The organism is Ralstonia sp. AU12-08 (assembly GCF_000442475.1).
Lineage (GTDB): Bacteria > Pseudomonadota > Gammaproteobacteria > Burkholderiales > Burkholderiaceae > Ralstonia > Ralstonia insidiosa.
The window spans coordinates 1-113,444 of sequence record NZ_ASZV01000046.1; the positions used below are offsets into that span (position 1 = coordinate 1).

Sequence of the window (113,444 nt, forward strand, 5' to 3'; positions counted from 1 at the left end):
GCCTTGGCAATGCGTACAAATTTGGGCAAGGCGTCGACCAAGATTCTGCACTCGCAGAAGAGTGGTACCAACGGTCTGCAAAGCACTACCTGAAGGACGCTGAAGAAGGGGATGTCTCCGCTCAACTTGCGGTCGGTACCTCCTCGACGAACGCTGGCACATTGCTGTCATCACGAAAGAGCAACACCGAGAGCTCCGGACGCAGCGGAAAATGCCTGAGGGCTGCGGTGCGGACATGTTTGCACGCTACCGTGACGACAACAACGATATGCTGTTCCCTCTCCACCGCTCCATCGAAGACAAGGAGCATTGCGTAAAACTATTGCTCGCTGGAACTCGTTCTGCGACCAATTTCTAGTAGCGGGAGCGCCGCTGAAGTATCGATGCGCAACCCGGGTAGCCAGACGAACCCCAATTCAACTCATTCAGAGGAGATGGCATGACTGCACTGCAAGGCTACGTAGAGGTGGAGGTTGTCCGTAAGGACGGCGACCGAGAAGCAGTCACTATTCCGGGGTCGGACTTTGGCCTCGAGGAGGGCGGCGACTGGCGCCGCGAGGACGACGCCTGGTCGACCGGGTACATCTTCATCGCGTTTCTCGACGAGTATCAGGTACGGCTGGACCTAAACGTCGTTGATGACAGCGTCACCCTTCGACGAATGAGCACCGAAATCAAAGACTTTGATGAAGTCAAATCCGTAAAGGTCATAGAGGACGAGTTGGACGTAAGCTATTGCCTCCATTCGGAAGCAACAGAAGACGACTAAGCTTTGGCAAGTTCGGCAACCGTAGCACTACCCGCATGAACGCACCCGAGCCTCGTGAAGAGGAACACCAAGCCTACGTGTTAGACATCGCCGACCGGCTCGGTTTGCCGCCGCACGTAGTTGAGCCAGTCTTCCGCGACACGCTGCGAACGCTAACCACTGGTGCAACCATCGAGACGTTTGTTGTACTTCTCGCAGCCAAGAAGACCCTGGTGAAACTCAGGAGTATGGCTGGTGCCGAGCGCCCTTTGCATGACGAACACGAGTAGCTCCCGATGAGCGTATCCCCCACGCGCCTACCTCGAACATCGCTGCGACACCCAAGGGCGAAGCCACAAGAGCCTGTGAAGCCGGCGGGCCCCTGGGTTGCGGTTGTCACAGTATTCCTCAGCACCCTCGCTTTACTGGGGACAATCTTCTATTGGACCCAGAAGACAACACCGCAGACCAAGCACTCAACGTGACTTTGTTCAACTCGCGATGACTCTCGCTTGTATTCCGCACTCCTAGGCGCCCATTGCAGTGAGGACGTCGAGCTATTCGGACCAGACCGTGTCGACCTCAAGAAGTAGGTGGCCACCCAAGATGTAGTCCCCAAGCTTTTCAGCTTTCGCTTCCAACCGCGCCAGTTCATCTGAGGGCAGCAGGCCTAGGTCAAATCTACAGTAGAGGTTTCGCTGTCGGAATGTTGTCTTGGCGCGCGCCAAGCCGGCAACTAGGGCTGCCCCTGAGCTGACCGCCACGCTTTCGTGTCCGCGAAATTCGACACGGATGCCAACTCTCTGACCGAGTCGGCCAAGCTCGACGGCGTCTTGCCAACCCGACTCGTAGTCCAGTTCGACAACTGCGACGCCGGCCTCCTGCAGCCGCCGCAGCGCTTCTTCTTTGGTGCCAGCGCGTGCTGTTGCCATCTGGTTCCTCCCAATTTCTATTGGCGAGCGCATGCGCATCACCGTTCTGCCTGCAACAACCTGATGGAGCGTGCCCACGAGACATTTCCTTTCAATGAACGTAGTTGGCCGGGCTTCGGCTGACCGGGCCACCTAATGGGGTGTGAGCAAACGCTTGCCACGCTTTGGCTAGCGGCGCAGTCGTCACACCATTGTTGCTCTCATTGACAAGGTGCCGTCGACCGCAGATACTGGATAAATATACAGTGTTTTGACCATAACAGCACGTGACTTCCCCTCCGCACCGACGCAGCGCAATACGCTCACCCGTGAGGTCTTGCGAGCAATCTGGCAGCTTCGCTTACTCGAATAGCTTTACGTCGACCTTCGGCACCTCGCGCACAAGCTCCAACACGCGCTTGGTCTGCGCACAGATGAAGGTCGAAATCTGCTGCACGAGCGTCCGCTCGTCACCCACGTACACGTCGGAGGCTGCGAGCTCTGGGGCGATGTCCAGGATGAGGTGGCCCATTGCGCGAACTTCACGCTCGAGCTGCCTTGGGGGTGTGCCGGTGCGGTGAGCGAAATCCGCCAGCGCATAGGGCGTCAGCTCTTCCGACAAGAAGACATCCCCGAAGGCCATGGCCATTTCGCCGTCGATGTTCTCACCATATGCCTTGACCGACACGAGGTCGTACATTGGGGCCGGCTCCAGCCCCGCCGGCGTCACGTGGAACGAGATGTTCTTGCCATGCGCATCACTGTTGCCCAGCAAGAGCTGCAGAATGGCCCAGCGGAGGAAAAAGATACGCGTGTGCGCCGGCGTCACCATCTTGTCCAGCAACGAAAAGAGCCTTTTGTAGCTGACCCCTTCTCGAATGTCCCGAACATCTTTGCCAGACCCAAGGTTCCGCTCGTACTTGAAGCTGGACGGCAAGTCGAGCGCCTGGCATGCGTCAATGATATGTGTGCGCCGGACGGCCCGAGCCAGGTTGGGAGTGGCTTCATCCCACTGCACAATGCGGTCAAACCGCTCGATAAGAAGAACCGGCTCCGGAATGCGCCGAATCGAAACAGGGGCGACCGGCAAATGCATGCGCGCTACCTGGTTTAACCGTGCAGCCAGCGTCATGCAGAAATGCTCGTTGGCCACCATATGCGGCAGCTGCGCATTGCGGCTTTCCGGCTTGAGCAGGTGCGTCGAGCTTAGGGAGCCTTCCGCCAGCGAGAGCTGGTCCCCTTCGACGAGTACCTGCAGCTTGTCTTGATAGCCGGCCAACGAGAGACGGACCTTGCCGTCCCACACGGGAAATGGCACCTCTTCGCGCCGCCGAATGCGGTCGCTCATTTCCTCATCGGTGATTGGTCGGCGACCGGGGGCGCCCACTTGCTCGTGCGCGGCGCGAGCCGCCTCCTCCGGTGTCGCATCCATCGCGAGAAAACTAAATGCCCCGACAGGTTCTTTGCCCAAGACGTGGACCAAGGCAAAGATGTTGTTCTTGGACACATGATTGAGGGCAGAGACAATATCGAGGGCTCGTCCCTCTGGCAACAGGTTCTCCAAAAAGCGTTGAACCGACCCTGGGCTGTCCGGGGGGCCGTCAAGCGGGATGGGAGGCGACAAGGAATAGGCCCCGCGAAGACTCTGCCATGAGCGGGCATACTCGAACCCGTACCGGTCCTCGCGCGCATCGAAACTGAGCGTGCCGACGGCCTCGCCCCCAGTGGAGACGTGTAGAACGTGGCTCATGATTCGTGCCCACCGGTTGAGTGGGAGTCACCCGGCCGCAGATTCGAGGGAAGCAGCAACGATGGAGCGACGTTGAGCGCCTCGTTCTTGGTGGTGACCAGCATGATGAGGCCCAAGCCCGTCAGCACGCGCAGCAGGCGGTCGGAGCCGACGGCGCCACCGTTTTCCAACCGGGAAAACACGTTGGCCGCGACGCCGCACGCATGTGCAGCATCATCAATACGCAAGGCGAGTTCGAGCCGCCGGTGGCGCACCATCGCCCCTAAACCAGGTAGGTCTCTAATGTATGGAGCAGGTCGGAGCCCCGGCTCTGGGAGAGTTCGAGCCATAAGTTTCTCGATTGGGAAATTATCATCAAATACCCTCCGATTGGAAGGTAATTTCTCTATAGAGAAACAATAGACCAACCAGGGCTCGAAAGTCAATAAATTCTCTATTGAGAAACTATCGAGCCGACTCTTGCGAGCTGGCTCCAGACGCCCGCAGCCTGATTGAGGTCGGGGACAGCACCTCGAAAAGCATCCGTGTCCCCCTCAGGCAGCGCCCGAAAGCGCTGCTGCAGTTCCTTGCCGCTGTAGATGCGGAGCGTCTTGTTGGTAGTGGCCGTCTGGTTGATGTTGCCCCAGATGCGCTGTATTTGGTCGCCGAGAAAATCTCCAGGCGGTCGGAGCCGACGGCGCCAAGCAGCTCGTTGGCGGCCACGCCTCCATTAAAAAGCTCTTATCTCGGTAACTGCGCTGCAGAGCAATCCCATGCCGGACGTGCGCGAGTTGCTGTGGGAAATCCGCCGTCTGCAAGACGTTGCTAGGCAAGCACAGAGCGCGGTGACGCTGGCTCGCATATAGGGTATCGACAAGCCGTTCCTGGCGCGACTGGACACGCTCGATGCGGCGTTGTTTGCTGAACCATGCTTGTGGGAGCGGCCGCTGGGATGGTCGACTGACGAGGAACTGGCGCTGAAGCGCTTGTCGCGCAGCCGGCGATATCCCTTCGCTTGTGGGGGCTGCAAGAGGGCATATGCCATGAGTGGCCGAACAACAGTCACTCTGTGACGGCCTCGAGGTCATCCAGGAGTGCCGTGAGGGTCCATTCGCGGTACGGCCGCGTTGGCCCTGGACGGCGACGCTGCACCGTGGGGCGAGTCCACGCGAAGCTCAGTTGCTCATCGCCCACCAGCATTGCCGGTTGACTGCCACTTCGACTGGGATAGTTGATATCGTACTGCCACCCGTCGTCTGTTTCTGTTTGGCGATGCGCATGCCCCAGCATGGGCTTCAAATAGGCCGAGGGTGTGAAGGATTCTGCTGCCGGGAGGGACGCCGTGGCGGGCATCATCAGGTCCCCTAAGCAGTTCTTTGTAGAGTCCTTTGCATCAACCACGGCAGAGCGGCCCGACCGCCGCAATGCATAGACCAGCTCCGCCTGAGAGGCATAGGCCTCGCCGACGCGCATCAGGTAAACGAGCGACTGTTGTTTGCTAAAGGCCTTGTCCCAGCTTGTTAGACCAGCCACCCATATACCCTTCATCCACTGCTCAGGCGTCAGCGAGGCGCGCATGCTGTGCTTGCACGTACAAAGGGTAATGAGACCACCGTCGAAATTTGGCGCGCTGCCAGTTTGAAGATACTGACCTTCCCTTGGTCGAACGGAGCGGACCACATACGCATAGACGCGTTCTTCGTCGGGCGCGCCGATTTGTGCAATGCGAAGTCGGAGCGCTTCTATGCTTAGATTGAGAGAGTCTGCCGTATATACGGGGCTTTCGCCGCGTTGGCAGTCTGACCTGCATCCCTTACGTGGTGCGGGCGCCTCTGAAGAGGTGTAGCACGAACGAGTTGTCATAGGCTGTGAAGGGTCTCAGAGGACTCGAAATACCCGCGCGCTATTCTGCGCAGGCGTGCTCGTCCAGCGCCAAGCTCAATTCACCGCGTATTTGCAATGCCCAGCTTTGGCTCGTTCAGCAGCTTGGCCTTGTACGCGAGTATTTCGTCTGGCTCTACATCCAAGCGGCGAAGCCAGGCATCCGCCGCTGCGCCCATAATTCGCGGCTCACCATCGTGAGATGTCCCATGGAAAGTTTCAAACTCTTGGATGCGCGCGGCTTTGAGCGCGTTGTTCGTCAATACATAGGCGGGCGGTAGCCCGAGTTCAACGGGGCCGATATCCGGTTTCGCCCCAGACTGGATGATGAGGCCGGCGCCGTAATCGTAGAAAGCATACCAACTTGGGGGGAGCTCCTGACGCAGGTCGTCTACAGAACCAACTCGGCTCAAGAGCTCTGTACCCAGGGCGGTCAGCCAGCTCACTGTCTTGAAGCCGCCGCGCAACCGACCCGACATGAACACGGAGTCACCCACGTCCAAGCCCACCATCTTTCCGGCCATAAAGGCTTGAGTTGGTTCATTCTCATCGATGCGAGAAGGCGTCATGACCAGGCTGTGTCCCGCGAATCCGTGCAACGGCTTTAGCCGTTTTGCGAACGAGTAGAACAGGTGGAGCAACACGAGAGGATTCTGTTCCACCGGCAAAATCGGTAGCGAGAACACCAGGGCGGACAATGACTTTCTCGACTTCTTGCGCGCTTTCCAGCCGCGCTCACCCGACACGTTGAACATGTAAGGGGACGCGTCATCCTTTTGCGTGCCGCCTGTGTAACAGAAGGAGAACAGGTTGTCATCGTGCAATTCGGCGGCCAACTTGCGCATCGGCTTCGCCTCAGCGAACGGCTGGACTGCCGGTCCGGTGGGCGGCTCTTCGCGCCAGAGCCAAGTCAGGTGGCCGCCAGCCACAGCGACATACTCATCGAAGCAATCGCAGATTTGGTCGCGAACGTTTTTTTCGTGGGCGCCATCAAAGAACAGGGTGCCGGTAAAAGCGAAAGCTGCCCCGACGTAGTCGCTCGGACCATACTTCATCAGCATTGCGCCAGGAAGGAACAGCTTATCCGGGTGCTGTTGAATCTGCGATAGCCAGTCGGCATCAGTCATGTCTGGTCCTCTAGATTGCGGGCACCGGCAGGCATGGTGCCGGGCCGTCGAATCATGCCGGTCTCCGCGCCAACCAGTTTGAGCCATATTTCCGAGTCTTCACATATGTAACGAAGCAAGGACGCAGGCGGGTTTATCCCCATAATATGGGTTGTTCTTCGCTTGTCTGCACTCGCAATGTCACGGTCCTCAATCACCCGCCAGAGTCTTCGCACACTTACCGTTGTCGTTGGCTTCTTGACGGGCCCACATGCATGGGCGCTCGACGCAAGCCCCGCCGTTCAGGCTCTGATTCAGAAGACTAAAGCGAACCTTGTGTTCGTGAAGGGTGGCACGTTCAAGATGGGCGATTTTGGACCGGTGAGTACGCCAGACAAAATGCCGTATGCGCCTAGCCGAGCTCACGCGACACCGTTGCACGAGGTCGAACTGGACGGCTTCTCGATGTCGAAATACAAGGTTACGGTCGCCGACTTTGACGTGTACACCGATGCTGTTGGCAAGCCGCATATCGCGCAGGCCAAGTTTGATAAAGAGTACAGAACGGTCCCTGACGTGCCTGCTGGCGTCAACTGGCCAGAGGCAAAAGCCTATTGCGGATGGCTTGCGGAAGTAACCGGTCAACCCTTCGATTTACCGACAGAAGCACAATGGGAGTTTGCCGCCCGCAGTCGTGGCAAGTATGTTGCCTTTGGCACGGACAATGGCAAGTACGAGGAGGGGCGCAACGTTGCGAGCTATGAGCAGCGGAAGAAGATGCTGCCGAATGCAGACTCCCTTGCCGTCTATCCAAACGGCAAATTCCCACCGAATCCTCTTGGCCTGTATGACATGGGCGCGCACGGGCAGGAATGGGTTAACGACTGGTTTGACCCGGACTACTACGAGCACTCTCCGCGCAAGAACCCGCAAGGGCCCGCTACCGGGACCGAGAAGGTACTTAGGGGCATCGAGGATGACTATGCATCGTCCGTGACCATGTACCGACACAAAAGCGAGCCCGTTCTGGCGCCATTTAAGAGCAGGTATACCGGTGAAGTTCTCGCAGAGCGTTCAGGGAAAACCGGCTTCCGGTGCGTGGTCAATGCGGCTAAACAACTTGCTCCGTAACGAACCGTCTATGCGTAAGTGGGCGGCATCCCCATCGAACCGATGTCCGCCAGCATGGAATGGTCAATGCCCCAAGTACGTTGCTCAGCGTACTGTGGCGAATCGTTATTGAACATCGGAAATCCTCGGGTCGGCTCGGACTTCAGCGAGGCTTGCAGGTTGTTGTAGAGGTCTTCCATCTGCTGCCCGTCCTTGGCGGTTCCGATGATGGCCATGTTTAGGAAATCCCGCACTTGCTTGCGATTGTCGGCTGTCACCGTATCAGGGCACTTCCAACCGTTCGGGGACATGTGCTGGATGATGTTGTCGAAGTCGCGACGGGTCTGAGCTGCCCGCAGAATCGCCATCACGGCGTCCTTGCGCTGGCCATAGTACCGGCCACCATGGTTACGGCCGTCCAAACCATCAATCTTCCAGTCGTGCCGTGTCATCTGGTACAACATGACTCCCTTTGCTTCCGGTGTGGTGTAGCGAAGGTAGTCACCTGCGTTCTTGAGAATGCGGTTCATTAGCTGAACACGCTGCTCTTCACGTTCGAAGCTGTCCACAATTTCTTTGAATTGGCGGTTGATGGTTTCTTGGGCCCAGCCAACGGTGTCTTCGATTTTCTCGATGGTCCCTTCGATAATCATCACCTGCAGCTTCACAATAGCGTCGAAAGCTTCTGCCGCGATAAATTTGAGCTGCTTGTAGTTGGCGTGATAGAGCTGAAACGCCAGCCACTTCCAGAACTGAACAATCTGCCCATAGTCGACTTCCAGCTCGAGCTTGCCCTTCGCGCCCAATCCCAAGCATGCGCTCGCCATCATACGGAAACGAAACTTGCCGGAGGCGTAAGTCAACTCCAACATGCAACCGGCGCCAATGCCAAGCAGCCCGGACACGGAGTCACTAACCTTAGCGAATTCCTGATAGCCCAGGCCCAACTGCTCGGGATTCAACCACTGTAGGCCACCCCACAATTTCACCTCGGCCTTTGCACCGGCAAACACCTCTAACTCCGCTTTGGCTGAGGGGTCTAGGTGTCTATCCTCCGGCTTTGCATTGGCCCCTGGGCCGCTCGGTTGTTGGTTGACATTCAGCACTCGCGGCCTACGGGTCGCCGTTGCTGCTGCACCGAAAAGGCCCAGCTCCTTGCGTTTCTCGTCTGTCCAATCGACTGCGACGCCGGCTTCGCCAACGATGCTTGCGCCGACCATCCCGTTCAGCGCAAGCTCCGCAGCAAATCGAATCGCAGTGGACTGGTCCTTGGGGTTGTCAGTTAGCTTCCACACCCAGCCTACGCGGTCAGGGAAATAGATAGTCGTAACTGCCTTGGCTTCCGCGATAGCAACCTCAGCGCGGGCGCTGGCCTTCAGCGCACAATTGCCTTTGATGGGGTCCCATTCGGTCGACAGTCCATAGCCCGCGAAATAGCGCATCACCTGCGCCTGCGCTGTCAGGTCGATGTTGTTGTTCCACTTCGCGTTCGGGTTACTCGTCGCGCGGTCGTACTTCAGATGCTTGTTCCAGCCATCGGCCCAGTCCCACAACGCGCCCTGGACACAGTGCGTCTCAAGCTTGAGAAAGTCGGCCTTGACCTTGCTCTTGAGCGTCGACACTCCCTTCTTCAACTCGTCCTTGTCGAGCTTGTACTGGTCATTCTCTTTCTTGATAAAGGACTTCTGCCCCGAGTCTTTTTCCTTGGCCGTGCCCTGTCGTTTCTCCCAGCCGGTCGGGACGTAGCGGTCCCAGTTGTTCTTGATTCGGTCCGAGCGCACGTAGCGCGCGGTGTACTTGCGGAACTTGCGCACCGGGCCGCCAGCGGCGTTATAGATGGGAATGATTTCGACAATCGACATGTGCCCACTGTCCATCTTTCCCAGCGGCTTGAGCGCTCCGTGGAGCTTCTCTTGCGCGGCCTTTGCCTCCGCATACGCCTGCTCCAAGGCATTCGCTGTCTCGGTGTATTTCGCTTGACCCACCTGTGGTGAGAGGTTCAGTTTGTGCAGTTGCTCCGCCAAGTCATCCGCCTTGGCATTTGCCTTGTGGTACGTGTCGATGACGTGGTCCAGGTAGTTCGCATCATTCTCGAACTGCGTCACGTCCTTGGACGGTATGCACATGAACTCGCCGGTGTCAGGGCGGAATATGAGCAGCGGGTCGGGCACATGGTCAACGAAAACCTGGCTACCCTTGATTGGATTGGTCGTCGCCGTTCCGCGCACGGGCGGGCGTTCCAGCTCGATGCGGCTCTCAGCGGCCGGCGCAGGGGCAGGTGCGGGAGTAGCTGTCGGCTGAACAGCGGGGACGGGTGAACGCTCGAATGCCATGGTGGATTAGAAGTGAATCTTGATGCCTTCTTGACTGGCCGTGTAGACGCGGGAGATACGTCCCTGCTCATCAGTCATGCCCTGTGCGAGGACGTTGCCTTTGGCGTCCTCAACGACATAGGGGTGATGGGGCAGAATTTCCTGCGTCTCCTTGTTACGCAGCACGAATTGCTCGTCATAGGGCGGCTTCCCTTTGGGGAGGGCGTTGTTGACCTGAGCTCCGCCTGGACCCACGAGGTTGTGGCCCGCCCCCTTGAAGGTCACCATGCCGGGGGCATGCAGCTCAATGGTCCCGTTGGTCACCTTGATTTGAGCGCCGGCGGCGTTAAGCAGGACGTGCCGCTTGGCCTCAACGGTGGCGCTCGCCTGGGTCGACGCAAGAGTGACCTGCTTCTCGGCGGCGAATGCTGCCCCGCCCGTGCTCGCCGTCAAACCAACCTTGCCTGTTGCGGCGTGCAAAGCGATGCCTGGCGTCGCGTCAGAGGTCTGGCCAACCGCCTTCCCATGGGCGAACAGACTGATGCCTTCCGTTGATGCCATTGCTAGGTTGCCGCCTGCTGCGACGTTGGCATCCTGTTTGGAGACGGCCGTGAGCTGCGTTGTGGCAACCAGAACAGCGTCTGCTGGTGTGGTGGCCAGGATGCCCCTCGGGGCCGACACCTGCAGGTGCGGCTGGCTGTATGCGACAGCGCTGGCTCCTTGGCCACCGGCCTCGGTGTGTCGCAGAACCTCTGTGGTGTGCCGAAGCTGTGCGAGCGCCGGAAGGTCTTTCGCGGCAGTCTCGTCAGGCAAACCAGCCTTTTGCTTCCGCGCAGCATTTGCCAAGGACTCTGCGAGGTTACTGCTGGCCTCGATTTGATTGGCAGCATCCTCGCTATCCAGGAACGAGGCGCCTACATCTGCGGAATGCGCACCCAGCAACAACCCGGAGCCAGCGCGCACGCTGCCGCTGTCATCGGTTTCAAGCGCGGCGCCGTGACCTAGGTCAGCGTTACGGGCGTTGTCCTTCTGGTCCTTGTGGTGGCCAAGCGTGAGTGTGCTTGCCGCTTGGGTCGTGGCAAGCTGAGTGCGGCTCTGGCCGGCCGTGTCGTCGAACAGCAACTGGTTATGGCCGCCAGTGCCATCTTGGCTGTTGCTCAGCGCCTGGGTCTTGATGCCCGACAGCACCGCATTGTGTGCATACGGGCCTTGGCTCTGGGCGTTCCCGGCAAACCAAGCTGGCGCGTTGCCCGTGGCGCCTGCGGCCCCTGCCTGGTTCTGGTTGTACTGGGCATCGGTCTGGCCACTGCCGTTATAGGCGGCGCCAACGACGACCGGGCGGTCGATGTCGCCATACGGGAATTCGACGAGCACTTCCTGACCCACGCGTGGTAAGGCGACACCACCCCAGTTGGGACCGGCTACCGGCGCGGCGACGCGAACCCAGCAACCAAGACCGGCGTCTGCACGGGCGTTGTCCTCGCCGGCGGGGTGTGCCTGTCGGCTTGCCGACCGTGCGCCACGCTGCCAGTGGAATTGAATCTTGATGCGATGGTCGCGGTCGGTGTGGATGGGGCCACCTGAGCCAACTACAAGCGCGGTCTGAGAGCCAACGACCGTCGGGCGTGGATGCAGTTGTCGACCGTGCTCGTCCTGCAACTGAGGCCGGTACGGCACCTTGGATGAGATGACCGTGAACCGGTTGCGGTAGAACGTCTGGTCCTGTGTATCGGCGCGTGACGTCCCACCAAATGTTTGAGCGAGAACCTGCGCGAAACGCTCGTTGAAGTTGTTGCGTGCCTGATGGATGACAACCAGCGCAACGAAGCGCTCGACGTCGTCATGCCCATAGTGGTCGAGGAGTGAGAACGTCGTTGCTGGCGCTAACGTCCGGACCGTCCCTTCGCCGTCGGTCTGCGCATTGCGGACTTCGATGGACTCCAGCACGAGGCGTGCGGTGCGCTCGGCCTGCTTGCTGTCTTCGAACCAGTATTGACCCGGGTAGTCGGTGTCCAGCAAGGTGATTTGCTGGCGGCCATCCTGAGGCGACCCGAGCTCAGCTTTGCGAACGGTGTTGGCACGGTAGTCGGCACTCGAGAGCGACACAGCATTGGTTTGCCAGCGTGCAACCTCCGACCAGTGGTCGATGACGTCTTCGTTTGCTGTGGCGTCGGCGCGGCCGAAGCGAATGGATGCCTGAGCGTTGTCGGTGAAAACCTCATTGGCGTCAGCAATCACCATCCGGTGCACACCCAGCGATTCGCCGTCTGCCTTCTCGTGCTCGAAGTAATAGAACAATCCCTCTTCGGCCAGCAATCGCGTGACGAAATCGAAGTCGCTTTCTTCGTACTGCGTAATGACGCTGCGGCGCGTGTACACCGATGCATCCCGCAATGACCAGCGCCACGCCGGCACGAGTCGACCTTGACCGCTGTAGTCGCCAAAGACGCTGTCGATGACCTCGATGACCGACATGTCCTGGAACACGAAGCTGTCCTGCCTATAGCGCAAGAACGCCAGCCAGGGCTCGATGACCATTCGGTAACGCGCCAGGCCGCCGTTGGCACCAACCTGCTCGAGGCGGGTGACGTGGCCATGGAAGGGCCGCAACGCTCTGCGGCTCTGCTGTGTCAGAAGGTCCAGCCGGACGGCTTGGCCCAACAGCTTGGAGGCGTCGAGGTTAGCGTTGTCCGAGAGCGCGGTCAGTTCCAGGCGGAAACCGCCGTTATCCAGGTGCTCGGTCGCCTCCAGCCGCTCGGGCAGCAAAACACCCGGCCCCAGTGGCGTTTCCAGACGCAGCAGCCGGTTGGCCTGGGTGAAGGCTTCACGCAGCAGGCTTGCGAGCTCGGTCATCGAGACCATGTTCTCCCCAGCAATGTTGAATACGCCGGGCCACGCACGGCCGTTGATGGCTCGAAACAGGCCCAACACAAAATTTGGCGCTGGAGATACTAGAGGATTGGTGCGTTGCCAACATCCCCACTAGGGGTGTTTCGTGATGAACGTTTTGAAGACCTGTCTTGCAGAAAATTGTGCGCACGCACCAACCTGGTGACGGAAGTCAGACTCAATGCGCAATGTGTTAAGAACTGATAATTTGCGTAAAAAAGATGAGGTCCAGAGCCAAGCTTCGCGACCGGTCGAAAGCAGGGACTAGGCCAAGAGGCCGCACGCGCAACTAACAGGGAGACCGCTATGGGAAACCTCTTCGTCCAACGAATCCGTAGCGGCGCGGTGCGAGTTTGGCGCGGGCTCGCCGCCACCCTCAAATGGCTTGGCGGCATCGCCGAACCGGTGTCCAAGTGGGCGGCGACGGCGGCCAGTCTTACCGTTGTGGGCGGTGGAATCTGGGCCTACTACCAATTCGTCTTGGGCGGAGGAACGGACTGGGCCATCAACTTGTCGCTGTCGACGGAAATCGTTCGCTACCACGATGACCTGGGTCTTGTGGTAATCCACGTCCACGCAAAGAATCCACGCATGAGCGAAGTCACGCTTGAGCCGACGACTGATAAGTACGAACTGCGGGTCCGTCGCTTGCCATTGGACCGAGCGAGCGGTGCCGCGATTGACCCAGACAAGGATGGCGAACTTATTCGCGCCATCGATATGTTGCCCAAAGAGGGCTACACCTTCGCGCCGGGAGCCGATTTTGATGATGCGATGAGCATTGTTCTACCGTACGGTACGGCGGTGACTGTCACAGCGGACCTCACCTATGCGGGCGACAACGTCTCCGCCAGCAAGGTTGTCCTGATAGATGGACCCGATGACGCGGCGCCTGCGTTGCAAAATGCATCTAAAACCGTTGTGCCGACACGAAAGGCTTTGAACAAGCCAAATCAAGAATAAGCACGGAAATCGTGCTCCCAGTCCCCGCGCACAAGAAATTCAACCGACTCACGGATGAAATCCGCTGCCTTTTTCTTGTGTGTCATCAGACTTAGGCGTGCCATCGTACACCGGCCTATCATTCATGTCTGTTTCGTCACTAATCTGCTTTTGCGAATTAATGGCAACGTAATCAGCATAATCGGCAATCACTGTTACGGCGTCGTCAAATGCTTGGGAGGCATCGGATTTCTCGGCGACATGTCTAAGTTTTGCACGCTTCCATAGTTGCTCCATTGCAGAAATTTCCTGCAGCAGTTCGCTATGGGTTAGCGCCCACGAAGCTCGGAACTTCGGATTCGAAGAGACCAATAGCCAGATGACGCTGGGGAACGCACTCTTAAATTTCTCAAATACCAAATTATCCGAGAGGACTATAAAAGGCCAACCATTTCCAGCGAGGCCTTCTGGATTATCCAACAAGGCAGTAAGCCAGGTAAGGATGGTCAGATGCTCATCCCAATGTGGGCGCTTGCCGGGAAGATTCTTTGGCTGTGAGATTCTGGTTCCAGTCAGAACGTCATCATACATAGTATGCGTGAGAAACTCGTTCAGAGTTGGCACGCTGGGAACATTGTAGGAATAAAATAGAGGAAGCCTCAGACGTGCATTCAGAGTGAGTGCCAAATAAGCTTGATGCTGGACGTCATCCCAGCTAGAAAGAGTGCCATTCTCCAGCACCTTAAATTCCAAACCAACCAAATAGCATTCTCTGAGCAGGACGCCAACATCATAGGGCTTCCCTTTCTCATTTGCGGGGTTCTGAACGCTGGAAGAGGTGATTTCGTGGCGGAGGGTTGTATTGTACCGCTTGCATACGTCCCGCATCGATTCAATAACGATACCTTGCAAATGCGCTTCTTTCATTGTTATTTCCGCACCATCCAATAGAGTTTTTGAGGCTGTATGTCTGGCTGAGGGTTGGCTTCAAATATGGCGCTATGGCTTCAGGAAGTGGAAATAAACGAATCCGATGCCCACAGCTGCTATGACGAGCCCGAACAGCTTCGAGTGCAGCTTCTGGTGATGGGGGTCCACATGGCCGCAGCGGGGGCATGGCTTGCCACCGTTGTTAGTGCTTATCGGGCTATTGCATTCAACGCAGGGTTTCAGTGCCATCGTCGCTCCTCGTATGGTGGCCTAGTTAACTTACGGCCCAGTCCACGAATACTTTAGGGCATCTGGTCTAGTGAACACTGACTTCACTTCGGCGGCTGTGGGTATTGTCGCTCCACTAGGCAAAACGGGCTTTCCTGTGGATTGAATTAAGAATTCATAATTTCTGATGTTATTTTTTCTATGACTGAGCCAAGTCCTACCGCGTATCGCAAAATGTCCCAATCCCTCTTGGGGGGGGTGAATTTTCAGGCTCTGACGCCGATAACCGAAAGGTGGAAAATTACCCACGGGAATAAACCGTGAAGTTGCGTTTGACTTTGGCCGCCATTGCGGTGGTATGTGCTGGATGTGCTGAGACCGGTGCAGCGTTGAAGGGCTTGAACAGCGGGCTCACTCAAGTAAATCAAGCATTGGCAGCGGGTCCTAGTGGGAACCCAGCGATATTTGGCCCTTCGCTGTCCCCTGAGCAGGAAAGCCAGATGCGTACCGCTGTGACAACATTGCTCGCATCTCGCGACGCAGCCTTCCGCAATATGGTCAGTTCAGCCCAACCTGTTTTGGTCGCCGTGATGTCGAAGGCAGCTTGCTACCAAGATGCGAACGATTCTCGGGTGCTGAGCATGTACCTCTCCGCACGCTATGGAAACAACGCATGGATTCCATCGCCATGGAACGGAATGCAATATGCGCCCAAAAGCCGTTGCTTGACCGTCCTCAGGACGGACTCATGGACGCAAAATTCGCTGAATGCGTTCCAGTTTCGTACTGTCTACTACAGCCCGGAGAGTGGGGAGAGTCAGGTACGGGGATACGAATTCATTAACCAAGACGGTACTTGGTTGTTGAATCATACTTTTTGACTGAACCAGCATGGTTCGCAGTTAGAGAGGACACGCGAGGCTTCTGGCATCCAAAGTTCGCGTGAGCCTTCCATGGCAGTTCCATAATATTCAAAGTGAGCAACAAGGAAAAATGTCGAAACTTACCGTCATCGCATCAATCATGGGCAGCCTTGTCGCTCTGGCCGGCTGCGGCAGCAAGCAGGACGCGAACAAAAGCAATTTTCAGTCGGCCATCCAGGACTATCTGAACACGAGGAAAGGCGTGTGTGTGATGTTGCCGGCTAAGGAAGTGCCGTTCACATTCCAAAAGGCCGGCGGTTTCCATGTCATGAACGAGCCGGAGAAGGCTGCGGCCTTGGTGAGCGCCGGTTTGCTAACAGCGAAAGACGCGCAGGTGAAGGCATTCATTGGCAACCAAATGGTGCCTGGCGTCGAGTACTCGCTAACCGATGAGGGCAAGAAGTATCTCGTCAAAGGTGGTGCAGGAAACGTCGGCAATTGGGACGCGTTCTGTGGTGGCAAGTACAAGGTGAAGGAGGTCGAGAATTTCACTCAACCGGCCGATATGTTTGGTGCGAAGGTCTCGCAGGTTAACTACCTGTACGAAGTGGACGATGCTCCGAACTGGGCGAAGGTACCGGCACTGCAGACGGCATATCCGTTGGTCAAGCACGACCTGACAGGCTCTCCCGGGGACAAGGCCGTTCTGGTCTCCACCAGCGAGGGCTGGATGCATGAGCGTCTGTTCAAAAGCAAGGGCGGTTGAGCACGGTGCATTCTTGTACGTAGCAACTGGCCGGGTATCGAAGCGCTACTGCAACGCCGTAGTTTTATTCGGCATGTCAAGCGAATGAAAGCTACATAACGGTAGAAGGTTGGTATGGCCACGGTCACGCCGGAATGGTTCGTCAGCGGATGGTCATAAATAAAATTTTTTATAATTTACCGGAAAAAAAGTTAAAACCCATGCCATCAATCAATAAACGCACCAAGAAGTCGGAAGCAACCTTTATCAACTATCTGATTAAGAAGGTGGTTCCGCTTTTCATTGTATGGCTAGGCGTTCTGTTGGCAATTTTGGCGGCGCCTCTTGTCGTTCCAGATGCCATGGCTCAAGATGCCAGAGGCAATTTTGCTAAATTTGCTGACTGGAAGAGTTTGGTTATTGTTGTTCTTGGTGGGGTCATCGGGAGTGCAGTTTTTCGGATTACTGCCGCCTGGGTTTCGAATGAGCAGCAAGACTACCGTAAATGGTATGGAAATGACATCGCTCAAGAAATCATTGGGGCAGTATTAAACGTTTCAATGGCTGCTGTTTTTGCAAAATGCCTGGGCGCCCCTTGGGGTGGATTCCTTTTGGGGCTTACGTTAATTTTTGTCTGTTTTGGCGCATGGAAATCGTATTGCTTTACTGACTGAGCTTGAAGACTACGCACCCAACGCCAATCATCAATACGGCATAGACGACAAGCATGCTGGCCACCACCAACACTACCTTTGCGCGGCTAGGGACAGCTTGCGGGTTATTATTCGTCATTTTGTACTCCTTAAAAATTTGGATGTGGTTTTGTGTAGCGACGTCATTTATTCAGGTCTGCGCGAGCGGGGCTCTAAGTTTTTGGAATAGAAGAGCAACGTGTTACGCTGAAAAGGCCCGCCGCGTTATTAAAATTGGACGTATATCCCGTCTATGAATTGCCGCGAATTCTTCTTCATCGGACTTCTCATCGAGAAATTGGACCACTGCCTCTACGAATGGCGCGCCGAGCCAAGTGGTGGTGGAGTGGTCTTGGAGCAAGGGAACGGCGAGTCCATCAAAGACTGCATTCGGGCCGCGAGAAGCATCCTTGGTGCGGCCCACGCCGTGGAACTGCGCTATGACGGCTACTACGCTGGAACGTTTTCCGGTACGCAGATTATTGAGAATCCTGAGTTGTACGCGACTAAGGCCGGGGACCTCACGCGATATTTTAAAGCGGTTGAGGCATCTTTAATTTGATGCTGATATCCCGGCCAGACTTCTTGCGGGCCGTTCACAGGAATTGCGAGGTCGCCTTATCCATATCCAAAAGCTAACTAAGCTTATGGCAATGTATCCAGCAGGCATGTTTTACCGGGACGCTCTAAGTGTCTTGACAGAGGAGTACCCGTCCATTTTGGTCTCTAAGCCCCGTGCTAGACCAAAGCCTTCCTCTTCCGAGAGCTTTCAATTTTCGTTCTTCAGGCTTTCAGTTGCTGCCGCCAAGTCCGTGTTGACGCGGGACCCCCTTTCATTGGAGATGTGGAAGGAAGTAAGGGCCGCCTTCTACGTGCTAGATAGCATTGTTGCAAATGCTGACGGCAATTTGCGCTTGGCGCCAGGGTTCCGAAAGAGGTATCGCGATTTCTCCAAGACCAGTCGAACTGGCGAGCTTGCACAAGCGCTCACGTTTGTCTTGGCGCAAGATGTGTTGAAGTATCCAATTGTGTGTGATTTCAACGGCTACTTGGATAGTCAGCGGATTCCACCGATGGACCACGACAAGCGGACTCCCGACTATGCCTTGCTGTTCAAGAATGGCAGTAGAAATCTGTCGTTGATTGAATCCAAAGGCAGTAGTCCTGAGAGTGGCAAGGGCTCTCCCAAGACCGCGCTTAGCGAGGCGCTGAAGCAATGCAAAAGCGCTGACGACTACATTCGCGCAGTTGCCTCATATGGCGCGGCTAGTTCATATGGTACCCACGTCCGCCTAGCGGAAGCGTCTGACTCATGGGATACGGTAATTGCGTTCTGCGACCCGGAGGAACCCACGGAGTTTGGTCCGGCCGACCCTCTCGGTGCTTTGCGTCAGTACTACGCCGCGTGGCTTGTGCTGGCCGGCGCCCCTTATGATGCGGAACTATTTATGGAGGGGAGGCTTAGTGAAGACCATATCGACTCATGGGCTCGCATCGCCAGAATCGATGGCGACGACTACATAGGGCCATCCGACCGGCGTAGCTTTGACCTCTTTACGCCGTTTAAGGCAGTTTGGCGTGAACGGAGACGTCCGTGGTATCGCATGAAATGGGCAGTTAGCGCCAAGGTCATGAAAGGGCTTATACGGAAGGACGTTAACACTCTTATGCAGATGTTTGGGCAGGAGCTTGACATCAATCCTGGCTTTGATGGGCAAGCTGATTTCTTCCGTGACCGTACGCTTTGTCAGTGGAGCGAGTAGCGGAGGGGCGTAGTTGGGCCTAGGGCGAAGGAAGCTGGGGATGCCTGTGGATAACTTTGCGCTCGCAGTAGTTGCTGGCTTACCCTAGCAACGTGAATTGAAAGCTTGATTGGCGAGGCCTACCCACAAATTTGTCACGCGGAGCCGCTCCAGGGCGATTTATGAGGTGCCGGTGGTTTGTATCAACAATCGGTGCTACACTTTTGTAGTCGGCCAAGTATTCACGGGTGTTTGCGGGCGTATCAACATTTTTTGGTGGGTAGAACCGTTCTAAGCGGAACTTGGTCTAGATCTGTAAAGAAGGGCCCCGAAATTCTTGTCTAATCAATGGGTTAGGCGGGAATTTACGGGGCTTTTTTTGTTGCTGACCAGATCATGCGCGAGCAGAAAATGACGAAGGTTGAGTTGCAACTGGCGAACTAGACTTTAGGGACCATGCCTGCCTTCAGGGAGGGGTCATGAGACACGTGATCAAGCGTTTTCTGTTTGCGGTTGCGCTGCTGACAGTCGTTGGCGGCACCGTTGGCACCTTTACCGTCCTCACCGCATCGTCTGCGCATGCAGAGCCGTGTGGCGGCCGGGGGTATCCGGAGGGCGGTGGCGGTAGCCGGCCCTAGCCAAAGGCCATCACGCGACCAGTTCTTTTTTTGCCCCAGGGGCCGCTTCTGTTCGTTCTGGTGGGTACCTGTAGCGTGGCAAGCACACAAGCCTGCAGCCCTTTGGGTTGCGGGCTTTTTTTCGTTTGCGTTTCCCGCGCAGCACACAGACAGTTGAACACGGTGATGCGGTCGACAAGTCATCCCTGATCTGTCAGATTGCCGGTTCGTCATCCGCTCCGGCCCATTCTGGGCTGCGCGGCGCCACTTGGGAGTGTTTCGCATGTCTACGGAAGACCAGTCAGAGCGTGTTTCCCTTGCCGTCGTTGCCACTGTGATCGGTGTTTTGCTGATCAGCGTGGTCATTTACGCGGTGCGATTCATCAGCGGCCAGGATGCCGCGTCGGCGGGCGGGGGCGTTGCACCGGCAGCGTTGTCTACGGGTGCGTCGGCGGTTGAGCACGCTACTGCACCGGGCGCCATCGGGCTTGCCGGTAACGCGCAGAAGATCACCCTCAGCGGTGCCGTGCCTGATGAGGCGACCAAGGCGCGCCTGCTCAAGCCTGCGCGCGTGCTGTGGGGCAAGGACAACGTGGTCGACCAGTTGACGGTTGCCGCGGGTGCGCCGGCAGTGTGGTGGCAGTCCCGCCCGGTCGATGTGCTGGCCCGCCTGAAGCAACTGGGCAGCTTCGATCTGCAGACCAGCGCGGAGGGCATGAAGCTGACCGGCGTGGCGCCGAGCGAAGCGGTGCGTTCTGTCACTGGCGCCGCCGCGCCAGGTTGGATCGCCAGCCAGTTGAAGTCGGATGTGGCGCTGACCACCGATGCCAGTGCCGGCACGGCTGCCGCATCGGACAACCTGCTCGATGAGCGCATCGAATTTGCTTCCGGCTCCTCCACGTTGCCGGAGGAGGCCAAGAGCCGCCTGAACGATATCGCCGGGTTGCTGAAGGATGACGACCGCACGATCGTCATCACCGGTCATACCGACAATCAGGGCGATGAGGCTGCCAACCAGAAGCTGTCGCTCGAACGTGCTGAGTCGGTACGCGCGTATCTCACGGGCCAGGGCGTGCCGCAGACGCGTTTGCAGGCAGCGGGGGCCGGGTCCAGCGTGCCAGTGGCGGATAACGCAAATGCTGAGGGACGCCAGCGTAACCGTCGCATCACCTTTGCGGTGGCCGCAAAGTAGATCGCGTTATTACGCGGTAGGCGTCGATTAAACCCGGCACTCCATCACGGATGCCGGGTTTTTTGTTGAGAGCGTCAGTCGCTATCGCAAGGCTTCTTGAACACATGCTTCACGCCGCATTTGGTGGCATGCGCGGCGTTCTTCACGCCATGCCCAACCGCACGCGCGGCGTTGGCCGTGGCATGGCCGGCTTCCTTTGCGGCGTGCCCGGTCTTCCTGGCGGCTTCCTTCGAGTCCTGCTTGATGTTCTCCTTCACTTCGGACAGGTCGGCATGGGCGATGGGGCTGAGCAGCGTCAGCAATAGCGCGGCAATCGGCAATAGCGGGAACAGGCGACCTTTCACAGCGGGATTCCTCTCCAACAGATTCATACGGCGGACGCGTCGAGCACAACGGCGGCGCGGCCAGTGAGCAGCGTGCGCTCGGCGCAGCGCACGGTAAAACGGTACAGCACGTTGTTGCCGTCACCGCTGATGCGCTCGGCTTCAATGTCGAGCGGCGCGTCGAACGTATCCAGCCGCGCAACGTGGGCTTCAACACCGCGCACGCTGGCAAGAAAGCCTGCACGTGGGCGCGCTTGTGCGATCTCATGTGCGACATCAAGCAGGGCGCCGTGCACGGCCATCGCCTGCGCGGCGTATTCGACGCCGCACACGGCTGCCAGCCGACCATGCGCACGCAGCGGGTTGGCCGGATCGCGGTGGCTCGTCGCCGTGCAATGGATATGCGCGTCGTCCCAGGCGAGCACGGTGTCGAGCAGGCACATCGCGCCGCTGTGCGGAATGCGCGCGGCGATCCAGCTTTGGTCAAGCGGCGGCGACAGCGGTGCATCCAGCGTCATGGCGCACCTGTGCTGAAGACGCCATCGGCACCCCGCAGAACGACATCCACGTGCAGGCGCGTGTCGGGCAGGTAGTCGAGCCCCACGCTTTGCGGCTGCTGTGTCGCCAGCGCTTCGAGCAGCGGCAGTGCGCGTGCGGCGGGATTGCTGCTGCATAGCGCGTCGAGTTCGGGATGCGCCAGCCTGGTGGCCGGGGCGTCGGTCAGCACGACGTCGATGCGGGCCAGCGTGCGTGCGCTCGGTTCGGGCGCCAGCACCAGTGCCACGGCAAACGCATCGGGCACCGGTCGCACGGCGCGCAGCGGCTCGGGGTAGTCGCTGTCGTAGACGATCAGCAGGTTGGCAGCACCATCGACCGTGACCTGGCAGAGGCTTTCCAGCAGGCCGGCGGCAAAGCTGCCGTCGTGCGCGCACAGCACGTTGGACGGTGCCGTGGCATGCGTGGCGATGCTCCAGTAGCCCGCGGGCGCGTTGTGCACGGAGTTGTGGAAACGCGTGGGCGACAGCTTGCGGTCGTCGCTCGCCAGCGTTTCGCAGATCACGTGGCAGTTCTGGCCATCGCCGCCGGACGAGCTGAATACCGTGGCCAGCGTGGCGGCATCGCGCCCGCTGGCAGCCACGGCTTCATGGCCGACCGCCAGGGCGAGTTTGACGACTGGCCCGGTGCGGCGCCGCTCGACGGGCGGCAGGCTTGTCGGCGCTGGCAGGATGGTGCGCTCGGGCGCGTAGGCCGCGCGCCCGGCAAGAACCTCCGCTGCCTGCGTCCAATCCGGTAGGCTAGGCCCGAGCAGGCCGATGCCTTCAATGAATGCGCTCAGCCGCGTCATGGTGCGGAGCCGTGGCGGGCCCGGTCTGCGCGACCGAAGACGAGGCTGCAATTCGTGCCGCCAAAACCAAAGGCGTTGCTCAGCGCCGTGTACATGCGACTTGCGTCGTGCGGGGAGTTGGTCGTCACGTAGTTGAGGGCCAATGCAGGGTCCGGCTGCGGGGTGTTGATGCCAGCCGGCAGGATTTGGTGGCGCAGCGCCAGCGCGGTGATCACCGCTTCCAGTGCGCCCGCCGCGCCCAGCGTGTGGCCGGTCGCGCCCTTGGTCGAGCTGCACGGCGTGCCATCGAACAGCGCGTGGATGGCGTGGCCCTCGGCCGCATCGTTGCTGAGCGTGCCGGTGCCGTGGAGGTTGATGTAGTCGATGTCCTTGGCGTCGAGGCCGCTGGTGGTCAGGGCTTGGGCCATCGCTGCGCGTGCGCCCAAGCCCTCGGGGTGGGGCGTCGACATGTGATGCGCGTCGCTCGACTCGCCAATGCCGAGCAGCAGGATCGCGTCGTCCTCCAGGTCTTGGTCCGCATCGGGCGTGCGTTCCAGCAGCGCAAAGGCGGCGGCCTCGCCAATGGAGATGCCATCCCGCGCGACATCGCACGGCCGGCATGGCTGTCGCGACAGCAGCTCCAACGAATTGAAGCCATACAGCGCGGTCAGGCACAGCGAATCCACCCCGCCCACCACGGCCGCGTCGATCAGACCGGCGGCCAGCATGCGTCGTGCCGAGGCAAACACCTTGGCACCCGACGAGCACGCCGACGAGATCGCCATCGACGGCCCGCCCAGCCCGAAATACGCCCGCACGAAGGCGGCGGGCGAGTAGATGTTGTGCGTGTGCGCGTAGTGGAAGTCGGCCGGCAGCGCCCCTGTTTGCGCGTCGCGGTGCTGGTAGGCGTGTTCGGCTTGCAGGATGCCGGACGTGCTGGTGCCGATGAACACGCCGATACGCTTGGCACCGTAGCGTGCCTTGGCGGCCTCGACGTGCGCGGCAAAGCCGTCTTGTGTCAGGCCGATCTGCGCCAGGCGGTTGTTGCGGCAATCGAAGTCAGACAGGTCAGGGCGCAGGCGTTCTGCGTCTGCGCCTTCCACCGCGCCGATCCAGGTGTCGAGGTCTGCCCGTGGGAAATCGCAGGGCGCCAAGCCGCCACGCTGTCTGCGCAGCGCATCGAGGGTGGCGTCCAGGCCACGTCCAATACAACTCGTGGCGGTGAAATGCGTGAGCAGTAAAGGCTTCACGGGAAGGCGGGATTGGGGCTGTTGATGGGGTGAGGCTGGCTGGCGGGTGTCCCGGCTGCATACACAAATTTTATCAAACGGTCACTTGCGGCCCGCCCGGTTGCGACGCTTCCGATGCCAGCGCCGCGCGCAGGGTGATGCACCGCAACTGCGCTTGCGCGGCGGCTTGCAGCACCATCGGCAGCGCGGCCAGCAACACCGGCTGGCCGTGGGCATCGCGCGCCGCGTGGCCGTCGTGAACGAGCAGGATGTCCTGTGCTGCCAGGTTGTGCAGCAAGCGCCGCGCCACGGCAGCCGCATCGTGCGAGCGTGTGTCGAAGCCGCGTCGGGTCCAGCTCGCCAGTTGCAGGCCGAGCTGGCACAGCACGGGTTCGAGAAACGGGTTGCGCAACCCGGCGGGCGCACGGAAGAACAACGGGCGCGTACCGGTGATTTCCGTCAGCGTGTTCTGCGCGGCAGCGATCTCGCGCCGCAGCGCGCCGGGGCCTTGTAGCGAGAAGTGGTGCCGATGGCGCTGGCTGTGGTTTTCCACCGCGTGCCCGCGCGCGACGATGGCCTCGACGCAGTGCGGGTGTCGACGCGCCAGATCGCCAATGCAGAAGAACGTTGCTTTGGCGCCGTATGCGCCCAGCAGATCGAGCACGCGCGGCGTGACTTCGGGGTCAGGGCCGTCGTCGATGGTGAGCGCGATCTGCTGACCGACGGTTGCCGGCAGGCGCGTCCAGTTGGGCCCGAGCAGCGAACTGCGTGGCCACAGCCCGGCGGCCATCAGCGCCAGGTGCGAGGCAACGACGGCACCACCCGCCAACGGCCAGGACGACGGTTGTGCCACCACCGCCACGGCAGCGCCCGCGTGCAGTGCCAACGCACCGCTGATGAGCGGCGTGGGTTTCCAGCGCCGTGCCATGCCGAGGGGGTGGGTGAGCGGAGTGTTCATGCGGCAGTGTGCTGATCGGGGGCAGCCTTTGGCGCGAGGATGGCGGCAAACACCAGCGCCAGCATGGCGCCGGGGCCGACGGTCAACCCGAAGGTCTCCAGCATCGGCACGCGCGAGAATGCCAGCAGGCCGAAGCCGGCCACCGTCGCCAGGTTGGCCACCAGCAGGGATACCAGTGTCTGCGATGCTGGTTGTGAGGGCTGTGACGTGCCTGTGCGCTGGTTGAAGAACAACGCGTAGTTCGAACCCACTGCCACGATCAGCAGCATGCCCACCAGATGCAGGATGGTCAGTTGGACACCCGCCAGCGCAAAGCCGGCGGTAACGACCAGCACCGCCGCCACCAGTGGCGCCAGCGCGCGCAGTGTGCGTTGTGCAGAACGCAGCGCGACCCACAGCAGCAACGCAATCGCCGCGAACCCCGCCAGGGAGAGGTGGATGTCCTCACGCACGTAGTTGACGTAGAGGCGGTCGGCTTCCGCCTTCAGGTCGACGAACAGTGCGCCGGGCAGGTTGGCGTGCTCGACGGCAGCGCGAATGGCTGCTGCATTCAAGCTGGGTGGGTTTGCGGTCTGAGCGTCTGCTTTGTCGATGGAGGGCGCGCGCAGCGGAAGCATGGCACTCCACTGGCCGTCGCGCTCCGTGAGCAGGGCATCAACGGCTAGTGCCATCGATGTGCCTTGCAGATCAGCGCGGCGCAGCAGCGGTTGTTTGCGTGCGGCGGCCACGTCGGCGATGAAGGGAGCGAAGAGCTCCGGCTTCACGCGGATGGGCTGATCTTCAACGGCGGCGCGCATGCGCGCGGTCAGCACGTCAGCGGGCGGCAGGCTGGCCAGGCGCGCGCGCTGTGTGGCATCGCTTGGCAGATAGCGCGCGGGGTTCTCGAACCCGGCCAGCGCGCCCGCATCCACCAACGGTTGCAGTTGTGCGGCCACTCTCTCTGCGCCTTGCAACGCTGCCTGCTCGCTCGCGCCGGGAATCACCACCAGATAGCGCACGTCCGGTGCACCCACGTCGGCGCGTAGGCTGGCGTCGAGTGCTTGGCTATTAGCGGGCACTGGGCTGAGTGCGGCAAGCTCGCGGCTCCAGAGGCCATCGCGATGCAGCGCTAGTGCGGCGCACGCACCTACCAGCGTGAGCACGAGTGTCCAACGCAGGCGCGGTGCGGCTTGCGTAGCGCGTGTCAGCCACGCACCGAGCTTGGCAACGTCGCGAATCTCCACGTGCGTACCGCGAAGATGCGGCAGCACATAGCGCGTGACCATCGCTGCCGTTACCAGACCAACAATCGAATACAGCCCCAGTTGCACAAGCCCCGGAAAGCCAGAGAACAGCATCGACGCAAAACCGCACACCGAGGTCAGCACGCCCAGGCGGATGGTCGGCCAGTACGTGGCAATCCACGCACGCAGTGAATCGGCGGGGCGCGCCGTGTGTGCGCCTGCAGATTGCACGAACAGATAGATCGAATAGTCGACAGCCTCGCCGATGAGTGTGGTGCCGAACCCGAGTGTCAGCCCATGCACCGAGCCGAACCCAATGCTGACCGCCGCCACGCCGGCCGCCACCCCCGAGAGCACCGGCAGCAGCCCGAGCACCAGCGTGCGCGGCGAGCGATACACCGTCAGCAGCAGCGCCACGATCAACACCAGGCTTAATGCGGAGAGCCGTTCCACGTCGTGCTTGATGGTGTCGCGCGTGTCGACCGAGAAGAAACCGGGGCCGGTCATCAGCAGCTTGGCCGATGTGGCGTTCGGTGTGGCATGCACAGCGGCATCGAATGCGCGGCGCACGGTGTCAATGGCGCGCGCCTGCGCATCGGTGTCGGAGCCGGCGGCAGAGGTCTGCGCGACCAGCACGGCACGCGTGCCATCGCGCGAGGCCCAAACGCCGTTCGACAGGGAGGGCAGTGCGGTGCTGTCCAGTTGGCTGACAAGCGCGGCCACTTCGCCGGTCGGGTCATGCGGCAGCATGTTTTTGGCGACGAGGCCGGCGGACGACGCCAGCAGGTCCAGGCTTTCGCCCAGCGCCTGGTGCAACCCCTCTGCCGAAAAGCGCTGCGGTGTGACGGCCGGGCTCAGCACATAACGGTGTTCAAAGACGAACTGCCGATCGCGCGCTTCGCTCACGGGCTCGCCGTTGTTGATGGCGCTGAATTGCGCATCCGCACGCAGCGTGGCCGCGAGTTGCCGGGACAACGCTGCGCGCGTGGTGGCCGCATCATCCCCTCCACCGCCTTCGATGCCGATGAGGATCAACCGCGACACCAACCCTTCGCGCAGCTGATCGACCAGCACGCGCTGCTCGGCGCTGGGCGAACGCGGCAGAAAAGCGGAGAGGTCCGCCGTGAAGCTCGTGCGGCCGATGACGACGGCGCACAGCAGCAGGCCGAGCAGCCATACGAGCACCGCGGGCTGCCGGGCTGCATGCCGCAGTCCACCTGTGGCGTTAGCGGGCTCACGCATCGGCGTCAACATCAGTTGACCGGTTGCAGGCGCATCAGCGAGTGATCGCCGTCAGCCTGGCGGATGGTGACGCTGCGCAGCACATCGCGCGTGCCATCCAGCGTGATGGTGCTGACCACCTTCTGCATACGCGTGTCGATGGGGGTGAGCGTGAGCGTCCAGTCATCGCCCCGGCCGCTGATGGCGACCTTGTACACCGCTTCGAGCGCATAGCGGTTGCCGGCCAGTGTGGCGCGGATGCTCTCGATGAACGCGGCAAGCTCCGGATACTGCCCGAGCGGCATCGAGAATTTGCGCTGGTTGCGCTCGACGGTCAGCGTGTTGCCGTCGATCACCAGGTGCTCGGGTTTGGGGCGCAGCGTGTGCTTTTCCAGGTGGTCGGGCGCGACGAAGACAAGTTCGCCGGAGGACTCGATGGGCTGCGCGGCAATCGACAGGGTCTTCGTTTCGGTAAAGGTGGCGCGCCCGGATTTGTTGTGGGCGAGGGTCGACATCAGGCGGTCGAGCGTCCAGCCTGAAACGTCCGCGGCATGGACGGTGCTGGCCAGCAGGCTGGCCGCGAGCATGGCAACGCAGGCGCGAAACAGTGAGCGTCGGTTCATGGCGTCGGGGTTTCCTGGCGTTCCGGGTGTCCGGCGGGTTGCCGTTCCGTCGCGCTGGCATCGTGCCAGAAGTCGAAGAAGTTGAACCAGTTGTAGGGCGCTGTGCGGCAGCCGTGTTCAACGTGCTCTACATAGCGTGCCAGCGCGGTCTGGACAGCGGCGGCGCGGTCCTCGCGTTGCAGGTTCGTGAAGTCGGCCAGCTTGTTGAACTGCACGGCATAGCGGTTGCCGCCCAGGTGCAGGCCGGTCATGAACAGCACGGGCCGCTTGAGCATGGCCGCCATGTGTAGCGGCCCAAGCGGAAACGCTGCAGGGGCACCGAGGAAGTCCACACGCTGCACGGAAGGGCCGGCATCGCGCAGCAACGTACGATCAGCCAGCATGCCCACCAGGCCGTTGGCATCGAGCACCTCGCGCACCTGCAGCATGGCATCGACGCGCCCCAGCGGAATGATCTCTGGCGCCGCCGCCGGGTTGATGGCGGCAACGGCGGCGTTGATGTTGCGCGCGTTGTCTTCGTACATGGCAACTGCAACACGTAACCTCGGCAGGTCCGGCAGATCGGACGCCGCACGGCCCAGCGCGCGCACCACCTCGAAGCTGCCGAGATGCGCGCCCAGCAGAAACGCGCCGCGCCCCTGCGCGAGGGCTTCGTGCACGTGCTCCTGGCCCTTCAACTGAATGTCGAACAGGTCGAACCGCGCATGCATCAGGTAGATGCGATCGTGGATCGTGGTGCCGAAGGTGAGCATGTGCCGATAGACGTCACGTAGCCCAACGGGGTGGTCAAGCACGCGCCGCAGATAGTCGCGCGACGCACGGTACGCGGCGGGCGAGCACAGCACGAAGTACAGCGTGCCCAGCCTTAGCAGGAGCCGGCCAAACGGCCGACCCAGGTGCAGCGATGCCCAGGTCATCGCGCGCAGCGCTGCGAGATTGCTCCGCTCCGGGCGCTCTGCCCATTCCGGGCGCTTCATGCGGGCACACCTTCTGACGCCCTCGGTTGCGCGCTGAGCACACCGTTGGCGACTTCACGCTCACCCGCGCGGATGGTGAAACGGATCGCGCCACTGGCCGCCGTTTCGAACGCGAGATCCAGCGCTTCACCCGGCGCCGCAGGGCTCAGGAACTTGGCCGAACCGAGCTGGCAGGCATCGAGCGAACGGCCCAGCGCCACGCCGATCGTGTGGATCGCATGATCGAGCAGGACTACGCCCGGCACGATCGGGCGTCCCGGAAAGTGGCCGGGCAGTGCAGGGTGGTCTGCGGGGATGGTGAAACGCGTGGCGGGCTTCCGGTGGTGGCGTTCCAATTGCTGTGCAACCAACGTCGCCAGCACCTCTCGCGCAATCTTGCCGGTGCCGTTGCGCGGCAACGCCTCCACAAACAGCAGCGGGCGCGGCAGGAACGCCGCATCGATGCGCTCTTGGAGCGCGCGCAGCAGTGCCGCCGCACTCAGCCCCGGCGCAACGACCAGTGCCACCAGCCGCGTGACCGGCAACCCGCCGTAAGCATGCGGCGTGGGCGGTGCGTCGTCCGGCATGAAGAACACGCCGTCCACCACGCCCGGAATCGCATTGAGCTGATGGTTCAGATACGCCAGCGAAGACCGCTTGCCGGCAATGTTGATGAGATCGGCCTTGCGGCCTTGCAGCAGGAAGTGCGTGTCGTCCAGCAACGCCAGCGTGTCGCCCATCGGCACCGGGGTTTCCACGTGCCCACCGGACACCCAGACGGTGGGGCCGTCGTCATCGGCTGTGCTGGTGAGCAACTCCAGACGAACGTCGGGGTACGCATGCCACGCGGTGTCTTGCGCCGTGCGTCGCGTGGCGAGCTGGCCGGTTTCGGTGCTGCCATAGATTTCGAGCAGCGGTGCGGCCAGGCGTGCCTCCGCCTCGCGCGCAAGCGCTTCCGACAGCGGCGCAGTGGCTGACAGCACCAGCGCTGCGGCCGGCAAGGTGGGTTCCGACGCCAGCAGCGCCCGCAGGTGCACCGGCGAGGTCACCAGCACGCGCGGCGCCGGCACGGCTTCAAGCGCTTCGCGGATATCCGCCGGATAGAACGGTTGCCGGTTGCTCAACGCCAGGCCGGCCTGCAGCGCGAGCAGGACCGTGACCTCAAAGCCATACATATGCTGCGCCGGCACCGTGCCAACCAGCGTGAATGCGCGCCCATCGTCCAGCCCAAGCCGTGCGGCCCCCGCGCGCATGCATCGCACGAGAGCGCCCCACGTCTTGCGATGCGGCACGGGCGTGCCGGTCGAGCCGGACGTGAACAGATAGGCCATGACCTGTGACGCATCAATCTGCGGAACATGCGGCGGCACCTCGGCCAGCGCATCGCCCCGCGTCGCATCATCGGTGTAGTGAAAGCCGGGCAGGTCGACGGGGCATGCGCTTGCGTCATGCAGGCAGAACACATCGGGCGCGAACGCTGCCAGTTGACGCACCATCTGCGGTGTCTGCATGGGCGGCAGCAGGCTGATCTTGCCGGCCACCAGCGTGGCGCACAGGCCGACGGCAAAGCGGTAACGGTCCGTACAGGCGTTGAAGACGTGACCGCCCGGCGGGAGCATCGCGGCCAATCGCTTCACGTCGGCCAGGAACGCACGCACGGAAACCGGTGCGCCGTCGCGCCAGGCGAGCGTGTGGTCCAGCGATGCGTGGGAGACCAGCGGGTAAGTCGGCATGCAGCAATCTCGGGGGATGCGGTCGGTATGGGTTCAGCGGGATTGCCGGTGGTGCCGGTACGCACGCACGGCGTCGAACAGGCTGGAGCGCGGCTCGCCGCGCAGCACGAGGCGCCGGCAGAGGTATTCCACGGCAAACATCGCGCCCACCAGCGGCAGCGATACATAGTTGGCAAACGTCGACCACGTGATGATCGATGCCGCGGCAAACAGCAGCGTGGATACCGCCGCCGTTGCCAGGAAGAACAGCATCCAGGCCACCGTCACCTGCCGCGAATAGCGCGCAATGCGTGGCGTGAGCGTGCCGTGCACGATGGCCGCAAAGCGCGTGCACAGCGGCTCGCGCCCAGCAACGAGCGTGCGGCCGAATACGTAAGCCATCATCAGGTTGAAGCTCGCATGTTCGAGATACAGGCCCCATTCGAAATGGCGCGACAGCGGTTCGTGGAGCATCCACAGTGCCCCGCTGACAACGCACCACAGCGGCAACAACCAGGCACGCTGCGTAGCGCGCGCCGCGGCCACCAGTGCAATGACCAGCGGTGGCACGAGTGCCATCGCCAGGCCAAAGCCATGCATGCCCGGCGTCGCCACCGCGTAATGCGCGCCCACCTGATAGGCGACGACTGCAGCCACACCTGCCGCAGCGCGCACGATGCCGGTCAGTCGATCCATGTCAGAAGGGGGCAGAATAGGGTGTGCTGCATCAGGCGTGTGGATGTGTCTGTCCGGTTTCCTGTGATGCCGGGCGCTTTCATCATACGCACGGCACAGCGGGCCGGTTGGTGCGGTCCGGACCTTGCCAGACGGTTCTGGCGGGCCACATTTTAGTGGCCTACACGTGACTCGCCCGACTGGCCGATGTCGCGTTTGTAACCGGATGTACATCTTGTCGAAAGCGCTACGACAGCGCCTGGCTGCCGATTCGCGATACCGCGCGGTGTTGGCTCCGCCGTTGAATCGTTTGCGTCACAAACGCCGGTGTGACGCGCGGGGTTTTTGTCACGGTTTCGCGCTATACGAGGGGGGTGCCTTCGACTAGAATCCGCCTAGCTTAAACGACCCCCACACCGCACGGGCGGGGGCAGGGCAAGGCAGGGTTTCAGGCGAGGAGGACGTCTCGCTTCAGGCCACATTCCTGGCCGCATTCCCTTGCTACAGGGTCTGTCCGCAGACGCTACGCTGCCCGTGTGAGCAAGACCGATGAACGATCTGGAAAAAGAACTCGCCACCCTGATGATTGGCGAGTTGAATCTCGAAGACATCCAACTCGATACCCTGAGCGCTGATACGCCGTTGTACGGTGAAGGGTTTGCGCTCGACTCCATCGATATCCTTGAAGTCGCGCTGCTGATCTCCAAGAAGTACGGCTTTGAACTGCGTTCGGGCAATCCGGACAACGCCAAGATCTTCGCTTCGCTGGGCTCGCTGGCAGCCTACGTCGCCGCGCACCGCACGCGATAGGCACGCGCTGGTTTTGCCCGCACGTTGCCGCACACGCATGACGCCATGCCGATGACTGGCGCATCTTCCACGCACCTCGTCCTGATCCCGAGCTACAACCCGGGCGTCAAGCTGGATGAGACCGTGCGCAGCGCCCGCACGCAATGGAACCCCGTGTGGGTGGTGGTCGACGGCAGTACCGATGGCAGCGCCGAGCGCCTGCAGGCCATGGCCGCGCAAGACCCGGGGCTGCACGTGATCCTGCTGCCGCGCAATCGGGGCAAGGGCGTGGCCATTCAGGCCGGGCTCGAGGCCGCTGCCGCGCATGGTTTCTCTTACGTGCTGACCATGGATTCCGACGGCCAGCACCCCGCTGACCTGATCCCCGCCTTCATGGCCGCCTCGCAGGCGGCGCCCGATGCCATGATTCTCGGGCAACCGGTATTTGACGCAAGCGCACCGCAATTGCGCGTGCAGGGGCGGCGCCTGTCGAACGTGTGCGCGGACATCGAAACGCTATGGGCGGGCATTGGCGATACGTTGTTCGGATTCCGCGTGTATCCGATCGCGCCGCTGCTTGCCATCATGCGCCGGCACACCTGGATGCGCGGCTTCGACTTCGACCCCGAAGCGGCCGTGCGCCTGTGCTGGGCCGGTGTGCGCCCCATTCGGGTGGATGCGCCGGTGCGCTACTTTCGGGTGAGTGAAGGTGGCGTGTCGCACTTCCAATATCTGCGCGACAACATCCTGCTGGTGGGCATGCACCTGCGCCTGATAGCGGGTGGGCTGCTGCGTTTGCCCTGGCAGGTCGCCCGACGCTTGCAGCGGGGCTGGTAGAGACGACGCCGGCTTATGCGATGGCGCGCGCGCCGGCTTTGGCCTGGTTCAGCAGGGTCTGTGCTGCGAGCCACGCCCGCGTGGCGGCAGTCGGATCGCCCGCGGCACGCGCATCGGCCGTGGCGCCGGAAAGCAGCATCACATAGACCCCCGCGAGTTGCCGCGCCGCATCGGTGGGCACGACCTCTGCGAGCAGCGTCTCGATCATGTTGAGCAGGTCGTCGCGGTAGCGTATCGCCACGTCGGTCACCTTGGGGCAGGTCGCGCCAAACTCGGCCAGCGCGCGCTCGAACAGGCAGCCCGCAAACTCCGGGCTGCGGAACCACGCCTCATACCAGTCGAAGATGCCCTTCAGGCGGGCCGTGACGTCAGGCATGGTCGAAAGCCGCTCGGCCATGCTGTTCATGATGAAGGTGTAGCGCTGCTCCAGCACTTCCTTGATCAGGTCTTCCTTGCCGGAAAAGTGCCGATATAGCGTCATGCGCGCGACGCCGGACTCGCTGATGATCCAATCGATGCCGACCGGGTAGAAGCCGTGCCGGGAAAACAACTCGCTGGCCTTGTCCACCACCTGTTGGCGCTTGCTTGCGCGCATCGCACCCTCTCTTAATTGCTGGCTTGCATCTTAGCATCGGCCCCTTGCCGCATCCTGTGGATCGGGCTGCGGCCGAACCGTGCGCAGACTGTTGTTGCCCCGTCAGCTTTACGCTTTGGTAACACAACGGCACATGGTTGACGCTAAAGTAGACCGATCTATATCATGTGCCCGCGATTCGTTATGTGGGGCGGGGAATAGAAGGCTTTGCGCGATCGGCTGGGGCACACCCATCCGGGGCTGACAGGGCCTCTCTCAATCGAACAGCAACAATAAGAAATTAGGGGTCAGACGAATGCGTAATCGTTTGCTGATGCTGGGGGCCGTCGTGTGGCTGGCCGCCTGTGCCCAGCCTCAACCGCCCAGCGATGTGGTGCGGATTTGCGATGATCGTGGGTGTGCCGATCGGCCGAAGGCTCAAGTGGCTTTTGACCAGGCGAACATCCCGGACGAAGACCCGCGTATCACGGCCCTTAAAGACGTTGCCAAGCGAGAACCCAAGGCCGCCTATGACCTGGGCCTGCGCTACTTCCGCGGTGACGGCGTGCGCCAGGACAGCTACCAGGCGCTGGTGTGGATGCGCGAGGCTGGCGAGCACGGCAACCTGCAGGCGCAGAAGGCACTCGGCGCGTTCTATCTGTTCGGCCTCGAAGAGATGGGCTCTGACCCGGCTGAAGCCGAAAAATGGCTCTCGATTGCGGTGAGCCGCGGCGACAAGGAATCCAAGAAACTGCTCGACGAAGCGCGCAAGGCAAAACGGTCGGAGCAGGACGACTACAAGTGGCGCTCGCAGTGGCGCACCACCTATTACAACTATTGGTACTCGGGTTATCCGTATCTGGGCGTCTGGCGTCAGACGACCTGGTACTGGTATTGACCGGTGATCAGATAGCAAAAGCGTTATCGCGTTTTTAAGGCGCTTTGGGGAGGGGGAAAAACTCGTCGCGCGCCTTGCCAAGGGGGGCTTATCGAGTCGAAGGACGCGTAAGCCGGAAATCGACTCAATTCGAGCCACAAAACAATATGAAAACCAATCTCTTCAGCCGCACTGCCAAGTTTGCAGGCGTGGCCGTGATCGCTGCTTCCCTCGCCGCATGTGCAGGTGGTGGCGTTGTGACCCCGGGCGGCCAGAACGCCGGCGTGAGCGGTGCTGCTGCCGGCGGCTCCAGCGCAGGCGCAGACCCGACGCTCGAGCGTTGCGCCTCGCCGCTGGGCACGATCGCGATGGATGACGGCCGCAACGCCGACTGGTACGGCCAGTTCGGTAGCGCCACCAAGATCACCACGATCGATCCGCTGCTGCGCCTGGCTGTGCAGCAGTCCAACTGCTTCGTGATCACGTCGATCGGCAACCAGAAGACCGACGCACGCCTGTCGCGCATCACCGATCTGCAGCGCAACTCCGGCGAATACCGTGCCGGTTCCAAGCAGCAGAAGGGCCAGCGTGTGGCGGCTGACTACTACATGGAGCCGCAGATCATCATCAACGATTCGCCGATCGGTGGCGTGGCTGGCGCCGTGGGCGGCCTGCTGGGCAACAGCGCGATTGCCGCGCTGGCCGGCAGCGTGAAGTCGAAGGCTTCGGTCGTTACGCTGACGCTGTTTGACGTGCGCTCGGCCGTGCAGATCGCCGCTGCCGAAGGCAGCTCGACGGCCACCAACTACGGTGCTGTACTGGCCGGCTTTGGCGGTGGCGTGGGCGGCGGTCTGGCTGGCTTCTCCAGCACGCCGGAAGGCAAGGCCACGGTGGTCGCCTTCATCGACGCCTGGAACAAGATGGTCGTTGCGCTGCGCAGCTACAAGGCGCAAGACGTGAAGGGCGGTCTGGGCCGTGGCGGTCAGCTCAAGGTCAACTGAGTATTGAGCGGGGATTCACACAGAAGAGACGCCTAGCGTCCTGATGTGTCAAAGAGAAAAGCCTGCGGCGGTGACGTCGCAGGCTTTTTCTTTGTTGAATGCGATGGTGTCAGCGCGCGTCTTTCGGCTTGTCGCCCTTGGGCCAATCCTTGACGCGTTCGGCATAGTCGGGGCGCGGCTGCTGGGTGAAGAACCCGGCCACGTCCACGGCCTCCTGCGCGGTCAGCGTGCCGCCCTGGCCTAGCGGCATGTTGTGCTTCACGAACGGGGCCGCCGTGTACAGGCGTGCCATGCCCGCACCGACATTGAACGCATCCTTGCCCCACAGCGGCGGCATCAAGTAGCCGCCTTGCGGGTTCGGCATGCCCTGGCCTTCGGCGCCGTGGCAGGCGGCGCAACGCTGCGCATAGATGGCCTTGCCGTTTTCGTGATTCGGCACGAGCGTGGTGTCGATCTTCTCGAAGCCGCGACCGTTCACGTTGGTGCCCACGGGCACGCCGCTGGACAGCCACTTCATGTACGCGAGGATGGCGTTCATGTCCTCGCCGTCAAAGGCAATCGGCTTGCCGTTCATCGAGCGCTGGAAGCAATCATTCACGCGCTGCTGCAACGAGATGACGGCACCGCTGCGCGCGCGGTATTCCGGAAACGCGGCAGTCAGCCCCACCCACGGCGCGGCGTATGGCGTGGTGCCGCCGTTCAGGTGGCAGCTCGTGCAGTTCAGGCCGTTGCCGACGTTGTGGGGCAACTGGCGCTTGGTGTCGGTGAGGATCAGCTTGCCGCGCTTGATGGCGTCGCCCACCGGGCCGGCAGGGATGGTGGCTTCGTCGGGCACCGGCAGTGTGCTCGGCGTGGTTTGTGCGAATGCGGATGTGCTGACAGCCAGCGCCAATGCGGCGCCGAGTTTGCCAAGCGTCATGTTGCCCCCTGTGGGTTGGTTGTGTGTTGTTCTAGAGGTCGAGGTTGCGCGGCTAGCGCTTGCGCTCGATGGCGCTGAAGACGGCCATGCCCGCCAGCATGGCAACGACAAAGCCGATGGCCTTGGGTACGCCCGCGCCCAGCGCTACCAGTGCCGGCCCCGGGCAGAACCCTGCCAGGCCCCAGCCAATACCGAAGACCGCGCTGCCGAGCACCAGCCGTGTGGTGATGCCCGTAGCCGACGGCCATTGGATCAACGTGCCGAGCAGCGAGCGCCCGCGCCGCCGCGCAATGAAGAAGGCGACCGCGCCGACGGCAATCGCTCCACCCATCACGAAGGCCAGCGATGGGTCCCAGTGGCCGAACAGATCCAGAAAGCCGAGCACCTTGGCCGGATTGGCCATGCCCGACACGATGAGCCCCGCACCAAACAGCAGGCCCGCGATCAACGCAATCACGATCGGCATATCAGCCTCCCACCACGTGTCGCATCACGAACACGGTGGCGATGCCCGCGGCCATGAAGGTGAGGGTTGCCACCAGCGAGCGCACGGAGCCGCGCGACAAACCGCAGACACCGTGGCCGCTCGTGCAGCCGCCCGCATAGCGCGTACCGATGCCGACCAGGAAGCCGGCGGCGAGGACCTCGCCCCAGCCGGCGGAGATGTCCGGCACCACGGGCTGACCGAGCAGCGCCGCAATGACTGGCGCCCCGATCAACCCGACAAGAAAGGCGATACGCCAGTCCATGTCGCCACGCGGGCGCTGCAGCAGCCCGCCGACAATGCCGCTGATGCCGGCAATGCGTCCGTTGCCCAGTACCAGCACGGCTGCGGCCAGCCCGATGATCAGGCCGCCAATCATGGCCGCGCCCGGCGTGAAATGCGCAAAGTCAATCGACATGGGAGCAGGGGGGGAATTAATTAGGTCTCAAATAATATATAAATTTGTAGATTGTTTGTTGGATCCCCCCAGGGATACGAAGGCATCACGCGCGAGCAATGCCGTGTCTTCGCGCGCGTGAGCTACTGCCAGCGTATTCGTTACAGGCGGATCACATAGCCTTCACGCGGGTGCGTACGCCCGGCGTGCAGCGCGGCAATGCGCGCTTGTGCAGCCGTCATGCCGTGTTCCTCGATCAGCGTGAGCCAGCCGTGCGCGGGTTCGCGCACGTGGTCGATGAAGCGTCGTTGTGCCGCGTTGAACTTCTCGGTGACGACGGCGGGGCCCCAGTCGGCGTTGCGCTTGCGGATCTGTACCGGCGCGAAATAGAACTGCGGCGCCGGACCGGGCAGAGCTTCGGATTGGATGAAATCCGTGTTCTGCGCGGAGCCCGCAAAGCAGTCGTACACCAGCGCATCGCCAAGGTGCTCGTGTACGCGCCGGCGCAGTGCTGCATCGCCGGAGAAGTCGACGTAGAGCGTGGGGATGTCGGTGGCAAGCGTATCGAGTGCGTCGTAAGTGACGCTGTCGTGGTAGCAGCCTAGGCCGTCGACGAAGGCGCGATTGCTTGCAGAGGTGAGCGCGGTGAGCGTGAGCCCCGGCGTGTCCTGCAGGCAGAACGCCGTGCCATACGCCGTCTTGCTGGAGGCGCTGGAGAACACCAGCCGCCGTGCGCCAAAGAAGGCGTTGTCCGAGAGAAAATCCGCCAGCATGAACGACGTGATGAACAGCGGCCGGTACAGGATCTGGTAGTTCTCCAGCGCGGCGTCGTAGGCCGCATCCTGCGTCACGCGCGTGTACTGGTTGTAGGCAGAGACCAGCGCCTGGCGGTGTGCGGCACCATCGTAGAAGCCACGCGGCGTCACCCGTTCGGGCTGCATGCGCAGGTGCGTGGCGATCGGGAAATAGCCGTAGAAACGCTCGCCCTCGTCGATGCCTTCCACGGTGGAGCTCACCACATCGGCAAAACCCCACACCGGCATGTGGCCCCAGCCTTCCTGCCCGGTGGGGAAGAACGACCAATACTGCATGGCATCGCCAAAGGCCGCGTAGGTGATGTTGTTGGTGGTGAGCGCGAAGCGGTCCAAGCGCAAGACGACCTCGCCGGGCGCAGCCTGGGGAGCTGCATCGGCGCTTTCCAGCCGGCTTTCGTTTAGGGCATGCTTGTGCGTGAAGAGCCGCTCGTACGCGGCGTTCTTGGGGGCGTTCATGGTGTCTCCTCCATTTTCGGGATCGATGGGCTGATGGCTTCACTCTATCGCCGGCAATCCGGCACCGGGTTCGGAAACGCGCCGACGGAACACACCGCACCGGCAGGCCCCGCCAAGCCGCTGAAACGGCCGTCGCAGCGCCGTGCAAAGTTCACCGTGCAGGCCATCTACGAGGCGTTTGTTCGGATTTGGCAGCGCGACGGCGCACAGGCCGCCACCACGCGCGCGGTGGCGCTGGAGGCCGGCTGCTCGGTCGGCACGTTGTACGAGTACTTCCCGAACAAGGAGGCACTGCTGTCCGGCTATGTGCGTCACACCATCGAGGTGCTGCTCGGGCGCATTCAGCGCGAGGTGATCGATCGCACGGATCTGCCCTGGCGCGACCGCGTGCGCCATCTTGTGCGCCTGTCCTGTGGCGATCCGGCGCTCGATCCGCCGTACTTCGACCACGCCATGCTGATGCGCGAAGACCGCATCGCCGAGCCCAAGCACCACCGGCGTTTCTTCGACGAGCTGAGCGCCGCCTGGCGTCAGGCGCTGGATGCCTGTGCCGACCTGCCGGCCCGGCCCGAGGACGCCTTGCTGCAGACACTGCTGCTGGCCATCTGGGGCGCGCGGCGCTACCGCCTGCTGTTGCCCGATGCGCCACCTGCACCCGACGTGTGGATCGGCGAGATGGAGCGGCTCTGCCTCGTTGCCCTGGCTGCCACGCAAGACGTTGCTTGATGTCGCATCGTGCCGACACCGCGCGAAACAAGGGTGCGAACCGATTGTCTGGGCAGCGCATCCTCGCTAGGCTGGGATTTTGCTGTTGAGGGCCGCGCGATGAGTTGGCAGAACTGGGTCGTCTCGTGGAAGGTGCGCAGGCAGATCAAGAGGCCGACCGAACGGGAGCCGTTTGACCCAGTCGCCACGCGCATCGGCGCGGAGAAGCGGAAGATGCCGTCGCCAGTGGAGCTGCCGCCGGACTGGCGCATCGTGCCTGCCGATGGGGCCAACGGCGGCGGCCTGACCGGCGAGTGGATCGAACCCGCCGATCTCGACATGCTGGATGACCCGCCGCCCGTGGTGCTCTACCTGCACGGCGGCGGTTACTTCTTCTGCAGCCCCCGTACGCATCGCCCCATCACGATCGGCCTGGCCACGCATGCGCGCTCGCGCGTGCACGTGCCGGACTACCGCCTGGCGCCCGAGCACCCGTTTCCTGCGGCCATTGAAGACGCGTTGGCGAGCTATCGCACGCTGCTGGCGCATGGGGTGTCGCCCGGGCAGATCGTGGTGGCTGGGGATTCGGCAGGGGGCGGGTTGGCGCTGGCGTTGCTGGTAGCGTTGCGCGACGCGGGGGACCCACTGCCAGCCGGCGCGATCCTCTACTCGCCTTGGACGGACCTGGCCGCCACCGGCCAGAGCCTGATCGACAACGACGAATCCGACGTGATGTTCCGCGGCGCGTGGATGGCCTATGGCGCCACGATCTACCTGGGCGATTCGGGCATGCCGGTGGATCATCCGCTGGTGTCGCCGCTGTATGCGGACTTCACCGGTTTGCCGCCGCTGCATTGCTACGTGAGCACCAGCGAGGTGCTGCGCGACGACACTCTCCGAATGGCCGAGCGTGCGCGGGCTGCCGGGGTATCCGTTTCGGTAGAAATGGGCCGCCGGCTTCCGCACGTGTGGCCGATCTTCTATCCTTTTCTTCCAGAGGCGCGCATTGCGCTCAAACGATCGGGTGAGCAGATCAGACGACTGGTCGCCGCTCGACGTGAGAACCGAGAACCGGTGGAACTGACGCCGGCATGATCTGACTGGAGGCCCCGCAAGCATGCTCGCGCCCCAGTCAGCCAAGCGCAGACGGGGAGCCCAGCATGCGTCGGGTGTTGGTTTTGGGGTTGGCGCTGGCATGCGTTGTCGGCGCGGGTGTGTGGACGCGGCATGACCGTGCGCGGTTGGCCGATGTCCGGTTTGCGCCCATCGAGACGGTTGCCGCGGCATCGGCTGGCGGACAGATCGTTGGGACGGCCGTGCCGGTCAGCACATCTGCCCCCAAGAGCTACTGGCTGAAGATCTGCGACGAGAAGCTCGGGCCGATGGCGGTGACAGTGCACGCCAACGAAACCCCACTGACGTTTTCCAACGACCGTTCCGTCGGCCAGTTGACCGCTGAGGCGCCGCCCTATGATCGTGCTGCCCGCGTCCTGGGCAAGACCTACGCCACCCTTAGCGCGCAGTTCGACGTCACCACGCACTACATCGCATTGCCGACGCAGCCGCCCACCACGTGCCTGCGGCCTTCGGTGGATGTGGAGTTGGTCCTGAGTGATTTTCGTGTGACGGTGGCGCGTGAGTTCGCGCCCGGCAGTTGCGCCTACAACGCCATCCGCGAACACGAATTGCGTCATGTGGCCGTCAACCGCGCTGTGCTGCCGCGTGCGGCAGAGGTGATCCGCAAGGAGATCCAGCGCGAATACGGTGGGCGGCTTTACTTTGGCGACCCGGACCGCATTGCCGCCGAGTTGGAGACGCAGTTGACGCGCCACTGGCTGCCGCGCGCGCAGTCGCTGATCCAACTGGGTTTGCAGGCGCACGAGCAGATCGATACGCCGCAAGAGCAGGACCGCATGAGCCGCGTCTGCAACGGCCAAGTGCAAGCCGTGCTGCAGCAGCTTGTACGCAGCTAGCGCGCTGCCGACGGTCAGGCCGCCGGGCGATGCACGGCGCGTGCCTGCAGTTGCGTGACAGCCTCGTTGACGATGCTGTCGGGCGGCAGGGCGATGTCGACGACGATGGCGTCAGTCGGCTCTTCCAGCGCGTCAAACTGGCTGCGCAGCAGATTCGGGTTGAAGAAGTGGTCCTTGCGTGCGGCCAGACGGCCTTGCAGCAGATCGAAGTCGCCTTTCAGGTAGACGAACTCGGTGTTGCCGGTCTTGCCACGCAGCACGTCGCGGTAGCGCTGCTTGAGTGCGGAGCAGGCAACGACCAGCGAGCCGCCGCCACTCGTGGTCTCGTCCATGTAGGTGCGGATGGACTCGAGCCAGGGCTTGCGGTCGTCGTCATTGAGCGGGATGCCGGCGTGCATCTTGGCGCGGTTGGCGTCGCTGTGGAACTCGTCGCCATCACGGAACGCGCAGCCCAGACGCTCGGCAATCTTCTGGCCCACCGTCGATTTGCCGCAACCCGAAACACCCATCACTACAACAATCATCACGCATCCCACAGGCAAAAACGTCAGTCCGGCATGTTAGCGCGTTGACGGTGCTGGCCGCCGATTTTTGCTGCTGCGGCGCAGCAATTGTTCCGCGTCATTGTTCGTCAGGGAACGGATTGCCAAATGCGTCAAGCTGCGTCAAATTGCGGAGCAACAAGCAGCAGAAAGTCATTCAAAACAAGGTCTCAAAAGGACCAACGTTGACTGGAGGAGACGTCCATGGCTGGTGAAGGTTTCGATCCGTGCCCACGCAACGGCATGTCGTACGTGGTGGGGGATACGGAGGTGCCGCTGGCGCACGTAACAGTGCCCGCGTTGCTGGAAGCGACGGTGAATCGCTACCCCGACGCGGAGGCGGTAGTGTTTCGCGAGCAGGGTGTGCGCTGGACATGGCGCACCTTTGCCGAACAGGTTGATGCGCTGGCCGCCGGCCTGCATGCGCTGGGGCTGGAGCGGGGCGACCGCATCGGCATCTGGTCGCCCAACCGCTATGAATGGGTGCTCACGCAGTTTGCGACGGCGCGCCTGGGGCTCATCCTCGTCAACATCAACCCGGCGTATCGGCTCTCGGAGCTGGAATACGCACTCAACAAAGTCGGCTGCAAGGCCATCGTGGCGGCCGAGGCGTTCAAGACTTCGCGTTACCTGGAGATGCTGCAGACGCTCGCCCCCGAGTTGGCGAGCGCACAACCCGGGGCATTGAACGCGGCCAAGCTGCCTGCACTGCGCTGGGTGATCCGGATGGGCGAGGCTGTCACGCCCGGCATGATCAACTTTGCCGACGTCATCACCCGTGGAAAAAGCGTACCCATTGATGCGTTGGATGCCATCACCAACACGCTGTCGCCGGACGATGCCATCAACATCCAGTTCACCAGCGGAACCACCGGCGCGCCCAAGGGCGCCACGCTCACGCACGTGAACGTGGTTAACAACGCGCGCTTTGTTGCTATGGCGATGAACCTGCAGGCCGGCGATCGGCTGTGCATTCCCGTGCCGCTGTACCACTGCTTCGGCATGGTCATGTCGGTGCTCACGTGCACTGCCACCAGTGCGTGCATGGTGTTTCCGGGTGAGGCCTTTGACCCGCTCGCCACCCTGCGCGCCGTGGCCGAAGAGCGCTGCACGCAACTGCACGGCGTGCCGACCATGTTCATCGCGCAACTCGATCATCCGGATTTCAAGACCTTCGACGTATCGAGCCTGCGCGGCGGCATCATGGCCGGATCGCCGTGCCCGATCGAGGTGATGAAGCGCGTGGTGTCGGAGCTGAACCTGCGCGAAGTCACCATTGCGTATGGCATGACGGAGACGAGCCCCGTGTCGTTCCAGAGCGCCGTGACGGACCCGCTCGACAAGCGCGTGACCACCGTCGGCCGCATTCAGCCGCATCTGCAGGTCAAGCTGGTGGATGGTGTGGGCGACACCGTGCCGGTGGGCGAGAAGGGCGAGCTCTGGACCAAGGGCTATTCGGTCATGCTCGGCTACTGGGATGACGAGACCAAGACCGCCGACTCCATCCATGACGGCTGGATGCGCACGGGTGACCTGGCAACGTTCGATGCCGAGGGCTACTGCAACATCGTCGGCCGTGTGAAGGACATGCTCATTCGCGGTGGCGAGAACGTGTACCCGCGCGAAATCGAAGAATTCCTCTTCCGCCACCCAAAGGTGCAAGCCGTCAACGTGTTTGGGGTGCCCGACCCGAAGTACGGTGAGGAGGTGTGCGCCTGGATCGTGCTCAAGCCCGGCCAGCAGGCGACGGAGGATGAGATCCGCGAATTCTGCAAAGGCCAGATCGCGCACTACAAGGTCCCGCGCTACATCCGCTTCGTCACCGAGATGCCGATGACGGTCACGGGCAAGGTACAGAAGTTCGTCATGCGCGACCGCATGATCGAAGAACTCAAGCTGACCGTCGCAAGAACGGCCTGAGCGGCCTGAGCAGGCGCCGCGCGCGGTTTCTCCGCTGAAATGTGAACCGGTTGCGCACGGTATGTCGTTGCCATGACGATGCTTGCCGTGCGCAGTTTCTTATGCGTTTCCTGCTAAGGCGCAGTGCGAAAACCGAAACGCTGACGCTGCGTGCGTCTTGCCGATAGGAGGCACTCGCAGGAAAGCGCCGCGCGCGCTTGGCGCTCCCGCTGCACCTCTTTGCGATCACATGTCAATTCCGTTGCAACGTGCGTGACGGGATGCACGCTCCTGATCAACGCCGGCTCGCGCAATGTGAGCCTTGATGCGCCGATGTATCAACGTTGAAACACCTTGAAAGGGAGCGCACTCGAACACCCGCGGGAGCGCAATCCGCCGGCCAGATCTTGGTCTTGGCCCGATGGCAGAACAGCGCCGGCACCGCAGCCGCAAGATTGCTGTTTCAGCACTGCAACCAGATCGCGCGAGCAGCTACTCCAAAAAGAGTATGCCTTGGCACGATTCCACTTGATCGGCCACGCACTGCGGGCGCCAGCCCTTGATTTCACAGTGTTTTCAATGCTTCGGCGATGCGGCGCGCAATCGCGCGGGCAGGTGGCACTGAATATGCGAACACGGCACCCCGGGGTGGGTGATGTTTTTTCCCACAGGCAAGGCGCGCTGGCCCCGTCGGCTGCGCTTCCAACCGCCCCTCTCACCTTTATGGAGTGCGTTATGAAGAAGACCTTACTGGCCACCGCGATCGCCATGGGATTGGGGGTCTCAGGCGTTGCACTGGCTGATATCGGGAATTCGGCGTCAGGCCCGGGGACTCAGACCCAGACCAACACGTCCACCATCACCAACACCACGACTACAACAAGCACGGACAGCAGTACCCATACAAAAACCAAAGCGACTGACAACTCCAATCAGCACAACAACCAAAGCCAAGGCAACGACCGCGACAACAGCGGCGCTTCCACTGCCTCCGGCTACGGCACCGCGGCTGCCAACAATGGCAGCACTTCAACTGCAACCTTCAGCAATGCCTTCAACTCCAGCAAGGCGATTGCCATCTCCAAGCTCGAAGGTACGGTAACCAACCTCAGCGTATCGGGCATCGGCAACATCGCCACCAACAATGGCGGTAGTGCCAATGGTGGCGGTGGTGGTCACGGTGGCAATGGCTATGGTGGCGTCGGCGTGGGCGGCAACGGCGGCAATGGCGGTGCAGGTGGCGCCGGCGGCAGCGGCGGCTCGGGCGGCAGCTCGGGCAGCGTCACGCACGGCAGTGCGACCAACGGCAGCGCATCGGCCGGCAATGGTGGTGATGGCGGTAATGCCCATGGCAATGCCGGCGCAGGCGGTGCGGGTGGTGCTTCTGGCACGCTGTCTGCCAGCCTTGGCGCAGGCCTGGGTGGCTTGGCAGGCAGTGCCAGTGCGGCCGGAGGCGGCAGCGGTGGCAGTGGCGGCGGTGCCGGCAGCAGCGGTGGAGATGCCAACCATCATCATGGCGGCGGCTCGGCTACAGGCGGCGCGGGTGCTGCAGTCGGTGGCAACGGCGCGGCAGGTGGTACAGGAACCGCTGGCACATCGACGGCCACCGGCGGTGCAGGCACAGGCACCAGCACAGCAACCGGCACCAGCACGGGCGGCGCAGGCGCAGCAGGTGGCGCAGCTACCAACCTTGCCGGCAACGGCGGTGCGGGTGGTGCCGCAACCAACGGCAGCGCAACCAATGGCTCAGCCTCGTCCACGGCCGGCAACGGTGCTGCGGGCGCAACGGGCGCGGTGGGTGCAGCAGGCGGCGCTGGCGGCACTGGCAACGGTGGCGTTGGCAATGGCGCAGTCGGCGGTGCGGGTGGCGCTGGCGGTACGGTGGCGGTGGATGCGGGCACGTTCAACATGTCCAATGCCATGACCAGCGTCGGCCAGTCGGCTGCCGGGGTGATGATCGCAAACCAAAACAGCGGCTTTGCATCGCTCATCCAACAAAGCGTCAATGTGCAGGCCAACCTGAGTGTCGGCCACTGAGCCGGCACCAGGCTTGAGCGGGGAAGTACCGCCGCTACCTTGGTAGCGGCGGCTGACAGGGCCGGACCGGGCAACCAGGTCCGGCCCCCGTCGGAACCGCAGTTGGGGCATCTGGGAGAGATTCGATGCGATCCGACAGAACAACAGCAGGATGGGCGGCATGGTTCCTGACATGTGGCCTTGTGGCGGTGCCTGCAGCAACGGCAACGCTGGCGATGGCGGCGGAGGATGTGCCGGTCGCGAACGATCTTCAGACAGCCAACGTGGAAGCGGTGCGTCCCCCGGTCGCCGCGCCCGCGTCGGTGCCTGCGCTTGTGCCAGGCCTGGGTCATGCGATCGATGCAGACAAGCTCGAACGCTATCGCGGTGGGACACAGGACCTGTACCAGACCGTCAACGACGCGCGCCTTTCGGGCACGGTGAGCAACGACACCGCCGTCAACGTGGCGACGGGTTCGAACATCGTGGGCGGTGGCTCGTTCACCAACGCTGCCGGTATCCCCACGGTCATCCAGAACAGCGGAGCGAACGTGCTGATCCAGAACTCCACCATCGTCAACGTGCAGTTCAGGCCTTGATGCGATGACGGCGATGCGAGGTGGGGCGATGCGACGAATGTGGAGCGCGGCGCTGATCCTGGGCGCGTGCGGGCTGGCGGCTGTGTCGACCGCCGTGCCGACATTCGCCGGTTCGATCGACATGCTTGGTACGGGCGGCGCGACCTACAACGTGCCGGTCACGAGCATGAAGGAGGCGCGTTTCCTGCGCACGATCCATCAGCGCTTCGACTTCAGTTGCGGTTCAGCTGCCGTGGCGACACTGCTGACTTACCAGTACGGTTATCCGGTGAGTGAGCAGACGGTGTTCCAAGCCATGTATGTCAATGGCGATCAGGAGAAGATCCGGCGAGAAGGCTTTTCGCTGCTCGACATCAAACGCTATCTGGAGTCGCAAGGCTTTCAGGCCGATGGTTTCGAGCAGCCGCTGGATGCATTGAACGGCGCCCACTTGCCGGCCATCGTGCTGCTGAGCGAGAACGGCTATCACCACTTCGTGGTGGTCAAGGGCGTGCAGGAAGGGCGTGTGCTGGTGGGCGATCCGGCCATGGGCACGCGCGCGATCCCACGCGCGAGTTTCGAGCGCATGTGGGACAACCATTTGCTGTTCGTCATCCATAACCGTGAAGAGCGTGCAACGTTCAACGCGGGATCGGATTGGCACGTTGCACCGCGCGCGCCGCTGGACGAAGGGGTGGACCGCACCGGCCTGGGGAACATCGTGATCCCCAAGCACGGTCCGTCCGACTTCTGACAGCGGTATGCAGCGCAGGAGGGCACCATGAGATGGTTTGGCGGGGTGCTGTGGGCGGCGGGCACGCTTGTGCTGGCCGGGTCCGGTCATGCGCTGGCGGCAGGCATGGACGGTGACACTGAAACCGTGGATGGCCCGCGCGTGAATAACCCGGTCCATGCATGGAAAGCCGTATCGGAAGACCGGCTCGACGACATGCGCGGCGGGTTTGATGTGCCCTCGGCCGCGGGGTTGCGCATCGCATTCGGCATTGATCGCGCGGTCTACGTCAATGGGGATCTGGTCGCGAGCGTGTCAGTCAACATTCCCGACATCGCGCGCATAACGACCACGCAGGCGCAGCAACTTGCAAACGTGGTCAACACCGTCAACGTCGTGCAGAACGGGCCGAACAACAACGTTGCGCCGCCCGACGTTGCAGCGGGTGCGGCAGCGGCCGCCACGGTCATCCAGAACAGCCTGAACAACCAGACCCTGCAGGCGATCACGACCATCAATGCGGCGGTCAACAGCCTGCCGCAGTTCCGTCAGCTCAGCCTCAACGGCGCGCTGCAGAGTGCGCTGGCCAACGTGGTGACGGGCTTGCACTGAAGCCGAAGCCGCGTCAGCACGTCAGCGCATCAGAACTGGATCGGCAAGCGCAGCGTGACCGTCAGGTCGGGCGTGTCGCGCGTGAGGCCGGCACCCACCGACAGGTTCAACGTCATCTTGGGCGAGATGCGGTACGAGTAGCCCACCAGCAGCGTGCCCAGGATGGTGCGCACCGAGCCCGGCACGCGCTGGCCGTTCTGCTGGGTCGGCCCGATGATGCTCTGGTCGTACCCGATCGAGAACGAGGCCTTTTCGTTCAACGCCAGCCCCATGCCGAAGTTCAGGCCGATGATGTCGCCGGCCTTGACGTTGCCCAGGAACTGCTGCGAGCCGTCCACGAGGTTCAGGCTGACACCTTTGCGCTCGAAGTTGTGCAGGTAGCTGATGCTGCCGAAGAACACTGCCGGGTCGGTCGGATACAGCCAGGTCAGGCCCGGCTGCAGCGCGTAGAAGCCCGAGCCGGTGGGTTGCTGTAGCGGCAGGCCGGTGCCCGTGGTGTTGCTCACGCAGCGTGTCACGCAATCGGTGGTGACTTCAAACGGGTCTTTGCCGGTGCGTGTCTTGAAACGCAGCCAACCGATGGTGAACGGCTTGTCGACGCCGCCTGCGCTGATCTGGTAGCGCGCGGTCATCTCCACGTCGCCAATGCCGTGGCCCCGCGAACTGAAAGCGTTGTCGGTTGCCGTGCCCGTGAAGATCTCGCGGCTGACGGTGTCGTTCGTGCTGTACACATAGGGCATGCGCAGTTCCAGCTCCCAGCGCTTGGCCAAGCCATAGCGCACGGCCAGCGTGCTGGTGAGCGTGGTGGTCTTCACCTGCCGCACGTCAATCAGCCCGATCAGCAGCGCGGGGATGATGGTGTAGCCCACCAGCGCCACACGGTCCGACGACGAATACGCCATCTGCAGCGAGGGCTCGACCACGAACTTGCCCGGCGGCGTGAGTGCGCTGGGCTCGTCAAAGATCTGCGCGATGCGCGGTGGCTGGTCGGAAGGTTCCGGCGGCTTGCCAACCGGCGTGTTGCCAGGCTGGCCGTTGTTCTGCGCCATCTGTGCAGCGGCCTCGCCGGAGGAAGCATCTCCCCCCGCGCCGGGCGCACCGGCACCGCGCACGGTGTCGAGCTCGCTCATACCGAGCGCGCGCCGCATGTGCCGCAGATGGGTTTCCTGCTGCTGGATCGAGCGCTTCAATTCCTGCAGGCGCGCCTGCGTATCGGCAAGCTCGCGCTGCAGCGCTTCCAGGCTGGGTGGTTTGTCGTCCACCAGCTCGTTTGTCTGTGCAAGGACCGGCCTGCCGCATAACAGCAGGCACGCGCACGTAACCGCACGTAGCGGCCCCCATGGTGCGTTCTTCATGGCAATGTCCCCCGTCGAGAGCGCCCTCTCCACGAAAAGTGGAGTGGCCCTTCACGATTCCCCCGGGTGGCTTACTGCGGTATCACTATAGGCGAGCGGGCGTGAAACGATAGGGCCATCGTGTACCCAAAATGGAGGAGGCGCGCGTGTTCGTTTGGTGGATCGCTCAAGCAAGAAAAAAGGCGCCCGAAGGCGCCTGGCGTGTCTTGCCAAGGGTCAGTACTTACTGACGCGCATTCCGGAGGTTATCCGGCCACGGCGTGTTGTAGTTCGTGCGGAACGGGTTGATGTCCAGCCCGCCGCGCCGCGTGTAGCGTGCATACACCGCCAGCTTGACCGGGCGGCACTGGCGCAGGATGTCGGTAAAGATGCGCTCGACGCACTGCTCGTGAAACTCGTTGTGTTCGCGGAACGAGATCAGGTACTTGAGCAGCGCTTCCTGGTTGATTGGCGCACCCACGTAGCGAATCTGCACGCTGCCCCAGTCGGGCTGGCCTGTCACCAGGCAGTTGGACTTGAGCAGGTGAGAGACCAGTGTCTCCTCCACCGGGCTTTCCTCTTCGTCCGCATGCAGCAGTTCCGGCGTGGGCTGGTAGACATCGGTCTCGATGTCCAGGCGATCGAGCAGCAGGCCGTCAAGCTCGTGCATCTTCTGCCGTGCAAACTCTTCCTGCGGCACGATGCGCACCTGCACCGGTGCGCCGCACGCTTCCGACAGATCGTGGTGGATCAGTTGCTGCAGCGCCTCGTATGAGGCCACCTTGGTCTGGTTGAACGAATTCAGATACAGCTTGAACGATTTCGACTCAACGATGTTGGGCGAATCCGCCGGCACGATCACGGTGCCGATGGCCACCTGCGGCTTGCCCCGCAGGTTCAGCCACGACAGTTCATACAGGTTCCACAAGTCCACGCCGAAGAAGGGCAGGGCGGTGCCGGCGGGCAGGCCGATCTCGTCGCGCTTGCCCTGGCGCGGAATCGGAAACAGCAGGCTCGGGTCGTACTCCGTCTTGTAGGCGGAGGTTTTGCCCAGCGGCGAATGTTCGGGTTGGTTGCTCATGACAAATGCTCTGCGCAGGCCGATCAGAGGAACAGGCTGTAGACCGGGTTCTCGCTCTCGTCCCAATAGGTATAGCCCAGCGTGGTGAGGAACGCCTTGAACTCGCGCTTCTCGTTCTTCGGCACCTGGATGCCGACGAGGATGTTGCTCGAATCCGCGCCCTGATTACGGTAGTGGAACAGGCTGATGTTCCAGTTCGGGCTCATGCTGGAGAGGAACTTCATCAGCGCGCCCGGCCGCTCCGGAAACTCGAAGCGGTAGAGGTGTTCGTTCTCGGCCAGCGGTGAGCGCCCACCCACCATGTAGCGGATGTGCTGCTTGGCGAGTTCGTCGTTCGACAGGTCCAGCGTCGGGAAGCCGTGTTTGCGGAAGTTGTCGGCAATCTTGTCGCCTTCTGCACGCGACGCGATTTGCACGCCCACGAAGATGTGCGCAGCGTCCTTGCTGGCAATGCGGTAGTTGAACTCAGTCACGTTGCGCGACCAGCCGACCAGCTCGCAGAAGCGCTTGAAGCTGCCGCGCTCTTCCGGAATCGTCACGGCAAATACGGCTTCGCGTGCCTCGCCCACTTCGGCGCGTTCGGCCACGAAGCGCAGGCGGTCGAAGTTCATGTTGGCGCCGCTGGCCACGGCCACCAGCGCTTCGTTCTTCAGCTTGTGGGTCTCGGCGTACTGCTTGAGGCCAGCCAGTGCCAGCGCCCCTGACGGCTCCAGCAGGCTGCGCGTGTCCTGGAACACGTCCTTGAGCGCCGCGCAGATCGCATCCGTATCCACGGTGATGATCTCGTCGACCAACTCGCGCGTGATGCGGAACGTTTCCTTGCCCACCAGCTTGACGGCGGTGCCGTCGGCAAACAGACCCACGTCCTTCAGCTCGACGCGCTTGCCGGCCGCCACCGAACGCGCCATCGCGTCCGAATCCACGCTCTGCACGCCGATCACCTTGATGTCAGGCCGCACGGCCTTCACGTAGGACGCGATGCCCGAAATCAGCCCGCCACCGCCAATCGAGCAGAAGATGGCGTGGATCGGTGCGGGGTGCTGGCGCAGGATTTCCATGGCGATGGTGCCCTGGCCGGCAATGACTTCCGGATCGTCGAACGGGTGCACGAAGGTGTAGCCGTGCTTCTCCTGCAGCTTGGCGGCGTGGGTGTACGCGTCGGAATAGCTCTCGCCATGCAATACGACTTCGACCCACTCGCCGCCGCGCGAGCGCACGCCGTCAATCTTCAACTGCGGCGTGGTCACCGGCATGCAGATCACGGCCTTGCATTCCATGCGGGCCGCGCTGAACGCCACGCCCTGCGCGTGGTTGCCGGCCGATGCCGTAATCACCCCGCGCTTGCGCTCGGCCGGCGTGAGCGAGGCCATCTTGTTGTAGGCGCCGCGCAGCTTGAACGAGAACACCGGCTGGTCGTCTTCGCGCTTGAGGTAGACGCGGTTGCCGGTGCGCGCCGACAGGTTGGGCGCGAACTTCAGCTCGGTTTCCAGCGCGACGTCATAGACCTTCGCGGTCAGGATCTTCTTGAGGTAATCGATGGCCATGGTGCGGACCGGGTTGGACGTGGGGAGAGCCCGTAAGCCTAACACGTGCCTTCTTGCCTGCATGTCTGGGCAAAGCAGCCGCACGCTTGCTGCCGAGGGTGCAGCGCCCCCGCTGGATGGGGTGTCGAGTTCGATGCGAATTACGTCTGAGCTTAGAAAATTACAGCATCAATTGTTTGGTTTGCGACGGGTAATTGGATGGAACGCTGATTAATATGATTTTGCCGATGCAGTCTTCTGGTTAATCGGTATCGGATGACTGCAAATAAGTGCACATAATCGTTTCGATGTTAAGTGACGGGATAATGACTCAGGGGGATTCAAAGCAATCAAGCGATCCACAGCAGCAACTGTAGACGGGGCGGGGTATCGCCAGCGGCGCCCAGGAGACACCACGGCGCCGGGCGATTGTGCGAGGCAAAGCCCTCGGCTGCGCGGGAACCGCAGCGCCTCCCTCGTTATTGCAGTGCAGGACACACCATGACCGGCCGCGCGGCGCGCTGTTTTTCCGCATAGGCAGGCGAGCGCAGAAAATCTTCGATTCAGAGTCCAGGGATTTGCGTTGATTTTGATCGACGCGGGGATGCTTTTGCCTTCTGAATCGAATTGCAGCGGTGTTGTTCACGAGCCGGCGTGAAATTCCGGCACCAACCAACCCTTCCTTTCAGGAGAGCAGCCATGTCTCGAATTACCGATGTGCTGGTCAGCATTGATACGGAAGCCATTCTCAAGCAGTACGGCAAGAACAACAGCCAGGGCAATCCGCCCAACATCGACGCCCGGTACGTCTACATGACGGTCACGCAAGGTCAGGCCATCAGCGGCCAGGCGGGTGGCGAACTGAACGTTGCGGCGGCGGTGGGTGACGTGATCCGCTGGCGCGAGACGTCGCTGTCGCTGAGCTTCGAGCAAAGCTGCATTTTCTATAAGTTCATCGGCAACCAGGGCGGCGACCTGATCTCGCCGCCGGCACTGCGCGAGGCTGAAGTGGTGGTGCCCGTGCCGAACCCGGGGGATCCGAGCAAGTACAAGACGCAGAAGGTGTCGAACTTCTACTGGACCTGCGACACGCTCAAGGTGGGCCACGTGACGTATCACTTCCAGTTCATGATCGTGGATCGTAGCGGCGCACTGTGCGGCTGCTATCAGTGGGACCCGTTCATCACCATCCGCAACGCCTAAGCACGGACTGCGCGCCGCATCGCGTGTCGAGTTCTGCGGCGCCGTTCCGTTCATGCGAGACGCAGCCTGCCAGTGCGGCAGCTGCGCTCGCGCCTTTGTGCCAGGAGCGACGATGTCTGCCTCGGAACCGTCTTCCCACCATGGCGCATCTGCCCCCGTGGTCGATGTGCTGCTCGTGTTCGACACGTCTATGCTGCTCGCCCGCCATCCCGACGCGAGCCTGCGTGCAGAGGCGCCAACGCTGACCGACGCTGACGGCTGCTACCTGCTTGCGCCCGCCGTGGATGAACTGACTGCCCGCAATGACGGCCGCCTACGGATCGTCGCGCCCGTGGGGGCGCACGTGCGTCTGCGCTCGTCCACGCTGGCAATGCGCGCAGAACATCTTGCCGTGGTCTCGGGTTTTCATCCGGCGGATGAAGATGTGCTGTCGGATGCCAGATTGGTCATCAAGGACGATGTGGAGCTGACGGTGCCACCTACCAGCGAGACCGGCGCGTTCGTGCGCCGCCCCGCGATCGACTACTACTGGCAGAGTCGCGTGCGTGCGCATGGCACAGTCGACGCCCAGCTTGATGCCATCCTGACCGACCGTGCCGGCGAGACCATCGGCTGCTTCCGCTGGAGCATCGTCGTCGACGTCACCACGCCCTGAGCCGGCGAGTGCTGGCCGCCGCGCCTTGTGTGCCGGGCGTTGCAGTCGGTACACTGCCCCGCGATCCATCACGGGGGAGGGCAGGGCATCATGGGCACCAAGGCGTTCTTTTCCCGGTTGCCGCGCACGGGCAGGCGCCGGGGCCGCAAAGTCTGGTCCGGCACCCAGCAGGTCATCGCGTACGGTATGCCGTCGCTGGGCTGGCGCGACATCTATCACCACGCGCTGGAGGTCAACTGGCCGACCTTCTTCGGCATCCTGGCGGGGCTCTTCCTGACCCTCAACGCCGTGTTTGCGGGGTTGTATTCGCTGGGCGATGCGGCCATCGCCAATCAGTCGCCGGCAGGCTTTGCGGGGGCGTTCTTCTTCAGTGTCGAAACGCTCGCCACCGTCGGCTACGGCGACATGCACCCGCAGACGATGTATGCCCACATCATCGCCACGCTGGAGATCTTCATCGGCATGTCGGGCATCGCCATGGCAACGGGGCTGGTGTTTGCGCGGTTCTCGCGTCCGCGCGCCAAGATCATGTTTGCGCACAACGCCGTCGTGCGGCCGCTCAACGGCAAGATGACGCTGATGGTGCGGGCGGCCAATGCTCGGCAGAACGTCATCGCTGAGGCCACCGCCAAGCTGCGTCTGCTGCAGGATGAGCGCTCGCCCGAGGGCTACTCGATCTACCGCATTCGCGATCTGCATCTGGAGCGCAGCGAGCATCCGATCTTCCTGCTCGGCTGGGTCATGATGCACGTGATCGACGAGACGAGCCCGCTGTACAACGCCACCCCCGAGTCGCTCGCCGCCGGCGATGCGCTGCTGATGCTCACCATCTCGGGTTCGGACGAAACCGCCGCGCAAACCCTGCAGGCCCGTAACGCCTGGCGGCACGACGAGATCCGCTGGGGCTACCGCTACGTCGACCTGATGCGCGACGACGAGAACGGCGTCACGCATGTGAACTACGACAACTTCCACAAGATCGTACCTGTGGATGTGCCGGCCGAGGAACCGGCCCAGGCACAATGAGCGGCTTGTCCGAATCACCTCAACGCGCCAACGCACAACATCCGTGGCCCTGAACCTCGTCTGGCTGGCTTTCTTCCTCGTCGCTTTCGTCACGGCCTGTGTGCAGGTGCTGCAGGGCGACATGGAAGTGTTCTCCCGCATGCTGACCGCCATGTTTGATGCCGCGCGCACCGGCTTCGAGATCGCGCTGGGCCTGACCGGCATGATGGCGCTGTGGCTCGGCATCATGCGCGTGGGCGAGCGCGCCGGGGTGGTCGACTTGTTTGCGCGGCTGGTGAACCCGCTGATGCGACACCTGTTTCCGTCCGTACCCGCCGGCCACCCGGCCAACGGCGCGATGATGATGAACGTGTCGGCCAACGTGCTGGGCCTGGACAACGCGGCCACGCCGCTGGGCCTGCAGGCCATGCGCGAGCTGCAGCAGATCAACCCGCAACCGCAGCGCGCCAGTGACGCGCAACTGATGTTCGTGGTGCTCAATACGGCGGGCGTGACGCTGGTGCCCACGTCCGTCATCGCCATCCGTCAGGCCATGGCGGTCAAGCAGGGGTTGGTGGGCTTCAATGCAGCGGACATCTTCCTGCCGACCCTGCTGTCCACCTTTATCGGCTTCTGCGCGGGCATCGGGGCGGTGGCAGCCTATCAGCGCATCAACCTGTTCAAGCCGGCGCTGCTGGCGTATTTCGGCGGCTTTATCGTGGCGATGGGGTTGTTGTTTGCGTGGCTGCACCAGTTTCCGCCGCAGCAGATGGCGGCCTGGATCGGGCTGATCGGCGCGGGCTCCATCCTCACCATCGTGGTGGCATTCCTGGCGTGCGGGGCGATCCGCCGCATCAATGTCTACGAAACCTTTGTCGACGGGGCCAAGGATGGTTTCCAGGTGGCCATCGGCATCGTGCCGTACCTGGTGGCGGTGCTGGTAGGCATCGCCGTGTTCCGCGCAGCCGGCTGCATGGATGTGCTGATGCAGGGGCTCTCGGCATTGTTCTCGCACCTCGGCATCGACACGCGTTTTGTACCGGCACTGCCCGTGGGGCTGATGAAGACGTTGTCTGGCGCAGGCGCGCGCGGCCTGATGGTCGACGTGATGACCACCTACGGCGTTGACTCCTTCCAGGGCAAGCTGGCCGCCATCATCCAGGGCTCCACCGAAACCACGTTCTACGTGCTGGCCGTGTACTTCGGCAGCGTCGGCATCAAGGACACACGCTACGCGCTGGCCTGCGGGCTGTGGGCCGACCTGATCGGGCTGATCGGCGCCGTGTTCATCGCCTATCTGTCCTTCGGCTGACCGGGTAGGGCCGCCCCCAAGCGACGTCGCGGCCGCACGCCCACTACAATCGACCGCATGGAACAGTGGATCGACACGCTTTTTGCCACGCTCGCCTTGCCCAAGGTCGGGCTGCCCGCCATCTTTCTCGTCAGTTTCATCTCGGCGACCCTCTTGCCGCTGGGCTCTGAGCCAGCAGTCTTCGCTTACATCAAGCTCAACCCGGAGATGTTCTGGCCGGCCATCATCGTGGCCACCGTCGGCAACACGCTGGGCGGCGTGGTCGACTGGTGGATGGGTTATGCGGCCAAGCTGGCGCTGGTGCGCTACCACCTGGCTCGCCGCCGCCGCCAGCATGATGCCGAGCACGCCCAGCACGTGCCGCACCCCAAGCGCCATCGCGCGCCGCCGCTCGACAAGAAGTACTTCCGGTGGATGCGCCGTCTTGGGCCGGTGTCGCTGCTGGTGTCATGGCTGCCCGGCATTGGCGACCCGCTCTGCACGCTGGCCGGCTGGTTGCGCCTGAAGTTTTGGCCGAGCGTGATGTACATGGCCATCGGCAAATTCCTGCGCTATCTGGTCATGACCGGGGCGTTGATGACGCTGCCCGATGACTTCTGGCACGGCATCCTGGGCTGGATCAAGAACCTCATGATGTGACGTTTGCGTGGCGTATTCGTCACGTATTTCTCTCGGCATGGTTCGCAAGCCATTGAAAACGCGGCAATTTTTGCGTCCATGCTCTTGGCATGGGATACCGTTGTTGCGGCGCATCAACGTTGAAGCTTGCAGTACAATCGCCCTTTAAAGACCGCGCGGCCAAGACAGTCTTTGCCGTGCTCCCTCCCCAGCGGCACGCCATGAATGCCCCACTTCTGATCGACGCCAAACTCGCGGCGCACGACGCTGCGCCCCGGCTGCGCGAGATTCCCTATAACTACACCTCGTTCTCGGATCGGGAAATCGTCATTCGTCTGCTGGGCGAGTCGGCATGGCAGATCCTGCACGAGCTGCGCGCTGAGCGCCGCACTGGCCGATCGGCACGCATGCTGTACGAAGTGCTGGGCGACATCTGGGTGGTGCGCCGCAACCCGTATCTGCAGGACGATCTGCTCGAGACGCCCAAGCGTCGGCAGATGCTGATCGACGCGCTCAATCACCGCCTGGCAGAGATCGAGAAGCGCCGCGTGGCCGACCACGATTCGCACCACGACCCGGAAGGCGATGTACGTGCCAGCAAGGTCGAGCAACTGGTCGTGCACGCCCGCCGTGCGGTGAAGGCGTTCCAGGAAGAATTCGCCCAGGTGTACGACCTGCGCCGCCGCGCCCAGAAGGTGCTCGGCCGCGTCACCGCCAAGGACAACATCAAGTTTGATGGCCTATCGCGCGTGTCGCACGTGACGGACGCCACCGACTGGCGCGTCGAATACCCGTTCGTGGTGCTGACGCCCGACACGGAAGAAGAGATCGCCGGCATCGTCAAGGGCTGCTTCGAGCTGGGTCTGACCATCATCCCGCGCGGAGGCGGCACCGGCTATACCGGCGGCGCCGTGCCGCTCACGCCGTTCTCGGCGGTCATCAACACCGAAAAGCTGGAGCGCCTGGATGCGGTCGAACAGACCGACCTGCCGGGCGTCGACCACCCTGTGGCGACCATCTATTCGGGCGCTGGCGTGGTTACGCGCCGTGTGGCGGAAGCCGCGGAGAAAGCGGGTCTGGTGTTTGCCGTGGACCCAACCTCGATCGACGCTTCGTGCATCGGTGGCAACGTCGCCATGAACGCAGGCGGCAAGAAGGCCGTGCTGTGGGGCACCGCGCTGGACAACCTCGCCTGGTGGCGCATGGTCGATCCGGACGGCAACTGGCTGGAAGTCCAGCGCCTGAACCACAACCTCGGCAAGATCCACGATGCGCCGCTCGTCACGTTCGAGCTGAAGTGGTTCGACGGCAATGCGCCGGTCGGCAGCAAACTGCTGCGCACCGAGACGCTCACCATCGAAGGCCGCAAGTTCCGCAAGGAAGGCCTCGGCAAGGACGTTACCGACAAGTTCCTGGCCGGCCTGCCCGGCGTGCAGAAGGAAGGCTGCGACGGCATCATCACCAGCGCGCGCTGGATCTTGCACCGCATGCCCAAGTCGATCCGCACCGTGTGCCTGGAGTTCTTCGGCCAGGCGCGCGATGCGATTCCGAGCATCGTCGAAATCAAGGACTACCTCGACGCCGAGACCAAGAAGCCCGGCGGCGCGATCCTCGCGGGCCTGGAACACTTGGACGAACGCTACCTGCGCGCGGTCGGCTACGCCACCAAGAGCAAGCGCAACGCGTTCCCGAAGATGGTGCTGATCGGTGACATCGTTGGTGACGACGATGACGCCGTGGCGCGCGCCACCTCGGAGGTGATCCGCCTGGCCAATGGCAAGAGCGGCGAAGGCTTCGTGGCCGTGAGCCCCGAGGCACGCAAGAAGTTCTGGCTCGACCGCTCGCGCACGGCGGCCATTGCCAAGCACACCAACGCCTTCAAGATCAACGAAGACGTGGTGATCCCGCTCAACCGCATGGGCGAGTACACCGACGGCATCGAGCGCATCAACATCGAGCTGTCGATCAAGAACAAGCTCAAGCTGGCCGACGCGCTGCAAGATTTCTTTGCACGCAACGACCTGCCGCTGGGCCGCACCGACGACGCCAACGAGATCCCCAGCGCCGAGCTGCTGGAAGACCGCGTGCAACAGGCGCAGCAACTGGTGCGCAGCACGCGCGCCCGCTGGCAGTACTTGCTGGACCATCTCGACACGCCGGTGAATGCGGCGCGCGCCAGCCTGATCGGTGTCGGCCTGGGTTACCTCGCGCAGACCATCGACGACCGTCTGGTGAATCAGCCGGACGCCAACCTGTTCCACCTGCTGCAGGACCGCACGATCCGTGTGTCGTGGAAGGCGGAGATCCGCGCCGAGCTGCGCAAGATCTTCAACGGCGGCGAGTTCAAGCTGATCCTCGACGAGGCACAGGCGATTCACAAGAAGGTGTTGCGCGGCCGCGTATTCGTGGCGCTGCACATGCACGCCGGCGACGGCAACGTGCACACCAACCTGCCGGTCAACTCGGACGACTACGACATGCTGCAGGACGCCCACAAGGCGGTGGCCCGCATCATGACGCTGGCGCGTTCGCTCGACGGCGTGATCTCGGGCGAGCACGGCATCGGCATCACCAAGCTGGAATTCCTGACCGACGACGAGATCGCTGACTTTGCCGCTTACAAGCGCCGCGTTGATCCGAACGGTCGCTTCAACAAGGGCAAGCTGCTGCGCGACATCAACGACCCGCAAGGATTGGCGGCTGACCTGCGCAACGCCTACACTCCGTCGTTCGGCCTGATGGGGCACGAGTCGATCATCATGCAGCAGAGCGACATCGGCGCCATCTCGGAGTCGATCAAGGACTGCCTGCGCTGCGGCAAGTGCAAGCCGGTGTGCGCCACGCACGTGCCGCGCGCCAACCTGCTGTACAGCCCGCGCAACAAGATTCTCGCCACCTCGCTGCTGATCGAAGCCTTCCTGTACGAAGAGCAGACGCGCCGTGGCGTGTCGGTCAAGCACTGGGAAGAGTTTGCCGACGTGGGCGACCACTGCACGGTCTGCCACAAGTGCGTGACGCCATGCCCGGTCAAGATCGACTTTGGCGATGTGTCGATGAACATGCGCAACCTGCTGCGCAAGATGGGGCAGAAGAAGTTCAACCCCGGTACCGCCGCGTCGATGCTGTTCCTGAACGCGACCAACCCCGAGACCATCAACCTGACACGCAAGGTGATGATCGACTGGGGGTTCAAGGCACAGCGCCTGGGTCACGACATCCTGAAGAAGTTCGCCAAGAAGCAGACCGCGCATCCGCCCGCCACGGTGGGTAAGCCGCCGGTGCGCGAGCAGGTGATCCACTTCATCAACAAGAAGATGCCGGGCAACCTGCCCAAGAAGACGGCGCGCGCGCTGCTGGATATCGAGGACAACGAGATCGTCCCGATCATCCGCAACCCGAAGGCGACCACGCCCGACAGCGAGGCCGTGTTCTACTTCCCGGGCTGCGGCTCGGAGCGGCTGTTCTCGCAGGTGGGGCTGGCCACGCAGGCGATGCTGTGGCACGCCGGTGTGCAGACCGTGCTGCCGCCGGGCTACCTGTGCTGCGGTTATCCGCAGCGTGGCTCGGGTCAGTACGACAAGGCCGAGAAGATCGTCACCGACAACCGCGTGCTGTTCCACCGCGTGGCCAACACGCTCAACTACCTCGACATCAAGACGGTGGTGGTGAGCTGCGGCACGTGCTACGACCAGCTTGCAGGCTATGAATTCGACAAGATCTTCCCGGGTTGCCGCATCATCGACATTCACGAATTCCTGCTGGAAAAGGGCGTGAAGATCGACGGCGTGCAGGGTACGCGCTACATGTACCACGACCCCTGCCACACGCCGATCAAGACGATGGACCCGACCAAGCTGGTCAACCAGCTCATGGGCGGCAACCTGGGTGCTGACGGCCAGACCCGCGCAATCGAGAAGAACGATCGCTGCTGCGGCGAGTCAGGCACGCTGGCGGTTTCGCGTCCGGACATCTCCACGCAGGTCCGCTTCCGCAAGGAAGAGGAGATGAAGAAGGGCGCCGACAAGCTGCGTGCTGATGGCCAGAGCGGCCAGGCGTTCGACGGCGACGTGAAGATCCTCACGAGCTGCCCGGCCTGCCTGCAAGGTCTGTCGCGCTACACCGAAGATGTCTCGGTGCAGGCTGACTACATCGTGGTCGAGATGGCGCGCCACGTGCTGGGCGAGAGCTGGCTGGAAGACTACGTCGCCCACGCCAACGCCGGCGGCATCGAGCGGGTGCTGGTGTGACGACGGGCGAGCGGTCACCGGGCTGCGCGCTGTGCGAAACCGACGGCGGCGAGCCTGTCTGGCGCAATGCCCGGGCGCGCGTCGTGCTGGTTGAGCACGCGCGCTTCCCGGGGTTCTGCCGCGTGATCTGGAACGACCATGTGGCAGAGCAGACCGACCTGTCGGACGCTGATCGCCACTGGCTGATGGAAGTGGTCACGCGTGTAGAGCGTGTGCTACGCGCCGAACTGGCGCCGGACAAGATCAACCTCGCCAGCTTCGGCAACTTCGTGCCGCATCTGCACTGGCATGTCATTCCACGCTACCGGTGGGACACGCATTTCCCAGAAGCCGTGTGGGGTCCTGCCCAGCGTGAGCCGGATGCCGCGCGCATGGCCGAGGTGACGGCCAAACTGGCGGCGCTATCCTACGCACTGCAATCGGCGCTCGCCGACGTTTGAGTCGTCGGCGCCAACCGCTTGTAACGCATCGGCACGCCCTGCGCGGAACCCCCATGGCGCGTCGTCCGTCTCATTTTCTTTCTGACGCGTCACCGCCATCGCCATGACGACACCGCGCACTGCCGCCACGCCCGATTCCCATAAAGACTCCATTGCCGAGCTGAATGTCCATCACGGCAGGTTGAACCTGTCCGAGACGTGGCAACTCATCAAGCCGTTCTGGGTGTCCGAGGTCCGCTACAAGGCCTGGGGGCTCTTGGCGCTGGTCGTGGCGCTCAGCCTGTTCGTGGTCTACATGAACGTGCTGTACACCGACTGGAACCGGCTCTTCTATAACGCGCTGGAACAGAAGGACAAGACCGAGTTCTGGCACCAGCTCGGGCGTTTCTCGTGGATTGCCGCGCTGATCATCATCGCGTCCGTGCTGCGGCAGTACTACACGATGATGCTGCGCATGCGCTGGCGGACATGGATCACCGGCAGTTTCGTCGACAATTGGCTCGGCAAGCAGGCGTTCTACCGCCTGGAGCAGACGCACACTGCCGACAACCCCGACCAGCGGATTGCCGACGACCTGCGCAACTTCACCGACGCCACGCTCACGCTGGCGCTGGGTTTTCTCAATGCGGCGGTCACGCTGGTGTCGTTCTTCGGGATTCTGTGGGCGGTGTCGGGGCCGCTGGCGTTTGCGCTGGGTGGGCATGACTTCATCATCCCCGGATACATGGTGTGGTTCGCGCTGCTGTACTCGGTGCTGGGCTCGGTCATCATCCACTTCGTCGGGAGGCCGCTGATCGGGCTGTCGTTCCAGCAGGAGCGCTACGAAGCGTATTTCCGTTTCCTGCTCGTGCGCGTGCGCGAGAACAGCGAAAGCATCGCCCTGTACTGTGGCGAGCCTACCGAAAAGGCGATCCTGCGCGGCCGCTTCGAGCGCATCCGTGCCAACTGGGATCAGCTGATGGACTACACGCGGCGCCTGAATTTCGCCAGCTCCGGCTATGGGCAATTCGCCATCATCTTTCCGTTCCTGGTCTCTGCGCCGCGCTACTTTGGCGGCACGCTCACGCTGGGCGGCATGATGCAGGTGGCGACCGCGTTCGGGCAGGTGCAGGGTGCGATGTCGTGGTTTGTCGACAACTACAGCACGCTGGTGAGCTGGAAGGCCTCCACCAACCGTCTGATCGAATTCCAGCGTGCCATGCGCGCCGCCGAGCGCGAAGAAGAACACCGCGCCGGCATCCAGGACATCGAAGTCGAGACCGCCGCCGTGCCTGCCATCGAGGCACGCGGTCTGGCGCTGAATCTGCCCAACCACACGCCTGAAGACATGTTGGTCGAACCCTTCGATATGACGCTCGTGCGCGGTGAGCGCGTGCTCGTCAATGGTCCGTCGGGTTGCGGCAAGAGCACACTGGTGCGCGCCGTGGCCGGCATCTGGCCGTACGGCAATGGCCAGATCAAGATTCCGGAAGACGCAAGCGTGCTGTTCCTCCCGCAGCGCAGTTACTTGCCGTCCGGCACGCTGGCGGATGCGCTGTCGTACCCCAAGCTCGCCACCGAGTACACCGCCGAGCGCCTCTCGCAGGTGCTGATCGCCTGCCGCCTGCCGGCACTGGTCGATCTGCTCGATGAGGTCAGCAACTGGAGCCTGCGTCTTTCGCCTGGCGAGCAGCAACGCCTGGCCTTTGCGCGCGCCTTGTTGCAGCGCCCCGACTACCTCTTCCTTGATGAGGCCACCAGCGCACTCGATGAAGATACCGAGGCGTTCATGTACAGCCTGATGCTCGAATCGATGCCGGATGTGACCATCGTCAGCGTGGCGCACCGCAGCACCGTGGCACGATTCCACCATCGCCGTCTGCGCTACATCCCCGAGGGCGATCCGTTGACTGCGGTAAGCTATCGGGTGGTGGAAGAGCCTGCGCACATGGCGTTGGCGGCTTCCTGAAACACAATCACAGAGACGTTTTTCATGGCAGGACTTTCCGCCGACACCCCGCACCCGACCGGCATTACCGTGCACACGCAATCGCGCGTGCTGGAGATCGCCTTTGCCGATGGCAAACAGTTCCGCCTGCCGTTCGAATACCTGCGCGTGCTGTCGCCGTCGGCTGAAGTGCAGGGGCATGGGCCGGGGCAGGAAGTGCTGCAGACCGGCAAGCGCGAGGTGGGCATCACCGGTGTGGAGCCGGTCGGCAACTACGCGATCCGGCCGTTGTTCTCCGATGGCCACGATTCCGGCATCTTCGATTGGGCCTACCTGTACCGCCTCGGCATTGAACACGACGCGCTGTGGCAGGCCTATCTCGACCGGCTGGCCGCCGCCGGCCTTGACCGCGACGCCCCGATGGCCGCCAACGCCGGCCATGCCTGTGGCCACAGCCACTGACTCCCGATTCACTTCGCGGCGCATGCGCGCCCGAACGCAACCCAATTCGCATTTCTTTCTGTCATGAGCCAAACCCACTTCGGATTCGAGAAGGTCGACGAGCGCGAGAAGGCCGGCAAGGTCGCCGGCGTGTTCCATTCCGTCGCCAGCAAGTACGACGTGATGAACGACCTGATGTCCGGTGGACTGCACCGCGTCTGGAAGATGTTCACCATCGCCCAGGCGGCCGTGCGTCCGGGCTTCAAGGTGCTCGACATCGCGGGCGGCACGGGTGATCTGGCCAAGGCCTTCGCGCGCCAAGCCGGCCCCACCGGCGAGGTGTGGCTGACCGACATCAACGAGTCGATGCTGCGCGTCGGCCGCGACCGCCTGCTCGATGCGGGTGTGCTCACGCCCAATTGCCTGTGCGACGCCGAGCACATTCCCTTTCCAGATGCTTACTTCGACGTAGTGACAGTGGCATTCGGCTTGCGCAACATGACGCACAAGGATCGCGCGCTCGCCGAGATGCGCCGTGTCGTCAAACCGGGCGGCAAGGTGATGGTGCTGGAGTTCTCCAAGGTGTGGCAGCCGCTGGAGAAGGCCTACGACGTGTATTCATTCAAGGTGCTGCCGTGGTTGGGCAGCAAGGTGGCCGGCGATCCTGAGAGCTACCGCTACCTGGCCGAGTCCATCCGCATGCACCCCGATCAGGAAACGCTCAAGCAGATGATGGAACAGGCCGGGTTGGACTCGGTCGAATACTTCAACCTGACGGCAGGTGTCGTGGCCCTGCACGTCGGTCGTCGCCTCTGATTGACGGTTTATCCGATCCATCAGATGGGCGATGCAGCGTACTGCGACGATATGCCACGACGGTACACATTGAATTTCGGCGTTGACGTCATCATCTAATGGCGTCACTGCCATTGGAGAGAAGACAGCGATGAGTTTGCACTGGGGTGGAAAATTGATGGTCGGCGCGATGGTCGCGACGATCGCACTGGGCACGGCATTCGACGCTGACGCCAAACGCATGGGCGGCAGCCGCAGCGTTGGCAAGCAATCGTCCTCCGTGACGCAACGTCAGCAAACGCCGCCGACCACGCCGTCGCCGACGCAGCAGGCCGCTCCGGCCGCGCAGCCGTCGCCGGCAGCACCGGCTCCGGGCGCACCGGCCGCGAAGCCTGGTCGTAACTGGGGCGGCATGCTGGGTGGCCTGGCCGCAGGCCTGGGGATCGGCTATCTGCTTTCGAAGTTTGGTCTGGGTGCAGGCCTTGCCTCGTTGCTGTCGAACCTGATCCTGATCGCCATCGTCGCTTTCGTGGTGATGTGGATCATCCGCAAGGTGCGCGGCAGCCGTCCGCAAGGTCCGGCCTACGCTACGGGTGGTCCGTCGTTTGGCGGTGACCGCGAGCCGTACGCGCCGCAACCCGCTGCGCCGGCTCCGCAGGCTTCCGCCTCGTCGTTTAACACCGGCAGCAGCAATACGTCGGGCTTGGGTGCGGGCGCACCGACGGCCGCGCAATCGTGGAGCCTGGGTGGTCCGGCTGCACCGGCCGCTGTCAACGCACAACCCGCAGTAGCCGCGCAGCAACAGCCGTGGGGTGTGCCGGCTGACTTCGACACGCAGGCCTTCCTGCGCAACGCCAAGGTCTACTTCATCCGCCTGCAGGCCGCATGGGATGCCGGCAACCTGAACGACATCCGCGAGTTCACCACGCCGGAGATGTTTGCCGAGATCAAGATGGACCTGGCCGACCGTGGCGCCACGCCCAACAAGACCGATGTGGTGTCGGTTGAGGCGGAGATGCTCGGCATCGAGACGCAGGCCGGCGAATACCTGGCGAGCGTGCGCTTCTCGGGCATGATCCGCGAGGAGGCCAACGCGCCGGCACAGCCGTTTGCGGAGGTGTGGAACCTGTCCAAGCCGACGCAAGGCAGCGGTGGCTGGGTGTTGGCAGGTATCCAACAATTGCAGTGATGCGGTAACAGTTGAAGCGGCGCAAAACGACCGTTTCAACATTCCCCGTAAAATAGGGCCCGACCGTCCGGTTCGGGCCCTTTTTGTTGCCCGCCGGCTAGCCCGCTTCTGGCCGCTTTTGCGCACCTTTGCCGCATGTCTTCGACAGCCACCTCGTCCTCGTTTCCCTTCATGCTGATGCAGCCATTGCTGCTCGCGCTCAATCATCTGCTGCGCCAGGAACCCTGGGCACAGGAGACGCTGCGGCCGTTCGCGGGCCGCGTCGCGCGCTTTGATCTGGCCCCCGTCTCGGTAACGCTGCAGGTGGACGCAGCGGGTCTTGTGATGGCACCTGAGGCTGGTGTGGCGCCCGCCGTGACCGTAGTTGTGCCGCTCGCTGCGGCTGCCAGCGACTACGCTACGGGCGGACAGGCCGCCGTACTCAAACACGTGCGTATCGAGGGCGAGGTCGAGTTCGCCAACGTACTGTCGACGTTGCTGCGCAACCTGCGCTGGGACGCGGCGGAAGATCTCTCGCGCGTGTTTGGCGATGTGATCGCGCAGCGCATGGTGAGCGGGGCGCAGGCCGCGCGCACCGAAGCGACGCGCGTCAGCCGCTCGCTGGCGGAGGCGGTGGCTTCCTACCTGACCGATGAACAACCCACGCTGGTGCGCCACGCACGCCTCGCGCAGTTTGCTGCCGATGTGGCCGCGCTGCGCGATGCGGAGGCGCGCTTGACCAAGCGTCTGGAGCGGCTAGAGAAGCAGCGGCCCGCAATCTCGACGGCGCGCGCAGGTGAATCGGCATGACGCGCTTCTTCCGGCTGGGCAAGATCGTCTTCGTCATCCTGTACTACGGGCTGGATCAGCTCGCGTTGTCGGGTTTCAAGAGCCGGCGCATCCGCGCGCTGGTGTGGCTGCTAACACTGGGCCGCAAACCCAAGCGCCCGCGCGGTGAGCGTCTGCGGCTGGCGCTCGAGCAGCTTGGGCCCATCTTCGTGAAGTTCGGTCAGGTGTTGTCGACGCGGCGTGATCTGCTGCCGCCTGATGTGGCGGACGAGCTCGCCAAGTTGCAGGACCGTGTGCCCCCGTTTGACCCGAAGGTGGCGGCAACGATTGTCGAGAAGTCGTTGGGCAAGCCGCTGTCGGCGCTGTTCCACCGCTTTGACCATCACCCGGTGGCGAGCGCGTCGATTGCGCAGGTGCACTTCGCGACGTTGCGCGGCGGCCCGGACGACGGCCGCGAGGTGGCGGTCAAGGTACTCCGCCCGGGCATGCTGCCCGTGATCGACAGCGATCTCGCGCTCATGCGTGATCTGGCCAAGTGGATGGAAAAGCTCTGGGCCGACGCCAAGCGCCTGAAGCCGCGCGAGGTGGTCGCCGAGTTCGACAAGTACCTGCACGACGAGCTCGACCTGATGCGCGAGGCGGCCAACGCCAGCCAACTGCGTCGCAACTTTGCCAAGTCGGATCTACTGCTGGTGCCCGAGGTGTTCTGGGACTGGTGTACCTCCGACGTGTTCGTCATGGAACGCATGCACGGCATGCGCATCTCGCACACCGAAGAGCTGCGTGCGGCCGGTGTCGACATGCACAAGCTCGCGCGCGACGGCGTGGAGATCTTCTTTACGCAGGTCTTCCGCGATGGCTTCTTCCATGCCGACATGCACCCCGGCAACATCCTCGTGAGCGTGGCGCCCGAGACGCTGGGCCGCTACATCGCGCTGGATTTTGGCATCGTCGGGGCGCTGTCGGAATTCGACAAGAACTACCTTGCGCAGAACTTCCTGGCGTTCTTCCAGCGCGACTATCACCGCGTGGCGGTGCTCCATATCGAGTCCGGCTGGGCGCCGGAAGAGACGCGCGTGGAAGAACTCGAAGGCGCCATCCGCGCCTGCTGCGAGCCGTATTTCGACCGGCCGCTGGGCGAGATCTCGCTGGGGCTGGTGCTGATGCGCCTGTTCCAGACCTCGCGCCGCTTCAACGTAGAAGTGCAGCCGCAACTGGTGCTGCTGCAGAAGACGCTGCTGAACGTGGAAGGCCTGGGCCGCCAGCTCGATCCGGATCTGGATCTGTGGAAGACCGCCAAGCCGTTCCTCGAGCGCTGGATGCATGAGCAGATCGGCTGGCGCGGCTTCGTCGAGCGTCTGAAAGTCGAGGCGCCGCAATGGGCCAACAAGCTGCCGGACCTGCCGCGCCTGGTGCACCAGATTCTGGACCGCCACGCGAGCAACAAAGGCAACGCCCAGACGGAAGCGCTGACCGCGTTGCTTGCCGAGCAACGGCGCACCAACCGGCTGCTTTCCGCCGCGCTGCTGTTCATCGGCGGGTTCGCCGTCGGCATCATCGCCACCCATGTGCTGGCGTGGCTGGCCCGTCATTGACTGATTGCCCGTTGCTGCCATGGCCGAGCCACCCGTCTTCCAATCCCGTGACGCCGCCGATCCTGCTTTCTGGGACGAGCGCTTCAGCCGCGATCACACGCCCTGGGATGCACACGGTGTGCCGGCCGCCTTCCGGCAATTCCTTGAAGCGCAGTCTGCGCCACTTTCCACGCTGATCCCAGGTTGCGGTAACGCCTACGAGGCCGGTTGGCTGGCCGAGCGCGGCTGGCCCGTCACAGCCATCGACTTTGCGCCGCGTGCGGTCAGTTCGGCCAAGGCCGTGCTGGGCCCATATGCCGACGTGGTGGAACTGGCAGATTTCTTCCGTTTTGCGCCGCACCGGCCGGTGCAATGGATCTACGAGCGCGCATTCCTGTGCGCGATGCCGCGCCGGCTGTGGCCGGATTACGCCACGCAGGTCGCAAAGCTGCTGCCGCCGGGTGGCTTGCTTGCGGGCTTCTTTGCCGTGGTGGAGGGCAGGGAGGCTGTGCCCAAGGGGCCGCCCTTCGAGACGACCCAGGCCGAACTGGACGCGCTGCTGTCGCCGGCTTTCGAGCGCGTCAGCGATATGCCGATGGCCGAGGCTGATTCGATTCCGGTGTTTGCCGGCCGCGAGCGCTGGCAGATCTGGCGCCGCCGGGCCGATTGATCCTGACTGCGGCCAGTGTTGGTGCGAAGCAACATTGGACGCAGTCAACAAAAAGCCTACGGACGCCCGTTGCGGGTCGTTGCACAAAAAAGTGGCAAACGGGGTGGTATTCGTGGTCGCACCGATGCCCCGCCGCGCAGTCCCATCGCTATAATCCCGCCACTTCGCCCGGCGCCCGGCTTGGCCGCCAACGTGATTTCCTGCAATTCTTCCGCGCTGCCATGCTGATCTGGTTTGTCATTATTTACTGGGTGATTTCGGTCGGGATCGGCCTGTGGGCTGCGCTGCGTGTGCGCGATGCGGCTGATTTTGCGGTGGCCGGCCGCAGCCTGCCGTTCTACGTCGTGACCGCCACGGTGTTTGCCACCTGGTTCGGCTCCGAGGCGGTGCTCGGTATTCCCGCAGAGTTTCTCAAGGACGGCCTGCATGGTGTGGTGGCTGATCCGTTCGGTTCTTCCCTGTGCCTGATCCTGGTGGGCTTGTTCTTCGCCAAGCCGCTGTACCGGATGAACCTGCTCACCATTGGTGACTTCTACCGCAACCGCTTTGGCCGCGTGGCCGAAACGCTGACCACCCTGTGCATCGTCGTGTCGTACCTGGGCTGGGTGGCGGCGCAGATCAAGGCGCTGGGGCTGGTGTTCTACACCGTGTCGGATGGCGCCGTTTCGCAAGACATGGGCATGATGATCGGCGCGGGCAGCGTGCTGGTCTACACGCTGTTCGGCGGCATGTGGTCGGTGGCGGTGACGGACTTCATCCAGATGATCATCATCGTGATCGGCATGCTGTACATCGGCTGGGAGGTCTCGGGCCAGGCCGGCGGCGTGGGCACGGTGGTGGCGCACGCGGCGGCTTCGGGCAAGTTCTCGTTCTGGCCGGCGTTCAACCCGATCGAGATCATCGGCTTTGTGACCGCCTGGATCACCATGATGCTCGGCTCGATTCCGCAGCAGGACGTGTTCCAGCGCGTGACGTCATCGCGTACTGAACGCATCGCTGGCACGGCTTCGGTGCTGGGTGGCGTGCTGTACTTCATGTTCGCGTTTGTCCCCATGTTCCTGGCGTATTCCGCCACGCTGATCGATCCGGAGATGGTCGCCAAGTACATCAACACCGATTCGCAGATGATCCTGCCCAATCTCGTGCTGCAGCACGCGCCGGTCTTTGCGCAGGTGATGTTCTTCGGTGCGCTGCTGTCGGCCATCAAGAGCTGCGCCAGCGCGACGCTGTTGGCGCCGTCCGTGACCTTTGCCGAGAACGTGCTGCGTCCGCTGCTGCCGAACATGGACGACAAGCGCTTCCTGCGCGTGATGCAGGCGGTGGTGTTGACCTTCACGGTGCTGGTGACGCTGTTTGCACTGAACTCGCACCTGTCGATCTTCCACATGGTCGAGAGCGCCTACAAGGTGACGCTGGTGGCTGCCTTTGTGCCGCTGGCTTTTGGCCTGTTCTGGAAACGCGCGACCAAGCAGGGTGGTCTGCTGGCCATCATCCTGGGCCTGGCAGCCTGGATCTGGTGCGAAGTGTTCTTGTCAGATGCGGCGCTTCCGCCACAATTGGTTGGCCTGCTGGCCAGCCTGGGCGCGATGATCCTGGGCTCGCTCGGGCCGCAGTGGATCGAGAATCGCGCGCCGACCACCAAGGCCGCCACGCAAGCCTGACCTAGCGCTGCCGGGCAAGGGGCGATGAAATGCGTGGTGTGCCACATTGTGGCGTGCCACCATCGCCCATGCTGCAACCTCGCGCAACCGCGGTCAGGAATCCCACCGAAAGGGTTTATAATTCAAGGCTTTGCGCGCCCATGCTTGTCTGATGGACTTGCAACCGGCGCAGTTGCCCCAATATTTCGCGAGCCTGTGCGCTTTTCTGCGCTGGAATTGCGGTGGGCGCGGGCATTTCAATCGTTTTCTCGAATTTCGTTTGTTCCAGGGTGAGGACACCATGCCGATCTATGCTTATCGATGCGACGCCTGCGGCCACGCCAAAGATGTGCTGCAGAAGATGAGCGACGCGCCGCTGACGGATTGCCCCGCATGCGGCGCGTCGGCGTTCAAGAAACAGCTCACTGCTGCCGGCTTCCAACTCAAGGGTTCGGGCTGGTATGTGACGGACTTCCGTGGTGGCTCGGGCGGTACGTCCGCAGCCGGCACGGCAGCCAAGACGGATGCTGCAGCCCCGGCCGCTGGCGCCGCCGCAGCCGCACCGGCGGCTTCGTCCGACAGCGCTTCGTCCACCAGCAGTGCCGCTCCGGCCACCTCCGGCGGTTGCGGCACGTCGTGTGCGTGCCACTGATCGCATCGCTTACGCCTCGGCCCATCGCCCCATGAAACAGAAAACCAGCGCACTCAAGACATGGTTCCTGACCGGTCTTCTGGTGCTCGTCCCGCTTGCGATCACGCTGTGGGTGCTGTCGCTCATCATCGGCACGATGGACCAGAGCCTGGCGCTGCTGCCGTCGGCCTGGCAGCCCGATCGCCTGCTCGGCGTGAAGATCCCTGGCCTGGGCGCGATCCTGACGCTGCTGTTCATCCTGATCGTGGGGGTGCTTGCGCACAACTTCATCGGCCAGAAGCTGGTGACGTGGTGGGAAGCCGTGCTGGGCCGCATTCCCGTGGTCGGTCCGATCTATTCGAGCGTGAAGCAGGTGTCGGACACGCTGCTGTCGTCCAGCGGCAATGCATTCCGCAAGGCGCTGCTGGTGCAGTACCCGCGCGAAGGCTCGTGGACGATCGCCTTCCTGACCGGCCGCCCCGGCGGTGACGTCGAGAACCACCTGCAGGGCGAGTATGTGAGTGTGTACGTGCCGACCACGCCCAACCCGACGTCGGGCTTCTTCCTGATGATGCCCAAGGCCGACACCATCGAACTGGACATGACGGTGGACGCGGCACTCAAGTACATCGTGTCGATGGGGGTGGTGGCGCCCGAAACGCTGCCGCGCCGTACGGACCCGTCCGATGGCACGCCACATACGGAGGACCGGTCGCCGGCAGCAGGGTTGCATGACCTGCCGCGCGACCCTTCGAATCCGAATGCGCTGCCCGATGCTGGCGGCGCCGTATCAGCGCCTTAAGTCAATGCAATTGGCCGGTAGCGCGCACTGATCCCGCCGGCCCTCTCGATCAACTTTCTCGCGCGACGCCCTGTTGGCGGCGCGCTTCGCGGAAAACCACAACATGCAAATGCGTACTCAATACTGCGGTCAGGTCACCGAACAACTGCTCGGCCAGAGCGTCACGCTGTCGGGCTGGGCCCATCGTCGTCGTGACCACGGTGGTGTGATCTTCATCGACCTGCGTGACCGTGAAGGCCTGGTGCAAGTCGTGTGCGACCCGGACCGCCCGGAGATGTTCAAGGTGGCCGAAGGTGTGCGCAACGAGTTCTGCCTGCAAGTGAAGGGCCTCGTGCGCGCCCGCCCGGAAGGCACCACCAACGCCAACCTCGCCAGCGGCAAGGTTGAAGTGCTGTGCCAGGAGCTGACGGTGCTCAACGCCTCCGTCACGCCGCCGTTCCAGCTGGACGACGACAACCTGTCGGAAACCACGCGCCTGACGCACCGCGTGCTGGACCTGCGCCGCCCGCAGATGCAATACAACCTGCGCCTGCGCTACAAGGTGGCGATGGAAGTGCGTAAGTACCTGGACGACAAGGGCTTCATCGACATCGAAACGCCGATGCTGACCAAGAGCACGCCCGAAGGCGCACGCGATTACCTGGTGCCCTCGCGTGTGAACGCCGGCCAGTTCTTCGCGCTGCCGCAATCGCCGCAGCTCTTCAAGCAGATGCTGATGGTGTCGGGCTTCGACCGCTACTACCAGATCACCAAGTGCTTCCGCGACGAAGACCTGCGTGCTGACCGCCAGCCCGAATTCACCCAGATTGACTGCGAAACGTCGTTCCTGACCGAGCAGGAAATCCGCGACCTGTTTGAAGAGATGATCCGCACGGTGTTCAAGAACACCATGTCGGTCGAGCTGGATGCCAAGTTCCCGGTGATGGAGTTCCGCGAGGCAATGGCCCGCTTCGGTTCGGACAAGCCGGACTTGCGCGTCAAGCTGGAATTCACCGAGTTGACCGACGCCATGAAGGACGTCGACTTCAAGGTGTTCTCGGCGGCGGCCAACGCTGAAGGCGGCCGCGTGGTGGCCCTGCGCGTGCCGGGCGGTGCAGCTCTGTCGCGTGGCGATATCGATGCCTACGGCAAGTTCGTCGAAATCTATGGCGCCAAGGGCCTGGCCTGGATCAAGGTCAACGAAGTGGCCAAGGGCCGTGACGGCCTGCAATCGCCGATCGTGAAGAACCTGCACGACGCGGCCATCGCCGAGATCCTCAAGCGCAGCGCTGCACAAGACGGCGACATCCTGTTCTTCGGCGCCGACCGCGCCAAGGTGGTGAACGACGCGATGGGTGCGCTGCGCCTGAAGATCGGTCACTCGGACTTCGCCAAGAGCACCGGCCTGTTTGAAGACGTGTGGAAGCCGCTGTGGGTGGTGGACTTCCCGATGTTCGAATACGACGAGGAAGACGCCCGCTGGGTGGCCATGCACCACCCGTTCACGAGCCCGAAGGACGAGCACCTGGAATACCTGGAAACCGATCCGGGCAAGTGCATCGCCAAGGCCTACGACATGGTGCTCAACGGCTGGGAAATCGGCGGCGGCTCAGTTCGGATCTACCGCGAAGAAGTGCAGAGCAAGGTGTTCCGCGCCCTGAAGATCAACGACGAAGAAGCGCGTGCCAAGTTCGGCTTCCTACTGGACGCCCTGCAGTACGGCGCGCCTCCGCACGGCGGCATCGCTTTCGGTCTGGACCGCGTTGTCACGATGATGGCCGGTGCGGATTCGATCCGCGACGTGATCGCCTTCCCGAAGACGCAGCGCGCGCAGGATCTGCTCACGCAGGCGCCGAGCCCGGTCGACGAGAAACAATTGCGCGAATTGCACATTCGTCTGCGCGCTGCCGAGGCAAAGGTGGCTGCACCGAACGCTGCGACGACGGCCTGACATCCCGCCGCTCAAGGCTGCACAACAAGCCGCGCCGACCCGTAAGGGCGGCGCGGTTTGTTTTTGGACGTTCGCTTCGTGCAGGAGCAGCGCTTGCGGCACAAGATCCCCTGGATGCACCGCAGGCACCGGCTTATCCGTTGCCACTCATTGCGCAGCTTGATTACCGGGGCACCGCGGCGTTGCCCGGTGATTGTGAACATCGCTATCGGCTCCATCTGGCTGCGGTAAGCTATCGAACTGCGGTGCGCTCATGCCGCCCGCCGTTATCCGCTGCCAAACCGCCATGCCGCACAAGATTCCTGTCTCCGTTCTCGTTGTTATTCACACACCTGATCTTCATGTGCTGGTGATGGAACGGGCGGATCACCCGGGCTTCTGGCAATCCGTCACTGGCAGTTGCGATGCCCTGGATGAGCCCCTGGCCGAAACCGCGCGCCGCGAGGTGCAGGAAGAAACCGGCATCGATACGGGCCGGCATCACCTGATCGACTGGGGCCACCAGATCGAGTATGAGATCTACCCGCGCTGGCGCCACCGCTACGCACCGGGCGTCACACGCAACACCGAGCACTGGTTCGGCTTGCTGGTGAGCGGCAAGGTGCCGGTGCGATTGTCGCCACGCGAGCACCTCCAGGCCGAATGGCTGCCCTATGAAGACGCCGCTGCGCGCTGCTTCTCACGCAGCAACGGCGAGGCCATCCTGCAACTGCCTGAGCGTCTGGCGGCATACACGGCCCACCAGGCCCAACAGGCCGCCACAGCAAAGGACCAGGCCTGACATGCTCCGCTTGCGCGTCGCCACCTACAACATCCACAAGGGCGTGACGGGGATTGCGCGTCGTGTGCGCGTGCATGATGTGCGGCAAGGCTTGCACACGATGGACGCCGACATCGTCTTCCTGCAGGAAGTGCAGGATCGCAACGACCGGCTGGTCGCCTCTGAGCTGTTCGACCCGAGCTATACGCAACTGCGCTATCTGGCGACTGACGTGTACCCGCACACGGTCTACGGCCGCAACGCCGTGTACGAGCACGGGCATCACGGCAACGCCATTCTTTCGCGTTTTCCGATCCTGCTGTCGGAGAACTTGGATATTTCCGATCATCGCTTCGAGCAGCGCGGCTTGCTGCATGCGGTCACGGATCTCGGCTTCGGCGAGGTGCATCTCTTGTGCGCGCACTTCGGCCTGTTTGCGCGCAGCCGGCAACGGCAGGCGGAAGCGTTGATCGACCGCGTGCGCGCGGTGGTGCCGAAAGACGCGCCGCTCGTGGTGGCCGGTGATTTCAACGACTGGAACAACCGGCTCGACCGCTACATCTGCCAGGCGCTGGGCGCCACGGAAGTGGCCGACAAGGCTGCCGATGCGCGCCCCGTGCGTACCTTCCCGAGCCATCTGCCGTGGCTGCGGCTCGATCGGATTTACGTGCGCGGGTTCGACATTGAACGCGCGCATGCGCTGACGGGGCGTGAGTGGGCGCAGCGCTCCGACCACGTGCCCCTGCTGGCGGAACTGGCGCGCCCATGAGGGTCGTGCGCGATGCGGGTCCGCTGCGTTCTGAGTGGCGGCGGGGCAAGCCCCTGCCGGGCAACGACGTCGACCTGCTGTGCGGCGGCGCAGAATTCTTCCCCGCGCTGATCACTGCCATTGATGGTGCGCAACATCGCGTCGCGCTCGAAACCTACATCTACACCAACGACGACGTCGCACGCAGCGTGACCGAAGCACTGGCGCGCGCCGCACGGCGTGGCGTGGAAGTGCACCTGACGGTCGACGGTTTCGGCACCGGCGCATTGCCCGCCGACGTCGCCACAATCCTCGACACCGCCGGCGTGGACTGGCGCGTGTATCGCCCCGTGCGCGGCTTCGCATTGCAGCGCCGCTACCTGCGCCGCCTGCACCGCAAGATCGCCGTCATCGACGATGAGATCGCTTTCGTCGGCGGCATCAACATCATCGATGACCTGAATCACGCACCGCTGCATGACGCCACGCTGGGCGCGCGCTACGACTTTGCGGTACGCGTGCGCGGGCCGCTGGTTGCGCAGATCGTCCTCACGGTCGATCGGCTCTGGTGGCAGATGGGGGTGCGCTCCGGCGTGCGCGAGGTGGGTGTGACTGGCGTGGCGGCCGAGTTTCCGGTGATGACCGATACGCCCCGTCCGCGCGCTCGTGGTGAATTCGGCGGAGAGTCTGGCGCCGAAAGCGCGCGCGCGCCGGGCAGCGCACCCGGCAACGTTTTGGCCTCGTTGGTGTTGCGCGACAACGTGCGCAACCGGCGTGCGATCGAGCGCGAATATCTGCGGGCGCTCGGTACGGCACGGCGCGAGGTGATCATCGCCAATGCGTATTTCCTGCCGGGCGTGCGCTTCATGCGTGCGCTGGCCGCATGCCGGCGGCGTGGCGTGCGTGTGCGCATGCTGTTACAGGGGCGTGTTGAGTATCCGTTGCAGCATTTCGCAACGCGCTCGCTGTACCACATGCTGCTGCGCGATGGCGTGGAGATCCACGAGTACACCGCGAGCTTCCTGCACGCAAAAGTGGCGGTGGTGGATGAGCGCTGGGCCACGGTCGGCTCCAGCAATATCGACCCGTTCAGCTTGCTGCTGGCGCGTGAGGCCAACGTTGTCGCGTGGGATGCGGAGGTCGCCAGCGAGTTGCGCACCGTACTGGAAGACGCCATCACACATCACGCGCGCCCGGTGCTCGCAGACACCCACGCTGCGCGCCGCTGGTGGTGGCGCTTGGCAGACTGGTGCGCATACCGGGTCGTGCGTCTGGGCGTGGTCATCAGCGGACAGGCAGCGCAGTATTAGCGGCACAGTCATTGAGAAGAAGCGCGTAGAAAACAAAACAAAGACGGAGGAGACATGCAGGTCATCACAGCAGACGAAGCCGCTCGGTTGGTGCAGCCCGGATGGACGGTGGCGTGTGCCGGGTTTGTCGGCGCGGGTCACGCGGAGGCCGTCACGCACGCGCTGGAGCGCCGTTTTCTGGCGACTGGCGAGCCACGCGATCTCACGCTGGTCTACTCGGCCGGTCAGGGCGATCGCGCCACGCGCGGCGTCAATCATTTCGGCAATCCCGGCATGACACGCTGCGTGGTGGGCGGGCATTGGCGCTCGGCAACGCGACTGGCCGATCTGGCGCTCGCCGAGCAGTGCGATGCGTTCAATCTGCCGCAAGGGGTGCTCACGCATCTGTATCGCGCCATCGCGGGCGGCAAGCCTGGCGTGCTGACCAAGATTGGCCTGCACACCTTCGTTGACCCGCGTACCGAATTGGATGCGCGCTACCACGGCGGCGCCATCAATGCGCGTGCCAAGGCGGCGCGAGCGGCGGGCACCGCATCGTGGGTCGAGTACGAGCGCTTTCGCGGCGAAGACTACCTCTTCTATCCGAGCTTCCCGCTGCACTGCGTCTTCTTGCGCGGCACGGCCGCCGACCCGCGCGGCAACATCAGCACGCACGAAGAGGCCTTCCATCACGAACTGCTGGCCATGGCGCAGGCTGCGCGCGCATCGGGCGGCATCGTCATCGCCCAGGTGCGGCGGCTGGTGGATCGGCACGACAACCTGCAGGCGATTCACGTGCCCGGCATCCTCGTCGACTACGTGGTCGTCGCAGAGGATGAAGCGGAGCATCAGATGACCTTTGGCGAGGCGTTCAACCCGACCTACATCCGCCCGTGGCAAGGCGAGGCGATTCAGTTGAAGGAAGATGCGCTGGAAGCGAGCGAGGCCCTGGAGTCCAACCTGCAAGGTGCGCTCGATGCCCGCACGTTGGTGCAACGCCGCGCCGTGCTCGAACTGATGGCGCAGCAACCGCGCGTGGTGAACTTGGGCGTGGGCATGCCGGCCGCCGTGGGCGCATTGGCCGAGCAGGAGGGCGCGCGTGGTTTCACGCTCACCGTGGAGGCCGGCCCGATTGGCGGTACGCCGGCAGACGGGCTGAGCTTCGGCGCCTCGGCGTACCCAGAAGCGGTGGTCGACCAGCCCGCGCAGTTCGATTTCTACGAAGGCGGCGGCATCGACCTCGCCATCCTCGGCCTGGCGGAACTGGACGGCGCTGGCAACGTCAACGTGAGCCTGTTCGGCGAGGGTGGCGACACCATCGTTGCGGGCGTGGGCGGCTTCATCAACATCACGCAGAGCGCACGCTCGGTCGTGTTCATGGGCACGCTCACGGCTGGCGGCCTTCAGGTCGAGGCCGACGGCGGCAAACTGCGCATCGTGCGCGAAGGGCGCCTCAAGAAGATCGTGCCGGCTGTTTCGCACCTCACCTTCAATGGCGACTATGCGGCGCGTTCCGGCATTCCCGTGCGGTATGTGACCGAGCGCGCGGTCTTCGAGATGCGCGACGACGGCCAAGGCGGCCGACGCCTCACGCTGACCGAAATCGCCCCCGGCATCGACCTGCAGCGCAACGTGCTCGACCAATGTGCCGCAGAGGTTGCCGTGGCACCGGATCTGCGCGAAATGGACGCCCGCATCTTCCGGCGCGGCCGCATGTGTGCGGGCACCGCACCGGCCTGATTTCGCTCCGTTTTATTTACTGACGGGTAGCACTAGAAAATCGGTCGATCATGCTGCGCCGCACTGGTTTTATGGGTGCGGCGCACACCCCGCAAACGCTTTTACTAAAAGGATTTGCGGGATTCTTGCTGCACCGCAGAGGGCTCCATTGTGGCGCCTTCATTTAGATGCGGCTTTCTAATAAAACACTTGCTGCCATACAGGCCCCTGTAAATAATTGAACGACCGTTCGATTTTGGGCTAGAGTGTTTCCGCAGGCTGGTTTACAGTCCCGCCCGGCACGCGGAAGGCGCCTTGCAAAGCGCTGATTTTCATGTGTGTCGTGCCCCAGAAAAGAACGGAGAGAAATCATCATGCGTCACCCGACCGCTCGTCTTGAATCGAATCACGCAGCAGCCACGCCGATGCGCAAGGGCGAGCTGACGCGTGCAGCGATTCTCGATGCCGCGCTGGAACTGGCCTCGCGCGACGGACTGGAAGGGTTGACGATCGGTGTGCTCGCGGAGCGCATGCAGATGAGCAAGAGCGGGGTGTTCGCGCACTTCGGCTCGCGTGAGGATCTGCAGGTGGAAGTGGTTCGCGAGTATCACAAACGGTTCGAACAGGAAGTCTTCTACCCGAGCTTGACGGAACCGCGCGGTCTGCCGCGCCTGTGGAGCATGGTGCGACGCTGGATGGAGCGCCGCATTCAGGAAGTGACCACGGGCTGCATCTACATCAGCGGCGCGGTGGAGTACGACGACCGAGCGGAGAGCCCGGTGCGCGACGAACTCGTCAAGAGCGTGACGATCTGGCGGGCGGCACTGGCCCGCGCGATCGCACAGGCAAAGGAAGAAGGCCACCTGCGTGCAGAAGCGGACCCGCAGTTGATGCTCTTCGAGATGTACAGCCTGGAACTGGGCTTGCACCACGATGCGCGTTTCCTGCGGTTGCCGAACAGCGCCGAGCTGGCCATGGTGGCGCTTAACAAACTCATTCAGTCTTACCGAACCTGACGCGCTCGATTTACACCCAGCACACCTAGCCGGGGCGCGCAGTACACACCAAGGAGTTGCAAGATGGGTCAATACACCGCACCGCTGCGTGACATGCAGTTTGTTCTCCACGAGCTTCTCGGCGTGGAGGACCACCTGAAGCAGATGCCGCAGCACGCGGAGATCGATGCCGACACCATCAATCAGGTGATCGAAGAAGCCGGCAAGTTCTGCTCCGAAGTCATCTTCCCGCTCAACCAATCGGGCGACCGCGAAGGCTGCACGTACCACGGCGACGGCGTGGTGACCGCACCCAAAGGTTTCAAAGAGGCGTATCAGCAGTACGTCGAGGCCGGCTGGCCCGCACTGGGCTGCGATCCGGAATACGGCGGCCAGGGCTTGCCCATCCTGATCAACAACGCGTTGTACGAGATGCTGAACTCGGCCAACCAGGCCTGGACGATGTATCCCGGCCTGTCGCATGGCGCGTACGAAGCCCTGCACGCCCACGGCACGGATGAGCTGAAGCAGCGCTACCTGCCGAAGCTGGTGTCGGGCGTGTGGACCGGCACGATGTGTCTGACCGAGCCGCACTGCGGCACCGACCTCGGCATCCTGCGCACTAAGGCCGAACCGCTGGCCGATGGCTCGTATGCCATCACCGGCACGAAGATCTTCATTTCGGCAGGCGAGCACGACCTGGCTGAAAACATCATCCATCTGGTGCTGGCACGCCTGCCGGATGCACCGGGCGGCACCAAGGGCATCTCGCTGTTCGTGGTGCCGAAGTTCATCCCCGATGCCAGCGGCAACCCGGGCGAGCGCAACACTGTGGCCTGCGGTGCCATCGAGCACAAGATGGGCATTCACGGTAACGCCACCTGCGTGATCAACCTGGACGGCGCGAAAGGCTGGATGGTCGGCGAACCGAACAAGGGCCTGAACGCCATGTTCGTGATGATGAACGCCGCGCGCCTGGGCGTCGGCATGCAGAGCCTGGGCCTGACTGAAGTTGCGTACCAGAACTCCGCCGCCTACGCCAAGGAACGCCTGCAGATGCGTAGCCTGTCGGGCCCGAAGGCACCGGACAAGCCGGCTGACCCGATCATCGTGCACCCGGACGTGCGCCGCATGCTGCTGACCCAGCGCGCCTTTGCCGAAGGTGGCCGCGCATTCAGCTACTGGATCGCTCTGCAGATCGACCGCGAGCTGTCGCACGAGGACGAATCCGTGCGCAAGGACGCCGCTGACCTCGTCGCGCTGCTGACCCCGATCGCCAAGGCTTTCCTGAGCGACAACGCATTCATCTCCACCAACGAAGGCATGCAAGTGTTTGGTGGCCACGGCTACATCGCCGAGTGGGGCATGGAGCAGTACGTGCGCGATGCCCGCATCAACATGATCTACGAAGGCACGAACACCGTGCAGTCGCTGGACCTGCTGGGCCGCAAGATCCTGGGCGACATGGGCGCCAAGATGAAGAAGTTCGGCAAGCTGGTGCAGGACTTTGTTGAGGCTGAAGGCACCAACGAAGCCATGCAGGAGTTCATCAACCCGCTGGCTGACATCGGTGACAAGGTCCAGAAGCTGACCATGGAAATCGGCATGAAGGCCATGGCCAATCCGGACGAAGTCGGTGCCGCCGCTGTGCCGTACCTGCGCGTGGTCGGCCACCTGGTGTTCTCGTACTTCTGGGCCCGCATGGCCAAGATCGCGCTGGAAAAGCAAGACAGCGGCGACACGTTCTACAAGGTCAAGCTGGCAACGGCGCGCTTCTACTTTGCCAAGCTGCTGCCCGAAACGGCTTCGCAGATCCGCATGGCGCGTGCCGGCGGCGCGACGCTGATGGCACTCGAAGCCGACCTGTTCTAAGGAAACCTGCCCACGATCCTACTGCGCGGTCCGATCTTGGCGCTGCGATGCTCGCCGTACTCATGTACGGCTGTGCTTCTCCCGCCAACCTCGAACCGCTCGCTACGGATCGTGAACAGGTTTCAACGCCTCTTTCTGTTGCTCCCGCGTATGCGGGGGTGACGACTCCTCTTCTTTCCGCGAGGACACTATGACCCGCACTGAACTCTCCACCAGCGCGCAGCCGCAGGCCGGCCAGCGAGCAAACTTCCTCGTCCGACGCGTCGCTGTGTTGGGCGCTGGCGTGATGGGCGCGCAGATTGCCGCGCACCTCATCAACGCCAAGGTTCCCGTCACGCTGTTCGATCTTCCGGCCAAGGAAGGCCCGAAGAGCGGCATCGCACTCAAGGCGATTGAAAACCTGAAAAAGCTGTCGCCGGCGCCGCTGGGCATCAAGGACGACGCCAACCTGATCCAGGCCGCCAACTACGAAGACGACATCGAGAAGCTGCGCGATTGCGACCTCGTGATCGAAGCGATTGCCGAGCGCATGGACTGGAAGCATGACCTGTACAAGAAGGTCGCGCCGCACATCGCGCCGCACGCGATCTTCGCGTCGAACACGTCGGGCCTGTCGATCACCGAACTGTCGGACGGCTTTGATGCGGAGCTGAAGTCGCGCTTCTGCGGCGTGCACTTCTTCAACCCGCCGCGTTATATGCACCTGGTCGAGCTGATTCCGACCGCGCACACGCGTGGCGACATCCTCGACAAGCTGGAAACGTTCCTGACCTCCGCGCTCGGCAAGGGCGTGGTGCGCGCGAAGGACACGCCCAACTTTATCGCCAACCGCGTCGGCATCTTCTCGATCCTGGCGGTGTTTGCGGAATCGGCCAAGTACGGCATTCCGTTCGACGTGGTGGATGACCTGACGGGCTCGAAGCTGGGCCGCGCCAAGTCGGCGACGTTCCGCACGGCGGACGTGGTGGGCCTGGACACCATGGCGCACGTCATCAAGACGATGCAGGACAACCTGAAGGACGATCCGTTCGCCCCGGTCTATGCCACGCCGCCCGTGCTGGCCAAGCTGGTGGAAGCAGGTGCCTTGGGCCAGAAGACCGGCGCCGGCTTCTACAAGAAGGAAGGCAAGGACATCAAGGTGCTGGACCCGCAAAGCGGCCAGTACGGCCCGAGCGGCAAGAAGGCTGACGAGCTGGTCGTTCGCATCCTGAAGAAGGAACCCGCCGAGCGTCTGAAGCTGCTGCGTGAATCGACCAACCCGCAGGCGCAGTTCCTGTGGGCCGTCTTCCGCGATGTGTTCCACTACATCGCCGTGTACCTCGAGCAGATTGCTGACTCCGCAGCGGAAGTCGACCTGGCCATCCGCTGGGGCTTCGGCTGGAACAGCGGCCCGTTCGAAGACTGGCAAGAAGCCGGTTGGAAGCAGGTGGCCGAGTGGGTGAAGGAAGACATCGAAGCCGGCAAGGCGCTGTCGAGCGCAGCGCTGCCGCAGTGGGTGTTTTCGGGCCCGGTGGCGGACAACGGCGGTGTGCATTCGGCACAAGGTTCGTGGTCGGCTAACCAGGGCACGTTCCTGTCGCGTAGCACGCTGCCGGTGTACGGCCGCCAGGTGTTCCGCGCACCGATCAAGGGCGCGACCACGGTCAACCCGCCCACGTATGGCAAGACCATCGAAGAGACCGATGCCGTGCGCATCTGGGTGGATGACGCTGCTGGCCAGGACGACGTGCTGATCATCTCGTTCAAGAGCAAGATGAACACGATCGGCCCGAGCGTCATCGACGGTCTGACGCGCGCTGTGGATCTGGCCGAAGCCGGTTATAAGGGTCTGGTGGTGTGGCAGCCGACGTCGCTCAAGCTGGGCGCGCCGGGTGGTCCGTTCTCCGCGGGGGCGAATCTGGAAGAGGCGATGCCGGCCTTCATGATGGGCGGCGCCAAGGGCATCGAGCCGTTCGTCAAGAAATTCCAGGACGGCATGATGCGCGTGAAGTACGCCGGCGTGCCGGTCGTTTCGGCTGCGTCGGGTATTGCACTGGGTGGTGGCTGCGAGCTGATGCTGCATTCGGCCAAGCGTGTGGCTGCGCTGGAAACCTACATGGGTCTGGTGGAAGTGGGCGTGGGCCTGGTGCCGGCCGGTGGTGGCCTGAAGGAAGCTGCACTGGCAGCGGCACGCGCCGCGCAGGCAGCGGGCAGCACGAACATCCTGCAATTCCTGACCAACCGCTTCCAGGCTGCGGCCATGGCCAAGGTGTCGTCTTCCGCGCTGGACGCGCAGAAGATCGGCTACCTGCAGCCGACGGACACCATCGTTTTCAACGTGCACGAACTGCTGCACGTGGCGCGCAACGAAGTGCGTGCGCTGTCCGATTCGGGCTATCGTGCGCCGCTGCGTCCGGTGGGCATTCCGGTGGCGGGCCGTTCGGGCATCGCGACCATCAAGGCATCGCTGGTGAATATGCGTGACGGCGGCTTCATCTCGCAGCACGACTTCACGATCGCCTCGCGCATCGCCGAGGCCGTGTGCGGCGGTGATGTGGAAGCCGGTGCGCTGGTGGACGAAGAATGGCTGCTGGCGCTGGAGCGCAAGGCCTTCGTCGATCTGCTCGGCAGCGCCAAGACGCAGGAACGCATCATGGGCATGCTGCAGACCGGCAAGCCGGTGCGTAACTAATCGCGCGACGACGACAGAGAACAGGAGTTTCATCATGACCAAGCAACTGCAAGACGCCTACATCGTCGCCGCGACGCGTTCCCCGATCGGCAAGGCGCCCAAGGGCACGCTCAAGAACCTGCGCCCGGACGACCTGCTGGCGACCATCCTCAAGAGCGCTGTCGCCCAGGTGCCGAACCTGGATCCGGCACTGATCGAAGACGCCATCGTCGGCTGCGCGATTCCTGAAGCGCAGCAGGGCCTGAACGTGGCGCGTATCGGCGCGCTGCTGGCTAGCCTGCCGAACACCGTAGGCGGCGTGACCGTCAACCGTTTCTGCGCCTCGGGCCTGACCGCCGTGGCCATGGCCGCTGACCGCATCCGCGTGGGCGAATCCGACGTGATGATCGCCGCCGGTGTCGAATCGATGAGCATGGTGCCGATGATGGGCAACTCGCCGTCGATGTCGCCGGACATCTTCACGCGTGACGAAAACATCGGCATCGCTTACGGCATGGGCCTGACGGCTGAGAAGGTCGCCCAGCAATGGAAGATCTCGCGCGAGGCGCAGGATGCCTTCTCGCTGCTGTCGCACCAGAAGGCGCTGGCCGCGCAACAAGCCGGCGAGTTCAAGGACGAGATCACCCCGATCGAGATCATCGAGAAGTTCCCGAACCTGGGTACCGGTGCGATCGACCTGAAGACGCGCACGCTGTCGCTGGACGAAGGTCCGCGTGCCGATACGTCGCTCGAAGGGCTGGGCAAGCTGCGCGCCGTGTTCGCCAACAAGGGCAGCGTGACCGCCGGTAACAGCTCGCAGACGTCGGATGGTTCGGGCGCGCTGATCCTGGTGTCGGAGAAGATCCTCAAGCAGTTCAACCTGGTGCCGCTGGCGCGCTTCGTGTCGTTTGCGGTGCGCGGTGTGCCGCCGGAGATCATGGGCATCGGTCCGAAGGAAGCGATTCCTGCGGCACTGAAGGCGGGTGGCCTGACGCAAGATCAGATCGACTGGATCGAACTGAACGAAGCGTTTGCCGCGCAGTCGCTGGCCGTGATTCAGGACCTGGGGCTGGACACCAGCAAGATCAACCCGCTGGGCGGCGCGATCGCGCTGGGCCACCCGCTGGGCGCCACGGGTGCCGTTCGCGCGGCCACCGTTGTGCACGGCCTGCGCCGTCGCAACCTGAAGTACGGCATGGTGACGATGTGCGTCGGCACCGGCATGGGCGCTGCAGGCATTTTCGAACGCATGTGACCCCACGTGAGGGGGAAGGATTAAGTTCTTCCCCCTGCTTGTAAATCGCCCGTCTCACAACGCATGATTGCGCAGGCGCGCACAGCACTACAAAACAAGCGCGCCGAGGAATGCGGCCCACGCCAGTGGGCACGCTACAGAAGCGGAGCCACGATTCCGCGACAGAGGAGACACACCACCGGGTCACCGGCGGTGCACCAAGAGGAGGGCGCGCGATGGGCAACATCAGCGACACAATCGTGTTGACCGACGCGGCATGCGATATGCCGCGCTCGATGATCGATCAACTGGGGCTAGGCGTGGTGCCGTTCCGCATTCGTGCGGGCGAGCAGTTTGTGGAAGACCGCCGTGATGAGGCTGCGCTTCCACAGCTCTACCGCAAGTACCTCGTCGACAAGCAAGACCACTACGCTGAGTCGATCCCGCTGCTCGAACGCGAGATTGAGGACTACCTGCTCAAGCACGTGGTCACGCAGCACGACCGCGCTTTGCTGCTGACGATTGCCAGCTCACGCAGTCACTTCTACAGCCACGCCACCGGCGCAGTGGTGGGCACCACGGCCAAGAGCTTCAAGCCGCGCAAGGATGCCGGCCGCTCGGGCCTGTTTGAGTTGACGGTGGTGGACACCGGCGCCATCGGCCCCGGCCAGGCGCTGATGGTGCACGAGGCCGCCCGCATGCTGCGCGAAGGCGCCGAGGTGCGTGACGTGGTCAACGTGATCGAGAACCGCCTGCGCGATGCCTCGCACGTGTACCTCGTGCCCGATGAACTGCTGTACATGTACACGCGCGCCAAGCAAAAGGGCGAGAAGAGCATCACCTGGGGTCGCTACATGATGGGCACGGCGTTCAATGTGCGCCCGCTCATCCACATGCATCGTGGTGAGACCGAAGCCATCGCCAAGGTGCGCGGCTCTGACGAAGGGATTCGCCGCCTGCTCGCGCACACCGAAACCATGATCGCCGAAGAGCGTTTGGCCACGCCCGTGGTGGCGATCACGTATTCCGGTTCGCTCGATACCGTGCGCCGCATGGAGCCGGTGCAAGCGTTGATGCGAACCGCACAGGATCATGGCGTGGAAGTGCTGCTCGCGCCGATGAGCCTGACCGTGGCGTTGAACGTGGGGGCCAACGCGTTCTCCGTCGGTTATCTCTCTGATTCACCCGTGCCGATTTAAACCTGCCCATGATCCTACTGCGCGTCCCGATCTTGGCCTTGCGATGCTCGCCGTACATCTGTACGGCTGCGCTTCTCAGGCCAACCTCGGGCCGCTCGCTACGGATCATGGACAGGTTTGCACGGACCTTCACCCTGGAGTTTTCATGTCGATTCGTACCGAGACCGCAGACGGCGTTCTGACGCTGACCTTCGACCGTCTGGACCGCAAGAACGCCATCACCGCCGCGATGTACCAGACGCTGGCGGATGCACTGGTGGCCGCCGAGACCGATCCCGCCATCCGCGTGATCGTGCTGGCGGGCCATGAAAGCGTCTTCACGGCCGGCAACGATCTTGAAGACTTCATGAAGAACCCGCCTAAGGACGAAAACGCCCCCGTGCACCAGTTCCTGAAGGCGATCAGCACGGCCACCAAGCCGTTGATCGCCTCGGTGAGCGGCGCGGCCGTGGGCGTGGGCACGACCATGCTGCTGCATTGTGACCTCGTGTATGCATCGGAGACGGCCAAGCTGTCGATGCCGTTCGCGCAACTGGGGCTGTGCCCGGAAGCCGCGTCGAGCCTGCTGCTGCCGCAACTGGCCGGCTATCACCGCGCCGCTGACAAGTTGCTCTTCGGCGAGCCGTTCGATGCGAACGAGGCGCGCGAGTTGGGTCTGGTGAATCGCGTGTTGCCCGCCGGCGAACTGGATGCCTTCGTGCGCACGCAGGCGCGCAAGCTGACGCTGCTGCCGCCTGCATCGCTACGCGCGACCAAGCGGCTGATGAAGGAGGGTGCGACCCCGCAGATCGCTGAGCGCATGTCGGTCGAGGGCAAGCAGTTTGGCGAGATGCTGCGTGCGCCGGAAGCCCGTGAAGCCTTCACCGCGTTCTTCGAGAAGCGCCGTCCGGACTTCTCCAAGTTCAACTGAGCGCGTCGCTTGTGCGCAAAAGAAAACCCGGCATAGGCCGGGTTTTTCATTGAGCGGTGCCGAATCACTACTCCGGCAGCACGCGCGGCTTGCGCGTCTCGTCCGTGGCGACGTAGGTAAGCGTTGCTTCCGTCACCTTGACGGTGGCGTGGCGGCCGTTGGTGCCCATGCGCTGCGCATAGACCTCGACATCCACGGTGATGGAGGTGCGGCCGGTCTTGACCACCTCGGCATAGAAGCTCACGAGGTCGCCCACGTACACGGGCTGCTTGAAGACGAACGAGTTGACGGCAATCGTGGCCACGCGCCCATTGGCGCGCACCACCGCCGGAATCGACCCGGCAATGTCGACCTGCGACATGATCCAGCCGCCGAACACGTCGCCGTGCACGTTGGCGTCGGACGGCATCGGCATGACGCGCACGGCGGGTTGCTTGCCGGCGGGCAGCTTGACGATCTCAGTGGAGGCTTGGGTGTCGGACATGATGATGCAGGGCAGCATTGAAGCGGAGGGCCTGGGCACGGGGCGCGCACAGGTGATCGGTGGGAGAATACACAATCCGCTATTTTATTGCACCGCACATGCGCCGCTTCCCCGCCTCTTCCGAACCGCCTCCGCCTGGGGCTGCCCGCGGTGACTGGCGCACCATCAAGAGCCTGCTGCCGTATCTCATGGCCTACAAGTGGCGCGTGGGGCTGGCGCTGTCGTTTCTGATCGCGGCCAAGGTGGCCAACCTGGGCGTGCCGATGGTCATGAAGCGGCTGATCGATTCAATGAACGTATCGCCCAGTGATCCGCGCGCGCTGCTGGTGGTGCCGGTTGGCATCATCATCGGGTATGGGCTGCTGCGGCTGTCGACGTCATTGTTCTCCGAGCTGCGCGAGATTCTCTTCTCGAAGGTGACGGAGAGTTCGGTGCGCACGCTCGCGCTGCAGGTGTTCCGCCATCTGCATGCGCTGTCGCTGCGCTTTCACCTGGAGCGCCAGACTGGCGGCATGAGCCGTGACATCGAACGCGGTACGCGCGGCATCCAGTCGCTCATCTCGTATTCGCTGTACAGCATCCTGCCGACGCTGGTGGAAGTGGGCCTCGTCATCACGTACTTCTTCGTGAAGTACGACGTGTGGTTCGCGCTCATCACGTTCTGCGCGCTGGTGAGCTACATCGTCTTTACGGTGACGGTGACGAACTGGCGCACGCACTTCCGCCGCAAGATGAACGAGCTGGATTCGCGCGCCAACCAGAAGGCGATCGATTCGCTACTCAACTTCGAGACGGTCAAGTACTTCGGCAACGAAGAGTACGAAGCCCGCCGCTATGACGAGAATCTGCTGAACTATCGCGCCGCCGCCATTCGCTCACAGCGTTCGTTGTCGATCCTGAACTTTGGCCAGCAGTTCATCGTGGCGACGGCGCTGATCCTGATCCTGTACCGCGCTACGCAGGGCGTGGCCGCCGGGCACATGACGCTGGGCGATCTCGTGCTGGTCAACACGCTGATGCTGCAGATCTACATTCCGCTCAACTTCCTGGGCGTGATTTACCGCGAGTTGAAGCAGGCAGTGACCGACATGGACCGCATGTTCACCCTGCTGCAGACCAATCGCGAGGTGGCCGACAAACCGGATGCGCAACCGCTGGCCGTGCACGCCGGCGAAGTTCGTTTTGCGCATGTGGACTTCAGCTACGAGGCCAAGCGTCAGATCCTGTTTGATGTCGACTTCACCATTCCGGCAGGCACGACTACGGCGGTGGTGGGGCAAAGCGGCTCCGGAAAATCGACGCTCGCGCGATTGCTGTTCCGCTTCTACGACGTCAAATCGGGCGCCATTGAAATCGACGGGCAGGACCTGCGCGATGTCACGCAGTCCAGCGTGCGCGCGGCCATTGGCATCGTTCCGCAAGATACGGTGCTTTTTAATGACAGCATCTACTACAACATCGCCTACGGCCGCCCCGATGCCACGCGCGAAGAAGTGATCGAGGCCGCCCGCGCTGCGCAGATCCACCACTTTGTCGAATCGCTGCCTGATGGCTACGACACGCAGGTCGGCGAGCGTGGGCTGAAGCTCTCCGGTGGCGAGAAACAGCGCGTGGCCATCGCGCGCACGTTGCTCAAGCGGCCGCCGATTCTCGTGTTTGACGAGGCGACCTCCGCGCTGGACTCACGCACCGAGCACGCCATCCAGGAAGAACTGATAAGCCTGGCGCAGAACCACACCACGCTGGTGATTGCGCACCGGCTGTCCACCATCGTGCGTGCGCACCAGATTCTGGTGATGGAGCACGGCCGCATCATTGAGCGCGGCACGCATGAATCGCTGCTGCGCGCAGAAGGCCGTTATGCGCAGATGTGGCGCATGCAGGCGCGCGAGCCCGAGCGCGAACCGGAGGCGGCCGCCTGAGGCCTACATCGCCGTTTGCCCCGCCCGGAAGTTGGCGGCAACACGCTGGCGCAGGTACGCCTCCGCGCTGATGGGCGCGTACTTGCCGGATCGGCTTTCGATCATCACATCGCGGTTGGCCTGGCAGAAGAACGCCAGGCTGTAGCGCGAGCCCTGATACTCGTGCGGCAGCGGGTTGCGCACACGGTGGAAGTTTGACGGCAGTTGATCGTCGCTCCAGCGCATCAGCATGTCGCCGATATTGCAGGTGATGATGTCGTCGGCGGGTTCGATACTGGTCCACTGCTGGCCTTCCATCTCTTTGCCCGGACAGAGCTGCAAGCCGCCCTGGCCGGCGCGCTGGAACAGCAGCGTCAGGCAATCGAAATCCGTATGGGCGCCGGCACGCCAGAGGCCAGTCGCCGCGGAAGGGTCGGTCGGAAAGTAGTGCAGCAGGCGCAGCGTGCTCTGATAGGTGGGGCTGGACGGGTCGTGCGCGTGCGTAAAGAAATCCGCCTCAAAGCCGAGCTTGTCGGCAAAGCAGGACAACACCCGCATCCCCACCTGCCAACACTGCGTTTCGAAGGCCAGCATGGCGGCACGAAAGCCTGGCAACTCGTCTTCACTCGGCCACAGCGGCGCCATGTGCGGCAGCGTGATCTGATACGACTCCTTCTGGTCTTGCGTGCCCGTGGAGGGGCGCACCTGTGCACGGCTTTCCCAACCGCTGTTCAGCGCACGCTGCAGCGGGTACTGCGCCTTGACGCCGTCCGGCAGCGCGAAGAAGCGTTGCGCCATGTCGAATGCGTTTTGCACCTGTGTCAGATCAATGCCGTGGTTGACGAGTTGGAAGAAGCCGACGTCTGTGGCGGCCGCCCAGAGTTCGTCGGCGATCTGCGCCCGGCGGGCGTCGAAGTCGGAGAGATCGATACGGCGGATTTCCCGCGTCTGGGTTTCCGAACCCAGGCCGCCCATGCGGGCTTCCTTGTCGAGTTCGGTGAGTGTGTGGGGCAAGGTGGCGAGCGTGCTCATGTGGGCTCCGTGCGAAGGGTAGGTCGATGAATGCCGGACCCGGAGCCGCAAGACCATGCGCAGAAGCGGTGGCGGTGTCTTGAAGTTCCAATGGCGCACAGGCCCATCTGTTGCCACAGAGGGCTGGGTGGGCCTGTTCCGGCTTCAAGAGCAATTCCCGGCCAGCCGGCATGGTGTGCGCGGCTGGTGAACGCTTCTACTCTTGCAGGCCACCATTGCAAGGTTCAGGCCAACACCCAACGCGCGCGTGGTGGGCTGAGGTTTGTCTTTGTATGCACCAGACAGGGAAATCAAGCACTGTTGGTGCGCATGCCGTGCACAGTGCTGGCGTGTCGATGCCGTGCGTTTGCGCGTGTTCATGCCACCGCAGCGGATGGTATGGAAGTTGCAAAACACCGAGCGAGAGTAGAAGCGTTCACTGCTGCGTGAAGTGCCGCCCGGTACTTCGGTTGATCGGCGCAGCGGCCGGAAATTGCTCTTGAAAGCCGCGCCTGCGCGTCCGGTTCTCCGGCGCACGGCCGTGCCTTCATGATGCAATGCCCGGCCTCCATCGAACCGCGCGGGCTCTCATGACGGCGTAGCCGCAGGCGTGTTGAACGACTGCTCAAAACCGCGCCTCGCCATGAAACCTCGCTTCTTGACCCGCCGCCTGATCCGCCGATCCTTTGGGCTGGCAGTGGCAGCCATCGCCACCGTTTGCTGGTCTGCCAGTGCCTTCGCACTCGACAAGGTCGTCTTTCTCACCTCCTGGTATGCCCAGGCCGAACATGGCGGCTTCTACCAGGCAGTCGCCACAGGCCTCTACAAGAAGTACGGGCTCGACGTACAGATCCGCATGGGCGGGCCGCAGGTCAACGGCATGCAGATCCTGAGCAGCGGGCAGGCGGACTTTCTGATGGGCTACGACTTGCAAGTGCTCAAGAGCATTGAGCAGGGCGTGCCCGTGACGACCGTGGGTGCCTCCATGCAGACCGACCCGCAAGGCATGATGACCCATGAAGACGTGAAGAGCCTGGCCGACCTCAAGACGCGCACCATCCTGGTTTCCACCTCGGGCCGCACGACGTGGTGGCCGTGGCTCAAGGGCAAGTACAAGCTCGATGAGTCGCAGTCCCGCGTCTATACGTTCAACCTGCAGCCATTCTTGGCCGACCCGAAATCGGCGCAGCAGGCGTATGCGTCGTCCGAGCTGTTCAGTGCCGACAAGGCCGGCGTGAAGACGCACTTCTTCCTGTTTGCCGACGATGGTTACCCGCCGTACGGCACCACCATCGTCACGATGGACAAGACCATCAAGGACAAGCCCGACCTGGTGGCTCGCTTCGTGCGCGCTTCGATGGAGGGCTGGAAGAGCTACCTGTCCGACCCCGCGCCCGCCAATGCGCTCATCAAGCACGACAACCCCAACATGAAGGACGACCAGCTCCTGTACGGGCTGGAAAAGCTCAAGCAATTTCACATGATCACCGGCGGCGATGCTGCCACGCAGGGCATTGGCGTCATGACCGACGGGCGCTGGAAGCAGACGCGTGACTTCATGGTCAACGCGGGCTTGCTGAAGGCCGATGTGGAGTGGAAACGCGCCTACACCACGCAGTTCGTCAAAGACCTGAAGGTGATGCCGTGAGTACAGCACCGCAACCGCAACCGATGTCAGGCCAAGGAGATCGCCATGTCGCTCGTGTTTCGTAGCAGCCGCACAACGCCGGCATCGCATGGCCATGGGCAGCCCCCGCTGGACGGCGAGCGCACGAACCATGCGCCGGTGCTGTTCGCCAACCAGGTCGAGAAGACGTATCCGAACGGCACCGTGGCGCTTGAGCGGGTAAAGCTCGCCATCCAGCCGGGCGAGTTCGTCTCGTTGCTGGGGCCTTCCGGTTGCGGCAAGAGCACGTTGCTCAAGCTGTTCGCAGGGTTGGAGCAACCATCGGCCGGCCATGTGCGCTGGTGGGGCGGGCCGACGCTCGCAGCCGGTATCGGCGCGCCGGGCCGCACGCTGGCGATGGTGTTTCAGGAGGCCACGCTGATGCCGTGGGCCAAGGTTGCCGATAACACCCGCTTGCCGCTCGACCTTGCGCGCATGCCACGCGCCGAAGCCGACGAGCGCGTGCGGCGCGCGCTGGCACTGGTGGGGCTGGGCCAGTTCGGCCAGGTGTATCCGCGCGAACTGTCCGGCGGCATGCAGATGCGTGTGTCGATCGCCCGCGCGCTTGCAACGGATCCTGATCTGTTGCTGATGGACGAGCCTTTCGGCGCGCTGGACGAGTTCACACGCAACAAGCTCGATGCCGATTTGCGCGCGCTGTGGGCCGAGCGCGGCCTGACGGTGGTGTTTGTCACGCACAGCATCTACGAGGCGGTCTACCTGTCGAGCCGCGTGATCGTGATGGCGGCGCGCCCCGGCCGCGTGATCGCCGATGTGCCCATCGAAGGGCCGGCCGTGCGCGACGAAGCGTTTCGCGTATCGCCGGTGTTCATGCAGACCTGTGCGCAGTTGTCGGCCTTGCTAGCGCAAGCCAACACCGGCGTGCCTGTCATCGACTGATCTGGGAGTTCATCATGCATCCTCCGTTGTTGTCCCGCCCCGCCGTGCAGCGGGTGGCCGCACCGCTTGCGGTGGGCGTTGTGCTGCTGCTTGTGTGGCAGGCCGTGTGCGTGGCGCTTGAAGTGCCGCCGTATCTCGTGCCGTCGCCGTCGGCCATCGGCAAGACCCTCGTTGAAGACTGGTCGCTCTTGGCCGGTTCGTTATGGGTGACGCTGCAGATCACGCTGCTGGCGTTTGCGCTGGCCGTGGTGTGTGGCACCGTGGCGGCCTTCCTGTTCGTGCAGAGCCGGTTGATCGAAGCCAGCCTGTTTCCGTATGCGATTCTGTTGCAGGTCACGCCCGTCGTTGCCATCGCGCCGCTGATCATCATCTGGGTCAAGCAGCCGACGCTGGCGCTCGTCATCTGCGCGACGCTGGTCGCGGTGTTCCCCATCATCTCGAACACCGTGCTGGGGCTGCGCAGCGTCAACCCGGGGCTGGCCAACCTGTTTCGCATCAACCGCGCAAGCCGGTGGGATACGCTGGTGCGCCTGCGCATTCCGAGTGCTTTGCCGTATTTCTTCGGCGGCCTGCGCATTTCATGCGGGCTGGCGCTGATCGGTGCAGTGGTCGCGGAATTCGTGGCGGGCACGGGCGGCACGGGCGCGGGGCTGGCCTACCAGATCCTGCAAGCCGGTTTTTCGCTGAACATTCCACGTCTGTTTGCGGCGCTGTTCCTGATTACGCTGACGGGCATTGCGCTGTTCGCCGTCATGGTCGCGCTGTCGCGGCTGACGTTGTCCCACTGGCATGAAAGCGAGCTTGCATGACACAGCCCATCGAACCCTCGCTCCTCATTCGCAACGCGGCGGCCATCCTCACCGGGCAGGATGCGCGGGCAGGGCATGCCGAGCGCATCGCCGGGCCGGATATCCGCGTGGCCGGCGGCAAGATCGAAGCCATTGGCCATCTGCCACCACGCCCTGGTGAGCGTGTCCTGGACGCGACCGACTGCGTGGTGTATCCGGCGTGGATCAACACGCATCACCACCTGTTCCAGTCGCTGCTCAAGGGCGAGCCACTTGGCTTGAATCTGACGCTCACGCCGTGGCTGGGTGCGACGCCCTATCGGTTTCGTGCGGCGTTCGATGAGCACACCTTCCGCCTGGCTGCCCGCATCGGCCTGATCGAACTCGTGCGCAGTGGCTGCGGCACGGTGGCGGATCACAATTACCTCTACTACCCCAGCATGCCGTTCGACAGTTCGGCGATCCTCTTTGAAGAGGCCGAAGCGCTGGGCCTGCGCTTCGTGCTGTGCCGTGGGGGCGCCACGCGCACGCGGGGGCTGGAGAGCGACTTGCCGCAGGCCTTGCGCCCCGAAACGCTCGACGCCTTCCTGGCCGACTGCGAGCGACTGACCGCGCGCTACCACCAGCCTGGTCCGGATGCCATGCGCCGCGTGGCGATGGCGCCCACCACGCCGCTGTATTCGATGGCACCCGAGGAATTGCGCACCTGCGCACGCACCGCGCGCCGCCTGGGGATTCGCTTGCACAGCCATCTTTCGGAAACCGTCGAGTACCAGAACGCGGCGGCAACCGCGCATGGCGCCACGCCTGTTGCCTTCTGTGCGGAATACGAATGGAGCGGCCCTGATGTCTGGTTCGCGCATCTGGTCAAACTCAGCCCCGCGGAGATCCGCATGCTCGGTGAAACCCGCACGGGTATCGCGCATTGCCCCCAAAGCAACGGCCGGCTTGGCAGCGGCATTGCCGATATCCCCGGGCTGGAGGCGGCTGGCGTGCCGGTGTCGATCGGAGTGGATGGCGCCGCCTCCAACGAGGCCGCCGACATGATTTCCGAAACCCACGCCGCGTGGCTGATGCAGCGCGCACGGCGCGGCGAGCTGGCGCGCGCGCAATCGGAGGGCGGCAGCGCGGAAGGCGGTGCGGATGCCGCGCGTATCGAAGACGTGGTGCGGTGGGGAACCGCCGGCGGCGCCGCCGTGCTCGGCCTGGATGGCATCGGCACCCTTGTGCCGGGCCAGGCTGCCGACTTGGCGGTCTACCGGCTGGACGATCCGCGCTACTTCGGCCTGCACGACGTGGCGATTGCGCCGGTGTCCAGCGGGGGCCGACCGACGTTGCGCGCGTTGCTGGTGGGTGGGCGTGTCATCGCGCAGGACGATGCCATTCCCGGTGTCGATCTTGCCGAGTTGGGCGCACAGGCCCGCGCAGCCGTCGGGCAACTCCAGCAGCGCGCCGAGAGAATGGCCGCCTGAGGTTGTCAGCGCTTAAAATGCCCTTCCAGCAGGCGCCCAAACGCGGCGCTACCGACACCGCGCGGAAGGGGGCGCAAGGCGATGGAACTCAAATGGCTGGAAGACTTCATCAGCCTGGCCGAGACGCGCAGCTTTTCGCGCTCGGCAGAATTGCGGCACGTGACGCAGCCGGCGTTCTCGCGCCGCATCCAGTCACTTGAAGCGTGGCTGGGCAATGAACTGATCGACCGATCAAGTTACCCCACGCGCCTCACGCCTGCGGGCGAGGTCTTCTACGAGCAGGCCCTGGCGATGCTCGCGCAGGTGAGCGAAACCCGTGCGTTGATGCGCGGCCAGCGCCCGGCCAGCGCCTCGACGATCGACTTTGCCGTACCGCATACGCTATCGCTCACGTTCTTTCCCGGGTGGCTGGCGCAGGTGGAAGAGAAGGTCGGCAAGCTGCAGTGCCGCTTGCGCGCGCTTAACGTGCACGATGCGGTGATGACGCTGGTGGAAGGCGGATGCGACCTCGTCATGGTTTATCACCATGCGCGCCAGATGATCCAGCTCGACCCGACGCGCTACGACATGCTGGTGCTCGGCACCGAGCGGTTGTCGCCGTTCTCCAAGCCGGATGCGAATGGCCGCCCGATCTACCGACTGGTACCTGCGGCGCGCAAGCCGATTCCCTACCTCAGCTACACGCCCAACGCTTTTCTGGGCCGCATGGTCGATGTGCTGTTGGAAAACTCGCCGGTGGCACCGCTGCTCGACAAGTGCTACGAGACCGATATGGCCGAGGCGCTCAAGGTGATGGCGCTGGCGGGCCACGGTGTGGCCTTTCTGCCGGAGAGCGCCGTGCGTGACGACGTGGCTGCCGGGCGGCTCGTGCGCGCCGAAGGCAAGGGCGGCGGCACGCTCTCGATCGAAATGGAGATCCGGCTGTACCGCGAGCACCCGCAAAACGGCGGCCACGACCGCCGCCACCCGCAATCCAAGCGCAAACGGGAGCTGATCGACACGCTGTGGAGCGCGCTGGCAGGCTGAATGCGCCATCGCATTGGCTCATGGGGTTATGCGTTGCATGCATAACCCGATGTAAAAACGGCATTGGATTTCGTTCTGGGCGGTCCCTAAGCTGGCGGGCATTTTGTGGGACCGCATATTCCCAAACGAGGGACCTTACCGAGGTCCAAAACAGGAAGACAACCATGTCCAATGTCGCTTCTCCGACGACACTTCAGCACGCCATCCCGTCCTATCTGCCGGCCGACAACCTCGGTCCGTGGGGCATCTATCTGCAGCAGGTCGACCGGGTCACCCCCTACCTCGGCTCGCTCGCACGCTGGGTTGAAACCCTCAAGCGCCCCAAGCGCGCCCTGATCGTCGATGTGCCCATCCAGATGGATGACGGCAGCATCGCCCACTTCGAGGGTTATCGCGTGCAGCACAACACGTCGCGTGGCCCGGGCAAGGGCGGCGTGCGTTTCCACCAGGACGTGACGCTGTCGGAAGTGATGGCGCTGTCGGCGTGGATGTCGGTGAAGAACGCGGCCGTGAACGTGCCGTACGGCGGTGCGAAGGGCGGTATCCGCGTCGACCCGCGCAAGCTGTCTTCCGGTGAGCTGGAACGCCTGACCCGCCGCTACACCAGCGAGATCGGCATCATCATCGGCCCGAATAAGGACATTCCGGCACCGGACGTGAACACCAACGCGCAGATCATGGCGTGGATGATGGACACGTACTCGATGAACGAAGGCTCCACCGCCACCGGCGTGGTGACCGGCAAGCCGATCGCACTGGGCGGCAGCCTGGGCCGTCGTGAAGCCACCGGCCGTGGCGTGTTCGTGGTCGGCAGCGAAGCCGCACGCAACCTCGGCATCGACGTCAAGGGTGCGCGCGTGGTGGTGCAGGGCTTCGGCAACGTGGGTAGCGTGGCCGCCAAGCTGTTCCATGATGCAGGCGCCAAGGTCATCGCCGTGCAGGATCACAAGGGCATCGTGTTCAACGGCAGCGGCCTGGATGTCGACGCACTCATCACGCACGTTGACCACAATGGCAGCGTGGCCGGCTTTGCTGCAGAGACCGTCTCGCAAGACGATTTCTGGGCGCTGGACTGCGAATTCCTGATCCCGGCTGCGCTGGAAGGCCAGATCACCGCCAAGAACGCGCCCCATATCAAGGCAAAGATTGTCGTGGAAGGTGCAAACGGCCCCACGACGCCCGAGGCCGACGACATCCTGCGCGACAAGGGCATCCTGGTGTGCCCGGACGTGATCGCCAACGCCGGCGGCGTGACGGTCAGCTATTTCGAGTGGGTGCAGGATTTCTCGAGCTTCTTCTGGACCGAAGACGAGATCAACCAGCGCCTGGTACGGATCATGCAAGACGCCTTCCGTGGTGTCTGGCAAGTTTCGCAGGACAACAAGGTCACTCTGCGTACGGCGGCATTCATCATCGCTTGTACGCGGATTCTGCAGGCCCGCCAAGAGCGCGGTCTGTACCCCTGATCGGCGACGCGCTGATCAATACCGGCGCGGTGCTCCAACAGGGCGCTGCTCCGGTCTATCGCGTCGCTGCCGATCAGGCAGCTATGCGCGACGGTTGAAGAAAGCCGGTGCTCATCGGGCGAGCCATAACGCTCCAAAGCACCGCACCATGAGAAGGGCGATGACATCGTCGCCCTTCCCATCCTCAAGTCGGGTTCGTGTAAGCGACAGAGAGCGCACATCGGGCGGGCTTCATTTCCCCTTGTTTTCCTTAGCAACTGGCGGTCATCCGCTCAAGCGATCGTGCGTGCGTGCCGATTGTGCAGAGCGTTTCCGTGGCAGGCGCTGCGCGGTGTTTCCAGTTTTCCGGAAAAGCACAACGTAAGGTGTCCGGTTGCTCGGAAAGCGTGGTTGCGGCAAGGTCCGCGCCGGAGGAAAAACTCCGTACGATTCAACGATTTAGTGGCAACACCAATACTGTCGCCAAACGTTTTTTGGTACAGTCCCGTCTTTCTCTTTCATGGTCAAAAGGAGACTTTCATGAACCTCGCGAAGCTGGCAACCGTGCTTGCAGCCGTTGGTGTGTTGAGCAGTGCTGCCCACGCGCAAGAGCTGACTGGTACGCTCAAGAAGATCAAGGACACCGGCACCATCACGCTGGGTGTACGCGATTCGTCGATTCCGTTCAGCTACAACATCGGCGGCGTGCGCACCGTTGGCTACTCGTACGACATCAACCAGAAGATCGTCGAGGCCGTGAAAGACCAGCTCAAGCTGAAGGACCTGCAGGTCAAGGAAATTCCGATCACCTCGCAGAACCGCATCACGCTGCTGCAGAACGGCACGATCGATATCGAGTGCGGTTCGACCACGAACAACCTCGAGCGTCAGAAGCAGGCTTCGTTCACGAACACCATCTTCATCATCGGCACCCGCATCATGGTGAAGAAGGATTCGGGCGTGAAGGACTGGGCTGACCTGAAGGGCAAGAACGTCGTGACCACCGCCGGCACGACCTCCGAGCGTCTGCTGCGCAAGATGAACGACGACAAGCAGCTCGGCATGAACATCATCAGCACGAAGGACCACGGTCAGTCGTTCCTGACGCTGGAATCGGGCCGCGCTGTCGCCTTCATGATGGACGACGCTCTGCTGTACGGCGAGCGCGCCAAGGCACGCAACCCGTCTGACTGGGTGGTCGTTGGCAAGCCGCAATCGCGTGAGTCGTATGGCTGTATGGTCCGCAAGGACGACGCGCCGTTCAAGGCCGTCGCCGACAAGACCATCGCTGGCCTGATGAAGGATGGTACGGTCGCCACGCTGTACAAGAAGTGGTTCGAGCAGCCGGTTCCGCCGAAGGGCCTGAACCTGGACTTCCCGCTGTCGGACGACATGAAGGCGCTGATCAAGAACCCGAACGACAAGGCTCTTGACTGATCGGCTCCCTCAACGGGCCCGACTCAAGCATCATCGAAACGGAAGGCAAAGGCCGGCTAACAGGTCCTCTCCCTTCCGTTTTCTTTTGAGGGAACCATCATGAATTACCACTGGAACTGGGGCGTCTTCTTTACAGAAGCCGCCCAGAATCAGACCTATCTAGACTGGCTGCTGTCCGGTCTGAAGACCACCGTCGTACTCGGTCTCACCTCCTGGATCATCGCGCTTGCCCTCGGCTCCGTGCTGGGTGTGCTGCGTACCGTGCCGAACAAGTTGTTGTCGGGCATTGCTGCCGCATACGTGGAGCTGTTCCGCAACATTCCGCTGATCGTGCAGCTGTTCATCTGGTACTTCGTCATGCCGGAACTGCTGCCGGGCGGCGACTACATCAAGCAGATGAACCCCGCCACGGCGATGTTCCTGTGCGCGACGCTGTGCCTCGGTACCTTTACCGCAGCGCGTGTTTGCGAACAGGTACGCTCGGGTATCAACTCGCTGCCGCGTGGTCAACGCAACGCAGGTCTGGCGATGGGCTTCACGCTCGCGCAGACCTATCGCTACGTGATGCTGCCGATGTCGTTCCGCATCATCGTGCCGCCGCTCACCTCGGAGTTTCTGAACATCTTCAAGAACTCGGCTGTGGCATCGACCATCGGCTTGCTGGAGCTTGCCGCGCAGGGCCGCCAACTGGTGGACTACACCGCGCAGCCGTATGAGTCGTTCATCGCCGTGACGCTGATGTACATGCTGATCAACCTGACCGTAATGGGCCTGATGCGCTGGGTGGAAGCACGTTCCCGCCTGCCTGGCTTCATTGGCGGCAAGTAAAGGGGCGAGGACTTTTCATGGCTTATCACTTCGATTTCTCGTCCATTACTGTCGACAACATGCGCGTGCTTGGCGAGGGGATGATCCTCTCGCTCGAGATCACGGGCACGGCCATCCTGGTCGGCATCGTCTGGGGCACACTGCTGGCGATGATGCGTCTGTCGGGCATCAAGCCGCTGCAATGGTTTGGGCAGGCGTACGTGAACCTCTTCCGTTCCATCCCACTGGTGATGGTGCTGCTGTGGTTCTTCCTGATCGTGCCGCAGGTGCTGCAGAAGGTCTTCAATCTGTCGCCAGCCACCGACATGCGCATGACGTCCGCGCTGGTCGCCTTCGCGCTGTTCGAAGCGGCGTACTACTCGGAGATCATCCGTGCCGGTATCCAGAGCGTGTCGCGCGGGCAGATGTTCGCGGCCTACGCGATGGGCATGACGTACGGCCAGGCCATGCGTCTGGTGATCCTGCCGCAGGCCTTCCGCAACATGATTCCGCTGCTGCTCACCCAGGCGATCGTCCTGTTTCAGGATACGTCGCTGGTGTATGTGAGCGCGCTGTCGGACTTCTTTACGCAGGCCTACAACATCGGTGAGCGCGACGGCCGTATCGTCGAACTGCTGCTGTTTGCCGGCTTGTGCTATTTCGTGATCTGCTTCGGCGCCTCCGTGCTGGTGAAGCGACTTCAGAAGAAGGTGACCCAATGATCGAGATCAAGAACGTTTCCAAGTGGTACGGCCAGTTCCAAGTGCTGACCGACTGCACCACCAGCGTGAAGAAGAGCGAGGTGGTGGTGGTGTGCGGCCCGTCGGGTTCGGGCAAGTCCACGCTCATCAAGACTGTCAACGCGCTGGAGCCGTTCCAGAAGGGCGACATCCTCGTCGACGGTACCTCGGTGGGTGCCAAGGGCACGAATCTGCCGAAGCTGCGTTCGCGCGTCGGTATGGTGTTCCAGAACTTTGAACTGTTCCCGCACCTGTCGATTACTGAAAACCTGACGATCGCGCAGCAGAAGGTGCTGGGCCGCTCGAAGGAAGAAGCGATGGCCAAGGGCCTGAAGTACCTGGATCGCGTGGGCCTGAAGGCGCATGCGGCCAAGTACCCCGGCCAGCTGTCGGGCGGTCAGCAGCAGCGCGTGGCCATCGCCCGTGCGCTGTCGATGGACCCGATCTGCATGCTGTTCGACGAGCCGACCTCCGCGCTGGACCCGGAAATGGTCAACGAAGTGCTCGACGTGATGGTGGAGCTGGCCAAGGAAGGTATGACCATGATGTGCGTGACCCACGAAATGGGTTTCGCCCGCAAGGTCGCCAACCGCGTGATCTTCATGGACCAGGGTCGCATCGTTGAAGACTGCGAGAAGGAAGAGTTCTTCGGCAACATCGATGCCCGTTCCGATCGCGCCAAGCAGTTCCTGTCGAAGATCCTGTCGCACTAAGCATAGGGTTCCAGACAAAAGAAAAGCCGCTCTCTCGGGAGCGGCTTTTTGTTGGGCGACGATCGTGTCAGGTGCAGGCCGTGTTGGCTGCGTTGGCGATCTGCACCGCTTCCGGAATCGGCACCTTGGTTGCCATGGTGGCCTGGCCATTTTCGAACATCAGCAACTCGCCCGGCACGAACTGGGTCCAGACCTCGTTGTCGGTGAGGGGTGCGGTGGCGATCACGGCCACGCGGTCGGCAGGCGTGGTGTATTTAGCGAAGTCGATCGTCATGTCGGCGTCGATCAGGTGCGCCGTCGAGAACGGCCACTGCCGCACGATGTAGTAAAGCCGCGTCGAGCAATGTGCGAACTGCGCCTGCCCGTTGCACAGCAGGAAGTTGAACACGCCGTGGCGCGAAATTTCCTTGGTGATGTCCGACAGCGCATAGAACAGCTCATTGAGGGGCGGTTGCGACCCCGGAAACCGTTTGCGCAACGACTGCATGATGTAGCAGAAGGCGAGTTCGCTGTCGGTGTCGCCCACGGGCTGGTAGACGCCCGAGAGGAACGGCGAGAAGTTCTTCAGATCGCCGTTGTGGGCAAAGATCCAGTGCCGGCCCCACAGCTCGCGCATGAACGGGTGGCAGTTTTCCAGCCGCACTGTGCCCTGCGTCGCCTTGCGGATGTGCGAGATGACGTTCTTGGACTTGATCGGGTAGCGCTTGACCAGTTCGGCCACCGGCGAGGTGCCGGCCGACTGGTTGTCGATGAAGAGGCGGCAGGCCTTGTCTTCGAAGAAGGCGACGCCGAAGCCGTCGGCATGGTGGTCAGTCACGCCACCGCGCGCGGCGAACCCGGTGAACGAGAACGTCACATCGGTCGGTTCGGCGCAGTTCATGCCTAGCAGCTGGCACATGGTGGGGGAGAAAAGTCGGATGCAATAAAATAGCCATTATCCTGCCGGCCGCCGGGGGTGCCAAGCGCCTTGGCATGCGCGGCACCCCGCTGAGCCTGCCGGCCGTTGCGCTCACGCCGCACGCCGGCAGGTTCGCCACCAAACGTTGCATCCCGACTGCCGCCACAACCGGATCTTATTCCCATGAATTCATATCGCATTGCCGTGATCCCCGGAGACGGCATCGGCAAGGAAGTCGTCCCAGAGGGCCTGCGTGTGCTGGATGCGGCGGCGCGCAAATTCGGCTTTGCGTTGCAGACCGATCACTTCGATTTTGCCAGCTGCGACTACTACGCGCGCCACGGCAAGATGCTGCCCGATGACTGGTTCGACACCCTGCGCGGTTACGACGCCATCTTCTTCGGCGCGGTCGGCTGGCCCGATACGGTGCCCGATCACATCTCGCTGTGGGGTTCCCTCCTGCAGTTCCGGCGTGGCTTTGACCAGTATGTGAACCTGCGCCCGGTACGCCTGATGCCCGGCATCCGCAGCCCGCTGGTCGATCGCAACGGCCAGCCCCGTGCACCCGGTGAGATCGACTTTTACGTGGTGCGCGAGAACACGGAAGGTGAATACTCCAGCGTCGGCGGCCGCATGTACGGCGGCACCGAGCGCGAGATCGTCATCCAGGAAACGGTCATGAGCCGCACCGGCGTCGACCGCATCCTCAAGTTCGCTTTCGACCTGGCGCAGCGCCGTCCGGCCAAGCATCTGACGTCGGCCACCAAGTCCAACGGCATCTCCATCACCATGCCGTACTGGGACGAACGCGTGGAGGCCATGGCCAAGGCGTACCCCGAGGTCAACGTCGACAAGTTCCACATCGACATCCTGACCGCGCACTTCGTGCAGAAGCCGGAGATGTTCGATGTGGTGGTCGCCAGCAACCTGTTCGGCGACATCCTCTCGGACCTGGGGCCCGCCTGCACCGGCACGATTGCGATTGCCCCGTCGGGCAACATCAACCCGGACCGCACGTATCCGAGCCTGTTCGAACCGGTGCATGGTTCAGCGCCGGACATTGCTGGTCAAGGCATTGCCAACCCGATCGGCCAGATCTGGTGCGCAGCCATGATGCTCGAACACCTCGGCCAGCCCGAAGCAGGCGCGGCGGTACTGGCCGCCATCGAGCGCGTGCTGGCAGCCGGCCCAGGCCACGCGCCGCTCACCCGCGACATTGGCGGCACGGCAAGCACCGTTGACCTAGGCCGCGCGATTGCCGAGGCGCTGGCATAAGGCCCGGCTGCACTGATTTATTCTCCGAGTTTCGCTTTCGTTTTCCGCTGACCGTTTTCCTACGCATCATGACCGACACTCTCACTATCGTCCGCCCCGATGACTGGCACCTGCACCTGCGCGATGGCGATGCGCTCGCCGACGTGGTGGGTGACACCGCGCGCCAGTTCGGCCGGGCGATCATCATGCCGAACCTCAAGCCGCCGGTAACCACCACCGCGCAGGCGCGTGCTTACCGTGACCGCATCCTCGCCGCGCTGCCCGCAGGCACGCAGTTCGAGCCGCTGATGACGCTGTACCTGACCGACAACACCTCGCCCGAGGTGATTCGTGAGGCCAAGGCCAGCGGCTTCATCCATGGCGTGAAGCTGTACCCGGCCGGCGCCACCACCAACAGCGACGCCGGCGTGACCGATCTGCGCCGCTGCGCCAAGACGCTCGAAGCGATGCAGGAAGTCGGCATGCCGCTGCTCGTGCACGGCGAGGTGACCGACCCCACCGTCGACATCTTCGACCGCGAAGCCGTCTTCATCGACACCGTGATGCTGCCGCTGCGCCGCGACTTTCCTGAACTGAAGGTCGTGTTCGAGCACATCACCACCAAGCAGGCTGCCGAGTACGTGCGCGACGCGGAAGGCCCGGTTGGCGCGACCATCACCGCGCATCACCTGCTGTACAACCGCAACGCGCTGTTTGTTGGCGGCATCCGCCCGCATTACTACTGCCTGCCGGTGCTCAAGCGAGAGACGCACCGCCTCGCGCTGGTGGCAGCAGCCACCTCGGGCCACCCGCGCTTCTTCCTCGGCACGGATAGCGCGCCGCACGCGAAGGGCGTGAAGGAACATGCCTGCGGTTGCGCCGGCTGCTACACCGCCCTGCACGCCATGGAGCTGTACGCCGAAGCGTTTGAAGACGCCAATGCGCTCGACAAGCTTGAAGGCTTCGCCAGCCTGCACGGCCCGGACTTCTACGGCCTGCCGCGCAACGCCGGTACGCTCACGCTCACGCGCTCGCAATGGCAGCTCCCTGCCGAAGTGCCGTTCGGCGAGCAGACGCTGGTGCCGTTGCGCGGCGGCGAGATGCTGCGCTGGAAGTCGGTCTGAGTTGACAGTCGAGGGCCTGGGCGCGATTGACTGGGCGCATCCCGCGTTCGCGCCACTCGCGCAGATTGGCGCCCCGATTGCATGTGCAGTCGAACACGGCGCTGATCTGCGTAACGTGCTCAATGCGGCACTGAGCGCGCACCCGGCTGCGCAGACGATCCGTACGTCAGGCGGCCACGCCCTGCGCTTCATCCCGCAAGATGTGCTGCCGCCCGGCACCGCCTACGAGGCGCACATCGCCGCCACGGGCTGCGTGCCGACGCGGGATAACCTGCACGACTTCTTCAACGCGCTGATCTGGCTGCGCTGGCCACGTGCCAAAGCGGCGCTCAACGTGCGTCAGGCACGGGCCATCGCGCAGGATGGCATCGGTGCGGCGCGCGGTACGGTGCGTGATGCCGCCACCTTGTTCGACGAGAACGCTCTTATCTTTCTGCATACCGACGATGTGCCCGAGCGCAGCCTGACCAGTTTCGACTGGCAGGGTTTGTTCGTGCAGGGCCGGGCAGCGTGGGGCGCAACCTGCGCCGTGCTGCCCTTCGGGCACGCGCTGCTGGAAAAGCTGGTCACGCCATACAAGTCGATCACCGCCCATGCGTGGCCGGTGCATGTGGTGACGCTGCCGGAGGATTGGGCGTCGCTCGATGCCGGACTGGCGGACATGCTGCTGAACACTGAATTGAAGCCACGCGATTTCCGCCCGCTGCCGGTCATGGGCATCCCCGGCTGGTGCGAAGCCAATGACGATGCCGGCTTTTACGCAGACACGACGGTGTTTCGCCCAGGCCGCCGGGCGACGGCCAAATCTGTCAGCGTTGAATGATGCTAGACTCGCGCCTCGCGAAGCGGACCAGACAACCGCTGCTTGCGCCGCCTCGTGCGAGCGCAAGGGGAGGAAAGTCCGGACTCCATAGAGCAGGGTGATGGCTAACGACCATCCACGGTGACGTGCGGAATAGGGCCACAGAGACGAGTCTTCGCCCCGGCTTCGGCCAGGGCGAAGGGTGAAACGCGGTAACCTCCACCCGGAGCAATCCCAAGTAAGCAGGCGATGAAGCGGCTCGCTGAGTCTGCGGGTAGGGAGCTTGAGCCGGCTGGCAACAGCCGGTCTAGAGGAATGGTTGTCACGCCGCAGGGTTTCGGCCATGCGGCGCACAGAATCCGGCTTATCGGTTCGCTTCGCTTTTCCTTCCAGCCGGATTGACCATCAATCAGGCCAGTTCAACCAGTTCCAGCGAGTGCGTGATCTCGGCTGTCTTGGCCAGCATGATCGACGCCGAGCAGTACTTCTCGTGCGAAAGCTGGACCGCGCGTTCCACGGTTTCCCGTTTGAGGTTGCGCCCCGTCACCGTGAAGGTGAAGTGGATGCGCGTGAAGACCTTCGGGTCGGTCTCGGCACGATCCGCGTGCAGCTTGACGCTGCAACCTTGCACATCCACGCGGCCGCGCTTGAGGATCAGCACCACGTCATAGGCGGTGCAGCCGCCGGTGCCCAGCAGCACCATTTCCATCGGGCGCGGCGCCAGGTTGTGGCCACCGCCATCCGGCGCGCCATCCATCGTGACGAGGTGGCCGCTGCCGGTTTCCGCCAAAAAGGCCATGCCGTCCTGGCCGGCCCAGCTCACTGTGCATTCCATGTCCAATCCTTGTGGCGTGTCGGCGAGTGCCGCCGAAAAGGCACATTGTAGCCATCGTGGTGAACCCGCGTTGGCAGGTTAGGGTGATCTCCCCTTGACAGTGGCACCCATATGAAAAGGTGCAACCCGTTGCGTTTGCACCAGAATTGAGCCCAAATTGGAAGAAAGTTTCTAGTAGACAACAGCGCTTTGGCGGTCAATCTCTCGTAAGTCATTGATTTTTAAAGACGTCAACTATGCGCGTACGTATCATTGTGCATTTTGCATTACGAAATGCAATTTCGTAGTGCAAATTATCTTGCGCGTGCCCCAGAAATGGGTATAATTGCACCCATTGGATCGGCTGATGCGGTGCAACCCACCAAGTCAACGATCAGCAGGTGTCTCCTCCACCCTCCTCCTTTGGTGGATTCAAACCCAAGCTCAATAGCTTGGGTTTTTTTTCGTCCCTACCGTCGGAGCGCGCCTTTTTCCTTGTGTCAAGGGTTGCTTGCGGGGTACAATCGAAATCTTTTCCGGATTGCCCGCGGAAAAAACAGGCAGCACAAGACGATCCGTTCATGAGTAGTTGCGCACGATACGGGTCCACTCGGGCACTGACTCAAATTTTGGAAAAATCATGAAGACCTTTTCCGCAAAGCCCCATGAGGTGAAGCGCGATTGGTACGTGATTGACGCGACGGACAAGGTCCTCGGGCGTGTCGCCAGCGAAGTGGCACACCGACTGCGCGGCAAGCACAAGCCTGAATTCACTCCGCACGTCGACACGGGCGATTTCATCATCGTCATCAACGCAGCCAAGCTGCGCGTGACGGGCGCCAAGACGACCGACAAGAAGTACTATCGCCACTCGGGTTACCCGGGCGGTATCTACGAAACGACGTTTGGCAAGATGCAGCAGCGTTTCCCGGGCCGCGCCCTGGAAAAGGCTGTGAAGGGCATGCTGCCGAAGGGTCCGCTGGGCTACGCGATGATCAAGAAGCTGAAGGTTTACGCCGAAGGCTCGCATCCGCACGAAGCTCAACAGCCGAAAGCGCTGGAAATCTAAGGGGCCACATCCATGATCGGTAACTGGAACTATGGCACCGGCCGCCGCAAGAGCGCTGTGGCACGTGTCTTCATCAAGTCCGGCAAGGGCGACATCATCGTCAACGGCAAGGCCATCAACGAGTACTTCGCTCGTGAAACCTCGCTGATGATCGTGCGTCAGCCGCTGGAACTGACCAACCACGCAGCTACGTTTGACATCAAGGTCAACGTGGTTGGCGGCGGTGAAACCGGCCAAGCCGGTGCCGTGCGTCACGGCATCACCCGCGCCCTGATCGACTACGATGCAACGCTGAAGCCGACCCTGTCGAAGGCAGGTCTGGTGACGCGCGATGCACGTGAAGTCGAGCGTAAGAAGGTCGGTCTGCGCAAGGCCCGCCGCGCCAAGCAGTTCTCGAAGCGTTAATCCGCTTCTCACTGCTTCAGCAAAAAACCACACCCTCGGGTGTGGTTTTTTGTTTTGAGCGCTCCAATCAAACGGTGTGATCTGTCGGACGCCTCGCTTACCCTTTGCAACAGCTCCGACATGTCGCCGAGACTACAATTCACGTTTCGTTTGCGTTTGATCCGTATGATGCAATCCGCAATTTGCTCTAAGCCGATTCTGATTCGCTGCGCGAGTCGAGGGGTGATCGCATGAAGGCGCGTCGCCTGTTGCGTCGCGCCTCCGTGCTCGCCCCGAATGTCACGGTGCGCTCGCGCTTGCCGTGGCCGGTAACGGTACTGCTGATTGCGGTGGTGATCGGTTTGGCTGCCGCAGCGGCGCTATGGGCCTTCGAAGAAGGTCGCCGCCTGACTGGCCCGCATGACAGCGACCTGCGCGCCATGAACCGCGAGCTGACGGCCAAGCTGGCAACGGTGCAGGCCGAGCGGGACAAGCTTGCTGCGGCGGCGGGCACTGCGGAATCGCGCGTCGGCATGGCCGAAGGTGCGCAGACGCAGATGGCGGAGCAGCTCAAGGCACTGGAAGCCGAGAACGCGCAGTTGAAAGAGGATCTGGCCTTCTTCGACAGTCTGCTGCCCGCACCCACCAACTCGGCCGGCATCTACGTGCGCAGTTTCCGGATCGCCCCGGACGAAGCGCAGCCGACGCGCATGCACTTCCGCGTTCTGTTGATGCAGGGCGGCGGCAAGGCGTTCGCACCGGTCTCCGAGTTCGAGGGACAACTGGCACTCACGCTGAACGTGGTGCAGGCAGGCAAACCTGCTACGATCGATTTCCCCGGCGCGGCGGCCGCCACGGCGGCCTCGGCTCCCGTGTCCCCAGCGGCCACGCGCGTCAAGCTCACGCATTACCAGCGCCTGGAAGGCTGGGTGGACGTCCCGCCCGGCACCACGGTGAAGTCTGTCATGGTGAAGGTGTTGCAGAACGGCAAGATCAAGGCGAGCCAGAGTTTTTCCATCTGACGGGCGGGGGCCTGTCGGATCCGTACAAAGAGGAGTCGACGATGCTGTTTGGCAAGAAGAAGGGGCTGGCAATCGAAACGCTGCTGGGCGCCCACACCAAGCTGGAGGGGGATCTGCGCTTTTCAGGCGGCCTGCGGATCGATGGTCAGATCAAGGGCAACGTCTACGGTGATCCGGACAAGCCCAGCATGCTGGTCATTACAGACACTGCGCGCATCGAGGGTGAGGTGCACGTCGGTCACCTGATCCTGAACGGTACGGTGGTTGGTCCGGTGCATGTGGCAGAACTGCTGGAGCTGCAGCCCAAGGCGCGCATCGAGGGCAACGTGCAATACGCGGCGCTGGAAATGCATCAGGGCGCCGTCGTCATGGGCACGCTGGCGCACTCGGCGCCCGGCGATGTGAAGCTCCTGCCCAATCTCAAGCTCGCGTCCAATCAGGACTGATCACTTGGTGTGGTGTTGGTTGTCCCGCCGTTGCTGGCGCACCGCACAATATCCTCTTGAAACCCGGGGCTTCGGCACGATTTGCAGCTTGCGCTTAAAATACAGGCAAGTTTGAGACGTATCCCACAGGAGATTTTCATGAACGCAGTCGCGCAGGCAGCCACGCCCGATGTGAATGAGGTTCCGGCTCCGCTGGTCTTTACCGACAGCGCTGCGGACAAGGTCAAGCAACTGATCGAAGAAGAAGGCAATCCGGAGTTGAAGCTGCGCGTATTCGTGCAAGGCGGCGGGTGCTCGGGCTTCCAGTATGGCTTCACCTTTGACGAAGACACCAACGAAGACGATACCGCCATGGTCAAGAATGGCGTGACGCTGTTGATCGACTCGATGAGCTACCAGTACCTGGTGGGCGCCGAGATCGATTACAAGGAAGACATCAACGGCGCGCAATTCGTCATCAAGAACCCGAATGCTTCGACCACTTGCGGTTGCGGCTCGTCGTTCTCGGTCTGACGCGGCATCGCTGTAAAGAAAAAGCGCACCTCGGTGCGCTTTTTTGTTGCCTGCTGGATTTGCGTGGCTTCAGGCGGGGTAGATCGTGCCAAGCACGCGCGGCCCTGAGGCGCCGGTCGCATGGTGCAGGTTACCGGGCTCGCGGCGCACGCACTGGCGGGCCAGCCAGGCGAAGGCGAGTGCTTCCACCTGATTGGCGGGTACGCCGAATTGGTCGCTAGGTGCAATGTCGACGCCGGGCAACTGCGCGCCAAGCCGCTCCATCAAGGCGCCGTTGCGCGCGCCGCCGCCGCAGACCACGAGGGAGGTTGCCTGGGGCGCATAGCGGCGAACTGCATCGGCGATGGTGTCGGTGGTCAGCGCCAGCAGGGTCGCTTGCACGACCTGCGGGGGTAGGAGGCTCAGCGCGTCGCCGGCGCGGTGTTTCAGCCAAGTGGGGTTGAACAGATCGCGACCGGTGCTCTTGGGCGGCGGCAAGTCGAAGAAAGGCTCGGCGCGCAGTCGGGCGAGCAGGGCTTCATCGACATGGCCGGTGCGCGCCCAGGCGCCGTCACGATCGAAGGTGTGCCCGTGGTGCGTGTGGACCCAGTGATCAAGCAGGGCGTTGCCGGGGCCGCAATCGAAGCCAAGTACGGTGTCGCGCGCGTCTGATGCCTGCGGCGGCAGCACCGTCAGGTTGGCGATGCCGCCAATGTTGCAGACGACGCGCCAGGCATCTTGCAGGCCAAACAGTGCGCGATGCACAGCGGGCACCAGCGGTGCACCCTGACCGCCGGCGGCGACGTCACGGCTGCGGAAATCGGCGATGACGTCGATGCCTGTGTGCTCGGCCAGCACTGCCGCGTGCTGCGTTTGGCGCGTGTAGCCCACACCGTCGTGCGCGCCCGGCTGGTGGCGAATGGTCTGGCCGTGCGCGCCGATGGCACGGATTTCGCGGCGGATGCAGCCGCTTTTCTTCAGCAGTTGCTCGACGCATTTGGCATACAGGCTGGCGAGCGCGTTGGCGGCCAGGGCTTCGCGATGAATCTCATCGTGGCCGGCGTGCTGCAGGTTGAGAAAGGCGTGGCGCAGTTCCGGCGGAAAGGGCGCGTAAGCATCGGCCACCAGTACTGGATGGGCGCCGGAGAAATCAACCAGTACACCATCGACGCCATCCAGGCTGGTGCCGGACATCAGGCCGATGTAGAGCTCGCTGTGAGAATGGGGGGCGGTCGTCATGCGCGTGAGCATACCAGCGAGGGTGCAGCGCGGGGGCCGCAGGAGGGTGGCCGAATGGCGCCCGTTGGGCAGGAAGGCGCATCACGGTAAAATCGCGGGATTGCGCGGCCGGAACGTCTTGCACGGATGTCGGCCATCGCGCACGCACTGGTTTCCCGATTGTTGTTTCTCGTCCGCGCTGTCGTCTTCGTTGTCGGCGCGGTGACCTTTCTTTCTGCCATGACCGTTTCCGACGCTTCTACTGCCCCCGCTTCCGACAACGCCGCAACGGCCACGCCGAAGTATCCGATCACGCCGGAGGTGGCGCACGCGATGGAAGTGTCGCTGCGCGGCTGCGACGAACTGCTGGTCGCTGCCGAATGGGAGCAGAAGCTGGCCAAGAGCGCCGCCACTGGCGTGCCGCTGCGCATCAAGCTGGGCCTGGACCCGACCGCGCCCGACATCCACATCGGCCATACCGTGGTGCTCAACAAGATGCGCCAGCTGCAGGACCTCGGCCACCAGGTGATCTTTCTGATTGGCGATTTCACGTCGACGATTGGTGACCCGTCCGGCCGCAACGCCACGCGCCCGCCGCTCACGCGCGAGCAGATCGAAGCCAACGCGCAGACCTATTACCGTCAGGCCAGCATGGTGCTGGACCCGAGCAAGACCGAGATTCGCTACAACAGCGAATGGAGCGACCCGCTGGGCGCGCGCGGCATGATCCAGCTGGCCTCGCGCTACACCGTCGCACGCATGATGGAGCGCGATGACTTCACCAAGCGCTTCAAGGCCGGCGTGCCGATCTCGGTGCACGAATTCCTCTACCCGCTGATGCAGGGCTACGACTCGGTCGCGCTCAAGTCCGATCTGGAACTGGGCGGCACGGATCAGAAATTCAACCTGCTGGTCGGCCGCGAGCTGCAGAAGGAGTACGGCCAGGAGCCGCAGTGCATCTTGACGATGCCGCTGCTGGTGGGCCTGGACGGCGTGGAGAAGATGTCCAAGTCCAAGGGCAACTATGTCGGCATCAGCGAGGCGCCGAGCGACATGTTCGGCAAGCTGATGAGCATCTCCGACGACCTGATGTGGACGTACTTCACGCTGCTGTCGTTCCGCCCGCTGTCCGAGATCGACCTGATGAAGCAGGAGATCGCGTTGGGCCGTAATCCGCGCGATTGCAAGGTGCTGCTCGCGCAGGAGATCGTCGCGCGCTTCCACAGCCAAGCCGATGCCGAGCGCGCGCTGGAAGACTTCAACCACCGCGCACGCGGCGGTGTGCCGGACGACATTCCGCAGATCGAACTGTCGGGCGCACCGCTGGGCATCGCGCAACTGCTCAAGCAGGCCGGTCTGTGCCCGTCCTCCTCTGAAGCCAACCGCAACATCGAGCAGGGCGGTGTGAAGATCGATGGCACTGTCATCAGCGACAAGGGTTTGAAGATTGAAGCCGGCACGTTTGTCGTGCAGGTCGGCAAGCGTCGCTTCGCGCGCGTGGTGCTGTCGTGATCGGACTGATCCAGCGTGTGTCGGAGGCAGCCGTGCGGGTGGACGGCCGCGTCACCGGCGAGATTGGCTCCGGCCTGCTCGCACTCGTGTGCGCCGAACGCGGTGATACCGCCGCCGAGGCCGACCGCCTGCTGGAAAAGCTGCTGAACTACCGTGTCTTCTCGGATGCACAGGGCAAGATGAACCTGCCGGTGCGCAACATCGACGGCAACGGTCAGGCGGGCGGCTTGCTAATCGTGTCGCAGTTCACGCTGGCGGCGGATACCAAGTCCGGTACGCGTCCGAGCTTTACGCCGGCGGCTGCGCCCGAAGATGGTCGCCGCTTGTACGAGCACTTTGTGACGCGGGCCCGTACGCAGCATCCCATCGTCGCCACAGGCGAGTTCGGCGCGGATATGAAGGTGTCGCTCGTCAACGATGGCCCGGTCACGTTCTGGTTGCAGATTGCGCCGCAGGTTGTGCGTGCTGCCGCACCGGAACCGGCCAAATCTGTCTGACTCGCTCAGGAACCCGTGATGCCACGTGCCGCCGCCATCCCCCTGCCGTTGCCGCAGATCACCCACATCGTGCTGGTCCGCCACGGCGAGACCGACTGGAACCGTGAACGCCGTCTGCAAGGCCAGCTCGACGTGCCGCTGAATATGCAGGGGCTGGAGCAGGCCACGCAGCTGGGCCGCGCGCTTGCCCGCGAGCGGTTCGATGCCGTGTATGCGAGCGATCTGTCGCGTGCCAAGCAAACGGCGCAGGCGCTGGCGGACGAAGTCGGCGTGACCGTGCGCGATGACGCCGGCCTGCGTGAGCGCTGCTATGGCGAGTTCGAGGGCCTGACTTACGCCGAGGTCGCCGAAAAACATCCCGCCGAGTTTGCGGCCTGGCAGGAACGCGTGCCGGACTTTGCCCCTCCGGGCGGCGAGACGCTGACGGGATTCCACGAGCGTGCCGTGGAGACTGCGCTGCGCCTGATCCGTCGTCACCCCGGCGAGCGCATCGCGCTGGTCAGCCACGGCGGCGTGCTGGATTGCCTGTATCGCCACGCCAATGCGATGACACTCACCGAGCCGCGCCAGCACGAGCTGCGCAACGCCAGCATCAACCGGCTCTCTTCCGATGGTCATCAACTGACCGTGCTGCAGTGGGGGGATGTCGCGCACCTGGACTTGCTGGTGCTCGACGAGGTCGACCGCCGCGTGCCCTAGACCTTCAGCCGGAACGGCGTGAAGTTGGTGTCGCGATCGTAGTAGTCCTCGTTCTCGGCGCGCTTGAGAAACGCGACGATGCGGTAGGTGAGCGGCATGGCCACGATTTCCCAGCCCGTCTTGAGGATGTACTGCGCAATGGCCACGCGCAGCACCTGTTCGTGCGGCCAGATGCCGTAGAAGGCGATCACGTAGAACAGTGATGAGTCGACGGCCTCACCTGCCATCGTGGAGCCCACGATGCGCGTCCACAGCCATTTCCCATTGCTCCAGATCTTCATCTTCGCCAGCGTGTAGCTGTTGGTGAAGCTGCCGCACCAGAACGCAATGAGTGACCCGGCGACGATGCGTGGCGTGTTGCCGAACACATCGTTCAGGCTCTTCTGGTAGTCGGCCATGAACGGCGCCACCGGCAACGCCAGTACCACCAGCGCCATGAACGAAGCGAAGATCAGCGCGGCAAAGCCGGTCCACACCACGCGGCGGTCGCGCCCGTAGCCATACACCTCGGTGAGGATGTCGCCGAAGATGTACGAGATCGGGAAGAACAACACGCCCGCGCCAAACGTGACGG

Annotated in this window: 106 protein-coding genes and 1 other RNA gene (1 of these 107 running past the window's edge); 74 read left to right on the plus strand and 33 right to left on the minus strand. The window is 62.9% G+C overall.

Translation table 11 applies throughout. From position 1 onward, the window contains the following. Positions 1 to 439: 439 nt before the first annotated feature. Positions 440 to 769 carry a hypothetical protein gene (locus tag C404_RS50360; RefSeq protein WP_021196421.1) on the plus strand — a complete coding sequence of 110 codons (330 nt, stop codon included), beginning with the start codon at positions 440 to 442 and terminating at the stop codon, positions 767 to 769. 35 nt (positions 770 to 804) lie between these two features. Further along, entirely contained in the window at positions 805 to 1,038 is a 234-nt protein-coding gene (locus tag C404_RS50365) for a DUF3562 domain-containing protein (protein ID WP_021196422.1), read from the plus strand. Between the two features lie 267 nt (positions 1,039 to 1,305). Here the strand turns inward: C404_RS50365 and C404_RS50370 are convergent, their stop codons facing one another. The 5 genes from C404_RS50370 to C404_RS50390 form a co-directional block, all read right to left on the minus strand. Next, positions 1,306 to 1,680, minus strand: coding sequence for a hypothetical protein (locus C404_RS50370; protein ID WP_031329829.1), 375 nt, complete (start codon positions 1,678 to 1,680; stop codon positions 1,306 to 1,308). Positions 1,681 to 2,020: 340 nt separating this feature from the next. After that, entirely contained in the window at positions 2,021 to 3,409 is a 1,389-nt protein-coding gene (locus C404_RS50375; RefSeq protein WP_021196424.1) for a HipA domain-containing protein, read from the minus strand. Beyond that, positions 3,406 to 3,666, minus strand: a complete 261-nt coding sequence (locus tag C404_RS50380) for a helix-turn-helix domain-containing protein (RefSeq protein ID WP_021196425.1) — start codon at positions 3,664 to 3,666, stop codon at positions 3,406 to 3,408. Before C404_RS50380 ends, C404_RS50375 begins: the two co-directional genes overlap by 4 nt. Positions 3,667 to 4,450: 784 nt before the next feature. After that, complete coding sequence (locus tag C404_RS60315) at positions 4,451 to 5,251, minus strand: hypothetical protein (protein WP_160170182.1); 801 nt, start codon at positions 5,249 to 5,251, stop codon at positions 4,451 to 4,453. A gap of 80 nt (positions 5,252 to 5,331) precedes the next feature. Further along, complete coding sequence (locus C404_RS50390) at positions 5,332 to 6,396, minus strand: type VI immunity family protein (protein ID WP_021196427.1); 1,065 nt, start codon at positions 6,394 to 6,396, stop codon at positions 5,332 to 5,334. Positions 6,397 to 6,573: 177 nt separating this feature from the next. On the opposite strand from C404_RS50390, the gene C404_RS0130290 reads away from it, so the two are divergent. Continuing rightward, complete coding sequence (locus C404_RS0130290; protein ID WP_021196428.1) at positions 6,574 to 7,506, plus strand: formylglycine-generating enzyme family protein; 933 nt, start codon at positions 6,574 to 6,576, stop codon at positions 7,504 to 7,506. Between the two features lie 8 nt (positions 7,507 to 7,514). Here the strand turns inward: C404_RS0130290 and C404_RS50395 are convergent, their stop codons facing one another. Next, positions 7,515 to 9,818 (minus strand): hypothetical protein, encoded by a 2,304-nt coding sequence (locus C404_RS50395; RefSeq protein ID WP_064496172.1) that lies wholly within the window; start codon positions 9,816 to 9,818, stop codon positions 7,515 to 7,517. Between the two features lie 6 nt (positions 9,819 to 9,824). After that, positions 9,825 to 12,659: a type VI secretion system Vgr family protein gene (locus C404_RS50400; protein WP_080981274.1), complete on the minus strand. Its 2,835-nt coding sequence runs from the start codon at positions 12,657 to 12,659 to the stop codon at positions 9,825 to 9,827. Between the two features lie 333 nt (positions 12,660 to 12,992). Here C404_RS50400 and C404_RS50405 point away from each other — a divergent pair, with 333 nt between their 5' ends. Next, on the plus strand, positions 12,993 to 13,649 hold the full coding sequence (locus tag C404_RS50405; RefSeq protein WP_021196431.1) for a hypothetical protein: 657 nt from the start codon (positions 12,993 to 12,995) through the stop codon (positions 13,647 to 13,649). Between the two features lie 48 nt (positions 13,650 to 13,697). Here the strand turns inward: C404_RS50405 and C404_RS50410 are convergent, their stop codons facing one another. Further along, positions 13,698 to 14,555 (minus strand): hypothetical protein, encoded by an 858-nt coding sequence (locus C404_RS50410; RefSeq protein WP_021196432.1) that lies wholly within the window; start codon positions 14,553 to 14,555, stop codon positions 13,698 to 13,700. 551 nt (positions 14,556 to 15,106) lie between these two features. Here C404_RS50410 and C404_RS60085 point away from each other — a divergent pair. From C404_RS60085 to C404_RS50430, 7 genes are all read left to right on the plus strand, one after another. Further along, positions 15,107 to 15,667 (plus strand): hypothetical protein, encoded by a 561-nt coding sequence (locus tag C404_RS60085; protein WP_152524478.1) that lies wholly within the window; start codon positions 15,107 to 15,109, stop codon positions 15,665 to 15,667. Positions 15,668 to 15,779: 112 nt separating this feature from the next. Then, positions 15,780 to 16,415, plus strand: a complete 636-nt coding sequence (locus C404_RS50415) for a hypothetical protein (RefSeq protein ID WP_031329836.1) — start codon at positions 15,780 to 15,782, stop codon at positions 16,413 to 16,415. A gap of 134 nt (positions 16,416 to 16,549) precedes the next feature. Continuing rightward, positions 16,550 to 17,068 carry a hypothetical protein gene (locus C404_RS60090; RefSeq protein WP_152524479.1) on the plus strand — a complete coding sequence of 173 codons (519 nt, stop codon included), beginning with the start codon at positions 16,550 to 16,552 and terminating at the stop codon, positions 17,066 to 17,068. 271 nt (positions 17,069 to 17,339) lie between these two features. Then, the gene (locus C404_RS50420) at positions 17,340 to 17,648 is read left to right on the plus strand and encodes a hypothetical protein (protein ID WP_021196435.1); all 309 of its coding nucleotides are present in this window, start codon (positions 17,340 to 17,342) and stop codon (positions 17,646 to 17,648) included. A 280-nt stretch (positions 17,649 to 17,928) separates the two neighbouring features. Next, positions 17,929 to 18,849, plus strand: coding sequence for a hypothetical protein (locus tag C404_RS50425; RefSeq protein WP_152524480.1), 921 nt, complete (start codon positions 17,929 to 17,931; stop codon positions 18,847 to 18,849). A 458-nt stretch (positions 18,850 to 19,307) separates the two neighbouring features. Beyond that, on the plus strand, positions 19,308 to 19,466 hold the full coding sequence (locus tag C404_RS60490; protein WP_167313327.1) for a hypothetical protein: 159 nt from the start codon (positions 19,308 to 19,310) through the stop codon (positions 19,464 to 19,466). Positions 19,467 to 19,728: 262 nt separating this feature from the next. Further along, positions 19,729 to 20,637, plus strand: a complete 909-nt coding sequence (locus C404_RS50430) for an OmpA family protein (protein WP_021196438.1) — start codon at positions 19,729 to 19,731, stop codon at positions 20,635 to 20,637. A 74-nt stretch (positions 20,638 to 20,711) separates the two neighbouring features. Here C404_RS50430 and C404_RS50435 read toward each other — a convergent pair whose 3' ends face one another. From C404_RS50435 to C404_RS50480, 10 genes are all read right to left on the minus strand, one after another. Further along, positions 20,712 to 21,008: a hypothetical protein gene (locus tag C404_RS50435; protein WP_104577540.1), complete on the minus strand. Its 297-nt coding sequence runs from the start codon at positions 21,006 to 21,008 to the stop codon at positions 20,712 to 20,714. Further along, positions 21,005 to 21,478, minus strand: a complete 474-nt coding sequence (locus C404_RS50440; RefSeq protein ID WP_021196440.1) for a hotdog family protein — start codon at positions 21,476 to 21,478, stop codon at positions 21,005 to 21,007. Before C404_RS50440 ends, C404_RS50435 begins: the two co-directional genes overlap by 4 nt. Continuing rightward, on the minus strand, positions 21,475 to 22,305 hold the full coding sequence (locus tag C404_RS50445; protein ID WP_021196441.1) for a beta-ketoacyl synthase chain length factor: 831 nt from the start codon (positions 22,303 to 22,305) through the stop codon (positions 21,475 to 21,477). The genes C404_RS50440 and C404_RS50445 overlap by 4 nt, the downstream gene beginning before the upstream one ends. Further along, on the minus strand, positions 22,302 to 23,534 hold the full coding sequence (locus C404_RS50450) for a beta-ketoacyl-[acyl-carrier-protein] synthase family protein (RefSeq protein ID WP_031329838.1): 1,233 nt from the start codon (positions 23,532 to 23,534) through the stop codon (positions 22,302 to 22,304). The genes C404_RS50445 and C404_RS50450 overlap by 4 nt, the downstream gene beginning before the upstream one ends. Positions 23,535 to 23,607: 73 nt before the next feature. Then, positions 23,608 to 24,471 carry a polysaccharide deacetylase family protein gene (locus tag C404_RS50455; RefSeq protein WP_031329839.1) on the minus strand — a complete coding sequence of 288 codons (864 nt, stop codon included), beginning with the start codon at positions 24,469 to 24,471 and terminating at the stop codon, positions 23,608 to 23,610. Next, a complete protein-coding gene (locus C404_RS50460; protein ID WP_021196444.1) occupies positions 24,468 to 26,948 on the minus strand; it encodes an MMPL family transporter in 2,481 nt (826 codons plus the stop codon). Before C404_RS50460 ends, C404_RS50455 begins: the two co-directional genes overlap by 4 nt. After that, complete coding sequence (locus C404_RS50465) at positions 26,948 to 27,538, minus strand: LolA family protein (RefSeq protein WP_021196445.1); 591 nt, start codon at positions 27,536 to 27,538, stop codon at positions 26,948 to 26,950. Before C404_RS50465 ends, C404_RS50460 begins: the two co-directional genes overlap by 1 nt. Beyond that, entirely contained in the window at positions 27,535 to 28,515 is a 981-nt protein-coding gene (locus tag C404_RS50470; RefSeq protein WP_021196446.1) for an LpxL/LpxP family acyltransferase, read from the minus strand. The genes C404_RS50465 and C404_RS50470 overlap by 4 nt, the downstream gene beginning before the upstream one ends. Continuing rightward, positions 28,512 to 30,227: an AMP-binding protein gene (locus C404_RS50475; RefSeq protein ID WP_021196447.1), complete on the minus strand. Its 1,716-nt coding sequence runs from the start codon at positions 30,225 to 30,227 to the stop codon at positions 28,512 to 28,514. The genes C404_RS50470 and C404_RS50475 overlap by 4 nt, the downstream gene beginning before the upstream one ends. Before the next feature lie 33 nt (positions 30,228 to 30,260). After that, positions 30,261 to 30,902 (minus strand): membrane protein, encoded by a 642-nt coding sequence (locus C404_RS50480; RefSeq protein ID WP_021196448.1) that lies wholly within the window; start codon positions 30,900 to 30,902, stop codon positions 30,261 to 30,263. A 528-nt stretch (positions 30,903 to 31,430) separates the two neighbouring features. On the opposite strand from C404_RS50480, the gene C404_RS50485 reads away from it, so the two are divergent. Then, a complete protein-coding gene (locus tag C404_RS50485; protein WP_021196449.1) occupies positions 31,431 to 31,691 on the plus strand; it encodes a phosphopantetheine-binding protein in 261 nt (86 codons plus the stop codon). A 45-nt stretch (positions 31,692 to 31,736) separates the two neighbouring features. Further along, positions 31,737 to 32,507 (plus strand): glycosyltransferase family 2 protein, encoded by a 771-nt coding sequence (locus C404_RS50490; RefSeq protein WP_031329840.1) that lies wholly within the window; start codon positions 31,737 to 31,739, stop codon positions 32,505 to 32,507. Between the two features lie 13 nt (positions 32,508 to 32,520). Here the strand turns inward: C404_RS50490 and C404_RS50495 are convergent, their stop codons facing one another. Then, entirely contained in the window at positions 32,521 to 33,102 is a 582-nt protein-coding gene (locus C404_RS50495; protein WP_021196451.1) for a TetR/AcrR family transcriptional regulator, read from the minus strand. A 295-nt stretch (positions 33,103 to 33,397) separates the two neighbouring features. Here C404_RS50495 and C404_RS50500 point away from each other — a divergent pair, with 295 nt between their 5' ends. Both C404_RS50500 and C404_RS50505 read left to right on the plus strand, forming a co-directional pair. Continuing rightward, the gene (locus C404_RS50500) at positions 33,398 to 33,979 is read left to right on the plus strand and encodes a tetratricopeptide repeat protein (protein WP_031329841.1); all 582 of its coding nucleotides are present in this window, start codon (positions 33,398 to 33,400) and stop codon (positions 33,977 to 33,979) included. A 146-nt stretch (positions 33,980 to 34,125) separates the two neighbouring features. Further along, positions 34,126 to 34,959: a hypothetical protein gene (locus tag C404_RS50505; protein WP_021196453.1), complete on the plus strand. Its 834-nt coding sequence runs from the start codon at positions 34,126 to 34,128 to the stop codon at positions 34,957 to 34,959. A 109-nt stretch (positions 34,960 to 35,068) separates the two neighbouring features. Here C404_RS50505 and C404_RS50510 read toward each other — a convergent pair whose 3' ends face one another. The 4 genes from C404_RS50510 to C404_RS50525 all read right to left on the minus strand — a co-directional run bounded on the left by C404_RS50510 (position 35,069) and on the right by C404_RS50525 (position 38,030). Further along, a complete protein-coding gene (locus tag C404_RS50510; RefSeq protein ID WP_021196454.1) occupies positions 35,069 to 35,878 on the minus strand; it encodes a c-type cytochrome in 810 nt (269 codons plus the stop codon). Between the two features lie 52 nt (positions 35,879 to 35,930). Beyond that, positions 35,931 to 36,344 carry a DUF6691 family protein gene (locus C404_RS50515; protein ID WP_021196455.1) on the minus strand — a complete coding sequence of 138 codons (414 nt, stop codon included), beginning with the start codon at positions 36,342 to 36,344 and terminating at the stop codon, positions 35,931 to 35,933. A 1-nt stretch (position 36,345) separates the two neighbouring features. Beyond that, positions 36,346 to 36,780 (minus strand): YeeE/YedE family protein, encoded by a 435-nt coding sequence (locus tag C404_RS50520; protein WP_021196456.1) that lies wholly within the window; start codon positions 36,778 to 36,780, stop codon positions 36,346 to 36,348. A gap of 140 nt (positions 36,781 to 36,920) precedes the next feature. Further along, positions 36,921 to 38,030: a DUF2855 family protein gene (locus C404_RS50525; RefSeq protein ID WP_021196457.1), complete on the minus strand. Its 1,110-nt coding sequence runs from the start codon at positions 38,028 to 38,030 to the stop codon at positions 36,921 to 36,923. A gap of 33 nt (positions 38,031 to 38,063) precedes the next feature. Between C404_RS50525 and C404_RS50530 the strand changes: the two genes are divergently transcribed. From C404_RS50530 to C404_RS50540, 3 genes are all read left to right on the plus strand, one after another. Further along, on the plus strand, positions 38,064 to 38,756 hold the full coding sequence (locus tag C404_RS50530) for a TetR/AcrR family transcriptional regulator (RefSeq protein WP_021196458.1): 693 nt from the start codon (positions 38,064 to 38,066) through the stop codon (positions 38,754 to 38,756). A gap of 99 nt (positions 38,757 to 38,855) precedes the next feature. Next, positions 38,856 to 39,830 carry an alpha/beta hydrolase gene (locus C404_RS50535; RefSeq protein ID WP_021196459.1) on the plus strand — a complete coding sequence of 325 codons (975 nt, stop codon included), beginning with the start codon at positions 38,856 to 38,858 and terminating at the stop codon, positions 39,828 to 39,830. Positions 39,831 to 39,895: 65 nt separating this feature from the next. Then, complete coding sequence (locus C404_RS50540) at positions 39,896 to 40,708, plus strand: hypothetical protein (RefSeq protein WP_031329842.1); 813 nt, start codon at positions 39,896 to 39,898, stop codon at positions 40,706 to 40,708. 14 nt (positions 40,709 to 40,722) lie between these two features. On the opposite strand, the gene C404_RS50545 is transcribed toward C404_RS50540, so the two are convergent. Then, entirely contained in the window at positions 40,723 to 41,232 is a 510-nt protein-coding gene (locus tag C404_RS50545; protein ID WP_031329843.1) for a gluconokinase, read from the minus strand. A 222-nt stretch (positions 41,233 to 41,454) separates the two neighbouring features. Between C404_RS50545 and C404_RS50550 the strand changes: the two genes are divergently transcribed. The 5 genes from C404_RS50550 (at position 41,455) to C404_RS50565 (ending at position 47,088) form a co-directional block, all read left to right on the plus strand. Then, positions 41,455 to 43,170 (plus strand): AMP-binding protein, encoded by a 1,716-nt coding sequence (locus C404_RS50550; protein WP_021196462.1) that lies wholly within the window; start codon positions 41,455 to 41,457, stop codon positions 43,168 to 43,170. Positions 43,171 to 43,884: 714 nt separating this feature from the next. Continuing rightward, entirely contained in the window at positions 43,885 to 45,186 is a 1,302-nt protein-coding gene (locus C404_RS50555) for a hypothetical protein (RefSeq protein WP_021196463.1), read from the plus strand. A gap of 125 nt (positions 45,187 to 45,311) precedes the next feature. Beyond that, positions 45,312 to 45,764: a hypothetical protein gene (locus tag C404_RS0130295; RefSeq protein WP_031329844.1), complete on the plus strand. Its 453-nt coding sequence runs from the start codon at positions 45,312 to 45,314 to the stop codon at positions 45,762 to 45,764. Between the two features lie 28 nt (positions 45,765 to 45,792). Further along, positions 45,793 to 46,497, plus strand: coding sequence for a C39 family peptidase (locus tag C404_RS50560; RefSeq protein WP_031329845.1), 705 nt, complete (start codon positions 45,793 to 45,795; stop codon positions 46,495 to 46,497). 27 nt (positions 46,498 to 46,524) lie between these two features. Beyond that, entirely contained in the window at positions 46,525 to 47,088 is a 564-nt protein-coding gene (locus C404_RS50565) for a hypothetical protein (RefSeq protein WP_021196466.1), read from the plus strand. Positions 47,089 to 47,117: 29 nt separating this feature from the next. Here C404_RS50565 and C404_RS50570 read toward each other — a convergent pair whose 3' ends face one another. The 3 genes from C404_RS50570 to ilvA form a co-directional block, all read right to left on the minus strand. After that, a complete protein-coding gene (locus tag C404_RS50570; protein WP_021196467.1) occupies positions 47,118 to 48,443 on the minus strand; it encodes an acetate kinase in 1,326 nt (441 codons plus the stop codon). A gap of 223 nt (positions 48,444 to 48,666) precedes the next feature. Beyond that, on the minus strand, positions 48,667 to 49,503 hold the full coding sequence (queF, locus tag C404_RS50575; RefSeq protein WP_021196468.1) for an NADPH-dependent 7-cyano-7-deazaguanine reductase QueF: 837 nt from the start codon (positions 49,501 to 49,503) through the stop codon (positions 48,667 to 48,669). 23 nt (positions 49,504 to 49,526) lie between these two features. After that, positions 49,527 to 51,047: a threonine ammonia-lyase, biosynthetic gene (gene ilvA / locus C404_RS50580; protein WP_021196469.1), complete on the minus strand. Its 1,521-nt coding sequence runs from the start codon at positions 51,045 to 51,047 to the stop codon at positions 49,527 to 49,529. 678 nt (positions 51,048 to 51,725) lie between these two features. Here ilvA and C404_RS50585 point away from each other — a divergent pair. The 28 genes from C404_RS50585 to C404_RS50715 all read left to right on the plus strand — a co-directional run bounded on the left by C404_RS50585 (position 51,726) and on the right by C404_RS50715 (position 86,249). Continuing rightward, complete coding sequence (locus C404_RS50585) at positions 51,726 to 52,229, plus strand: inclusion body family protein (protein ID WP_021196470.1); 504 nt, start codon at positions 51,726 to 51,728, stop codon at positions 52,227 to 52,229. Between the two features lie 112 nt (positions 52,230 to 52,341). Continuing rightward, positions 52,342 to 52,884, plus strand: a complete 543-nt coding sequence (locus C404_RS50590; RefSeq protein WP_021196471.1) for an AidA/PixA family protein — start codon at positions 52,342 to 52,344, stop codon at positions 52,882 to 52,884. Positions 52,885 to 52,974: 90 nt separating this feature from the next. After that, positions 52,975 to 53,910 carry an ion channel gene (locus tag C404_RS50595; RefSeq protein WP_021196472.1) on the plus strand — a complete coding sequence of 312 codons (936 nt, stop codon included), beginning with the start codon at positions 52,975 to 52,977 and terminating at the stop codon, positions 53,908 to 53,910. Positions 53,911 to 53,953: 43 nt separating this feature from the next. Continuing rightward, complete coding sequence (locus C404_RS50600) at positions 53,954 to 55,201, plus strand: nucleoside recognition domain-containing protein (protein ID WP_021196473.1); 1,248 nt, start codon at positions 53,954 to 53,956, stop codon at positions 55,199 to 55,201. Positions 55,202 to 55,258: 57 nt separating this feature from the next. Beyond that, positions 55,259 to 55,840 (plus strand): YqaA family protein, encoded by a 582-nt coding sequence (locus C404_RS50605; RefSeq protein ID WP_021196474.1) that lies wholly within the window; start codon positions 55,259 to 55,261, stop codon positions 55,838 to 55,840. A gap of 200 nt (positions 55,841 to 56,040) precedes the next feature. Then, positions 56,041 to 60,066 (plus strand): DUF3683 domain-containing protein, encoded by a 4,026-nt coding sequence (locus C404_RS50610; protein WP_021196475.1) that lies wholly within the window; start codon positions 56,041 to 56,043, stop codon positions 60,064 to 60,066. Beyond that, entirely contained in the window at positions 60,063 to 60,506 is a 444-nt protein-coding gene (locus C404_RS50615) for an HIT family protein (RefSeq protein ID WP_021196476.1), read from the plus strand. Before C404_RS50610 ends, C404_RS50615 begins: the two co-directional genes overlap by 4 nt. A gap of 103 nt (positions 60,507 to 60,609) precedes the next feature. Further along, positions 60,610 to 62,454: an ABC transporter ATP-binding protein/permease gene (locus tag C404_RS50620; RefSeq protein ID WP_021196477.1), complete on the plus strand. Its 1,845-nt coding sequence runs from the start codon at positions 60,610 to 60,612 to the stop codon at positions 62,452 to 62,454. Positions 62,455 to 62,478: 24 nt separating this feature from the next. After that, complete coding sequence (locus tag C404_RS50625; RefSeq protein WP_021196478.1) at positions 62,479 to 62,895, plus strand: gamma-butyrobetaine hydroxylase-like domain-containing protein; 417 nt, start codon at positions 62,479 to 62,481, stop codon at positions 62,893 to 62,895. Positions 62,896 to 62,958: 63 nt separating this feature from the next. Continuing rightward, positions 62,959 to 63,690 (plus strand): bifunctional demethylmenaquinone methyltransferase/2-methoxy-6-polyprenyl-1,4-benzoquinol methylase UbiE, encoded by a 732-nt coding sequence (gene ubiE, locus C404_RS50630; RefSeq protein ID WP_021196479.1) that lies wholly within the window; start codon positions 62,959 to 62,961, stop codon positions 63,688 to 63,690. Positions 63,691 to 63,820: 130 nt separating this feature from the next. After that, positions 63,821 to 64,858, plus strand: coding sequence for a Tim44 domain-containing protein (locus tag C404_RS50635; protein ID WP_031329847.1), 1,038 nt, complete (start codon positions 63,821 to 63,823; stop codon positions 64,856 to 64,858). 135 nt (positions 64,859 to 64,993) lie between these two features. Continuing rightward, complete coding sequence (locus tag C404_RS50640; RefSeq protein WP_021196481.1) at positions 64,994 to 65,647, plus strand: ubiquinone biosynthesis accessory factor UbiJ; 654 nt, start codon at positions 64,994 to 64,996, stop codon at positions 65,645 to 65,647. Next, the gene (gene ubiB, locus C404_RS50645; RefSeq protein ID WP_021196482.1) at positions 65,644 to 67,221 is read left to right on the plus strand and encodes a ubiquinone biosynthesis regulatory protein kinase UbiB; all 1,578 of its coding nucleotides are present in this window, start codon (positions 65,644 to 65,646) and stop codon (positions 67,219 to 67,221) included. The genes C404_RS50640 and ubiB overlap by 4 nt, the downstream gene beginning before the upstream one ends. Before the next feature lie 19 nt (positions 67,222 to 67,240). Continuing rightward, entirely contained in the window at positions 67,241 to 67,870 is a 630-nt protein-coding gene (locus C404_RS50650; RefSeq protein WP_021196483.1) for a methyltransferase domain-containing protein, read from the plus strand. A 221-nt stretch (positions 67,871 to 68,091) separates the two neighbouring features. Continuing rightward, positions 68,092 to 69,531 carry a sodium:solute symporter family protein gene (locus C404_RS50655; RefSeq protein ID WP_021196484.1) on the plus strand — a complete coding sequence of 480 codons (1,440 nt, stop codon included), beginning with the start codon at positions 68,092 to 68,094 and terminating at the stop codon, positions 69,529 to 69,531. A 280-nt stretch (positions 69,532 to 69,811) separates the two neighbouring features. Further along, positions 69,812 to 70,162, plus strand: a complete 351-nt coding sequence (locus tag C404_RS0130300) for an FmdB family zinc ribbon protein (RefSeq protein WP_031329848.1) — start codon at positions 69,812 to 69,814, stop codon at positions 70,160 to 70,162. A gap of 31 nt (positions 70,163 to 70,193) precedes the next feature. Further along, positions 70,194 to 70,943: a DUF502 domain-containing protein gene (locus tag C404_RS50660; RefSeq protein WP_031329849.1), complete on the plus strand. Its 750-nt coding sequence runs from the start codon at positions 70,194 to 70,196 to the stop codon at positions 70,941 to 70,943. Between the two features lie 103 nt (positions 70,944 to 71,046). Beyond that, positions 71,047 to 72,873 (plus strand): aspartate--tRNA ligase, encoded by a 1,827-nt coding sequence (gene aspS, locus C404_RS50665; RefSeq protein WP_049286196.1) that lies wholly within the window; start codon positions 71,047 to 71,049, stop codon positions 72,871 to 72,873. 286 nt (positions 72,874 to 73,159) lie between these two features. Next, positions 73,160 to 73,654 carry a dihydroneopterin triphosphate diphosphatase gene (gene nudB / locus C404_RS50670; RefSeq protein WP_021196488.1) on the plus strand — a complete coding sequence of 165 codons (495 nt, stop codon included), beginning with the start codon at positions 73,160 to 73,162 and terminating at the stop codon, positions 73,652 to 73,654. Between the two features lies 1 nt (position 73,655). Continuing rightward, positions 73,656 to 74,402 carry an endonuclease/exonuclease/phosphatase family protein gene (locus C404_RS50675; RefSeq protein ID WP_021196489.1) on the plus strand — a complete coding sequence of 249 codons (747 nt, stop codon included), beginning with the start codon at positions 73,656 to 73,658 and terminating at the stop codon, positions 74,400 to 74,402. Next, on the plus strand, positions 74,399 to 75,691 hold the full coding sequence (gene clsB, locus C404_RS50680) for a cardiolipin synthase ClsB (protein ID WP_021196490.1): 1,293 nt from the start codon (positions 74,399 to 74,401) through the stop codon (positions 75,689 to 75,691). The genes C404_RS50675 and clsB overlap by 4 nt, the downstream gene beginning before the upstream one ends. A 54-nt stretch (positions 75,692 to 75,745) precedes the next feature. Beyond that, positions 75,746 to 77,410, plus strand: a complete 1,665-nt coding sequence (locus tag C404_RS50685) for an acyl CoA:acetate/3-ketoacid CoA transferase (RefSeq protein WP_021196491.1) — start codon at positions 75,746 to 75,748, stop codon at positions 77,408 to 77,410. 404 nt (positions 77,411 to 77,814) lie between these two features. Then, on the plus strand, positions 77,815 to 78,405 hold the full coding sequence (locus C404_RS50690) for a TetR/AcrR family transcriptional regulator (RefSeq protein ID WP_021196492.1): 591 nt from the start codon (positions 77,815 to 77,817) through the stop codon (positions 78,403 to 78,405). 63 nt (positions 78,406 to 78,468) lie between these two features. Continuing rightward, positions 78,469 to 80,256, plus strand: a complete 1,788-nt coding sequence (locus tag C404_RS50695) for an acyl-CoA dehydrogenase C-terminal domain-containing protein (protein WP_021196493.1) — start codon at positions 78,469 to 78,471, stop codon at positions 80,254 to 80,256. A 190-nt stretch (positions 80,257 to 80,446) separates the two neighbouring features. Continuing rightward, positions 80,447 to 82,927 carry a 3-hydroxyacyl-CoA dehydrogenase/enoyl-CoA hydratase family protein gene (locus tag C404_RS50700; protein WP_021196494.1) on the plus strand — a complete coding sequence of 827 codons (2,481 nt, stop codon included), beginning with the start codon at positions 80,447 to 80,449 and terminating at the stop codon, positions 82,925 to 82,927. A gap of 34 nt (positions 82,928 to 82,961) precedes the next feature. After that, positions 82,962 to 84,161 (plus strand): acetyl-CoA C-acyltransferase, encoded by a 1,200-nt coding sequence (locus tag C404_RS50705; RefSeq protein ID WP_021196495.1) that lies wholly within the window; start codon positions 82,962 to 82,964, stop codon positions 84,159 to 84,161. A gap of 215 nt (positions 84,162 to 84,376) precedes the next feature. After that, positions 84,377 to 85,339: a DegV family protein gene (locus C404_RS50710; RefSeq protein WP_021196496.1), complete on the plus strand. Its 963-nt coding sequence runs from the start codon at positions 84,377 to 84,379 to the stop codon at positions 85,337 to 85,339. A 145-nt stretch (positions 85,340 to 85,484) separates the two neighbouring features. Then, positions 85,485 to 86,249: an enoyl-CoA hydratase gene (locus tag C404_RS50715; RefSeq protein WP_021196497.1), complete on the plus strand. Its 765-nt coding sequence runs from the start codon at positions 85,485 to 85,487 to the stop codon at positions 86,247 to 86,249. 67 nt (positions 86,250 to 86,316) lie between these two features. Here C404_RS50715 and C404_RS50720 read toward each other — a convergent pair whose 3' ends face one another. Further along, positions 86,317 to 86,751, minus strand: coding sequence for an acyl-CoA thioesterase (locus C404_RS50720; protein ID WP_021196498.1), 435 nt, complete (start codon positions 86,749 to 86,751; stop codon positions 86,317 to 86,319). Between the two features lie 80 nt (positions 86,752 to 86,831). On the opposite strand from C404_RS50720, the gene C404_RS50725 reads away from it, so the two are divergent. Beyond that, a complete protein-coding gene (locus tag C404_RS50725; RefSeq protein WP_021196499.1) occupies positions 86,832 to 88,655 on the plus strand; it encodes an ABCB family ABC transporter ATP-binding protein/permease in 1,824 nt (607 codons plus the stop codon). 3 nt (positions 88,656 to 88,658) lie between these two features. Here the strand turns inward: C404_RS50725 and C404_RS50730 are convergent, their stop codons facing one another. Continuing rightward, on the minus strand, positions 88,659 to 89,666 hold the full coding sequence (locus tag C404_RS50730; RefSeq protein ID WP_021196500.1) for an isopenicillin N synthase family dioxygenase: 1,008 nt from the start codon (positions 89,664 to 89,666) through the stop codon (positions 88,659 to 88,661). Positions 89,667 to 90,288: 622 nt separating this feature from the next. Between C404_RS50730 and C404_RS50735 the strand changes: the two genes are divergently transcribed. The 10 genes from C404_RS50735 to C404_RS50780 all read left to right on the plus strand — a co-directional run bounded on the left by C404_RS50735 (position 90,289) and on the right by C404_RS50780 (position 100,639). Beyond that, a complete protein-coding gene (locus C404_RS50735) occupies positions 90,289 to 91,293 on the plus strand; it encodes an ABC transporter substrate-binding protein (RefSeq protein ID WP_021196501.1) in 1,005 nt (334 codons plus the stop codon). A 45-nt stretch (positions 91,294 to 91,338) separates the two neighbouring features. Continuing rightward, a complete protein-coding gene (locus tag C404_RS50740; RefSeq protein WP_021196502.1) occupies positions 91,339 to 92,211 on the plus strand; it encodes an ABC transporter ATP-binding protein in 873 nt (290 codons plus the stop codon). A gap of 14 nt (positions 92,212 to 92,225) precedes the next feature. Next, entirely contained in the window at positions 92,226 to 93,020 is a 795-nt protein-coding gene (locus C404_RS50745; protein ID WP_031329854.1) for an ABC transporter permease, read from the plus strand. After that, on the plus strand, positions 93,017 to 94,471 hold the full coding sequence (locus tag C404_RS50750) for an amidohydrolase family protein (RefSeq protein WP_021196504.1): 1,455 nt from the start codon (positions 93,017 to 93,019) through the stop codon (positions 94,469 to 94,471). The genes C404_RS50745 and C404_RS50750 overlap by 4 nt, the downstream gene beginning before the upstream one ends. A gap of 81 nt (positions 94,472 to 94,552) precedes the next feature. Next, complete coding sequence (locus C404_RS50755) at positions 94,553 to 95,497, plus strand: LysR substrate-binding domain-containing protein (RefSeq protein ID WP_021196505.1); 945 nt, start codon at positions 94,553 to 94,555, stop codon at positions 95,495 to 95,497. Between the two features lie 164 nt (positions 95,498 to 95,661). Further along, positions 95,662 to 96,963 carry a Glu/Leu/Phe/Val family dehydrogenase gene (locus tag C404_RS50760; RefSeq protein ID WP_021196506.1) on the plus strand — a complete coding sequence of 434 codons (1,302 nt, stop codon included), beginning with the start codon at positions 95,662 to 95,664 and terminating at the stop codon, positions 96,961 to 96,963. 519 nt (positions 96,964 to 97,482) lie between these two features. Beyond that, complete coding sequence (locus tag C404_RS50765) at positions 97,483 to 98,379, plus strand: glutamate/aspartate ABC transporter substrate-binding protein (RefSeq protein ID WP_021196507.1); 897 nt, start codon at positions 97,483 to 97,485, stop codon at positions 98,377 to 98,379. A gap of 99 nt (positions 98,380 to 98,478) precedes the next feature. Beyond that, positions 98,479 to 99,207, plus strand: coding sequence for an amino acid ABC transporter permease (locus tag C404_RS50770; protein ID WP_021196508.1), 729 nt, complete (start codon positions 98,479 to 98,481; stop codon positions 99,205 to 99,207). Between the two features lie 17 nt (positions 99,208 to 99,224). After that, positions 99,225 to 99,908: a glutamate/aspartate ABC transporter permease GltK gene (gltK, locus tag C404_RS50775; protein WP_021196509.1), complete on the plus strand. Its 684-nt coding sequence runs from the start codon at positions 99,225 to 99,227 to the stop codon at positions 99,906 to 99,908. Then, on the plus strand, positions 99,905 to 100,639 hold the full coding sequence (locus C404_RS50780) for an amino acid ABC transporter ATP-binding protein (RefSeq protein ID WP_021196510.1): 735 nt from the start codon (positions 99,905 to 99,907) through the stop codon (positions 100,637 to 100,639). Before gltK ends, C404_RS50780 begins: the two co-directional genes overlap by 4 nt. A gap of 67 nt (positions 100,640 to 100,706) precedes the next feature. On the opposite strand, the gene C404_RS50785 is transcribed toward C404_RS50780, so the two are convergent. Continuing rightward, positions 100,707 to 101,537, minus strand: coding sequence for a class II glutamine amidotransferase (locus tag C404_RS50785; RefSeq protein WP_021196511.1), 831 nt, complete (start codon positions 101,535 to 101,537; stop codon positions 100,707 to 100,709). A 183-nt stretch (positions 101,538 to 101,720) separates the two neighbouring features. Here C404_RS50785 and C404_RS50790 point away from each other — a divergent pair, with 183 nt between their 5' ends. The 4 genes from C404_RS50790 (at position 101,721) to rnpB (ending at position 105,100) form a co-directional block, all read left to right on the plus strand. Beyond that, positions 101,721 to 102,812 carry a tartrate dehydrogenase gene (locus C404_RS50790; RefSeq protein ID WP_021196512.1) on the plus strand — a complete coding sequence of 364 codons (1,092 nt, stop codon included), beginning with the start codon at positions 101,721 to 101,723 and terminating at the stop codon, positions 102,810 to 102,812. A gap of 68 nt (positions 102,813 to 102,880) precedes the next feature. After that, positions 102,881 to 103,915 (plus strand): dihydroorotase, encoded by a 1,035-nt coding sequence (gene pyrC / locus C404_RS50795; RefSeq protein ID WP_021196513.1) that lies wholly within the window; start codon positions 102,881 to 102,883, stop codon positions 103,913 to 103,915. A 1-nt stretch (position 103,916) separates the two neighbouring features. Next, positions 103,917 to 104,738: a DUF3025 domain-containing protein gene (locus tag C404_RS50800; RefSeq protein ID WP_021196514.1), complete on the plus strand. Its 822-nt coding sequence runs from the start codon at positions 103,917 to 103,919 to the stop codon at positions 104,736 to 104,738. Between the two features lie 19 nt (positions 104,739 to 104,757). Then, positions 104,758 to 105,100, plus strand: an RNA gene (gene rnpB / locus C404_RS58920) — RNase P RNA component class A. Between the two features lie 26 nt (positions 105,101 to 105,126). On the opposite strand, the gene C404_RS50805 is transcribed toward rnpB, so the two are convergent. Beyond that, a complete protein-coding gene (locus tag C404_RS50805) occupies positions 105,127 to 105,552 on the minus strand; it encodes an OsmC family protein (protein WP_021196515.1) in 426 nt (141 codons plus the stop codon). Between the two features lie 619 nt (positions 105,553 to 106,171). On the opposite strand from C404_RS50805, the gene rplM reads away from it, so the two are divergent. The 5 genes from rplM (at position 106,172) to erpA (ending at position 108,965) form a co-directional block, all read left to right on the plus strand. Beyond that, positions 106,172 to 106,600 (plus strand): 50S ribosomal protein L13, encoded by a 429-nt coding sequence (gene rplM / locus C404_RS50810; protein WP_009239122.1) that lies wholly within the window; start codon positions 106,172 to 106,174, stop codon positions 106,598 to 106,600. Between the two features lie 12 nt (positions 106,601 to 106,612). Next, positions 106,613 to 107,005 (plus strand): 30S ribosomal protein S9, encoded by a 393-nt coding sequence (rpsI, locus tag C404_RS50815; protein ID WP_021196516.1) that lies wholly within the window; start codon positions 106,613 to 106,615, stop codon positions 107,003 to 107,005. Positions 107,006 to 107,235: 230 nt separating this feature from the next. After that, on the plus strand, positions 107,236 to 108,006 hold the full coding sequence (locus C404_RS50820; protein ID WP_021196517.1) for a DUF6776 family protein: 771 nt from the start codon (positions 107,236 to 107,238) through the stop codon (positions 108,004 to 108,006). 41 nt (positions 108,007 to 108,047) lie between these two features. Beyond that, on the plus strand, positions 108,048 to 108,452 hold the full coding sequence (locus C404_RS50825; RefSeq protein ID WP_021196518.1) for a bactofilin family protein: 405 nt from the start codon (positions 108,048 to 108,050) through the stop codon (positions 108,450 to 108,452). 138 nt (positions 108,453 to 108,590) lie between these two features. Further along, positions 108,591 to 108,965 (plus strand): iron-sulfur cluster insertion protein ErpA, encoded by a 375-nt coding sequence (gene erpA / locus C404_RS50830; RefSeq protein ID WP_021196519.1) that lies wholly within the window; start codon positions 108,591 to 108,593, stop codon positions 108,963 to 108,965. 69 nt (positions 108,966 to 109,034) lie between these two features. On the opposite strand, the gene C404_RS50835 is transcribed toward erpA, so the two are convergent. Continuing rightward, positions 109,035 to 110,195 carry an anhydro-N-acetylmuramic acid kinase gene (locus tag C404_RS50835; protein ID WP_021196520.1) on the minus strand — a complete coding sequence of 387 codons (1,161 nt, stop codon included), beginning with the start codon at positions 110,193 to 110,195 and terminating at the stop codon, positions 109,035 to 109,037. A 207-nt stretch (positions 110,196 to 110,402) separates the two neighbouring features. On the opposite strand from C404_RS50835, the gene tyrS reads away from it, so the two are divergent. From tyrS to C404_RS50850, 3 genes are read left to right on the plus strand one after another with little or no spacing between them, the layout of a single operon-like run. Next, positions 110,403 to 111,674 (plus strand): tyrosine--tRNA ligase, encoded by a 1,272-nt coding sequence (tyrS, locus tag C404_RS50840; protein WP_031329855.1) that lies wholly within the window; start codon positions 110,403 to 110,405, stop codon positions 111,672 to 111,674. Continuing rightward, positions 111,671 to 112,171, plus strand: coding sequence for a D-aminoacyl-tRNA deacylase (dtd, locus tag C404_RS50845; RefSeq protein ID WP_021196522.1), 501 nt, complete (start codon positions 111,671 to 111,673; stop codon positions 112,169 to 112,171). Before tyrS ends, dtd begins: the two co-directional genes overlap by 4 nt. A gap of 18 nt (positions 112,172 to 112,189) precedes the next feature. After that, positions 112,190 to 112,870 (plus strand): histidine phosphatase family protein, encoded by a 681-nt coding sequence (locus C404_RS50850; RefSeq protein ID WP_021196523.1) that lies wholly within the window; start codon positions 112,190 to 112,192, stop codon positions 112,868 to 112,870. Here the strand turns inward: C404_RS50850 and C404_RS50855 are convergent. Continuing rightward, on the minus strand, positions 112,867 to 113,444 hold the 3' portion of the coding sequence (locus C404_RS50855; protein WP_021196524.1) for a queuosine precursor transporter. It continues 133 nt past the right edge of the window; only the last 578 of its 711 coding nucleotides appear in the window; its start codon lies beyond the right edge, outside the window — the gene reads right to left on this strand; the stop codon is at positions 112,867 to 112,869. The two genes, C404_RS50850 and C404_RS50855, sit on opposite strands and share 4 nt — an antisense overlap.

What these genes read in the sequence shown, in the direction of transcription:
- C404_RS50360 (WP_021196421.1), top strand. Translation starts at nt 440, where the DNA reads ATGACTGCACTGCAAGGCTACGTAGAGGTGGAGGTTGTCCGTAAGGAC.
- C404_RS50365 (WP_021196422.1), top strand. Translation starts at nt 805, where the DNA reads ATGAACGCACCCGAGCCTCGTGAAGAGGAACACCAAGCCTACGTGTTA.
- C404_RS50370 (WP_031329829.1), bottom strand. Translation starts at nt 1,680, where the DNA reads ATGGCAACAGCACGCGCTGGCACCAAAGAAGAAGCGCTGCGGCGGCTG.
- C404_RS50375 (WP_021196424.1), bottom strand. Translation starts at nt 3,409, where the DNA reads ATGAGCCACGTTCTACACGTCTCCACTGGGGGCGAGGCCGTCGGCACG.
- C404_RS50380 (WP_021196425.1), bottom strand. Translation starts at nt 3,666, where the DNA reads ATGGTGCGCCACCGGCGGCTCGAACTCGCCTTGCGTATTGATGATGCT.
- C404_RS60315 (WP_160170182.1), bottom strand. Translation starts at nt 5,251, where the DNA reads ATGACAACTCGTTCGTGCTACACCTCTTCAGAGGCGCCCGCACCACGT.
- C404_RS50390 (WP_021196427.1), bottom strand. Translation starts at nt 6,396, where the DNA reads ATGACTGATGCCGACTGGCTATCGCAGATTCAACAGCACCCGGATAAG.
- C404_RS0130290 (WP_021196428.1), top strand. Translation starts at nt 6,574, where the DNA reads ATGTCACGGTCCTCAATCACCCGCCAGAGTCTTCGCACACTTACCGTT.
- C404_RS50395 (WP_064496172.1), bottom strand. Translation starts at nt 9,818, where the DNA reads ATGGCATTCGAGCGTTCACCCGTCCCCGCTGTTCAGCCGACAGCTACT.
- C404_RS50400 (WP_080981274.1), bottom strand. Translation starts at nt 12,659, where the DNA reads ATGGTCTCGATGACCGAGCTCGCAAGCCTGCTGCGTGAAGCCTTCACC.
- C404_RS50405 (WP_021196431.1), top strand. Translation starts at nt 12,993, where the DNA reads ATGGGAAACCTCTTCGTCCAACGAATCCGTAGCGGCGCGGTGCGAGTT.
- C404_RS50410 (WP_021196432.1), bottom strand. Translation starts at nt 14,555, where the DNA reads ATGAAAGAAGCGCATTTGCAAGGTATCGTTATTGAATCGATGCGGGAC.
- C404_RS50415 (WP_031329836.1), top strand. Translation starts at nt 15,780, where the DNA reads ATGTCGAAACTTACCGTCATCGCATCAATCATGGGCAGCCTTGTCGCT.
- C404_RS60090 (WP_152524479.1), top strand. Translation starts at nt 16,550, where the DNA reads ATGGTTCGTCAGCGGATGGTCATAAATAAAATTTTTTATAATTTACCG.
- C404_RS50420 (WP_021196435.1), top strand. Translation starts at nt 17,340, where the DNA reads ATGAATTGCCGCGAATTCTTCTTCATCGGACTTCTCATCGAGAAATTG.
- C404_RS50425 (WP_152524480.1), top strand. Translation starts at nt 17,929, where the DNA reads ATGTGGAAGGAAGTAAGGGCCGCCTTCTACGTGCTAGATAGCATTGTT.
- C404_RS60490 (WP_167313327.1), top strand. Translation starts at nt 19,308, where the DNA reads ATGAGACACGTGATCAAGCGTTTTCTGTTTGCGGTTGCGCTGCTGACA.
- C404_RS50430 (WP_021196438.1), top strand. Translation starts at nt 19,729, where the DNA reads ATGTCTACGGAAGACCAGTCAGAGCGTGTTTCCCTTGCCGTCGTTGCC.
- C404_RS50435 (WP_104577540.1), bottom strand. Translation starts at nt 21,008, where the DNA reads ATGAATCTGTTGGAGAGGAATCCCGCTGTGAAAGGTCGCCTGTTCCCG.
- C404_RS50440 (WP_021196440.1), bottom strand. Translation starts at nt 21,478, where the DNA reads ATGACGCTGGATGCACCGCTGTCGCCGCCGCTTGACCAAAGCTGGATC.
- C404_RS50445 (WP_021196441.1), bottom strand. Translation starts at nt 22,305, where the DNA reads ATGACGCGGCTGAGCGCATTCATTGAAGGCATCGGCCTGCTCGGGCCT.
- C404_RS50455 (WP_031329839.1), bottom strand. Translation starts at nt 24,471, where the DNA reads ATGAACACTCCGCTCACCCACCCCCTCGGCATGGCACGGCGCTGGAAA.
- C404_RS50460 (WP_021196444.1), bottom strand. Translation starts at nt 26,948, where the DNA reads ATGTTGACGCCGATGCGTGAGCCCGCTAACGCCACAGGTGGACTGCGG.
- C404_RS50465 (WP_021196445.1), bottom strand. Translation starts at nt 27,538, where the DNA reads ATGAACCGACGCTCACTGTTTCGCGCCTGCGTTGCCATGCTCGCGGCC.
- C404_RS50470 (WP_021196446.1), bottom strand. Translation starts at nt 28,515, where the DNA reads ATGAAGCGCCCGGAATGGGCAGAGCGCCCGGAGCGGAGCAATCTCGCA.
- C404_RS50475 (WP_021196447.1), bottom strand. Translation starts at nt 30,227, where the DNA reads ATGCCGACTTACCCGCTGGTCTCCCACGCATCGCTGGACCACACGCTC.
- C404_RS50480 (WP_021196448.1), bottom strand. Translation starts at nt 30,902, where the DNA reads ATGGATCGACTGACCGGCATCGTGCGCGCTGCGGCAGGTGTGGCTGCA.
- C404_RS50485 (WP_021196449.1), top strand. Translation starts at nt 31,431, where the DNA reads ATGAACGATCTGGAAAAAGAACTCGCCACCCTGATGATTGGCGAGTTG.
- C404_RS50490 (WP_031329840.1), top strand. Translation starts at nt 31,737, where the DNA reads ATGCCGATGACTGGCGCATCTTCCACGCACCTCGTCCTGATCCCGAGC.
- C404_RS50495 (WP_021196451.1), bottom strand. Translation starts at nt 33,102, where the DNA reads ATGCGCGCAAGCAAGCGCCAACAGGTGGTGGACAAGGCCAGCGAGTTG.
- C404_RS50500 (WP_031329841.1), top strand. Translation starts at nt 33,398, where the DNA reads ATGCGTAATCGTTTGCTGATGCTGGGGGCCGTCGTGTGGCTGGCCGCC.
- C404_RS50505 (WP_021196453.1), top strand. Translation starts at nt 34,126, where the DNA reads ATGAAAACCAATCTCTTCAGCCGCACTGCCAAGTTTGCAGGCGTGGCC.
- C404_RS50510 (WP_021196454.1), bottom strand. Translation starts at nt 35,878, where the DNA reads ATGACGCTTGGCAAACTCGGCGCCGCATTGGCGCTGGCTGTCAGCACA.
- C404_RS50515 (WP_021196455.1), bottom strand. Translation starts at nt 36,344, where the DNA reads ATGCCGATCGTGATTGCGTTGATCGCGGGCCTGCTGTTTGGTGCGGGG.
- C404_RS50520 (WP_021196456.1), bottom strand. Translation starts at nt 36,780, where the DNA reads ATGTCGATTGACTTTGCGCATTTCACGCCGGGCGCGGCCATGATTGGC.
- C404_RS50525 (WP_021196457.1), bottom strand. Translation starts at nt 38,030, where the DNA reads ATGAACGCCCCCAAGAACGCCGCGTACGAGCGGCTCTTCACGCACAAG.
- C404_RS50530 (WP_021196458.1), top strand. Translation starts at nt 38,064, where the DNA reads ATGGCTTCACTCTATCGCCGGCAATCCGGCACCGGGTTCGGAAACGCG.
- C404_RS50535 (WP_021196459.1), top strand. Translation starts at nt 38,856, where the DNA reads ATGAGTTGGCAGAACTGGGTCGTCTCGTGGAAGGTGCGCAGGCAGATC.
- C404_RS50540 (WP_031329842.1), top strand. Translation starts at nt 39,896, where the DNA reads ATGCGTCGGGTGTTGGTTTTGGGGTTGGCGCTGGCATGCGTTGTCGGC.
- C404_RS50545 (WP_031329843.1), bottom strand. Translation starts at nt 41,232, where the DNA reads ATGATTGTTGTAGTGATGGGTGTTTCGGGTTGCGGCAAATCGACGGTG.
- C404_RS50550 (WP_021196462.1), top strand. Translation starts at nt 41,455, where the DNA reads ATGGCTGGTGAAGGTTTCGATCCGTGCCCACGCAACGGCATGTCGTAC.
- C404_RS50555 (WP_021196463.1), top strand. Translation starts at nt 43,885, where the DNA reads ATGAAGAAGACCTTACTGGCCACCGCGATCGCCATGGGATTGGGGGTC.
- C404_RS0130295 (WP_031329844.1), top strand. Translation starts at nt 45,312, where the DNA reads ATGCGATCCGACAGAACAACAGCAGGATGGGCGGCATGGTTCCTGACA.
- C404_RS50560 (WP_031329845.1), top strand. Translation starts at nt 45,793, where the DNA reads ATGCGACGAATGTGGAGCGCGGCGCTGATCCTGGGCGCGTGCGGGCTG.
- C404_RS50565 (WP_021196466.1), top strand. Translation starts at nt 46,525, where the DNA reads ATGAGATGGTTTGGCGGGGTGCTGTGGGCGGCGGGCACGCTTGTGCTG.
- C404_RS50570 (WP_021196467.1), bottom strand. Translation starts at nt 48,443, where the DNA reads ATGAAGAACGCACCATGGGGGCCGCTACGTGCGGTTACGTGCGCGTGC.
- queF (WP_021196468.1), bottom strand. Translation starts at nt 49,503, where the DNA reads ATGAGCAACCAACCCGAACATTCGCCGCTGGGCAAAACCTCCGCCTAC.
- ilvA (WP_021196469.1), bottom strand. Translation starts at nt 51,047, where the DNA reads ATGGCCATCGATTACCTCAAGAAGATCCTGACCGCGAAGGTCTATGAC.
- C404_RS50585 (WP_021196470.1), top strand. Translation starts at nt 51,726, where the DNA reads ATGTCTCGAATTACCGATGTGCTGGTCAGCATTGATACGGAAGCCATT.
- C404_RS50590 (WP_021196471.1), top strand. Translation starts at nt 52,342, where the DNA reads ATGTCTGCCTCGGAACCGTCTTCCCACCATGGCGCATCTGCCCCCGTG.
- C404_RS50595 (WP_021196472.1), top strand. Translation starts at nt 52,975, where the DNA reads ATGGGCACCAAGGCGTTCTTTTCCCGGTTGCCGCGCACGGGCAGGCGC.
- C404_RS50605 (WP_021196474.1), top strand. Translation starts at nt 55,259, where the DNA reads ATGGAACAGTGGATCGACACGCTTTTTGCCACGCTCGCCTTGCCCAAG.
- C404_RS50610 (WP_021196475.1), top strand. Translation starts at nt 56,041, where the DNA reads ATGAATGCCCCACTTCTGATCGACGCCAAACTCGCGGCGCACGACGCT.
- C404_RS50620 (WP_021196477.1), top strand. Translation starts at nt 60,610, where the DNA reads ATGACGACACCGCGCACTGCCGCCACGCCCGATTCCCATAAAGACTCC.
- C404_RS50625 (WP_021196478.1), top strand. Translation starts at nt 62,479, where the DNA reads ATGGCAGGACTTTCCGCCGACACCCCGCACCCGACCGGCATTACCGTG.
- ubiE (WP_021196479.1), top strand. Translation starts at nt 62,959, where the DNA reads ATGAGCCAAACCCACTTCGGATTCGAGAAGGTCGACGAGCGCGAGAAG.
- C404_RS50635 (WP_031329847.1), top strand. Translation starts at nt 63,821, where the DNA reads ATGAGTTTGCACTGGGGTGGAAAATTGATGGTCGGCGCGATGGTCGCG.
- C404_RS50640 (WP_021196481.1), top strand. Translation starts at nt 64,994, where the DNA reads ATGTCTTCGACAGCCACCTCGTCCTCGTTTCCCTTCATGCTGATGCAG.
- ubiB (WP_021196482.1), top strand. Translation starts at nt 65,644, where the DNA reads ATGACGCGCTTCTTCCGGCTGGGCAAGATCGTCTTCGTCATCCTGTAC.
- C404_RS50650 (WP_021196483.1), top strand. Translation starts at nt 67,241, where the DNA reads ATGGCCGAGCCACCCGTCTTCCAATCCCGTGACGCCGCCGATCCTGCT.
- C404_RS50655 (WP_021196484.1), top strand. Translation starts at nt 68,092, where the DNA reads ATGCTGATCTGGTTTGTCATTATTTACTGGGTGATTTCGGTCGGGATC.
- C404_RS0130300 (WP_031329848.1), top strand. Translation starts at nt 69,812, where the DNA reads ATGCCGATCTATGCTTATCGATGCGACGCCTGCGGCCACGCCAAAGAT.
- C404_RS50660 (WP_031329849.1), top strand. Translation starts at nt 70,194, where the DNA reads ATGAAACAGAAAACCAGCGCACTCAAGACATGGTTCCTGACCGGTCTT.
- aspS (WP_049286196.1), top strand. Translation starts at nt 71,047, where the DNA reads ATGCAAATGCGTACTCAATACTGCGGTCAGGTCACCGAACAACTGCTC.
- nudB (WP_021196488.1), top strand. Translation starts at nt 73,160, where the DNA reads ATGCCGCACAAGATTCCTGTCTCCGTTCTCGTTGTTATTCACACACCT.
- C404_RS50675 (WP_021196489.1), top strand. Translation starts at nt 73,656, where the DNA reads ATGCTCCGCTTGCGCGTCGCCACCTACAACATCCACAAGGGCGTGACG.
- clsB (WP_021196490.1), top strand. Translation starts at nt 74,399, where the DNA reads ATGAGGGTCGTGCGCGATGCGGGTCCGCTGCGTTCTGAGTGGCGGCGG.
- C404_RS50685 (WP_021196491.1), top strand. Translation starts at nt 75,746, where the DNA reads ATGCAGGTCATCACAGCAGACGAAGCCGCTCGGTTGGTGCAGCCCGGA.
- C404_RS50690 (WP_021196492.1), top strand. Translation starts at nt 77,815, where the DNA reads ATGCGCAAGGGCGAGCTGACGCGTGCAGCGATTCTCGATGCCGCGCTG.
- C404_RS50695 (WP_021196493.1), top strand. Translation starts at nt 78,469, where the DNA reads ATGGGTCAATACACCGCACCGCTGCGTGACATGCAGTTTGTTCTCCAC.
- C404_RS50700 (WP_021196494.1), top strand. Translation starts at nt 80,447, where the DNA reads ATGACCCGCACTGAACTCTCCACCAGCGCGCAGCCGCAGGCCGGCCAG.
- C404_RS50705 (WP_021196495.1), top strand. Translation starts at nt 82,962, where the DNA reads ATGACCAAGCAACTGCAAGACGCCTACATCGTCGCCGCGACGCGTTCC.
- C404_RS50710 (WP_021196496.1), top strand. Translation starts at nt 84,377, where the DNA reads ATGGGCAACATCAGCGACACAATCGTGTTGACCGACGCGGCATGCGAT.
- C404_RS50715 (WP_021196497.1), top strand. Translation starts at nt 85,485, where the DNA reads ATGTCGATTCGTACCGAGACCGCAGACGGCGTTCTGACGCTGACCTTC.
- C404_RS50720 (WP_021196498.1), bottom strand. Translation starts at nt 86,751, where the DNA reads ATGCTGCCCTGCATCATCATGTCCGACACCCAAGCCTCCACTGAGATC.
- C404_RS50725 (WP_021196499.1), top strand. Translation starts at nt 86,832, where the DNA reads ATGCGCCGCTTCCCCGCCTCTTCCGAACCGCCTCCGCCTGGGGCTGCC.
- C404_RS50730 (WP_021196500.1), bottom strand. Translation starts at nt 89,666, where the DNA reads ATGAGCACGCTCGCCACCTTGCCCCACACACTCACCGAACTCGACAAG.
- C404_RS50735 (WP_021196501.1), top strand. Translation starts at nt 90,289, where the DNA reads ATGAAACCTCGCTTCTTGACCCGCCGCCTGATCCGCCGATCCTTTGGG.
- C404_RS50740 (WP_021196502.1), top strand. Translation starts at nt 91,339, where the DNA reads ATGTCGCTCGTGTTTCGTAGCAGCCGCACAACGCCGGCATCGCATGGC.
- C404_RS50745 (WP_031329854.1), top strand. Translation starts at nt 92,226, where the DNA reads ATGCATCCTCCGTTGTTGTCCCGCCCCGCCGTGCAGCGGGTGGCCGCA.
- C404_RS50750 (WP_021196504.1), top strand. Translation starts at nt 93,017, where the DNA reads ATGACACAGCCCATCGAACCCTCGCTCCTCATTCGCAACGCGGCGGCC.
- C404_RS50755 (WP_021196505.1), top strand. Translation starts at nt 94,553, where the DNA reads ATGGAACTCAAATGGCTGGAAGACTTCATCAGCCTGGCCGAGACGCGC.
- C404_RS50760 (WP_021196506.1), top strand. Translation starts at nt 95,662, where the DNA reads ATGTCCAATGTCGCTTCTCCGACGACACTTCAGCACGCCATCCCGTCC.
- C404_RS50765 (WP_021196507.1), top strand. Translation starts at nt 97,483, where the DNA reads ATGAACCTCGCGAAGCTGGCAACCGTGCTTGCAGCCGTTGGTGTGTTG.
- C404_RS50770 (WP_021196508.1), top strand. Translation starts at nt 98,479, where the DNA reads ATGAATTACCACTGGAACTGGGGCGTCTTCTTTACAGAAGCCGCCCAG.
- gltK (WP_021196509.1), top strand. Translation starts at nt 99,225, where the DNA reads ATGGCTTATCACTTCGATTTCTCGTCCATTACTGTCGACAACATGCGC.
- C404_RS50780 (WP_021196510.1), top strand. Translation starts at nt 99,905, where the DNA reads ATGATCGAGATCAAGAACGTTTCCAAGTGGTACGGCCAGTTCCAAGTG.
- C404_RS50785 (WP_021196511.1), bottom strand. Translation starts at nt 101,537, where the DNA reads ATGTGCCAGCTGCTAGGCATGAACTGCGCCGAACCGACCGATGTGACG.
- C404_RS50790 (WP_021196512.1), top strand. Translation starts at nt 101,721, where the DNA reads ATGAATTCATATCGCATTGCCGTGATCCCCGGAGACGGCATCGGCAAG.
- pyrC (WP_021196513.1), top strand. Translation starts at nt 102,881, where the DNA reads ATGACCGACACTCTCACTATCGTCCGCCCCGATGACTGGCACCTGCAC.
- C404_RS50805 (WP_021196515.1), bottom strand. Translation starts at nt 105,552, where the DNA reads ATGGAATGCACAGTGAGCTGGGCCGGCCAGGACGGCATGGCCTTTTTG.
- rplM (WP_009239122.1), top strand. Translation starts at nt 106,172, where the DNA reads ATGAAGACCTTTTCCGCAAAGCCCCATGAGGTGAAGCGCGATTGGTAC.
- rpsI (WP_021196516.1), top strand. Translation starts at nt 106,613, where the DNA reads ATGATCGGTAACTGGAACTATGGCACCGGCCGCCGCAAGAGCGCTGTG.
- C404_RS50820 (WP_021196517.1), top strand. Translation starts at nt 107,236, where the DNA reads ATGAAGGCGCGTCGCCTGTTGCGTCGCGCCTCCGTGCTCGCCCCGAAT.
- C404_RS50825 (WP_021196518.1), top strand. Translation starts at nt 108,048, where the DNA reads ATGCTGTTTGGCAAGAAGAAGGGGCTGGCAATCGAAACGCTGCTGGGC.
- erpA (WP_021196519.1), top strand. Translation starts at nt 108,591, where the DNA reads ATGAACGCAGTCGCGCAGGCAGCCACGCCCGATGTGAATGAGGTTCCG.
- C404_RS50835 (WP_021196520.1), bottom strand. Translation starts at nt 110,195, where the DNA reads ATGCTCACGCGCATGACGACCGCCCCCCATTCTCACAGCGAGCTCTAC.
- tyrS (WP_031329855.1), top strand. Translation starts at nt 110,403, where the DNA reads ATGACCGTTTCCGACGCTTCTACTGCCCCCGCTTCCGACAACGCCGCA.
- C404_RS50850 (WP_021196523.1), top strand. Translation starts at nt 112,190, where the DNA reads ATGCCACGTGCCGCCGCCATCCCCCTGCCGTTGCCGCAGATCACCCAC.